The organism is Serratia sp. T13T92, from assembly GCF_047530105.1.
GTDB classification, from domain to species: domain Bacteria; phylum Pseudomonadota; class Gammaproteobacteria; order Enterobacterales; family Enterobacteriaceae; genus Chania; species Chania fonticola.
In genome coordinates this window covers 1-103,429 of record NZ_JBLJAK010000019.1, presented here as the reverse complement: position 1 = coordinate 103,429, position 103,429 = coordinate 1, and the positions used below count along the sequence as shown (strand labels likewise).

86 protein-coding genes, 5 tRNA genes and 1 pseudogene are annotated in these 103,429 nt (G+C 55.2%); 66 read left to right on the top strand and 26 right to left on the bottom strand.

Features of this window, described 5'->3' with window-relative positions; translation table 11 throughout:
• Nucleotides 1–547: 547 nt before the first annotated feature.
• Nucleotides 548–1,147, bottom strand: coding sequence for an HD domain-containing protein (locus tag ACMV5I_RS17910; RefSeq protein ID WP_414824975.1), 600 nt, complete (start codon nucleotides 1,145–1,147; stop codon nucleotides 548–550).
• Nucleotides 1,148–1,277: 130 nt separating this feature from the next.
• On the opposite strand from ACMV5I_RS17910, the gene ACMV5I_RS17905 reads away from it, so the two are divergent.
• The 3 genes from ACMV5I_RS17905 to ACMV5I_RS17895 all read left to right on the top strand — a co-directional run bounded on the left by ACMV5I_RS17905 (nucleotide 1,278) and on the right by ACMV5I_RS17895 (nucleotide 3,822).
• Nucleotides 1,278–1,703 (top strand): organic hydroperoxide resistance protein, encoded by a 426-nt coding sequence (locus tag ACMV5I_RS17905; RefSeq protein WP_261147593.1) that lies wholly within the window; start codon nucleotides 1,278–1,280, stop codon nucleotides 1,701–1,703.
• A 222-nt stretch (nucleotides 1,704–1,925) separates the two neighbouring features.
• A complete protein-coding gene (gene eptB, locus ACMV5I_RS17900; RefSeq protein WP_024486967.1) occupies nucleotides 1,926–3,620 on the top strand; it encodes a kdo(2)-lipid A phosphoethanolamine 7''-transferase in 1,695 nt (564 codons plus the stop codon).
• Between the two features lie 125 nt (nucleotides 3,621–3,745).
• A tRNA-Pro gene (locus ACMV5I_RS17895) sits at nucleotides 3,746–3,822 on the top strand.
• Nucleotides 3,823–3,944: 122 nt separating this feature from the next.
• On the opposite strand, the gene ACMV5I_RS17890 is transcribed toward ACMV5I_RS17895, so the two are convergent.
• From ACMV5I_RS17890 to ACMV5I_RS17875, 4 genes are all read right to left on the bottom strand, one after another.
• Nucleotides 3,945–4,292, bottom strand: a complete 348-nt coding sequence (locus ACMV5I_RS17890; RefSeq protein ID WP_024484222.1) for a glycosyl transferase family 1 — start codon at nucleotides 4,290–4,292, stop codon at nucleotides 3,945–3,947.
• A gap of 2 nt (nucleotides 4,293–4,294) precedes the next feature.
• Nucleotides 4,295–4,585: a toxin-antitoxin system TumE family protein gene (locus ACMV5I_RS17885; RefSeq protein ID WP_237734096.1), complete on the bottom strand. Its 291-nt coding sequence runs from the start codon at nucleotides 4,583–4,585 to the stop codon at nucleotides 4,295–4,297.
• Between the two features lie 239 nt (nucleotides 4,586–4,824).
• Nucleotides 4,825–5,292: a hypothetical protein gene (locus tag ACMV5I_RS17880; protein WP_414824974.1), complete on the bottom strand. Its 468-nt coding sequence runs from the start codon at nucleotides 5,290–5,292 to the stop codon at nucleotides 4,825–4,827.
• Nucleotide 5,293: 1 nt separating this feature from the next.
• Entirely contained in the window at nucleotides 5,294–6,031 is a 738-nt protein-coding gene (locus tag ACMV5I_RS17875) for a winged helix-turn-helix domain-containing protein (protein WP_202671631.1), read from the bottom strand.
• Nucleotides 6,032–6,414: 383 nt separating this feature from the next.
• Here ACMV5I_RS17875 and ACMV5I_RS17870 point away from each other — a divergent pair, with 383 nt between their 5' ends.
• The 13 genes from ACMV5I_RS17870 (at nucleotide 6,415) to dppF (ending at nucleotide 20,889) form a co-directional block, all read left to right on the top strand.
• On the top strand, nucleotides 6,415–6,942 hold the full coding sequence (locus tag ACMV5I_RS17870; protein WP_261459014.1) for a fimbrial protein: 528 nt from the start codon (nucleotides 6,415–6,417) through the stop codon (nucleotides 6,940–6,942).
• A 90-nt stretch (nucleotides 6,943–7,032) separates the two neighbouring features.
• Nucleotides 7,033–7,575 (top strand): fimbrial protein, encoded by a 543-nt coding sequence (locus ACMV5I_RS17865; protein ID WP_414824973.1) that lies wholly within the window; start codon nucleotides 7,033–7,035, stop codon nucleotides 7,573–7,575.
• Nucleotides 7,576–7,629: 54 nt separating this feature from the next.
• Nucleotides 7,630–10,158 carry an outer membrane usher protein gene (locus tag ACMV5I_RS17860; protein WP_414824972.1) on the top strand — a complete coding sequence of 843 codons (2,529 nt, stop codon included), beginning with the start codon at nucleotides 7,630–7,632 and terminating at the stop codon, nucleotides 10,156–10,158.
• Between the two features lie 73 nt (nucleotides 10,159–10,231).
• A complete protein-coding gene (locus ACMV5I_RS17855; protein ID WP_261155962.1) occupies nucleotides 10,232–10,978 on the top strand; it encodes a fimbria/pilus periplasmic chaperone in 747 nt (248 codons plus the stop codon).
• A gap of 80 nt (nucleotides 10,979–11,058) precedes the next feature.
• Nucleotides 11,059–11,544, top strand: a complete 486-nt coding sequence (locus tag ACMV5I_RS17850; RefSeq protein WP_414824971.1) for a fimbrial protein — start codon at nucleotides 11,059–11,061, stop codon at nucleotides 11,542–11,544.
• A gap of 12 nt (nucleotides 11,545–11,556) precedes the next feature.
• Nucleotides 11,557–12,057, top strand: coding sequence for a fimbrial protein (locus tag ACMV5I_RS17845; RefSeq protein WP_261459010.1), 501 nt, complete (start codon nucleotides 11,557–11,559; stop codon nucleotides 12,055–12,057).
• A gap of 10 nt (nucleotides 12,058–12,067) precedes the next feature.
• Nucleotides 12,068–12,643: a fimbrial protein gene (locus tag ACMV5I_RS17840; protein WP_414824970.1), complete on the top strand. Its 576-nt coding sequence runs from the start codon at nucleotides 12,068–12,070 to the stop codon at nucleotides 12,641–12,643.
• Between the two features lie 1,268 nt (nucleotides 12,644–13,911).
• Nucleotides 13,912–14,514 carry a helix-turn-helix domain-containing protein gene (locus ACMV5I_RS17835; protein ID WP_414824969.1) on the top strand — a complete coding sequence of 201 codons (603 nt, stop codon included), beginning with the start codon at nucleotides 13,912–13,914 and terminating at the stop codon, nucleotides 14,512–14,514.
• A gap of 567 nt (nucleotides 14,515–15,081) precedes the next feature.
• Nucleotides 15,082–16,689 carry a dipeptide ABC transporter periplasmic-binding protein DppA gene (dppA, locus tag ACMV5I_RS17830; protein WP_202671637.1) on the top strand — a complete coding sequence of 536 codons (1,608 nt, stop codon included), beginning with the start codon at nucleotides 15,082–15,084 and terminating at the stop codon, nucleotides 16,687–16,689.
• 285 nt (nucleotides 16,690–16,974) lie between these two features.
• A complete protein-coding gene (dppB, locus tag ACMV5I_RS17825; protein WP_065684907.1) occupies nucleotides 16,975–17,994 on the top strand; it encodes a dipeptide ABC transporter permease DppB in 1,020 nt (339 codons plus the stop codon).
• 11 nt (nucleotides 17,995–18,005) lie between these two features.
• Entirely contained in the window at nucleotides 18,006–18,908 is a 903-nt protein-coding gene (gene dppC, locus ACMV5I_RS17820; protein WP_121608125.1) for a dipeptide ABC transporter permease DppC, read from the top strand.
• Between the two features lie 14 nt (nucleotides 18,909–18,922).
• Nucleotides 18,923–19,903, top strand: coding sequence for a dipeptide ABC transporter ATP-binding protein (gene dppD, locus ACMV5I_RS17815; RefSeq protein WP_021181581.1), 981 nt, complete (start codon nucleotides 18,923–18,925; stop codon nucleotides 19,901–19,903).
• On the top strand, nucleotides 19,900–20,889 hold the full coding sequence (dppF, locus tag ACMV5I_RS17810; protein ID WP_121608124.1) for a dipeptide ABC transporter ATP-binding subunit DppF: 990 nt from the start codon (nucleotides 19,900–19,902) through the stop codon (nucleotides 20,887–20,889). The genes dppD and dppF overlap by 4 nt, the downstream gene beginning before the upstream one ends.
• Nucleotides 20,890–21,094: 205 nt before the next feature.
• Here dppF and ACMV5I_RS17805 read toward each other — a convergent pair.
• Nucleotides 21,095–21,217, bottom strand: a pseudogene (locus tag ACMV5I_RS17805) (DNA-binding protein); the annotation flags it as partial.
• Nucleotides 21,218–21,370: 153 nt separating this feature from the next.
• On the opposite strand from ACMV5I_RS17805, the gene ACMV5I_RS17800 reads away from it, so the two are divergent.
• Together ACMV5I_RS17800 and ACMV5I_RS17795 are read left to right on the top strand one after the other, a co-directional pair.
• Entirely contained in the window at nucleotides 21,371–21,673 is a 303-nt protein-coding gene (locus ACMV5I_RS17800) for a hypothetical protein (RefSeq protein ID WP_162304289.1), read from the top strand.
• Between the two features lie 160 nt (nucleotides 21,674–21,833).
• Nucleotides 21,834–22,466, top strand: a complete 633-nt coding sequence (locus tag ACMV5I_RS17795; protein ID WP_414824968.1) for an RES family NAD+ phosphorylase — start codon at nucleotides 21,834–21,836, stop codon at nucleotides 22,464–22,466.
• Between the two features lie 37 nt (nucleotides 22,467–22,503).
• Here the strand turns inward: ACMV5I_RS17795 and ACMV5I_RS17790 are convergent, their stop codons facing one another.
• The 4 genes from ACMV5I_RS17790 to bcsE form a co-directional block, all read right to left on the bottom strand.
• Nucleotides 22,504–23,178, bottom strand: coding sequence for a hypothetical protein (locus ACMV5I_RS17790; RefSeq protein WP_414824967.1), 675 nt, complete (start codon nucleotides 23,176–23,178; stop codon nucleotides 22,504–22,506).
• 165 nt (nucleotides 23,179–23,343) lie between these two features.
• A complete protein-coding gene (gene bcsG, locus ACMV5I_RS17785) occupies nucleotides 23,344–24,999 on the bottom strand; it encodes a cellulose biosynthesis protein BcsG (RefSeq protein ID WP_414824966.1) in 1,656 nt (551 codons plus the stop codon).
• A 2-nt stretch (nucleotides 25,000–25,001) separates the two neighbouring features.
• A complete protein-coding gene (gene bcsF / locus ACMV5I_RS17780; protein ID WP_037411860.1) occupies nucleotides 25,002–25,199 on the bottom strand; it encodes a cellulose biosynthesis protein BcsF in 198 nt (65 codons plus the stop codon).
• Nucleotides 25,196–26,758 carry a cellulose biosynthesis protein BcsE gene (bcsE, locus tag ACMV5I_RS17775; protein ID WP_414824965.1) on the bottom strand — a complete coding sequence of 521 codons (1,563 nt, stop codon included), beginning with the start codon at nucleotides 26,756–26,758 and terminating at the stop codon, nucleotides 25,196–25,198. Before bcsE ends, bcsF begins: the two co-directional genes overlap by 4 nt.
• A gap of 194 nt (nucleotides 26,759–26,952) precedes the next feature.
• On the opposite strand from bcsE, the gene bcsR reads away from it, so the two are divergent.
• The 9 genes from bcsR to ACMV5I_RS17730 all read left to right on the top strand — a co-directional run bounded on the left by bcsR (nucleotide 26,953) and on the right by ACMV5I_RS17730 (nucleotide 43,189).
• Nucleotides 26,953–27,147, top strand: a complete 195-nt coding sequence (bcsR, locus tag ACMV5I_RS17770; protein ID WP_121608118.1) for a cellulose biosynthesis protein BcsR — start codon at nucleotides 26,953–26,955, stop codon at nucleotides 27,145–27,147.
• Between the two features lie 3 nt (nucleotides 27,148–27,150).
• Nucleotides 27,151–27,888: a cellulose biosynthesis protein BcsQ gene (gene bcsQ / locus ACMV5I_RS17765; protein WP_414824964.1), complete on the top strand. Its 738-nt coding sequence runs from the start codon at nucleotides 27,151–27,153 to the stop codon at nucleotides 27,886–27,888.
• Nucleotides 27,885–30,488 (top strand): UDP-forming cellulose synthase catalytic subunit, encoded by a 2,604-nt coding sequence (bcsA, locus tag ACMV5I_RS17760; RefSeq protein WP_414824963.1) that lies wholly within the window; start codon nucleotides 27,885–27,887, stop codon nucleotides 30,486–30,488. The genes bcsQ and bcsA overlap by 4 nt, the downstream gene beginning before the upstream one ends.
• A 61-nt stretch (nucleotides 30,489–30,549) precedes the next feature.
• On the top strand, nucleotides 30,550–32,859 hold the full coding sequence (gene bcsB, locus ACMV5I_RS17755) for a cellulose biosynthesis cyclic di-GMP-binding regulatory protein BcsB (RefSeq protein WP_414824962.1): 2,310 nt from the start codon (nucleotides 30,550–30,552) through the stop codon (nucleotides 32,857–32,859).
• Between the two features lie 8 nt (nucleotides 32,860–32,867).
• Nucleotides 32,868–33,980: a cellulose synthase complex periplasmic endoglucanase BcsZ gene (bcsZ, locus tag ACMV5I_RS17750; RefSeq protein WP_202671694.1), complete on the top strand. Its 1,113-nt coding sequence runs from the start codon at nucleotides 32,868–32,870 to the stop codon at nucleotides 33,978–33,980.
• The gene (bcsC, locus tag ACMV5I_RS17745; RefSeq protein WP_414824961.1) at nucleotides 33,962–37,435 is read left to right on the top strand and encodes a cellulose synthase complex outer membrane protein BcsC; all 3,474 of its coding nucleotides are present in this window, start codon (nucleotides 33,962–33,964) and stop codon (nucleotides 37,433–37,435) included. Before bcsZ ends, bcsC begins: the two co-directional genes overlap by 19 nt.
• A 317-nt stretch (nucleotides 37,436–37,752) precedes the next feature.
• On the top strand, nucleotides 37,753–39,765 hold the full coding sequence (hmsP, locus tag ACMV5I_RS17740; protein WP_414824960.1) for a biofilm formation regulator HmsP: 2,013 nt from the start codon (nucleotides 37,753–37,755) through the stop codon (nucleotides 39,763–39,765).
• A 315-nt stretch (nucleotides 39,766–40,080) separates the two neighbouring features.
• Nucleotides 40,081–41,373 carry a dicarboxylate/amino acid:cation symporter gene (locus ACMV5I_RS17735; RefSeq protein ID WP_202671647.1) on the top strand — a complete coding sequence of 431 codons (1,293 nt, stop codon included), beginning with the start codon at nucleotides 40,081–40,083 and terminating at the stop codon, nucleotides 41,371–41,373.
• Between the two features lie 319 nt (nucleotides 41,374–41,692).
• A complete protein-coding gene (locus ACMV5I_RS17730) occupies nucleotides 41,693–43,189 on the top strand; it encodes a M16 family metallopeptidase (protein ID WP_121608111.1) in 1,497 nt (498 codons plus the stop codon).
• Between the two features lie 477 nt (nucleotides 43,190–43,666).
• On the opposite strand, the gene ppiC is transcribed toward ACMV5I_RS17730, so the two are convergent.
• Nucleotides 43,667–43,948 (bottom strand): peptidylprolyl isomerase PpiC, encoded by a 282-nt coding sequence (gene ppiC, locus ACMV5I_RS17725; RefSeq protein ID WP_021181563.1) that lies wholly within the window; start codon nucleotides 43,946–43,948, stop codon nucleotides 43,667–43,669.
• Between the two features lie 115 nt (nucleotides 43,949–44,063).
• Here ppiC and rep point away from each other — a divergent pair, with 115 nt between their 5' ends.
• Nucleotides 44,064–46,088, top strand: a complete 2,025-nt coding sequence (rep, locus tag ACMV5I_RS17720) for a DNA helicase Rep (protein ID WP_024484191.1) — start codon at nucleotides 44,064–44,066, stop codon at nucleotides 46,086–46,088.
• Between the two features lie 13 nt (nucleotides 46,089–46,101).
• Here the strand turns inward: rep and ppx are convergent, their stop codons facing one another.
• Both ppx and rhlB read right to left on the bottom strand, forming a co-directional pair.
• Complete coding sequence (ppx, locus tag ACMV5I_RS17715) at nucleotides 46,102–47,595, bottom strand: exopolyphosphatase (RefSeq protein WP_024484190.1); 1,494 nt, start codon at nucleotides 47,593–47,595, stop codon at nucleotides 46,102–46,104.
• A gap of 9 nt (nucleotides 47,596–47,604) precedes the next feature.
• Nucleotides 47,605–48,894 carry an ATP-dependent RNA helicase RhlB gene (gene rhlB, locus ACMV5I_RS17710; RefSeq protein WP_024484189.1) on the bottom strand — a complete coding sequence of 430 codons (1,290 nt, stop codon included), beginning with the start codon at nucleotides 48,892–48,894 and terminating at the stop codon, nucleotides 47,605–47,607.
• A gap of 131 nt (nucleotides 48,895–49,025) precedes the next feature.
• On the opposite strand from rhlB, the gene trxA reads away from it, so the two are divergent.
• The 19 genes from trxA to ACMV5I_RS17615 all read left to right on the top strand — a co-directional run bounded on the left by trxA (nucleotide 49,026) and on the right by ACMV5I_RS17615 (nucleotide 66,653).
• Complete coding sequence (gene trxA / locus ACMV5I_RS17705; protein WP_024484188.1) at nucleotides 49,026–49,352, top strand: thioredoxin TrxA; 327 nt, start codon at nucleotides 49,026–49,028, stop codon at nucleotides 49,350–49,352.
• Between the two features lie 446 nt (nucleotides 49,353–49,798).
• Nucleotides 49,799–51,058: a transcription termination factor Rho gene (gene rho / locus ACMV5I_RS17700; RefSeq protein WP_021181558.1), complete on the top strand. Its 1,260-nt coding sequence runs from the start codon at nucleotides 49,799–49,801 to the stop codon at nucleotides 51,056–51,058.
• A gap of 278 nt (nucleotides 51,059–51,336) precedes the next feature.
• Nucleotides 51,337–52,434 carry a UDP-N-acetylglucosamine--undecaprenyl-phosphate N-acetylglucosaminephosphotransferase gene (wecA, locus tag ACMV5I_RS17695; protein ID WP_024484187.1) on the top strand — a complete coding sequence of 366 codons (1,098 nt, stop codon included), beginning with the start codon at nucleotides 51,337–51,339 and terminating at the stop codon, nucleotides 52,432–52,434.
• Between the two features lie 20 nt (nucleotides 52,435–52,454).
• Nucleotides 52,455–53,507, top strand: a complete 1,053-nt coding sequence (wzzE, locus tag ACMV5I_RS17690; protein ID WP_037411855.1) for an ECA polysaccharide chain length modulation protein — start codon at nucleotides 52,455–52,457, stop codon at nucleotides 53,505–53,507.
• 86 nt (nucleotides 53,508–53,593) lie between these two features.
• Nucleotides 53,594–54,724, top strand: a complete 1,131-nt coding sequence (gene wecB, locus ACMV5I_RS17685; protein WP_414824959.1) for a non-hydrolyzing UDP-N-acetylglucosamine 2-epimerase — start codon at nucleotides 53,594–53,596, stop codon at nucleotides 54,722–54,724.
• Nucleotides 54,721–55,983 carry a UDP-N-acetyl-D-mannosamine dehydrogenase gene (wecC, locus tag ACMV5I_RS17680; protein ID WP_414824958.1) on the top strand — a complete coding sequence of 421 codons (1,263 nt, stop codon included), beginning with the start codon at nucleotides 54,721–54,723 and terminating at the stop codon, nucleotides 55,981–55,983. The genes wecB and wecC overlap by 4 nt, the downstream gene beginning before the upstream one ends.
• Nucleotides 55,980–57,047, top strand: a complete 1,068-nt coding sequence (rffG, locus tag ACMV5I_RS17675) for a dTDP-glucose 4,6-dehydratase (RefSeq protein ID WP_261461534.1) — start codon at nucleotides 55,980–55,982, stop codon at nucleotides 57,045–57,047. The genes wecC and rffG overlap by 4 nt, the downstream gene beginning before the upstream one ends.
• A 66-nt stretch (nucleotides 57,048–57,113) precedes the next feature.
• Nucleotides 57,114–57,995 carry a glucose-1-phosphate thymidylyltransferase RfbA gene (gene rfbA, locus ACMV5I_RS17670; protein WP_414824957.1) on the top strand — a complete coding sequence of 294 codons (882 nt, stop codon included), beginning with the start codon at nucleotides 57,114–57,116 and terminating at the stop codon, nucleotides 57,993–57,995.
• A complete protein-coding gene (gene rffC, locus ACMV5I_RS17665; protein WP_141130939.1) occupies nucleotides 57,973–58,692 on the top strand; it encodes a dTDP-4-amino-4,6-dideoxy-D-galactose acyltransferase in 720 nt (239 codons plus the stop codon). Before rfbA ends, rffC begins: the two co-directional genes overlap by 23 nt.
• Nucleotides 58,679–59,809, top strand: a complete 1,131-nt coding sequence (gene rffA / locus ACMV5I_RS17660; protein WP_037376578.1) for a dTDP-4-amino-4,6-dideoxygalactose transaminase — start codon at nucleotides 58,679–58,681, stop codon at nucleotides 59,807–59,809. Before rffC ends, rffA begins: the two co-directional genes overlap by 14 nt.
• Nucleotide 59,810: 1 nt before the next feature.
• Nucleotides 59,811–61,061 carry a lipid III flippase WzxE gene (gene wzxE, locus ACMV5I_RS17655; RefSeq protein WP_414824956.1) on the top strand — a complete coding sequence of 417 codons (1,251 nt, stop codon included), beginning with the start codon at nucleotides 59,811–59,813 and terminating at the stop codon, nucleotides 61,059–61,061.
• On the top strand, nucleotides 61,058–62,143 hold the full coding sequence (locus ACMV5I_RS17650; RefSeq protein WP_414824955.1) for a TDP-N-acetylfucosamine:lipid II N-acetylfucosaminyltransferase: 1,086 nt from the start codon (nucleotides 61,058–61,060) through the stop codon (nucleotides 62,141–62,143). Before wzxE ends, ACMV5I_RS17650 begins: the two co-directional genes overlap by 4 nt.
• Nucleotides 62,140–63,507, top strand: coding sequence for an ECA oligosaccharide polymerase (wzyE, locus tag ACMV5I_RS17645; RefSeq protein ID WP_024484177.1), 1,368 nt, complete (start codon nucleotides 62,140–62,142; stop codon nucleotides 63,505–63,507). The genes ACMV5I_RS17650 and wzyE overlap by 4 nt, the downstream gene beginning before the upstream one ends.
• A gap of 8 nt (nucleotides 63,508–63,515) precedes the next feature.
• The gene (gene wecG / locus ACMV5I_RS17640) at nucleotides 63,516–64,256 is read left to right on the top strand and encodes a lipopolysaccharide N-acetylmannosaminouronosyltransferase (protein ID WP_021807753.1); all 741 of its coding nucleotides are present in this window, start codon (nucleotides 63,516–63,518) and stop codon (nucleotides 64,254–64,256) included.
• Nucleotides 64,257–64,604: 348 nt separating this feature from the next.
• Complete coding sequence (gene thrP / locus ACMV5I_RS17635; protein WP_414824954.1) at nucleotides 64,605–66,008, top strand: bifunctional threonine/serine APC transporter ThrP; 1,404 nt, start codon at nucleotides 64,605–64,607, stop codon at nucleotides 66,006–66,008.
• A 135-nt stretch (nucleotides 66,009–66,143) separates the two neighbouring features.
• Nucleotides 66,144–66,220, top strand: a tRNA-Arg gene (locus ACMV5I_RS17630).
• Nucleotides 66,221–66,290: 70 nt separating this feature from the next.
• A tRNA-His gene (locus ACMV5I_RS17625) sits at nucleotides 66,291–66,366 on the top strand.
• A gap of 47 nt (nucleotides 66,367–66,413) precedes the next feature.
• A tRNA-Leu gene (locus ACMV5I_RS17620) sits at nucleotides 66,414–66,500 on the top strand.
• A gap of 76 nt (nucleotides 66,501–66,576) precedes the next feature.
• Nucleotides 66,577–66,653 (top strand) — tRNA-Pro (locus ACMV5I_RS17615).
• 1,394 nt (nucleotides 66,654–68,047) lie between these two features.
• Here ACMV5I_RS17615 and hemY read toward each other — a convergent pair.
• From hemY to hemC, 4 genes are read right to left on the bottom strand one after another with little or no spacing between them, the layout of a single operon-like run.
• Nucleotides 68,048–69,241 (bottom strand): protoheme IX biogenesis protein HemY, encoded by a 1,194-nt coding sequence (hemY, locus tag ACMV5I_RS17610; protein WP_414824953.1) that lies wholly within the window; start codon nucleotides 69,239–69,241, stop codon nucleotides 68,048–68,050.
• Between the two features lie 3 nt (nucleotides 69,242–69,244).
• Nucleotides 69,245–70,369, bottom strand: coding sequence for a uroporphyrinogen-III C-methyltransferase (gene hemX / locus ACMV5I_RS17605; RefSeq protein WP_202810826.1), 1,125 nt, complete (start codon nucleotides 70,367–70,369; stop codon nucleotides 69,245–69,247).
• Nucleotides 70,370–70,391: 22 nt separating this feature from the next.
• On the bottom strand, nucleotides 70,392–71,132 hold the full coding sequence (gene hemD, locus ACMV5I_RS17600; RefSeq protein ID WP_414824952.1) for a uroporphyrinogen-III synthase: 741 nt from the start codon (nucleotides 71,130–71,132) through the stop codon (nucleotides 70,392–70,394).
• A complete protein-coding gene (gene hemC / locus ACMV5I_RS17595; protein WP_024484170.1) occupies nucleotides 71,129–72,070 on the bottom strand; it encodes a hydroxymethylbilane synthase in 942 nt (313 codons plus the stop codon). The genes hemD and hemC overlap by 4 nt, the downstream gene beginning before the upstream one ends.
• 314 nt (nucleotides 72,071–72,384) lie before the next feature.
• Here hemC and ACMV5I_RS17590 point away from each other — a divergent pair, with 314 nt between their 5' ends.
• Nucleotides 72,385–74,943, top strand: coding sequence for a class I adenylate cyclase (locus ACMV5I_RS17590; RefSeq protein WP_024484169.1), 2,559 nt, complete (start codon nucleotides 72,385–72,387; stop codon nucleotides 74,941–74,943).
• 38 nt (nucleotides 74,944–74,981) lie between these two features.
• On the opposite strand, the gene cyaY is transcribed toward ACMV5I_RS17590, so the two are convergent.
• A complete protein-coding gene (gene cyaY, locus ACMV5I_RS17585) occupies nucleotides 74,982–75,302 on the bottom strand; it encodes an iron donor protein CyaY (protein WP_024484168.1) in 321 nt (106 codons plus the stop codon).
• A gap of 78 nt (nucleotides 75,303–75,380) precedes the next feature.
• On the opposite strand from cyaY, the gene lptM reads away from it, so the two are divergent.
• From lptM to uvrD, 6 genes are all read left to right on the top strand, one after another.
• Nucleotides 75,381–75,575: an LPS translocon maturation chaperone LptM gene (gene lptM / locus ACMV5I_RS17580; protein ID WP_414824951.1), complete on the top strand. Its 195-nt coding sequence runs from the start codon at nucleotides 75,381–75,383 to the stop codon at nucleotides 75,573–75,575.
• 69 nt (nucleotides 75,576–75,644) lie between these two features.
• Nucleotides 75,645–76,469, top strand: a complete 825-nt coding sequence (gene dapF, locus ACMV5I_RS17575) for a diaminopimelate epimerase (RefSeq protein WP_021181537.1) — start codon at nucleotides 75,645–75,647, stop codon at nucleotides 76,467–76,469.
• On the top strand, nucleotides 76,466–77,170 hold the full coding sequence (locus ACMV5I_RS17570) for a DUF484 domain-containing protein (protein ID WP_414824950.1): 705 nt from the start codon (nucleotides 76,466–76,468) through the stop codon (nucleotides 77,168–77,170). The genes dapF and ACMV5I_RS17570 overlap by 4 nt, the downstream gene beginning before the upstream one ends.
• Complete coding sequence (gene xerC, locus ACMV5I_RS17565; RefSeq protein ID WP_021181535.1) at nucleotides 77,167–78,078, top strand: tyrosine recombinase XerC; 912 nt, start codon at nucleotides 77,167–77,169, stop codon at nucleotides 78,076–78,078. The genes ACMV5I_RS17570 and xerC overlap by 4 nt, the downstream gene beginning before the upstream one ends.
• Nucleotides 78,078–78,794: a 5-amino-6-(5-phospho-D-ribitylamino)uracil phosphatase YigB gene (gene yigB / locus ACMV5I_RS17560; RefSeq protein WP_021807765.1), complete on the top strand. Its 717-nt coding sequence runs from the start codon at nucleotides 78,078–78,080 to the stop codon at nucleotides 78,792–78,794. Before xerC ends, yigB begins: the two co-directional genes overlap by 1 nt.
• Before the next feature lie 77 nt (nucleotides 78,795–78,871).
• Nucleotides 78,872–81,034, top strand: coding sequence for a DNA helicase II (gene uvrD, locus ACMV5I_RS17555; RefSeq protein ID WP_021181533.1), 2,163 nt, complete (start codon nucleotides 78,872–78,874; stop codon nucleotides 81,032–81,034).
• A gap of 219 nt (nucleotides 81,035–81,253) precedes the next feature.
• On the opposite strand, the gene ACMV5I_RS17550 is transcribed toward uvrD, so the two are convergent.
• The gene (locus ACMV5I_RS17550; RefSeq protein ID WP_202728102.1) at nucleotides 81,254–81,727 is read right to left on the bottom strand and encodes a WbuC family cupin fold metalloprotein; all 474 of its coding nucleotides are present in this window, start codon (nucleotides 81,725–81,727) and stop codon (nucleotides 81,254–81,256) included.
• 190 nt (nucleotides 81,728–81,917) lie between these two features.
• Here ACMV5I_RS17550 and ysgD point away from each other — a divergent pair, with 190 nt between their 5' ends.
• The 3 genes from ysgD (at nucleotide 81,918) to ACMV5I_RS17535 (ending at nucleotide 84,317) form a co-directional block, all read left to right on the top strand.
• Entirely contained in the window at nucleotides 81,918–82,007 is a 90-nt protein-coding gene (ysgD, locus tag ACMV5I_RS17545) for a YsgD/CorL family protein (RefSeq protein ID WP_367651464.1), read from the top strand.
• A gap of 166 nt (nucleotides 82,008–82,173) precedes the next feature.
• Nucleotides 82,174–83,124, top strand: coding sequence for a magnesium/cobalt transporter CorA (gene corA, locus ACMV5I_RS17540; RefSeq protein ID WP_024484663.1), 951 nt, complete (start codon nucleotides 82,174–82,176; stop codon nucleotides 83,122–83,124).
• A 131-nt stretch (nucleotides 83,125–83,255) separates the two neighbouring features.
• A complete protein-coding gene (locus tag ACMV5I_RS17535; protein ID WP_414824949.1) occupies nucleotides 83,256–84,317 on the top strand; it encodes an AbrB family transcriptional regulator in 1,062 nt (353 codons plus the stop codon).
• On the opposite strand, the gene rarD is transcribed toward ACMV5I_RS17535, so the two are convergent.
• Together rarD and ACMV5I_RS17525 are read right to left on the bottom strand one after the other, a co-directional pair.
• Nucleotides 84,309–85,196 (bottom strand): EamA family transporter RarD, encoded by an 888-nt coding sequence (gene rarD / locus ACMV5I_RS17530; RefSeq protein WP_021807769.1) that lies wholly within the window; start codon nucleotides 85,194–85,196, stop codon nucleotides 84,309–84,311. The two genes, ACMV5I_RS17535 and rarD, sit on opposite strands and share 9 nt — an antisense overlap.
• A gap of 101 nt (nucleotides 85,197–85,297) precedes the next feature.
• The gene (locus ACMV5I_RS17525; RefSeq protein ID WP_021807770.1) at nucleotides 85,298–85,768 is read right to left on the bottom strand and encodes a thioesterase family protein; all 471 of its coding nucleotides are present in this window, start codon (nucleotides 85,766–85,768) and stop codon (nucleotides 85,298–85,300) included.
• 201 nt (nucleotides 85,769–85,969) lie between these two features.
• On the opposite strand from ACMV5I_RS17525, the gene pldA reads away from it, so the two are divergent.
• From pldA to rhtC, 3 genes are read left to right on the top strand one after another with little or no spacing between them, the layout of a single operon-like run.
• A complete protein-coding gene (pldA, locus tag ACMV5I_RS17520; RefSeq protein ID WP_174333924.1) occupies nucleotides 85,970–86,848 on the top strand; it encodes a phospholipase A in 879 nt (292 codons plus the stop codon).
• Between the two features lie 55 nt (nucleotides 86,849–86,903).
• Nucleotides 86,904–88,736 (top strand): ATP-dependent DNA helicase RecQ, encoded by a 1,833-nt coding sequence (recQ, locus tag ACMV5I_RS17515; protein WP_021181526.1) that lies wholly within the window; start codon nucleotides 86,904–86,906, stop codon nucleotides 88,734–88,736.
• 12 nt (nucleotides 88,737–88,748) lie between these two features.
• Nucleotides 88,749–89,375, top strand: coding sequence for a threonine export protein RhtC (gene rhtC, locus ACMV5I_RS17510; protein WP_024529543.1), 627 nt, complete (start codon nucleotides 88,749–88,751; stop codon nucleotides 89,373–89,375).
• Nucleotides 89,376–89,408: 33 nt separating this feature from the next.
• On the opposite strand, the gene rhtB is transcribed toward rhtC, so the two are convergent.
• Entirely contained in the window at nucleotides 89,409–90,029 is a 621-nt protein-coding gene (rhtB, locus tag ACMV5I_RS17505) for a homoserine/homoserine lactone efflux protein (protein WP_021181524.1), read from the bottom strand.
• A 116-nt stretch (nucleotides 90,030–90,145) separates the two neighbouring features.
• Between rhtB and pldB the strand changes: the two genes are divergently transcribed.
• Together pldB and yigL are read left to right on the top strand one after the other, a co-directional pair.
• Complete coding sequence (pldB, locus tag ACMV5I_RS17500) at nucleotides 90,146–91,183, top strand: lysophospholipase L2 (RefSeq protein WP_202810830.1); 1,038 nt, start codon at nucleotides 90,146–90,148, stop codon at nucleotides 91,181–91,183.
• A gap of 11 nt (nucleotides 91,184–91,194) precedes the next feature.
• Nucleotides 91,195–91,995, top strand: a complete 801-nt coding sequence (gene yigL / locus ACMV5I_RS17495) for a sugar/pyridoxal phosphate phosphatase YigL (RefSeq protein ID WP_024484658.1) — start codon at nucleotides 91,195–91,197, stop codon at nucleotides 91,993–91,995.
• Between the two features lie 226 nt (nucleotides 91,996–92,221).
• Here yigL and alsS read toward each other — a convergent pair whose 3' ends face one another.
• Both alsS and budA read right to left on the bottom strand, forming a co-directional pair.
• Nucleotides 92,222–93,901 (bottom strand): acetolactate synthase AlsS, encoded by a 1,680-nt coding sequence (gene alsS / locus ACMV5I_RS17490; RefSeq protein ID WP_414824948.1) that lies wholly within the window; start codon nucleotides 93,899–93,901, stop codon nucleotides 92,222–92,224.
• Nucleotides 93,902–93,929: 28 nt separating this feature from the next.
• Nucleotides 93,930–94,709 carry an acetolactate decarboxylase gene (budA, locus tag ACMV5I_RS17485; protein ID WP_414824947.1) on the bottom strand — a complete coding sequence of 260 codons (780 nt, stop codon included), beginning with the start codon at nucleotides 94,707–94,709 and terminating at the stop codon, nucleotides 93,930–93,932.
• 430 nt (nucleotides 94,710–95,139) lie between these two features.
• Between budA and ACMV5I_RS17480 the strand changes: the two genes are divergently transcribed.
• On the top strand, nucleotides 95,140–96,042 hold the full coding sequence (locus ACMV5I_RS17480) for a LysR family transcriptional regulator (RefSeq protein WP_414824946.1): 903 nt from the start codon (nucleotides 95,140–95,142) through the stop codon (nucleotides 96,040–96,042).
• 122 nt (nucleotides 96,043–96,164) lie between these two features.
• Here ACMV5I_RS17480 and glpQ read toward each other — a convergent pair whose 3' ends face one another.
• A complete protein-coding gene (gene glpQ, locus ACMV5I_RS17475) occupies nucleotides 96,165–97,244 on the bottom strand; it encodes a glycerophosphodiester phosphodiesterase (protein ID WP_021807777.1) in 1,080 nt (359 codons plus the stop codon).
• Between the two features lie 207 nt (nucleotides 97,245–97,451).
• On the bottom strand, nucleotides 97,452–98,804 hold the full coding sequence (glpT, locus tag ACMV5I_RS17470) for a glycerol-3-phosphate transporter (protein ID WP_202671660.1): 1,353 nt from the start codon (nucleotides 98,802–98,804) through the stop codon (nucleotides 97,452–97,454).
• Between the two features lie 361 nt (nucleotides 98,805–99,165).
• On the opposite strand from glpT, the gene glpA reads away from it, so the two are divergent.
• Genes glpA through glpC form a run of 3 tightly spaced genes read left to right on the top strand, consistent with a single transcriptional unit; the run spans nucleotide 99,166 to nucleotide 103,272 of the window.
• Nucleotides 99,166–100,815: an anaerobic glycerol-3-phosphate dehydrogenase subunit A gene (gene glpA, locus ACMV5I_RS17465; protein ID WP_202810838.1), complete on the top strand. Its 1,650-nt coding sequence runs from the start codon at nucleotides 99,166–99,168 to the stop codon at nucleotides 100,813–100,815.
• Entirely contained in the window at nucleotides 100,805–102,076 is a 1,272-nt protein-coding gene (gene glpB / locus ACMV5I_RS17460) for a glycerol-3-phosphate dehydrogenase subunit GlpB (protein WP_414824976.1), read from the top strand. Before glpA ends, glpB begins: the two co-directional genes overlap by 11 nt.
• Nucleotides 102,073–103,272: an anaerobic glycerol-3-phosphate dehydrogenase subunit GlpC gene (gene glpC / locus ACMV5I_RS17455; protein ID WP_121608083.1), complete on the top strand. Its 1,200-nt coding sequence runs from the start codon at nucleotides 102,073–102,075 to the stop codon at nucleotides 103,270–103,272. The genes glpB and glpC overlap by 4 nt, the downstream gene beginning before the upstream one ends.
• The last annotated feature ends 157 nt before the right edge of the window (nucleotides 103,273–103,429 follow it).

Genomic DNA, 103,429 nt, shown 5'->3' with positions numbered 1-103,429 from the left:
TGCGGCGATGCGAAAACTGCTGCAACTGGCCTATGGTGTGGTGAAATCAGGAAAGACATTTAATGCGGAAATACCGCTTGCCGGATAGCCGACAAGACGGTATCTCTCCCACAGGGAGAGGGAGCTGGCAGGGTGTTGCGGTCGGGTGCTGCGGTCGTTTTGTTCCCTGCCTAAAAGGGAGCTGATTGGGTGCAATGGCCAGGTAATTTCTGTAACTGATAGTCAACTCGAACGGTCTCCTCCCACGGGGAGAGAGAGCAGCCACGGTGCTGCGATCGTTTTGTCCTGCCTAAAAGGGAGCTGATTGGGGGCAATGGCCAGGTAATTTTTGTAACTGATAGTCAACTCGAACGGTTTCCTCCCACAGGGAGAGGGAGCAGCCACGGTGCTGCGATCGTTTTGTTCCCTGCCTAAAAGGGAGCGGATTGGGTGCAATGGTCAGGTAATTTCTGTAACTGATGGTCAACTCGATCGGTCCCCTCTCCCTGTGGGAGAGGGCTAGGGTGAGGGGTCATCACAGTGCTTATGTCTCCCTCCTATCTCAAGCTTACGTCACCTCGTTTGCCTGATATCGCAACCGGGCATGGTCAAACCAACGGGCCGGGACGTTATGCGGTGGCAGTTGCAACGCCTGCAAACCCTGTTCGATGATATAGCTAGCCTGCCGCCACAGCTGTGGATCACCTTCGGTCAGCACTTCCAGCAGGCGCTGTTTTTCTACCAGGTAGGTTTTGGCGAAGTGACTATCGTATTGCAGCAGGGAACGGGTGTTGTCGATCAAATCGGCCAGCTTGATGGTTTTGGCCTGTGGGGAGGCATTGGCGCTGTGGCGACGATCGCGGTTCTTGCGTTGATAGCGATTTTCCGCGCTGCCGATGCTGACGTTGGTCAGCATAGCGACCAGGCTGGCAACCTGCAGGCCAAAATGGCTTTCGATATCGGCCAGCGTAGAGGGGGTATCTTCCACGGTGTCATGCAGCCAGGCCGCAGCCAGCATCTCTTCGCTGTGCGGCACGCTGCTGACAATCTCCATTACTGCCTGTGGATGCACAATATACGGGTCGTTCGTATATTTGCGGCGCTGATCGATCGCTCCATGCGCTTTGGTGGCATAGCGGCGGGCGCGTTCGGCCAATGTGTCAGTCATGCTTTGATTTCCCTGCGGCATCCGATAGATAGAACTTAGCATACCGTGCTTAACGTCAGTTGTGCGAGCCTGGGCTCCGCGCAGAATGGTCTACACTGGATCGGGTCACCAACCCGAAAAGGAACGATCTATGTCTATTGAGAAAGTGGTTTATCGCGCCCATGCCAAGGCAACCGGTGGCCGAGACGGCCGTGCAACCTCATCCGACGGCGTGTTGGACGTGAAATTAGGCGTGCCGAAAGAGATGGGCGGAGCCGGTGGGGAGGTTACCAACCCTGAGCAACTGTTTGCCGCGGGCTATTCGGCCTGTTTCCTTGGGGCACTGAAGTTTGTCGCTTCGAAAGAAAAAGTGAAAATCCCTGCTGAAGCCTCCATCGAGGGCACCGTCGGTATCGGTGAGATCCCCAATGGTTTTGGCATTGAGGTTCAGCTGGATATCAGCCTGCCGGGCATTGAGCGTAGCGTCGCGGAAGACTTGGTGAAGAAAGCCCATGTGGTCTGCCCCTATTCTAATGCCACGCGCGGCAATATCGATGTAACCCTTAACATTAAATAATGTTTCCTGCCAAAAACCGGTGAAAGAGGGGGACAATGCTCCCCCATTCACAAGTCCTGTCTCCCCACTATTTTTCTCACAAAATTGGCAAAAAATGCTCGTTTGGTGCGATTTTTCTTGATTCTGTTCTGCAGAATGATGCTTATTGCCCATCGGCTGAACCTGAGGGCATATCGACTGTCTGATGGTTTCAGAACTTGAAGCCCGGAGCCACTGCGTTACATGAACAAAGTTAAATCGCTATCACAGCAGAATTTATCGTTATTGTTAGCGATCTATATCGGCATCTTTTTAAACCTTTCCGTTTTCTATCGTCGTTTTGATTCCTTTGCGCACGGCATTCAGGGGATCAAGGTGGTTTCTGCGCTGACGGAAGTCATCGCCATTGTCCTGTTCACCTTCTTTATCATGCGGCTGGTATCCCTGGGGGGCCGGCTGTTTTACCGCATCGTCGCCTCTTTGCTGGTATTGATCTCCGTCGCTGCCAGTTACTACATGACGTTCTTCAACGTGGTGATTGGTTATGGGATTATCGTTTCGGTGATGACCACCGATATCGATCTCTCCAAAGAGGTGGTCGGGCTGAATTTTGTGCTGTGGATGATTGTAGTCAGCGCTTTACCGCTGCTGTGCATCTGGAGCAATAACCTGCGCGACACCCTGATCGAACAAATGAAAACGCCAGGGCAGCGGATTAAGCCACTGCTGATCATGTTGGCGGTGGTTGCGCTGGTGTGGCTGCCGTTGCGTACCCTGGATAAAGAGCAAAGCGCCCAGGAAAAGATCACCAATATCGATCTGCCGAGCTATGGTGGGGTGGTTGCGCACTCTTATCTGCCTTCCAACTGGCTTTCGGCGCTGGGGCTGTTTGCCTACACCCGTTATGATGAAAGCTCGGACGCAGCCAACATGTTCGATCCCAGCAAGAACTTTACCTATGTTGCCCCAGAGGGCATCGATGACACCTACGTGGTATTTATCATCGGTGAAACCACCCGCTGGGATCATATGGGCATACTGGGCTATGAGCGTGATACCACGCCAAAGCTGTCGCAGGAGAAAAACCTGGTGGCGTTCCGTGGGGAATCTTGTGATACCTCTACCAAGCTTTCGTTACGCTGTATGTTCGTGCGCGAGCATGGCACCTCGGATAACCCGCAGCGAACCCTGAAAGAGCAGAATATCTTTGCCGTACTGAAAGAGCTGGGCTTCAGTTCCGAGCTGTTCGCGATGCAGAGCGAGGTGTGGTTCTACAACAATACCGATGTGGATAACTACTCATTCCGTGAAATGATCGCCTCAGAGAAGCGTAACGACGGTAAATCGGTGGACGATATGCTGTTGGTGGATGAGATGAAAGAGTCGCTGGCTCGCCATCCCGACGGCAAGCATCTGGTGATCCTGCATACCAAAGGGTCGCATTACCTCTATTCACAGCGCTACCCGCGCAGCTTTGCTCGTTATCAGCCGGAATGCATGGGCGTGGATGAGTTCTGCTCCAAAGAGCGCTTGATTAACGCCTATGACAACTCTGTGCTGTACACGGATACCTTCATCGACAGCGTGATTGACCAGGTGCGCGATAAGAAGGCTATCGTGTTCTACGCGGCCGACCATGGCGAATCCATTGGTGAAAACTCGCATCTGCATGGTACGCCACGTGAAATGGCCCCGCCGGAGCAGTTCCGTGTGCCGATGATCGTCTGGGCTTCTGATAAATACCTCGAAGACCCGCAGCATAAGAGTGCGTTTGAGCAGTTACAGACCCAACAGCGGGTTGGCCAGCCGCACCGTCACGTAGAGCTGTTTGACTCTATCCTCGGCTGCCTGGGTTATACCTCGCCGGACGGTGGTATTGTTGAGAGCAATAACTGGTGTCACCTTCCGCAGAGTAAAGCGGACGCCAAAGCGCTGTAAACCGAGCCAGAAAGGCCGTATCCGCTCAGATACTGGCCTGTTTGGCGCTTTTAGCGCCACTTGGTATGCGGGGGTGAAAAAGAGATTGACGCGTATACGGCCCAGCAGTAAGATGCGCCCCGCATCGGCGAGTAGCGCAGCTTGGTAGCGCAACTGGTTTGGGACCAGTGGGTCGGAGGTTCGAATCCTCTCTCGCCGACCACATTCAAGAAAGCCCGCTTTTTTAAGCGGGCTTTTTTACGTCTGGCGTTTATGAGGATGAGAGCGGGCGCAGCATGCAGCGCCCCTACATGGTGAGCCGGTGGAGATTTGTCAGTAGTTTTTTTAGGCTGCCTTGCCAATGACAAAATCGAAATGGATTTGGTCGTAGGGGAATATCACCCCGGCTGTACCCTTATCAACGATGCCGCAAGCCAACAACGCCTGAAGATCCGTATGCACAGCTTTAACATCCCGCTCAACGCGACGAGCAACCTCTCTGATTGAGAGTTCCCCGGCCCCGGTCATGCAGTGCAAGATATGCATTTTTTTGGGCGAGAGTGTCTTCCATAACGAATCCCAATCCAGAAAAGTAATGTAACTCCCCTGGTACTGTTTATCGCCTTCCAAGGCGGCTTCCATAGAGCGTTGCGCTTCCTCAAGAGAAGCGACTCGGATGGTGACTGTATTCAACTTTAGTCTCCTCTTAGCTGTGCAACCTCATCGAAGAAACTGCGTATCAGCGCTTTTGGGCTGGTGAAATTGATGGGATGTTGTTTTTCATCCAGATGTTTATGATCGCCTTTGCCTGCCTCGTTGTCATAGCGTAAGCGGCAGATGCCGTCTTTCACATAGGCGAATCGGTACTTATAGTGATGAGCACTGGCTCTGACTGCGGGTTCGACAAACCAAATAACCATCTGTACAAACTCGGTTTCCGTCAGCGCGATCCTGTCCTGAAAGATGAGTTGAGAAGGCAATTTCATCCCCCTCCTGTTGTTCAAAATAACAACACACTCAAGTGTTGTCAACGATGACAACACTTGGGAATATGACAAAGATGTTGTCCATATCTAGCTAGGTATCAATAGTGTTAGGGCCAGCAGAGCCTGGCAAGAGGGCTAGTTTGATGGTGCGAGTTCTCTCGCAAAGTCGGGGCTAGCAACGAGAGAATGTAGTGAATAGTTCCCCGCCACCTAGGGCTTTGGAGGGCGGCGGGGATAAATTAGCTATTGGTGCAAAGAAACATTGGGAATCCGCGCCCTCTGATTATAAAAACATCGTCATCGAGCTTATGGAAAGTCATGTAATAGACAGAGGTTCTATTCCGAAGGTCACCCCATGAGTTATCCGGTGTGTTGTCATCATATTTTTTTACTGTTTTATTATACTCGACCGTATAGGTTCCATTTTTGTCGGTTTCATTATAGATGAAAAAGTTATCATTATCGATGGTGTATTTTTTGCCCTCTATCTCCATTTTTCCAAAAGCGCTTTGAAATCCTGAATTATCATCGTAAAAGAAAACGTTAACTTTTTGAAATATTTTTGTGTTTTTTGCTTGTAAATATAACTGAATGTTATAATTACATGTAAATAACAAACCCCTGGTCTTTATTTTTTTCTCATAACTATAAGCAGCAATTGCTATAGTTAATAGGATTGCCACCATTAACATGGCATTTCTGTTCATTTTAATCATTCCTGATGTTGAAGCATTTTGTATTTTTTTTGATTTTAGTGTTAAGACATACACCAATAAAGACATAATCATCTATTGATTTTATATCACTGTAGTATATGTTGTAGCCATTCTTTTTACACTCTTCCTTAAGGTTGGTTTTTTCAAATATATTTTCGAATACTTTCTCTTTGAGCTGTACTGCTGGACTATCTAATGAGTAAATATTACATTTATCAATCACGTTGATTAAGGAGGGAGTGGATGTCTTTATTTCTATACCTTTCGATTCTACAAGGATGTAGTAAAAAATCACTAATGCGGCAATGCAGAATGCGACAAAAAAACTGACCAATTTTGGATGGTTTACTGATGTCGGCTTTATTTCCTTACTTTCTTTTTTCTCTGTTTTTATTTCTTTAGGTAAACAATCAACGCTGCACTTAAACTTGAATCCCACCTTCGGGATAGTGATAATCACTTGCTCTGTGATGCCAAGGCTTGATATCGCTTTCCTTAGCTCACTCACCGCACTGTAAAGGTTGTTGTTTGATGGTGTTAACCCAAAATCCTCCCAAATATGTTTCAGCAAATAATCTCGGGTTAAATCACTACCAAAGTTTTTTATCAGCTCCATTAACAGTCGTGAGGCTTGATTAGACAAAACCAATGAGGTTTGCTCCTCTTGCGCCAATGATAGCTCTTTTGATTCTGGTGAATATTTAATCACCTTATTGATGATGTAAAACATAATGAATACTCATTAAGTGTGTTGAAAATGGCTTTTTATATGTATTTTTTAGGGTAGTCAAACTATTAAGAATAATCTTAATTTATAGATGGAATACTTAAATCTGACAATATCTATCAGCCTTTGTTTATTTGATGCTTAAGCTTATATAGTTCTAAATAATTGGAGTAAAAATCTAAATAATCGCATACTTTTAAAACAAATATCTAATTTTTGTTTTGGTGGTAGATTTATCCACATCGGCAGACTTGAGGCTGCTTGTGTTTTACTGGCCTTGCCAAAGACACGAAGGAAGCTGTTTTAGGGGGCTGGCGATAAACACATGGATCTCGCATCCATTGAAAACTGAAATTTATGGAATTTTCATTTTAAGGATTTTTTGCATGAAACTGAACAAGATCATGATGGTAGCAGTAGTGGCTTTGGGTATGTCTTCTTTGGCGCATGCCGCAGTGAAAGACCAGGGGCACGGTAAAATCACCTTTAACGGTTCGATTATTGATGCTCCATGCTCCATCACGCAAAAGTCTGCCGAACAGACGATTGAACTGGGTCAGATTTCTAAAGTTGCCCTGAAGGACGGCGGCAAATCTAGTGCGCATGCTTTCACTATTGATCTGGAGAACTGCGAAATTGGTACCGGGCCAGATGCCAAGAACAAAGTGAGCGTCTCCTTCAATGGTAACGTCGGTGCCGTCCAAGACCGTCTGGGTACTGGGCGTGGCGCTAGCATCGTTATTGAAGATGCTAAGGGTCCTATTAAGCTGGCTAAGCCAACCGTTCTCCAGCAACTGCAAGGTAGCGATAATGCCCTGAACTTCAGTGCCTATTTGCAGGGTGATGGTGCTTCCGCCGCTGTTACCGAAGGTAAATTCGAGACGGTTGCCAACTTCACTTTAGCCTACGAGTAATCGGCTACGTCATTTAGGCATAACCTGTTTGGGCATGCGGAGGTATCCGCATGCCTTTTTGGGGGACGAGAGCGTCAAGGATAATTTGCCATGCGGGATGTAACCCCTATTATCGCTGTGTTTTCTTACCTATTTATTACGGTACCTGTTTCCTCTTTGGCGGCCGATTCTGCCTTGGAATGGGGACGTGTAAATATGCAAGGATCCATTATTGATACTGCCTGTGCTATTGCCGTAGAGAGCCAAGACCAAACTATTGAGATTGATGCGATCTCTGTAGAGGATATTGTTCGTGATGGTCAGGGGCGGGGTAAAAATTTTTACATTAAATTGAGTGATTGTGAGTTGGAGCGCTTTGGCCGTCAATTACCTGACTTGAAGAATTTTCAGGTGACCTTTGATGGAGATAGCGAGGGGGGGCTATTTACCGTGCAAGGAACGGCATCCGGTGTGGCTCTGAAAATTAGTGACCTCGGTGGCAATATTGCCAGGCCGGGAAAACCCTTGCCATTGGAAACAATTAATCCTCAAAGCATGGTGTTGAGTTATGCCGTAAATCTGGTAGCCAATAACCATATTTTAACATCTGGTGAATACTTCTCTGCCATTCGCTTTAAATTGGATTATTTCTAAACGCTATTAAGACATTGCCACAGGAATAAGGCATTAATAAAAAAGGTTAGGGATATGGGATTGTCACCTGTAGAGAAGCTGACACGTCTTCAGGCACTCAGCGTCTGTATTTCTTTGGCGTTGAGCACGGCTTCGACCATGGCATACGCCGCCGAGGAAATTCAGTTCAATACGGATGTACTGGATGTGCATGACCGCAAAAACATCGATCTGAGCCACTTCTCCCGCGGCGGTTATATCATGCCGGGTATCTACGGTATGTCGGTGCATATCAATAAAAACGATCTACCGGAACAAGCGATATCGTTTTACCCGCCGGAAGGGGATCCGAATGACAGCCGGGCCTGTGTCGGTAAAGCTTTGGTGGCTCAGTTAGGGTTGAAGGCGGGCGTGGCCAAGGACTTGCGCTGGTGGCATCAGGGGGAGTGTCTGGATGAATCCAGTCTGAAAGGTATGGAAGTGCGTGGCGATTTATCCACCTCAACCCTGTATCTGAATATCCCTCAGGCCTATCTGGAGTATACCGCCGATAACTGGGATCCGCCGTCACGCTGGGAAGAGGGGATCCCAGGTCTATTGCTGGATTATAACCTCAATACGCGGACGCAAAAGCAGCTTAAGCAAGGGGCGAGCAGCTACAGCCTGAGCGGCAACGGTACCGCCGGGGCCAACCTGGGGTCCTGGCGTTTACGCGCCGATTGGCAAGCCAACCTCAAACATCAGAGCGGGTCGGGGATTCCTACGGACAAGCAGTTGGAGTGGAGCCGCTATTACATTTATCGCGCCATTTCGGCATGGCGCTCGAAGCTGACGTTGGGGGAGAACTACCTGGATTCAGGCCTGTTCGACAGCTTCCGCTTTAGCGGGGTCAGCCTGGTATCGGATGACAACATGCTACCGCCGAATCTGCGTGGTTACTCGCCGGAAGTCACGGGGATAGCGAGGACCAACGCCAAGGTGACGATCAGCCAACAAGGGCGGGTGCTGTATGAGACGACGGTCGCCTCGGGGCCGTTCCGTATCCAGGATGTCAACGATGCGGTGACCGGTGAGCTCAGCGTGCGGGTGGAAGAACAGGACGGCAGCGTACAGGAATTTGTTCTGAACACTGCCAGTATCCCGTATCTGACGCGTCCGGGGGCGATACGTTTCAAACTGGCGATGGGTAAGCCCTCAGACTGGCAGCATCATTCGCGTGGCCCGCTATTTGGTAGCGGGGAACTTTCCTGGGGGGTGAGTAACGGCTGGTCGCTGTATGGCGGCGCTCTGGCTGGCGGGGATTATAACGCACTGTCAGTTGGGATCGGGCGTGATCTGATGGTGTTGGGGGCATTGTCCTTTGACGCTACCCAGTCACGGGCGCGATTGCCACAGGAAGGCGGCACACTTAGCGGCGGCTCATACCGCTTGAGCTATTCGAAGAACTTCGACGAGTACGACAGCCAGGTAACCTTTGCCGGCTATCGCTTCTCGCAGAAGGACTTTATGAGCATGAGTGAGTATCTGGACGCACGTGACTATGGCCAACGTACTCGCAACGGCAAGGAGATGTACACCATCACCTTTAACAAACAGTTCCGTGAATGGGGGCTGAGCAGCTACCTCAACTACAGCCACGAAACCTATTGGGATCAACCTACCAATGACCGCTATAGCCTGACGTTGTCGCGTTATTTCGACCTGGGACCGTTGCGTAACCTGAGCCTGTCATTGTCAGCGTACCGCAATCAATATAACGGTACCAAAGATGATGGCGCTTATCTTTCGCTGTCACTGCCGTGGGGCAACCGCTCGACGTTGAGTTACAACACCACGGTGAACCGCGATGAGTCCAATCATCGGGTGGGATATTACGAGCGGTTAGACGAACACAATAACTATCAGCTTAATGCTGGCAGTTCGCGCAGCGGAGTCAACCTGAGCGGTTATTACAACCATGAGGGGGATATCGCCCGGATGAGTGCCAACGCCAGTTATCAGCAGGGTAACTTCAGCGCCTTCGGCATGACGATGCAGGGCGGGATGACAATGACGCCCGAGGGCGGTGCGATGCACCGATCCGGGACGCTAGGGGGAACCCGGATGCTGATTGACACCAACGGCGTGGCGGATGTGCCGGTGCGCGGCTATGGCAGAACCAGCCGGACTAACCTCTGGGGTAAGGCGGTGATAGGCGATGTTAATAGCTACTACCGCAACAAGGCCAGCATCGATCTGAACCAACTGGGTGATAACGCGGAAGTGACGACATCGGTGGTGCAGGCAACCCTGACGGAAGGGGCCATTGGTTATCGTCAGTTTGATGTGATTGCTGGCGAAAAAGCGATGGCGATACTCAAACTGGCCGACGGGAGTGAACCGCCGTTTGGTGCCACGGTGATGAATGCGCGGCGGCAAGAAACCGGGATAGTCAACGACGGCGGCAGCGTTTACCTGAGTGGTATCAACGCCGGGGAAAGCATGACGGTGCACTGGGGCGGAGAGCTACAGTGCGAGGTGCAGATGCCTTCCCCGTTGCCTACCGATATGTTGATGAATACCTTGCTACTGCCTTGCCGCCCGGTCAGTTCGTCAGCAGATTAAGGGGCGCTCCCCTTGTAACCTTTTAACTAAGGCCGCTAAGGCTGGGAAACAGATAATGCAAAGTAAGCAAACGATGAAACGATCTCTTGGCTTTACGCTCAAGAATGTAGTCCTGTTGGGGGCACTGGTTACACAGCAGGCCCAGGCGGCTATCGCTCTGGATCGTACGCGGGTGATTTTTGACGGCAGCCAGAAGTCGGTGAGCCTGAGCGTCAGCAACCAGAACAAGCAACTGCCGTATCTGGCGCAGGGCTGGATTGAGAATGAGCAGGGCAACAAAATCCAGAGCCCACTCACGGTGTTGCCGCCGGTGCAACGCATCGAGCCAGGCAAGCCGAGCCAGGTAAAAATCCAGGCGTTGCCGGCGGCAAAGCTGCTGCCGCAGGACCGTGAGACGGTGTACTACTTCAACCTGCGGGAAATCCCACCGAAGAGTAGTAAAGCGAACACGTTGCAGATTGCGTTGCAGACGCGCATCAAGCTGTTCTACCGCCCGGCGGGAATTACGATGGACACAAACGCCGCGCCGCCGCAGGAGCAGATGACGCTGAGCAAACAGGGTGACAGGTATGTGGTCAACAACCCGACACCGTATTACGTCACGATTGTGGATGCCGCGGCCAGGAAAGACGGCCCAGGCATCAAAAGCTTCGAGCCGATGATGGTGCCCCCAAAGAGCAACCTGCCGCTGACAGTGGGTGCGGCTGCGGTGGGCAACAGCCCAGTACTGACCTATGTCGACGACTACGGCGGCCGGCCGCAACTGAGTTTCAGCTGCAACAGCAGTACCTGCTCGGTGGTGCCAGCGGAGAAGGCGTAGCAGCACCATATCGGGCAGTTACCGGACGGGGGGGATTTCTCCTGGATGATTATTGAGGCGAGACCATGAACGGAACAACGATGAGCGAAAAGGCTGCTTTTTTGCTGTGCGGGCTGCTGACCACATTGCCTCAGGTTGCAGCGGGTGCCAACACTGCCACGGTCACCGTCAAGGTGACCGTGGTCGTACCACCACAGTGCACTATCAACGATAACCGGCCGATCGAGGTAGAGTTCGGCGACGTTATTACGACCAGGATGGATGGCAACAGCTACCGTATGCCGGTGAATTACACATTGGGTTGTACGGGGGCTTACTTCAACGCGATGAAACTGCAGGTACAGGGAGAGGGGGCGAGCTTTGACTGGACGGTGCTGAAAACCACCAAGACGGGGCTGGGTATCAAGCTGCAACAGGGCAACAATAAACTGGCAATCAACAGCTGGCTGAACTTCACCTATCCCAACCAACCGGAACTGTGGGCCATTCCGGTCAAACAGGGTGGGGCTACCCTGACGGGGGGCGAATTCACGGCGGGTGCAACAATGAAAGTGGCTTACCAGTAACGGGAGCGGAGCATGAGCATAACGATAAGAATCCTGTTGCTGACCTGCGGCCTGATGGGCGTTGTCGTTCCGGCACAGGCGAAGAATAACGAGGCGGACATGACGTTCCACGGCACGCTAATAACACCGCCGCTGTGCGCCATCAACGACGACAATCGAATAGAGGTGAACTTCGGCGAACGGATAGGTATCAACAAAGTGGATGGGGAGAACTACCGCCAGTTGATGAACTACCAGATAACCTGCCAGGATGCCGCCGGTGGCAACTGGGCGCTGACGCTGAGTCTGAGCGGCAGTGCGGCAGGGTTCGACACTGAGGCGCTGATGACGGACAAGGCGAACCTGGGTATCCGGATCTACCAGAATGGCCAGCCGTTTACACCGAACAGCACGCTGAAGATAGATCTGGCCAACCCACCACGTCTGGAGGCGGTGCCGGTGAAAAAAGAGGGGGGCACACTGATCGAAGGGGCCTTCGAGGCCTGGGCAACGCTGCGTGCCGATTACCAATGAGGAGCGCGACATGAAAGGTAAATCGGACAAGCATCAGCGTTCGGAACATCCACGTTCCCGGATGGCCGCCCTGTTGTTGGCGCAGGTACTGATTGCCGCGCCATTGCTGACTCTGGCCGCGGGTGACAAAAACGTGCACCTGTATGGCGCCTTGGTCGCTGAACCCTGCGTGGTGCAGCCGGGTGATGAAGAAATCAATCTGGATTTTGGCTCGGTTATCGACAAGGACCTGTACCTGAACACTCGCACGCTGGGGCAATCGTTCGAGATACACCTGAAGGAATGTGACCTGACGCTGGGCAAGACGGTGAGTGTGACCTTTACTGGCACCGAGAACCGCGCCTTGCCGGGGCTGTTGACCATCGACGGCAGCAGTAAGGCCGTGGGGATTGCTATCGGGTTTGAGACGTGGTCGGCCAAACCGATTCCGTTCAATAAGGCGAGCGATAAACTCTTGCTGCAAGAAGGGGGCAATATTATTGCCCTGAAGGCCTATGTGCAGGGAGAGCCGGACGCCATCAGGAACCGAAGTATCGCACGCGGAACGTTCAGTGCGGTCGCGACCTTCAATCTGGAATATGAGTAAGAGAAATTAAACAGAGAACCACCGGGAACGTATTGCGCGGCTTTATAAGCCAGCACCTAGGCGGAAACTGTCGAAGGCAGAGACTGAGATACGGGGGCAGGAATATTAGGCTCGGTGGATGAATTGGGCAAAACACCGCTTACAGAGAGTGAGGTGATTGCCTGTCTGATAAAACTATCAAATCGGTCATACTATGTACAAACGCATACTACTTCCCATACTCCTTACCTTGCCGACCTACACCTCTGCTGTGTTGCACCCCGTTCTTGTCGATCCAAAAATAACATCTTGTTCGCAAGATAAAAACTTCCCGGATAGATGCTCCAATGTAGTGTACTATTCCGCCGCCGGACTAGCTATGACGGACGTGCTTCCCCTGACGCAACCCGTTGCTGCTGGCTCAGTGACCCAACTCGAGGCGCTCGGCATCCATTGTGAGAGTGGATCGTCTCTGACCGGGAAACCTTTCAGCAAGTGCCGTTTTACTACAGACACGATCCATGCCCCCACGCTCGTCAATTGTCGTCTTAAATCCGTGAAGTCGTGGGAACTAAAAGACCCTGGCGCATGCGCACTGTCTAGCCTAGCGTGGGGAGGTCATGGTGGGGCAGGGCCTGGCGGGGAGTGCGTGTTTTTTGTACAGAAAGGAAAGTTGACAACGATATACGGTACATTCTCCGCCGATAGCGTTGCCAACTCCGGCAGTAGCTTCTGCCAGAAACCGCTTCCACCAGACGTGACCTGTGAAATCAACCTTCCATCTATCATCGACCACGGGGTAATCGAACCCAATGCTCACTCCGTAGTCAGCATAAGTGGGTCTGTGGACTGTGGTGGCAAACCCGTCCTGACTATCTTGGGTGGTGGCAAGGTACCACTTGCGCCTGGGGTCACCACAGTGCTGACTTCTCAAATGATAGAGACTGACTTTGTTGTCCTTACCTCGACGCTCGATGCCATCAATGGAACCCCGGGGGGGCACAGTGCGAGCGCTGTCGTGATCGCGTCCCCATATTAAATTCGACGCTAACATCCCTTGCAAACGGTATTTATAAAAAAACACTGGACCTGTTCCTTTGCTATTACCAACGGTACAAGACCATAGCGCACCTAGCGGGTGGCCGCTCTGGTGGGGTTATTTACTAGTCTCTATTTAATACTGCTGCCGCTTTATTTTAACGCGCCTGCTCCCGACAGATTCGCGTTTTTAAGCTCGGCTCTATACCTGAAATAACACCTGTTTCTGGTTCAAATTATAAGGAAATAAAATGAAGCCAAATATTGTTATTGCTGTCCAGGATGCCAATCGTTATTTCGCACAGGGTATCCAACATATTTTGCAGGACTATTTTCTGGCGAAAGGCTATACGTGGCGTTTTGTACCGGTTACGCCAGGGATAGCGATCGACCTGATGGTATGTGCCAAACCCTTTGGTGGGGCGGCCAGGCTCAATGCTTGCAGGGAAAATCCGGGGGAGCGGCTGATCGGGACGATTTTTATCCGGGATACGGCGGTTGAGAATGTAAAAAACCAGCCTCAAGGCGCGGTATTAAGCCGCCAGGCAAGGCCTGATGCCGTGCTGCGCTTGGTCGAGGAGATGTTTGAGCAGGCAAGTCAGTCATCTTTAGTAGCCAATACGGAAAGAGTGTGTCGCAGTTTGCACCTGACCCCACGCGAGCGTGAGGTTCTACAAGGGATCTCATGGGAATTAACCCCCGAAAAGATCGCCAGCAAACTGTCACTTAGCGTCAAGACCGTCAGCACCCATAAACTCACGGCGATGCGCAAGCTGGGTTTCAGGCGTAACAGTGAGTTGTATCACTGGCTACGCAATGGCGGCCTGGAATTTAACCCGCGGACTCTCTTTTGACGATAACTCAAACCGGCAACAGTGGCGTCTGGAGGGGGAAAACCCGGTGGCAACTCCCCCACGTACAACCCCTCCTCTCAGCTCCCTCTTTCGGGGAGTGCCCCAGCATTTCCTCCTGTCTTTTACCGGGATCACAAAAATAACCGCTCAGATATTCATCATTCAGCAATAATCTTTTTTGGTTTTTTATTGGAGGTTAATGCTGGCTAGGTCGTTAACGCTGGTTCATGACGCCAAGATTTAACCCGTAGCACAAGTTTTAATGCTGTAAATGTTGCTGAAAGGTTTTTTTTATGTTTGCTTGCTGTTTCTCACAGTCTATGTAAATCCCTACTGGTTATATTGACGGCACCCCAAACAGTTGGCAATTTGGTACCCTCAGGGATAAGAGTGAGAGGTGTATGAGTGAAATTCACTCGCTCAAACGCCCTGCCGTGATGCGTTCCATCCGGCATTCTCGCGCTTTTATTCCTCCTGCCTTCGGGCACTGACCGCACAGGCCGCGTAACAAAAAATATTAGGCTCTGGCGGTAATACACACACCACATCACATACGGAGCACTAGCGATGACAAGTTCCTTGGGTAAATCAGGGATTCTGAAATTCGGTATCGGCCTGATTGCGCTGACCGTTGCGGCCAGCGTGCAGGCAAAGACGCTGGTTTACTGTTCTGAGGGTTCTCCTGAAGGGTTCAACCCGCAGTTGTTCACCTCCGGCACCACCTATGATGCCAGCTCAGTGCCAATCTATAACCGTCTGGTTGAGTTCAAACTAGGTACCACCGAACTGGAACCCGGCCTGGCAGAGAAGTGGGACGTCAGCGAAGACGGTAAAACCTATACCTTCCACCTGCGCAAAGGCGTGAAGTGGCAGGACAGCAAAAATTTCAAACCTACCCGTGAACTGAATGCCGACGATGTGGTGTTCTCCTTCATGCGTCAGCTTGATCCAAACCACCCTTACCACAAGGTTTCTGGCGGCAGCTATGAATACTTCCAGGGTATGGGTATGCAGGACCTGATCAGCAAAGTCGAGAAAGTGGACGACAACACCGTACGCTTCACGCTGACCCGTCCAGAAGCGCCATTCCTGGCTGACCTGGGCATGGACTTCGCTTCCATCCTGTCTGCAGAATATGCCGACAAGATGATGAAAGCCGGTACGCCAGAGAAAGTGGACCTGAACCCTGTGGGTACCGGGCCGTTCCAACTGCTGCAGTACCAGAAAGACTCCAAAATCCTCTACAAGGCCTTTGACGGTTTCTGGGGTACCAAGCCGAAGATCGATCGTCTGGTGTTCTCCATCACGCCAGACGCCTCTGTGCGTTACGCCAAACTGCAGAAAAACGAGTGCCAGGTCATGCCGTACCCGAACCCGGCAGACATCGCTCGTATGAAGCAGGACAAAACCATCAACCTGATGGAACAGCCTGGCCTGAACGTCGGCTACCTGTCGTTCAACACCGAGAAGAAGCCGCTGGATAACGTGAAGGTGCGTCAGGCACTGACTATGGCGGTGAACAAGCAGGCCATCGTGGATGCGGTGTATCAGGGGGCGGGTCAACCTGCCAAGAACCTGATCCCACCAACCATGTGGGGCTATAACGACGAGATCAAAGATTACGCTTACGATCCGGTCAAGGCCAAAGAGCTGCTGAAAGAAGCGGGCATGCCAGATGGCTTCTCCATCGATCTGTGGGCGATGCCGGTACAGCGTCCGTATAACCCGAACGCACGTCGTATGGCTGAGATGATCCAGTCCGACTGGGCGAAAATTGGCGTCAATGCCAAGATCGTCACCTACGAGTGGGGCGAGTACCTCAAGCGTGCCAAAGACGGTGAGCATCAGACGGTGATGATGGGCTGGACCGGTGACAATGGGGATCCAGACAACTTCTTCGCCACGCTGTTCAGCTGTGCGGCCGCCAAAGATGGTTCCAACTATTCCCGTTGGTGCTACAAGCCGTTTGAGGATCTGATCCAACCGGCCCGTGCCGAAGCAGACCACGATAAACGCGTCGCACTCTACAAGCAGGCTCAGGTAGTCATGCACGATCAGGCCCCGGCGCTGATTGTTGCCCACTCCACCGTTTACGAGCCAGTGCGTAAAGAAGTGAAGGGCTATGTGGTCGATCCGCTTGGTAAACATCACTTTGAGAACGTTTCTCTGGACTAAGCCTACCAAGGCGAGTTGAAGGACTGGGATATACCCGTCGTCTTTCAAGCTGCAGCGTTGTTACCTGCACTCACTCACCCCAGTCACTTACTGAAGTAAGCTCCTGGGGATGAGTGAGCTTGGTGCCTAGCTGCAACTTGAAATTCATAGGGTATACAAAATGCAGGGGCGCAATACGTTGCGCCCCTGCATTCCCGTCCCCAGAAGAATGTCGTGAAGCGTGTGAGTTTTAATAAGCCTGGCGGACGATGAGCTGCCGGGCACTTTATACAGAGAGTTCGGGATATGTTGCAGTTCATACTCCGACGTTTGGGGTTAGTTATCCCAACGTTTATCGGCATAACGTTGCTGACTTTTGCATTCGTCCATATGATCCCCGGCGATCCGGTGACCATTATGGCCGGGGAACGCGGGATCTCCGCAGAGCGCCATGCCCAACTCATGGCAGAGATGGGGCTGGATAAACCGCTCTATCAACAATACTTCCATTACGTCACCAACGTGCTGCATGGCGATTTGGGGACGTCCCTCAAAAGCCGTATCTCCGTGTGGGAAGAGTTTGTGCCGCGCTTTAAGGCCACCCTGGAACTGGGCCTGTGCGCGATGCTCTTCGCGGTGATTGTCGGTATCCCGGTGGGGGTGCTGGCTGCCGTCAGGCGAGGTTCGGTGTTTGACCATACCGCCGTGGGTATCTCCCTGACCGGTTATTCCATGCCGATCTTCTGGTGGGGCATGATGCTGATCATGCTGGTTTCGGTACAGCTCAACCTCACGCCCGTATCGGGGCGAATAAGCGATACGGTGTTTCTCGATGACAGCCTGCCGCTGACCGGCTTTATGCTGATCGACACCCTGATCTGGGGCGAGCCGGGTGATTTCATCGACGCCGTGATGCATATGATCCTGCCCGCCATCGTATTGGGCACCATCCCGCTGGCGGTTATCGTGCGTATGACCCGCTCCTCCATGCTGGAAGTGCTGGGTGAAGACTATATCCGTACCGCGCGCGCCAAGGGTGTGAGCCGTATGCGGGTGATCGTGGTACACGCATTGCGTAACGCCTTGCTGCCGGTGGTGACGGTAATCGGCCTACAGGTTGGCACCATGCTGGCCGGGGCGATCCTGACCGAAACCATCTTCTCCTGGCCGGGGCTTGGCCGCTGGCTGATGGATGCGTTGCAACGCCGTGATTACCCGGTTGTTCAGGGCGGCGTATTGCTGGTCGCCTGTATGATTATTCTGGTTAACCTGCTGGTAGACGTGCTCTACGGCGTGGTCAACCCGCGTATTCGCCACAAGAAATAAGGGGCGCTCTGATGTCTCAAATTACCGAGTCTGTAGTGAAAGGTGCGCCGAAGCCAATGACCCCGTTCCAGGAGTTTTGGCACTATTTCAAGCGCAACAAAGGGGCCGTGGTTGGCCTGGTTTATATCGTTATCATGCTGGTGGTTGCAGTGGGGGCCGGGTTCCTGGCTCCACATGCGCCTGCCGAACAGTTCCGTGATGCCCTGCTTAGGCCGCCGGTCTGGGAGACGGGTGGCAGCTGGAAGTTTATTCTGGGTACCGACGATGTCGGCCGTGATGTGCTGTCGCGTCTGATGTACGGTGCCAGGCTCTCGCTGTTGGTCGGCTGCCTGGTGGTGGTGCTTTCGCTGGTGATGGGCGTGGTATTCGGCCTGTTGGCCGGTTATTTCGGCGGCGTAGTCGATGCCATCATCATGCGCGTGGTCGATATCATGCTGGCACTGCCAAGCCTGCTGTTGGCGTTGGTGCTGGTGGCGGTGTTTGGGCCCTCGATCGTTAACGCCTCGCTGGCGCTGACCTTCGTTGCTTTGCCGCACTATGTCCGCTTGACCCGCGCTGCGGTGCTGGTGGAAGTGAACCGCGATTACGTGACGGCTTCCCGCGTGGCGGGGGCTGGGGCGACGCGTCAGATGTTCGTCAATATCCTGCCAAACTGCCTGGCACCGCTGATCGTGCAGGCTTCTCTCGGTTTCTCGAACGCCATTCTGGATATGGCCGCTCTCGGCTTCCTGGGTATGGGTGCGCAACCGCCAACGCCGGAGTGGGGCACCATGCTCTCCGACGTACTGCAGTTCGCGCAAAGTGCCTGGTGGGTTGTGACCTTCCCAGGGGTGGCCATTCTGCTGACGGTTTTGGCCTTTAACCTGATGGGGGACGGCTTGCGTGATGCTCTCGACCCCAAACTCAAGCAGTAACAGAGGAAGAGAGAATGGCGTTATTAAATGTAGACAAGCTTTCGGTGCACTTCGGTGACGAAGGTGCGCCGTTCCGCGCGGTAGACCGAATCAGCTACAGCGTAGAACAGGGGCAGGTGGTTGGCATCGTCGGCGAATCCGGCTCCGGTAAATCCGTCAGTTCGCTGGCGATCATGGGGTTGATCGATTTCCCTGGCAAGGTGATGGCTGACAAGCTGGAGTTCAACGGCCAGGATCTGCGGAAAATCTCGGAAAAAGAGCGCCGCCAGCTGGTGGGCTCCGAAGTGGCGATGATCTTCCAGGATCCGATGACCAGCCTGAACCCGTGCTATACCGTCGGTTTCCAGATTATGGAAGCGCTGAAGGTGCATCAGGGCGGTAACCGCCGCACTCGTCGCCAACGCGCTATCGATCTGCTCAATCAGGTAGGCATTCCCGATCCGGCCTCGCGGCTGGACGTTTACCCTCATCAGCTTTCCGGCGGGATGAGCCAGCGTGTGATGATCGCCATGGCGATCGCCTGCCGGCCCAAGCTGCTGATTGCGGATGAACCGACGACCGCGCTCGACGTGACCATTCAGGCCCAGATCATTGAGCTGCTGCTCGAGCTGCAACAGCGCGAAAATATGGCGCTGCTGCTGATCACTCACGATCTGGCGCTGGTGGCGGAAGCGGCACACCACATCATCGTGATGTATGCCGGGCAGGTAGTGGAATCCGGCAAGGCGGTAGAAATTTTCCGTTCGCCGCGCCACCCGTACACCCAGGCGCTGCTGCGCGCGTTGCCAGAGTTTGCTACCGACAAGGCGCGTTTGGCCTCGCTGCCTGGCGTGGTGCCGGGCAAGTACGATCGGCCACAAGGCTGCTTGCTGAACCCGCGTTGCCCTTATGCAACCCAACACTGTCGCGAAGAAGAGCCGGAACTGCGCAGCATTCCCGGCCGTCAGGTTAAATGTCACACACCGCTGGATGATGCGGGGAGGCCGACCGTATGAGCCAGAACCACCCTTTATTGCAGGCCATTGACCTGAAAAAACACTACCCGGTCAAGAAGGGGCTGTTTGCCCCGGAACGACTGGTGAAGGCGCTGGACGGGGTTTCCTTTACCCTTGAGCGTGGTAAAACCCTGGCAGTGGTTGGGGAGTCTGGCTGTGGTAAGTCCACGCTGGGCCGCCTGCTGACCATGATCGAAATCCCTACCGGCGGTGAGCTGTACTATCAGGGGCAAGATCTGCTTAAGCCGGACGTGACGGCAGAGAAGCTGCGCCGCCAGAAGATCCAGATCGTGTTCCAGAATCCTTACGGATCGCTTAACCCTCGTAAGAAGGTGGGGCAGATCCTCGAGGAGCCGCTGTTGATCAACACCTCGTTGAGCAGCGCCGAACGGCGTGAGAAAGCGCTGGAGATGATGGCGAAGGTCGGCCTGAAAACCGAACATTACGACCGTTACCCGCATATGTTCTCCGGCGGCCAGCGGCAGCGTATCGCCATTGCGCGTGGGCTGATGCTCAACCCGGACGTGGTGATTGCCGATGAGCCAGTCTCTGCGCTGGACGTGTCCGTGCGTGCGCAGGTGCTGAACCTGATGATGGATCTGCAACAGGATCTGGGGCTGTCTTACGTGTTTATCTCCCACGATCTGTCGGTGGTGGAGCACATTGCTGATGAAGTGATGGTGATGTACCTCGGCCGCTGCGTGGAGAAGGGCAGTAAAGACGCCATCTTCAATAACCCGCGTCATCCGTACACTCAGGCACTGCTGTCCGCTACGCCGCGCCTGAACCCGGATATGCGCCGGGAGCGCATCAAGCTGACCGGTGAACTGCCAAGCCCAATGAACCCACCACCGGGCTGTGCATTCAACGCCCGCTGCCGCCGTGCCTTTGGCACCTGCACCCAGCTGCAACCGCAGCTCAAGCAGTATGGTGACCAGCAGGTGGCGTGTTTTGCCGTCGACCAGGATGAAGCTGCGGGGTCTTGAGGACGTTCACCGAGCGATCGGCATAGGGGCGCAGCTAAACGGGCGCAGCATGCAGCGCCCCTACGGTCGAATATGTGCGGCCCCGGCTAATCCAGCAACATTGCCACTTTGTCATCAATCAGACGCCGGTAGCGATACCGGCGTTTTTTGTTGTGGTGCGCCGGGCTCACCGCGTAGGGGCGCTGCATGCTGCGCCCGTTAACCTCTAGGCGCGAAGTGGTGTTAAGCGCACACCGGCAGCACGGGTAATTTCGGTCAGTGTTTTGATAGTCGGATTACCTTCAGCAGACAACGCCCGGTAAATGTTTTGGCGGGCAAGGCCTGAGCGACCGCCATTGGTATCAATCTGATGTGACACATCCAATAATTATGTAGAACATGAGGTTGGCTATGCTGCTTCCATTGCGTACTTATCGTTGGTTTGGTAATAATAGTCTCTTTCGGACAATGCAGTTACGCCAGAATTCAGGGAGTGAATGGCATGAAAGACATTATTGTGTTACTCGTTGTCGGTATTGTGTGTTTTCTGTTGATTGTTGCCAGGTTACGTAGTGGGATCACTTTAAAAAATACGCCCTTTTATTGTTTATGTGTATCCTTTATTTCAATCTTAGAGATAACCGATGCCATTTATGTCCCTTATTCATACCGTCATAATGCTTTATATAATAATGATGAATGGTTCCCCTACGATTATTATTATATTGCAACATGGGGAGTGGCATTGGCGACAGCGTTTTTCTTATTGGTCCACTCATTTTTAACGCGTAAGTCGTCGCGCTAACACCAATACTATATTTTTCTAACTTGGCATTGCTAACAATATGATTAATATTTAAATAACCTTGAGTGTGAGTGGCGTGAACCAACAAGAGTTCCCATGTTTACGATCCCCCAATGCAGATTTCAAAAGCATGCTAGCTCAATGTTTACCAAGGTAGGTAATGATGATTATCGAATATGAGGGTAATTTACATGATCGCCTAACAAAAATTATGGACCTGGAAGACCAGGGCAAGCTGCGGGTAACGAAACTTATCGCCGCGGGGGCGGGTTATTACAAGTTGCAGGATCAGTATTATGGCGGAAAAGGTGTTTTTTTTAACCCCAATAGCGAAAACCGTTTCTCATTGCCCGATAAGTCTAAATGGCCGATGTATCTGGCTGAGTCGCCTCATACCGCATGTAGTGAGTTCTATCAGAATGAGGAATTCATTGACCGTTCGGATTTTACAACGAACTGTATGGTGGAAATCTCGGTGCAAAAGCCGCTGAAGGTCTTTGACGAAACTCGGCTGGCTCCGCATTTGAGGATCTCCGTCGGGGATTTGATGGGGCCAAGATCTGTCTACATTTTCACCCAAAAACTGTCGAAAGCGCTGGCTGATCATGCAGACGGACTAGAGTATTTGTCCCGGCATAATGGGCAGCCCTGTGTGGGACTTTGGTCCGATAAACTCGATGGGGGTGGGATATTGTTAACGACATCAGTGACTAGACTGAGTAAGTATGAACATCAGGGAAAAACCGCCAGGCAGATCCTCAAGTCCGAATGTAACTTACGGATCACAGGATAAATCAGGGGAAGCAGTGCCAAGTATGACTGGCACCGCATTAAACCGAGTTGTTGGTTCCGAAGTTGTCCGCCAGAATGAGCAGATGCGCCATTTCTTGCTCTGTAGCGCCCCGCCGTAATATATCCAGCACTGTAGTCTTTTCTGCGCAACCGGGCATCTCAATTTTTCGGGTGAAGAAGTTGCATTTACGTACGCTGCTTACATTATGCGTTATCCGTGCCAGTAACTCCTGTAAGCCTTTCAACATCCCATTATCACTAAATCTTTCATCGATAGAAAACTGAAATACTGGATACAATTTTTCGGCACCCCACTCTAATACAATGAGTTTATTGTGTTTTCCGTATTTATGAATAGTGGGAACCGATAACCCCAGTAGTCCTTTGACGGTCGTGGATTTATGGACACCGCCGTATTTTTCCAGGCTATTTAAAAATGCCAGCCTAGCTTCGGCATATTCTTCCTGCTCGTTTTTTTCCACGTTGGTGTTGTTTATCACCGACTGGGTGAGCGCCAGAATTTTCAGTTCTGACCAAAATTCACCATCGGACAGAGTGAGTAGTGACAGCAGCTTCTCTCCCTCTACGCTAGTGAGTGCGTCGACAAATTTTTTGCCGACGTTTTCTAGGCGTGTCTGGATCAGTGCTTTTTCGGTGTGCTCGGGGTTGAACCGGTGAGCACGAGTGCTTTTGTTCATGGCCATTGTCGTCATGATGACCTCGCCCCAAGTTTTTAAGATTTACATAATGTGATGATAGATTAAATCTTAAATACGAGCAAGTTTTGAACATTCACAAAGCGGATGATAAATTGACGGTAAATCTAGCCAAACAAAGAAGAGCCTCTAGTCGCAAAACATAAAGGCTCCCTTCACCAGTTACTGGGGATAAGGCACCCAGTCCCCGCCATTAAGGCGAATATACGCCTTGCCCTGATACTGCATCACGATGGCATTGTCATTCTCAGAGATCACCGCAGTCTGCGGCAGGCCCTGCGTCAGTACTTGCCAGTCGACGCTTGGCGCAGTAAACACCTTGCCGTCCACCAACCGCGAGACTAACTCGGACAACGCCAGATAGCTGCTCGGCGTTTTAATGTCTACCGGGCTGCCCTGATGCGGGGCCTGCATACCAACCAGTTTTATACCCACTGGCGTATGGGTAATGTTCAGGCTTGGGATATCCCGCAGGCCAGACATCTGCATTTTGTCGCCCGCCAGTGCCGCACCGTGCTCCGGCACGATCACCACCATCACCTTACGCCCGGATTTCTGTAGCTCATCAAGGAAGGTGTTCAGCTGATCGAAGAGTTGCTGTGCCCGGGGCTGGTAATCGGCGGTCTTTTTGCCACCCACAAAGCGGTTGCCGTCATGCAGTGGGATCAGGTTAAAGAAGGTCGCGGTGCGAGCATCACCTTCTTTTTTCTGTAGATCGAGCCAGCGGTTGAGCAGTTGCAGATCGTTATAGATCGGTTCACCGTCGAATGAGGCCAGTTCATTGCCGATCCCGGCCTGCGACATCAGCGGAGCCTGCATATCACCTTGCTCACGCAGTTCTTTCAGGAAGTTACCAAATACGCCGGAGTGATCGAGCATCAACTGCTGTTTAAAGCCCAGCTTGGCCAGGTTATCAAACAGATAGCACTGCTGATTGGCGGGCTGATACAGATCGTGATGCGAAGGCTGGCCGCAGCTGGCGCGTAACAGGCGGATGGCCGCTGGGCCGCTGTACGCGGTGGCCGAGTTAAAGTTGGTGAACATAATGTCCATCTTGGCCCACAGCGGATGGTTGCGCAGATTGACGGCGTCCAGATCGGCCCAGGCCAGCGAACAGATGTTGATGAACAGCACGTCAAACGGCTGGGCATCGGCGGGTAAGGCGGACGGGAAGGTGGTCGCTCGGGCTTTTTCCTGCTGGTAGAACTGTTCCAGGTAGGCCGTGAGGTTGGCATTGGTCGGTGGGCCATTGGCCGCAGGCAGATTGCCGCCTGGTGTCGTCGCCGTGGCCGGTGTAGACGGGGTATCCGTCACCGCTGCGGTGTTGGTGGCAGGCAGCAAGGAGACCGCCGGGCCAGCAATATTGACCACGTTCAACCACACCAGTGCTGCCACGGTAAACACCGTGATGCGTATCCATTGAGCCAGAAACAGGTAGGCAATCAGCAGCACGAAGGCGGCGCCAATCATCTGCCAGTTGATAAAGCGGTCGGTCAGCTCCAGCAGGTAATCGGCGCTGAAACCGGTGAGCTGCGAGCCCTGGCTAAGGATGCTGTTAATACCCGGCAGCCAGGTGTCGTGGTAGAACAAACCGATACCGATAGGAATGGCGATCAGGTGACGCCAGCGGTGCAAGCGCGGCGACGGGATCGGCATCAGTAAAAAGGCCATAAACACCAGGTTGGGCAGCGCATGGAAGTTCAGATAGCCGAACCACAGCAGGCCGAACTTGGCCAGGAAATAGAAGTTCCAGCCGCCAAGACCGCGCCAGTATCGCCATAAGGTATTGTCAGGTTGCGTTATTTTATCGTCACTCATGGTTATTTTTTACGCTTGATTTGAGAGGTGGAACCTGTGCGCACCCATAGCCCTGCTGACTTTAAATAGCGCGGTGATAACAACAAATTCTGCCAAGATCGCTGCCAGTTGGGGAAACGGCGATGCAGCAGGTATCCCGTAGGGATAAACACTATGGCGCACAGGATCACCAGTTGCACGATATCGTCGAGTGCGTTCATGGCTGTTCCTCCTGCCCGAGGCTCATCAGAGTGAAGGGAATGGGTTCCCGGCGTTCGGTCTGGTGCTCCGTTTCTACGGCGTGGGTTGTGACAGCGGCCGATTGCAGCTTGCTGGTAGGGAGTGAAAACTCGATATGCTGCCGCAACAGCCTGATTTTATCGATAATATCCACATCCTGATGCCACACCACCCGATTACTGAACGCCTCGCTCACAGGCAGGCGAAAGACGAATTTCAATGCGGTATCCAGATCGTTAATCCGGCAGGTGGAAAGGAACAGGAACAGTCGATTCTGCGCCACGGTCATGATGTCGCCAAAACGCCGCAAATGGCACAGCGTCATCGATTGGCGGGCGCTCAACCCCGGCGCAGGCCGCAGGGCGATCATCACTCCTTTGCCATCTTCCGGCAACAGGGTATTTTCCATCAGCGAAGTCACCGCCCGGCTGAATTCCTCCAGCGGCAGGTAGCCTTTCAGTTGCATTGGCCGCAGCCCGGCGAGCAGGTTATCGATATCCGCCGGAATATGGCGCGACAGTCGCTGGCCCTGGATACCTTCCAGCATGGTTAAAAAATTGGAAAGCGGTGCCACGTGGGGCACGATCAGATTGGCACCGCAGGCCAGCAGCAGGCGTTCGTCGCTGTAGCGCAAGCTGGCGCTCATCTCGCGCACCACAATCTTCAGCCCGTCGCCTCGGCTGCGGCGCAGGCTATGGATCTGATGGGCTAGTTCGTCAATTTCGTCACTTTGATACAGGGCGAAGATCAGCGTGGCGGCGATGGTCAACATGCCACGCTGCATCAACTTGGTATTGTTCTCAAACAGTTGCCAACTGGCCGATAGCGGCGGGGCGCCCTCGAGAATGCGTTGTTCCGCCAGGCACAGGCTCTCGTCGTTGCGTTCCGGGGTAGGGGAGGGCTGGTCGCTGTCGTCCGCTCCTTCCCAGCCTTCCGGGCCTTCGGTCAGAGTGAACAACTGGTTGGCATTGATACCGTTTTCCGTGCTCCACCAGTGCACCAGATACTGTGCACTGCCTTGCAGCCCCTGCAGGCTGGCCAGGCCGTTGAGAATGCGGTGTTCGGCGGCTAGCTGGCCTTTGAGTTTACTCACGCCGCTGCCGTGACTGAGTATCACCAGCGTACACTGCTGTTGGTGTAACCATTGGCCGAGCTGAGCGGCCCATTTGCGCAATTCATCGCTGGTAAAGGTTTGCCACAGGCTGGCGTGGGCCAACAGGATCAGTAAACGGTTGCTGGGCTTTAGCTCGCGCATCAGATCGTCGGCCAAATGCAGCAGCGCCGCTTTTTTTTCTGGCAGGCTATATAAAGGGAGTTTTTTAATCGCAGGGGAAAGCGGCTTTGCCAATAAGGTGTCTGCCTGATTACCGCTACAAATCACTGCCAACTGGGCATCTTCTGCTTGGGCAGCGATGATCTGCCGGCAAAACAGGTTGGCATCGCTCTGGCGATCGATATTCACCCAGTAAAAGCCTGGGGATTGCATAGCCGACAACTCTTGCCAAATCCGTCGGATACCTAATGAAAAAGAGTGCGCCATAGATTTATTCTACTTTCGTTGGAAGTGGCGTAGACCAAACCCGAGCTGGTCATATTAAAAGCGTAATGTCTGAGTTAGCATAGCAAATCTAGTCATAATAAGGATATTATCCGTTAAGATTCATCTTATTGGCCCAATTTTTTCCGAACGTTGCTATAGTCATTTAACATTAGCCTATTTTATGAGGCGGCAAGATGAATAATGATGCGCTAAGAGGGCTTCGTGAGAAAGCACCAGTAGAACCTCAGGACGACTTGCAGGCTTTGAGCCGCGCTTTTTCGTTGCCTAAGTTAAACTACATCGATATTTCGCGCCAGGAACGGCTAGCACAAATGATGGCCCGCTGGCCGCTGTTGGCGGAGCTAGCCAACAAGACGGGGAGTGCTTGATTCATGCCGGTCATTGCACTGCAAGGGATTCGGGGCGGTATTGGCACTACGTCAATCACTGCGGCGTTAGCCTGGGCGCTACAGCAACTGGGCGAGTCGGTACTGGCAATTGATCTGTCACCGGACAACCTGCTGCGATTACACTTTAATATGCCCTTCGAACTGAACCGGGGCTGGGCTCGTGCAGAGCTGGATGGCACCGGTTGGCCGCAAGGGGCAATGCGTTACGGCAAAAAACTCGATTTTCTGCCGTTTGGCCGGTTAAGCGCGGCCGAACGGGTAAAAATACGGCAGCAACAGAGTGATAGCCCACAACGTTGGCATGATTTTCTGGCTCAGCTGCGTGCCTCTGGGCAGTATCGCTGGATCCTGCTGGATATCCCGGCGGGTGATGGTCCCCAGATTGAACAGCAACTGGCGCTGGCCGATCAGGTTTTCCTGTTGCTCGGCCCCGATGCCAACTGCCATGCGCGCCTGCATCAGCAGCCGTTGCCTACGGGGTGCCACCTGCTGATTAATCACTACTCCTCGGCCAGCCCGTTGCAACAAGATTTGCATCAGTTGTGGCTGCAAACGCTAGCAGGTATGTTGCCGCTGGTGATCCATCGTGATGAAGCGCTGGCGGAAGCAATGGCGGTCAAGCAGCCGCTGGGAGAGTATCGGCCGGAAAGCCTGGCGGCCGACGAAGTGCTGACGCTGGCCAACTGGTGTCTGCTCAACCTGCAGGATGCCGAGGTATGAGCAGGATATTAAGCCTGCTGCTGGTGCCTCCCGTTCACCGGGCGGTGCAACAACGCTACCGCGCTTATCGCCATGCGGGGGCCCCGGCATTTACCGCTGTCCTCACGACCCTGATGGTGGCCATCGGCTGGCTGTTGCTGCGGTTTGAGTCCCCTAGTTGGCAAAAGGTGCAGGCAGGACAAAGCTATTGGTTCCCCCATATTTCCCCCCATCGCCCACGCCCGGCAGACGCGCTGCGTTATTTGTTGCAAGGTTTTTGGTTGCTGGTGACCCACAGCGGCCCGGCCCCGATGGGGCGCCACTACTTTGCCGGTTGGCACCGTTTGCAACTGCGTTACGCCAACTGGCTGCAAAGCTTGCCGCAGCAGTTGCAGGGTGCCGGTATGGAGGAGCGTACGGTACAGCGCCTCAACCGGATGAATCACCGGGTTCGGCAGGTGCTGTTTATTTTTGCTGGCTTATTGGCCGGGCTGCTGGCTCTACTGTGTATTTCCCAGCCCTTTGAACTGCCCGCCCAGTTTATTTTTGTGCTGCTGCTGTGGTGTATTGCCATGGTGGTGCGGCGTATTCCTGGCCGGTTACCCAGCCTGATGCTGATTGTGCTGTCGTTGACCGTTTCCTGCCGTTATTTATGGTGGCGCTATACCTCAACGCTGAACTGGGACGATCCGCTCAGCCTGACCTGCGGCCTGCTGTTGCTGGCGGCGGAAACCTATGCCTGGGTAGTGCTGGTGCTGGGCTACTTCCAAACCGTGTGGCCGTTGAATCGCCAGCCGGTGCCGATGCCAGCCGACAGCAATACCTGGCCGACCGTCGATCTGCTGGTGCCAACCTACAACGAAGATCTGGGCGTGGTTAAGCCCACCATCTATGCGGCGCTGGGTATCGACTGGCCGAAAGATAAAATCAATATCTATATTCTCGACGACGGTAACCGGCCAGAGTTTAAAGCCTTTGCCGCAGAGGTCGGGGTGAAATACATCGCCCGGCCGACCCATGAACACGCCAAAGCGGGCAATATCAACAATGCGCTCAAACACGCTAGCGGTGATTTTGTTGCCATCTTCGATTGCGATCACGTTCCCACGCGTTCTTTCCTGCAGCTGACCATGGGCTGGTTCTTTAAAGACAAGAAGCTGGCGATGCTGCAAACGCCGCACCACTTCTTCTCGCCCGATCCGTTTGAGCGCAACCTGGGGCGTTTTCGTCAGACGCCTAACGAAGGCACCTTGTTCTATGGGCTGGTGCAGGACGGTAATGATATGTGGGATGCCACCTTTTTCTGCGGCTCCTGCGCCATCTTGCGCCGGACGGCATTAGATGAGATCGGCGGTATCGCGGTGGAAACGGTGACCGAAGATGCTCATACCTCGCTGCGTCTGCACCGCCTTGGCCACACCTCGGCCTATATCCGTATTCCGCAGGCCGCCGGGCTGGCAACGGAAAGCCTGTCTGCCCATATCGGCCAACGTATTCGTTGGGCGCGCGGCATGGTGCAGATCTTCCGGTTGGATAACCCGTTACTGGGCAAAGGGCTGAAGTTTGCCCAGCGCCTGTGCTATGCCAACGCCATGCTGCACTTCCTGTCCGGTATTCCGCGCCTGATCTTCCTGACCGCGCCGCTGGCGTTTTTGTTGATGCATGCTTACATCATCTTCGCGCCAGCCTTGGCGATTGCGCTGTATGTGCTGCCCCACATGATCCACGCCAGCCTGACCAACTCACGTATTCAGGGCAAATACCGCCACTCCTTCTGGAGTGAAATCTACGAAACCGTGCTGGCCTGGTATATCGCCCGGCCGACCACCGTGGCCTTGTTCAACCCGCATAAAGGCAAGTTCAACGTCACTGCCAAAGGCGGGCTAGTTACGCAAGAGCATGTCGATTGGGTGATCACCCGGCCTTACCTGCTGTTGGTGACACTCAATCTGGCAGGCCTGGGTTTTGGCGTGTGGCGTTTTTTCTACGGCCCAGCGGACGAGATGATGACGGTGGTTATCAGCCTGATTTGGGTGATCTACAACATGACCATCCTCGGTGGGGCGGTGGCCGTGGCGGTGGAGGCCAGACAGGTACGGCAGTCGCATCGTGTGGAGATCGCCATGCCTGCGGCGATAGCCCGGGCTGACGGACATCTGTTCCCCTGTACGTTGCGTGATTACTCCGACGGTGGTGTGGGTATCGAAATGCGCGTACCGGATCAGTTGCAAGAGCATGACCAGATTGCGCTGCTGCTTAAACGTGGCCAGCAGGAGTTCAGCTTCCCTTGCGTGGTGACGCGATCCCATGGCCGCTCGGTGGGGGTCCGTTTGGTCGAACTCTCAACCCGCCAACATATCGAATTTATTCAATGCACCTTCGCCCGGGCCGATACCTGGGCACTGTGGCAAGACGCATTCCCGGAAGACCGGCCGGTGGACAGCCTGCGGGACGTACTGATACTAGGTTTTCACGGCTACCGGCGCATGGCGGACTATGCGCCGCCAACGATGCGCAAGATCCTGGTCGGCCTGACCTCGCTGGCCACCTGGATCCTGTCATTTATTCCGCATGGCGTAGGAAGAGGCCGAGCTCCAACGGCTTCAGAGACGGTGGCATAGGCTGTGTGTCGCAACCGCCCGTTCGCATGCCCTGCGAACCGGCCCAAAAGATGATGATACGATGACGAGAAAAATAAACTGGTTTACCGCGCTGGCCTTAGGCATCAGTAGCTTATCTCAGGCGGAAACGGCCCCCACTCCAGCGGCTGGCGTGACTCCGCCTGCGAGCACCGTGGCCGAAGCTCCGGTCACCGTACCTATGGGAGTGGCGGTGCCTCAAGCACCCGATGCGCCGGTGCGTGATGTAAAACTGCCGTTTACCGAGGTGGCTCCACCGCCTGGCACCTTTATCCTGCGTGGCACTCGCCCAGAAGGCCAGATCGAGTTTGGCGTGCGCAGTGACGAAGTGGTTTCGCAGGCGCTGTTGGATCTGGAGTTTACCCCTTCGCCGTCGCTGATCCCGGTGGAGTCGCACGTCAAGATCTACCTCAACGATGAGTTGATGGGCGTCATCACCATCACCAAAGAGCAGTTGGGTAAGCCTAATCGTGTCCAGTTGCCGATCGATCCGCGCTATATCACCGATTTTAACCGCATTCGCCTGGTGTTTGTCGGCCATTACCAGAACATCTGTGAGAACCCGGCCAACAGCACGCTGTGGCTGGACGTCAGCAAATCCAGTTCGCTGAGCCTGCGTTACCAGACGCTGCCGGTGAAAAATGAGCTTTCCCACTTCCCGGAACCCTTCTTTGACAGCCGCGACGATCGGCCATTAACGCTGCCGATGGTGTTTGCCGGCCAACCCGATCTGGAACAGCAGCGGGCGGCGGGGATCCTGGCCTCCTGGTTCGGCACCCAGGCGCAGTGGCGCGGTCAGTCTTTCCCGACGCTGTTTAACCGTTTACCGAGCCAGCACGCCATTGTGTTTGCCACCAATAAACAGCGCCCGGATTTCCTGAAGGATTACCCGGAGGTCAACGGGCCGACGGTGGAGATGATTAGCCACCCGGATAACCCCTATGTGAAGCTGTTGTTGGTACAGGGCCGTGATGATAACGACCTGATCACGGCGGTGAAGGGCATCGCGCAGGGTAATATCCTGTTCCGTGGCCAGAATCTGAGCGTGGATAAGGTTGAGCAGTTGGCCGTTCGCCAGCCGTACGATGCGCCAAACTGGGTGCGTACCGATCGGGCGATGAAGTTCAGCGAACTGCAGCAATATGCTCAGCAGTTGCAGACTGACGGCGTCGAACCCGGGCCGATCTCACTGTCGATGAACCTGCCGCCGGATCTGTTCCTGATCCACAGCAACGGCATCGATATGCAGCTGAAATACCGCTACACCTCGCCGCGTATTGAGGATGGTTCTCGCCTGAGCATCAGCCTGAACAATCAGTTTGTGCAGTCCTATGCCCTGGTGCCGGAGCATGAGAAGGGCGCACAGCTGTTGCGTTTGCCGCTGGCTCAGGGATTGCTCGATTCCGACAAGGCGGTCAATATTCCGGTGCTGAAGTTGGGGGCGACCAACCAGCTGCGCTTTGACTTCGATTACACCACGCTGCTGGCCAGCGGTGCCGAAGGGCGTTGCGAAACCTATTCTTTGGTGCCGAACCATGCGGTGATCGACGGCAATTCCACCATCGATTTCTCCGGCTATCGCCACTTTATCACCATGCCCGATCTGCGCGCCTTCGCCAACGCCGGTTTCCCTTTCAGCCGTCTGGCAGATCTGTCGCAAACGCTGGTGCTGGTGAACAAACAGCCGCAGCCCGCCCAGGTGAGCGCCTTGCTCAACGCCATGGGTAACATGGGGGCGCAAACCGGCTATCCGGCGCTGGCTTTTTCGCTGTCCGATGACTGGTCGCAGGCCAAGGAAAAAGACGCCGATATCCTGTTGATCGGCACCATTCCGCCGGAGCTGCGTGATGACAAGAAAATCAACCTGCTGGTAGAAGCGACGCTGAGCTGGGTGAAAATGCCGATGCGCCAACTGCCGCTGCCGAGCATGGATGTACAGCAGGATGACGCTACGCCAGACAGCAAAACCACCATCAGCTCGGAAGGGGCGATGGCGGCGGTGGTCGGTGTGCAGTCCCCGTTCCACGATCAACGCAGCATTGTGGCCCTGCTGGCAGACAGCCCGCGGGGTTATGAACTGTTGAATAATGCACAGCTAGACAGCGGCAAGCGTGCGGCGATGTTTGGTTCGGTGGCCGTGATCCGTGAGTCCGGTGTCGATAGCTTGCGTGTGGGGGATGTTTACTACGTTGGCCATCTGCCATGGTGGGAACGTATCTGGTATGCGTTGTCGACGCATCCGCTGTTGCTGGGCGCGATAGCCGCGCTGGTGGTGGTGATGGCGGCCCTGTTGCTGCGGCGTGGTCTGAAGGCCTTTAGCCGTCGTCGTCTGTCACCGGAAGATCGGGATTAATTGCCATGATGGGGATCTGCCTGCGCCGCCTGCTGCCTGGCCTGATGCTGCTGTGTGCGTTCAGCACGGCGGCAAGCTGTGATTGGCCTGCCTGGCAGCAGTACCAACGGTTTTATCTCAGCGAGGAAGGGCGGGTGATCGATCCCAGCAGCCCGAAGCGCATCACCACGTCCGAAGGGCAGAGCTATGGGATGTTCTTCGCGCTGGTGGCCAACGATCGGCCTGCCTTCGATAAGCTGTTGGCATGGACGGAGAACAATCTCGCCTCTGGCGACCTGAGCGCACATCTGCCGGCCTGGCTGTGGGGGCAGGACGATAACAAAGCCTGGAAGGTGCTGGACAGCAACTCGGCTGCCGATGCGGATCTGTGGATCGCTTACAACCTGCTAGAGGCGGGGCGGCTGTGGCAAAGCCGCCGCTATCAAACATTGGGCACGCTGTTGTTGCAACGGATTGGCCGTGAAGAGGTGGCGAATATCCCCGGTTTGGGTCTGATGCTGCTGCCGGGCAAGATGGGTTTTGTGGCCGAGGATCGCTGGCGCTTGAACCCCAGCTATTTACCGCCGCAGTTGCTGGCCCGCTTTGCCCAATTGAACGGGCCGTGGCGAGCGATGCAGAAAACCAGCCAGCGGTTGCTGCTGGAAACGGCTCCGCAAGGATTTTCCCCAGATTGGGCCGAGTGGCAATCGGGCAAAGGTTGGCAGCCCGATCCCGTCAAACCCAATATCGGCAGCTATGACGCCATTCGTGTCTATCTCTGGGCTGGGATGTTGGCGGACGACGATCCCCATAAAGCGGCGCTGGTGAAGCAGTTCCAACCGATGATGCGCCTCACCGCCCAGCTTGGCGCGGTGCCGGAGAAGGTCGATACCGCCAGCGGGAAAACCAACGGTACGGGCCCGGTAGGCTTCTCCGCCGCACTGTTGCCGCTGCTGGCTGCACAACCCGATGCCCTGGCGGTGCAACGCCAACGTATTCAGGATAACCCTCTGGGTAATGATGCTTATTTCAGCGCCTCTTTGCTGCTGTTCGGTCAGGGATGGGATCAGCAACGCTATCGTTTCAATCGTCAGGGTGAACTTCAACCCGCCTGGGGTAGCCAATGCGCAACTTCACACTAGGCTGGCTAAGCCTGTTTCCTTTAAGCCTGGCTCTGTTGCCACAGGCGCAGAGTGCCGAGAGCGTTGCCCCGGATCAATGGCTGTTGGAGCAGGTGCGCATCGGCGAAGCCAGCAACAAAGATGAGCTGGTGCGTCAATCGCTGTATCGGCTTGAGCTGATGGACCCGAATAACCCTGACGTGATAGCCGCGCGTATGCGCTTGGCTCTGCGGCAGGGTAATCAGGTCTTGGCGCAGCAACAACTGGATAAGCTGAAGGGGGTGGCACCGCAATCCCCGGTGTTCCGCCAGGCAGAAATGAACATGCTGTTGACGCAGCCGGAAACCCGCCAGAAGCTGCAACAGGCACGCCTGATGGCGGCCGCAGGGCGCTTGCCGGAGGCAAAAGCTCAGTACGATGAACTGTTCCACGGTAATCTGCCAACGCTCGATCTGGCGGTGGAGTATTGGCGTCTGGTGGCCAGGCTACCCGGCCAGGAATTAGCAGCGACACAGCAACTACAGGCGCTGGATCGGCAATATCCCGGTAACATCACGCTGCGCATGGCGCTGGCGCGGATGCTGTTCAGCCAGGATCGCGACGCTCAGGCCTATGAGTTGTTACAGCAAGTGGCGGCCGATCCCGCAGGCCGCAGCTCTGCGGCGGATTTGTGGTTGGAACAGGTCAAAGCGTTGCCGGTCAGCCCGCAGAGCGTGGCAGCGTTGAACCGTTTCCTCGGCGTGTTTGAAAGCGGTGAGCAGGCGCTTGGCGCACAGCAGGAACTGGCCCGCCAGCGGACACTGTTGGCCGATCCGGCCTATCGCGCGCGCATGACCGGGCTGGCGCAGGTGAATAAAGGCGGCGGTCGTGCGGCAATCCCGGAACTGAAAAAAGCGTTATCGAGTGCGCCTAATGATGCCGAAGTGCTTGGCGCACTTGGCCTGGCCTATTCCCGTGCCGGCAACCGGCAGCAGGCCTTGAGCCTGTTCCAGCAGGCGCAGAAGGCGGACAAGGATAACTACGACAGCAGCAAATGGCAGAGCCTGATCAAAACCACCCGTTACTGGCTGGCGATCGATGCGGGCGACAAGGCGTTAAAGGCCAATAACCTGCCGTTGGCACAGCAACAGTACCAGCAGGCACGGCAGATTGATAACGGCGACAGCGATGCGTTGATCGGCCTGGGCGACGTTGCCGTAGCCCGTAAGGATGATGTTGCTGCCGAGCGCTATTATCAGCAGGCTCTGCGTCTGGATCCGGCCAGCGGTAGCGCGGTGCGGGGCTTGGTGAATATCTACCAGCGGCAGTCGCCACAAAAAGCGCTGGCCTACCTTAATGGTCTGCCTCGCGGGCAGCAGAATAAGCTGCGCAGCACCCTCGACGGGCTGCAACTGGATATGCTCAAACAGCAGGCCGACGAACTGGCACAGCGCCAGCAGTGGCCAGAGGCGGCGGAAAAGTACCGGCAGGCGCACCAGAAGGATCCTGATGACGTCTGGCTGACCTATCACTATGCGCAAACGTTGCGTCAGGCCGGGAAACCGCAGCAGGCCGACGTGCTGATGCGTCAACTGGCCGCGAAGAAGTCCGGCGATCCGCAGCAGGTTTACGCCTATGCGCTGTACCTGGCTGGCAGCGATCGTGATAACCAGGCGTTGGCCCAGTTGAATACATTGCCCAAAGCGCAGTGGAACGACGGGATGCGTGAAATGGCCCAGCGCTTGCAGATGCAGGCCACGCTCGATCATGCCGAACGGCTCCGAACAGCCGGTGATGAACCCGCGGCAATCGCCTATCTGCGCCAGCAGCCCCCGGCAACGCGCATCGACCTGACCTTGGCAGACTGGGCACTAGAGCGGGGAGCATATGACGAGGCACTGGCGGATTATCAGCGGGTGCGTGCGCGTGAGCCGAATAATCCGGATGCACGGTTGGGCGAAATCGAAGCCTATGTGGCGCAAGGTCAGCTGAGCGAGGCACGCCAACGGCTGCAAACGGCACCAGCGCAACCGGATGAGTCGATCAATGGCCAGCGCCGTGTTGCTAATGCCTGGACGGCTGTGGGCGAACCGCAGAAAGCGACCGATATTTTCAAACAGTTAAAAGTGGCCGCCCAGCAAGAGCCGCCGGGGCAGGCTAAAGCCTTGGTATATCGTGATGCCGCCAGGCTGGAGCAAAAGCAGTTGCAACCGCAACCGGCGCAGCAGGATTATCGCCAGGCGATGGTGGCCAGCAGCATTGCGCTAACGGTACCTGAGGATAATGACGGTTATAGCCGTCTGACCCGCAATAACGCTACGGATGACTGGCTAAAACGCGGCATTCGCTCCGATGCCGCCGATCTCTATCGCCAACAGGACGTCAGGGTCACGCTTGATCACGACTACTGGCGTTCGAGCGGCACCGGTGGCATCTCGGATTATCAGGCGCATGACACCATGTTGCAGGTGGATATGCCGCTGTATGACGGCCGGGCGTTCCTGCGTTCCGACACCGTCCAACTGAATGCGGGTAGCTTCTCGACCGATAATAATGGTAAGTACTTCGAAACCTTTGGCACCTGTAACACACAGGGTTGCCGCGGTGACGAACGGCAAAAAACCACCGGCACCAGCGTGGCGGCCGGTTGGGCCAACGACCATTGGCAAACCGATATCGGTACCACCCCGATGGGATTTGAAGTGGTGGACTGGGTTGGCGGCGTGGCCTATAGCGGTGACTGGAACCATATCGGTTGGACGCTGGGCGCCTCGCGGCGGCCGATTACCAGCTCGCTGTTGGCCTTCGGCGGGACTCGCGATCCGAACACCGGCACTACCTGGGGGGGCGTGCGTGCTACCGGTATCAACCTGAGTGCCAGCTACGATCGCGGTGAAGCCAACGGCGTGTGTGCCGATCTCAGTGCTCATCAGCTTACCGGCCATAATGTCGAGGATAACCAGCGCCAGCGCTTGATGGCCGGTTATTACTATAAGGTGATAAACGAAGATAACCGCCGCGCCACCGTTGGGCTGAGCACCATGCTCTGGCACTATCAGAAGGACTTGAGCGGTTACTCTCTTGGGCAGGGGGGTTATTACAGCCCGCAGCAATATGTTTCGCTGGCGGTGCCGGTGAACTATCGCCAGCGCACGGAAAACTGGTCGTGGGAAGTGGGGGGCTCGGTGTCGATTTCGCACTCGAAAACCAACGATGAAAAACGCTATCCCCTGCAAGGACTGATCCCAGACTCCCTGCCAGACAAGGACGCGGTGGAAAGCGGTGGCTCCTCCTCCGGCGTGGGTTATACGCTGCGAGCCCTGATCGAACGCCGCCTCAGTTCCCATTGGACGCTGGGGGCCGGCATCGATATTCAACAGGCTAAAGACTATACCCCGAGCCATGCGTTGATTTATCTGCGTTACTCGCTTGCCGGTTGGCAGGGCGATCTCGATCTGCCACCGCAGCCGCTGACGCCGTACGCCGACTTCAAGTAACGTGAAATGGTCGATTCGTGGTGTCGCCCACAGGGTAGTTTTGCTACCCTGTGGCTATTCCGGCTAGGATAATACCGAAACCCGCGCTTTTCCTGCTGCCACCAAGCGGTTGGTAAGGTAAACACGTGGGGCAATCGAGTATACTCAAGCCGCGTACCCAGCAAGCAATATTTCCCCTTACCCAGCCCCTCCTTGCAGGAACTGATACGGAGCTGCGGTCAGGCACAAGAGTTAGGTTTTAGCACATTCACTCCCTTCGCCCTGTGGGAGAGGGTTAGGGTGAGGGGCGTCATTGATTAATCTAGGAGTGCAGGTTTTTGCGGGTCAGGCGTTCATTAACGATTAAGCAGATGGCGGCGGTGTCTGGTGTGGCACTGGTGACGATCTTTATCTTCATCGTGATCCAGCTATTCCACTTTGTGCAGCAGCGCAGAGATGACTATGCCCAGCAGTTGGAGAATGTGGCCCAGGCCGTGCGTCAGCCGCTGGCAGAAGCCGTGCTGCGGATGGATGTGCCGGAAACCAAACGCGTGCTCAACTCTCTGCAGCCGGTGGGGATCCTCACCCGAGCGGATATCGTCCTGCCTAACGAGTTTCAGGCGCTACATGCCAATTTCCCGCCGGAACGCCCGGTCCCTGCGCTAGTGGCGCGTATCTTTGAGCTGCCGGTACAGATTTCGGTGCCGCTCTATTCGCTTGAACGGGTGCCTGCCAATCCTCAGCCGCTGGCCTATCTGGTGTTGCAGGCCGATTCGTACCGCATGTATCAGTTTATCCTCAGCACGCTATCGACCATGTTGTCGACCTATCTGCTGTTGGCGCTGATCCTGTCGATCGCCGTTAGCTGGTGCATGAACCGGCTGCTGGTTTATCCATTGCGAGCCATGGCGCGCGAACTGGAAAATGTCCCTCAGGAAGATCTCCCTTACCACCAACTGATGTTGCCAGCCCAACATCAGGACGATGAATTAGGCTTGCTGGTGCGCAATTACAATCGCAATCAGCAAACGCTGGCCAAGGCGCATACCGCCATGAGCCGCCTGAGTACCCATAACTCGATGACCGAATTACCCAATCCGGTGCTGTTTGCCGCGCTGCTTGAACAGCATATTGCTGCCAGTATGAGGCCAGCGCGCTTTAATCTGTTGGTCGTGGGGATCGAAACCCTGCATGAAGCCTCCGGCGCGCTGAACCCATCCATGCGTGAAGCACTGTTGCTGACGCTGGCGAAAAAACTGCGTCAGGTTATCGGTGTGGACTGCGTGCTGGCACAGCTGAGCAATGCCGAGTTTGCCATCCTGGCGAAAAATATTGAGCAGCCCATTCACGCCATGCAGTTGGCCAGAAGAGTGATGGTGGCCATCAATGCACCGCTGAACCTGCAACAGAAGATGCCGCTGCGGCCAAGCGCCAGTATCGGTATTGCCCATTATCCCAATTCGGGGGAAAGCGCGGAGCAACTGCTGCGTAGTGCCACCTCGGCCATGATGTCGGCGCATCGTGAGGGTAAAAATCAGATCCTGTTCTTCGAGCCCTGCCTGACCGAAAAAACCCAAAAGCGTCTGACGCAGGAAAGCGAGATCCTGCTGGCCATTGAGCAACGTCAGTTTGCACTATTCCTGCAACCGCAGTGGGATATGCAAACCAATCAGGTGACCGGCGCGGAAGCCCTGCTGCGTTGGCAACTGCCCGACGGACAGATTATTCTCCCGGCGGATGTGATCCCGCTGGCGGAGGAGTTGGACGTGATCGTGCCATTGGGTAACTGGGTGCTGGAAGAGTCATGTCGTATTCTGGCCGCGTGGCAATCCCAGGGCATCACGTTGCCGTTGGCGGTAAATATTTCGCCGATCCAGCTGCAGCATAAAGACTTTGTGCCTCAGTTGAAACGGCTGCTGGACGAACACCAGATCGATCCGCATAAGCTGCTGCTGGAAATCACTGAGACGGTGCGTATCCACGACCTTGATGGGGCGTTGGAACTGCTACGGGAATTGCATGATTTAGGTGTGTCGATCGCCTTGGATGACTTTGGCATGGGCTATGCCAGCCTGAATTACCTCAATCGTCTGAAATCCTTGCCAATTGATCTGATTAAAATCGACAAAAGCTTTATTGATGGGCTGCCGGAGGACGATGCGATGGTGCGGATCGTCAGCTCGATTTCCGAGGTGCTTCATCTGCCGGTAATGGCGGAAGGGGTGGAAACCACGGCGCAGCGAGACTGGCTGTTACAGCACGGCATTCGCACTGGCCAGGGCTTCCTGTTTGCCAAGCCTTTACCCCGCAAGGAGTTTGAAGCGCAGTTTGCCTCCGTTGCCAAAGCGTGACCTGTTTTACCAAGCGCTGATTTTTTATCCTCCCTCCTGGTACTTTTCAGGCGGGAGAGGCCACTTTATTTCCCTGTCAAAAACTAGTTTCTACCGCTACCTATTCTGAGTTAATGCAAAGAAAAGCTTCCGTAACGCTGGAACTTGTACACTGACTGACGCGTTTCAGCTCTTAAATTCACACCAATATGCCTGTACTACGGCAACAATTTATTTCCATGTTGTTATGGGGGTGTTATTTTCCGCGCAAGCGATAAACAGGACGGACGAGTGATTGCCCGCCTGCCGCGTTGTCCCCCCCCAAAGGATGTGCTAATGAAAACAACTATATTTAAGAGCCTCTATTTTCAGGTGTTAACAGCGATTACGCTGGGGATCCTGCTTGGCCATTTCTACCCTGAACTCGGTGCCCAGATGAAACCCCTGGGCGATGGATTTGTTAAATTAATCAAAATGATTATCGCTCCGGTGATCTTCTGTACCGTGGTGACCGGTATCGCGGGCATGGAGAGCATGAAGGCCGTGGGCCGTACCGGGGCGATAGCCCTGCTGTACTTTGAAATCGTCAGTACCATTGCGTTGCTGATCGGCCTGGTGATCGTGAACGTGGTGCAACCCGGTGCCGGGATGAACGTCGATCCGGGAACGCTGGATGCTAAAGCGGTGGCGGTCTATGCCGAGAAGGCTTCTGAGCAGGGGCTCGTGCCTTTCCTGTTGGATATTATCCCGGGAAGCGTGGTGGGTGCCTTTGCCAGCGGCAACATCTTGCAGGTGCTGCTGTTTGCGGTGCTGTTCGGTTTTGCCCTGCATCGCCTGGGTGAGAAAGGCCAGGTGATCTTTAACGTCATCGACAGCTTCTCCCGCGTGATCTTCGGCATCATCAACATGATCATGCGCCTGGCACCGCTGGGGGCCTTTGGTGCCATGGCCTTCACTATCGGTAAATACGGTGTGGGCACCCTGCTGCAACTGGGCCAACTGATTGTCTGCTTCTATGTCACCTGCTTACTGTTTGTGGTGGTGGTGTTGGGCTCGATTGCTCGCTACAACGGCTTCAGCATCTTCAAATTTATTCGCTATATCAAAGAAGAGCTGTTGATCGTACTGGGGACCTCGTCTTCCGAATCGGTGCTGCCACGCATGCTCGATAAAATGGAAAACCTGGGGTGCAAGAAATCGGTGGTGGGCCTGGTGATCCCGACGGGCTACTCGTTCAACCTTGACGGCACTTCGATCTATCTGACGATGGCGGCGGTGTTTATCGCCCAGGCCACCAACACCCATATGGACATCATGCATCAGGTGACCTTGTTGGTGGTGTTGCTACTCTCCTCGAAAGGGGCAGCAGGGGTGACCGGCAGTGGCTTTATCGTACTGGCAGCGACCATTTCGGCGGTAGGGCATTTACCGCTGGCCGGTCTGGCGCTGATCCTCGGTATCGACCGCTTTATGTCCGAAGCCCGCGCCTTGACCAACCTGGTTGGTAACGGTGTGGCGACGGTAGTGGTGGCCAAATGGTGTAATCAACTGGATGAGAAGCAGCTGCAAGACGTGCTGAATAACAGAACAGATAAGGTTGCTACTGACAAACAGCTGCCTTCTGCCTAAGTTTTTTCCTGCCCTCGACATCGGCTGCCATGGCAGCCGATGTCATTTTCCCTTGCTTCTTGTTCATTTTTTCTCCATAACACCCTACAGCTATTATTTTTCACTGTGATGAGTGACATCCGCCAAGGCGCGCGGTCTAACAGAATGGTACACTTTGCGCTTTCCGCCCTACGGTGAAACTCAGGGTGTGATCGTTGCTGTGCCACGCACAGTTCAGGCCGTACTCGTCAACATCGCGGCGAGACGATGCCTTATATTCCAATGAACGGAATATCCGTATTTGCATAAAAAATTGGCTAGTCATTAAGTAGGGGTTCACATGCAGGGCACCAGAATTCGTCTTTTAGTGGGTGGGCTGCTGTTGGTTGCGGCCAACGGCAGCGTGCACGCTGAAGCGCTACAACCTGATCCTGCCTGGCAGCAGGGGCAGCTGAATAACGGTTTTTCTTGGCAGATCCTTGATACACCACAGCGCCCGAGCGATCGCGTTGAGTTAAGGTTGATGGTCAATACCGGATCGCTGGTGGAATCTGCCCAGCAGATCGGTTTTGCCCATTTGCTGCCGCGTATTGCGATTACGCGCAGCGAGAGTTTTACCCAGCCTCAGCTCCAGTCGCTGTGGCAACAGAGCGTGGACAGTGAACGGCCATTGCCGCCAGCCATTAGCTCTTATGATTTCACCATCTACAACCTGAGCCTGCCCAATAATCGCCCCGATCTGTTGAAAGAGGCGCTGGCCTGGCTGGCAGATACCACGGGTAAGCTGGCTATCGATGAGCCAACGGTAGAAGCGGTGATGAACTCCAATATGGATCCTATCGGTATCTTCCCGCCGGATCCCAAAGACAGCTGGTGGCGTTATCGCCTGAAAGGCTCAACGCTACTGGCACACGATCCGGGCCAACCGGTCAAGCGGCCGGTCAATATCGAACAGCTGCAGAAATTTTACCAGCAATGGTATACCCCGGACGTCATGACGTTGTACGTGGTGGGTAAAGTTGATAGCCGTAGCCTGACCGAACAGATCAACAAGGCGTTCTCGCCTCTCCAAGGCAAGCGCGAAGCGCCGGCAACCATGCCAACCCTGACTCCACTGCCGCCGCAGCCGGTCAGTCTGATTAGCGATCAGGTGAAGCAGGATACGCTGTCGATCATGTGGGATACGCCATGGCATCCGATTCGCGATTCGCAAAGCCTGAGCCGTTACTGGCGCAGTGATATGGCCCGTGAAGCCCTGTTCTGGCACATTCAGCAGGTGCTGCAAAAGAGCGAGCAGAAAAACATCAAGCTGGGCTTCGACTGCCGGGTGCAGTATCAACGCGCCCAGTGTGCGATCCATCTGAATTCACCGAATGATAATCTGAACAACGGCCTGGCCTTTATTGCCCGCGAATTGGCTAATGTGCGTAACAACGGCCTGTCTCAGGATGAGTTCAATGCCTTGCTGGCACAGAAAACCGATCAGTTGAGCAAACTGTTTGCCACCTATGCCCGCACCGACACCGATGTGCTGATGAGCCAGCGTCTGCGTTCACAGCAAAGTGGCGTGGTGGATATCGCTCCGGAGCAATACCAGAAGCTGCGTCAGGCCTTCTTGTCGTCACTGACGCTGGAATCGCTGAATCAGGAACTGAAGCTGCAACTGTCGCAGGATGCCACCTTGGTGCTGTTACAGCCGAAGGGGGAGCCGGAGATGAATATGAAGCAGCTCCAGGAAACCTATAACGGGATCATGGCGCCAGCACCGGCTGTGGTGAGCGAAGAGCCAAAACCGGTGGATGCGGCTACCGCAGCACCGGAAGCCAGCGCACAGTAATCATTGCCCCTCACCCCAACCCTCTCCCACAGGGAGAGGGAGCTGCCCGGAGAGCCTAGTTAGGCCGTGCAGATTTGGAGAGTTGGGAGTAAAAAGAAAGGCAGGTATTACGCAGAGAAATCAACGAAACCAAGGTGAGTCAGCCGGTGCTCAGAAGGAACACGACATTATCAGCCTAACTCGATCGGTCCCCTTGTATGTTTAAAGACACTTTAATTACCCATCCAAAGGCGGGTAGACTTTAACCGAGTTGTACCTGATGCCACAGCCCGTTTCTCCCACAGGGAGAGGGAGCTGCCCGGAGAGCCTAGTTAGGCCGTGCAGCTTCGGAGAGTTGGGAGTAAAAAGAAAGGCAGGTATTACGCAGAGAAATCAACGAAACCAAGGTGAGTCAGCCGGTGCTCAGAAGGAACACGACATTATCAGCCTAACTCGATCGGTCCCCTCTCCCTGTGGGAGAGGGTTAGGGTGAGGGGCCTAGTTGCGATACAGTACCTTGATGATGTGATAGCCGAACTGGGTTTTCACCGGGCCATAGGGCTTGAGCAACGGGATGCTGAACACTGCCTTATCGAAGGCAGCGACCATCGTCCCCTTATTAAACTCACCCAGGGAGCCGCCGTTGCGTTTGGACGGGCAGCTCGAGTATTTGCGCGCCAGCGTGTCAAAGCTGACGCCGCGCTTGAGTTTGGCCAACAGTTCGTTGGCTAGTGTTTCGTTATCCACCAGGATGTGCAGCGCGCTAGCGGTCTTCGCCATCTTAATAATCCAATCAGTCGTGTAGAATTTGCCGCCATTATACCTGTTAAATCTGTTTGGCGCTTTCTGCTACAATCCTTCTCCCCTGCACTCCAATATTGAGCAATAAAGCGCCATGCGATTAAACCCCAGCCAACAACAAGCCGTCGAATTCGTTACCGGGCCTTGCCTGGTACTGGCCGGTGCCGGTTCCGGCAAAACGCGTGTGATCACCAATAAAATCGCCCACCTGATCCACCAATGTGGCTATCAGGCCCGGCATATTGCCGCCGTAACCTTTACCAACAAGGCGGCGCGTGAGATGAAAGAGCGTGTGGCGCAAACCATGGGGCGCAAAGAGTCGCGTGGCCTGATGATCTCCACCTTCCATACGCTGGGGCTGGAAGTGATAAAACGCGAATATGCCGCGTTGGGGATGAAGTCCAACTTCTCGCTGTTTGACGATCAAGACCAGCTCGCGTTGTTGAAAGAACTGACCGAGAAGTGGCTGGAAAACGACAAGACGCTGGTGGCACAGCTGATCTCGACCATTTCCAACTGGAAGAACGATCTGGTGGATCCGCAGCGGGCAATGGGGCTGGCGCGCTCAGAGAAGGACAAGCTGTTCGCCCACTGCTACGGGCTGTATCACGACCATATGAGAGCCTGTAACGTACTGGATTTTGACGATCTGATCCTGCTGCCCACCTTGTTGCTACAGCGTAATGAGGAGGTGCGTGAGCGCTGGCAGAACCGTATCCGCTATCTGCTGGTGGATGAATATCAGGACACCAACACCAGCCAGTACGAACTGGTGAAACTGCTGGTGGGTAACCGCGCACGCTTTACCGTGGTGGGGGATGACGATCAGTCGATCTACTCCTGGCGCGGTGCGCGTCCGCAGAACCTGGTACTGCTAAAGGAAGATTTTCCGGCGTTGCAGGTGATCAAGCTTGAGCAGAACTACCGTTCCAGCGAACGTATTCTGAAGGCCGCCAATATCCTGATTGCCAACAACCCGCACGTCTTTGAAAAACGCCTGTTCTCCGAACTGGGCTACGGCGAAGAGTTGAAGGTGGTCACGGCCAACAATGAAGATCACGAGGCCGAGCGGGTGGTGGGGGAACTGATCGCCCATCACTTTGTGAAGAAAACCAATTACGGCGACTATGCGATCCTCTATCGCGGAAACCACCAGTCGCGTGTGTTTGAAAAAATGCTGATGCAGAACCGCATTCCGTACAAGATTTCTGGCGGCACGTCGTTCTTCTCGCGCCCGGAAATCAAGGATTTGCTGGCCTATCTGCGGGTTTTGACCAACCAGGAAGACGACAGCGCCTTCCTGCGTATCGTTAATACGCCGAAGCGGGAAATCGGCCCGGCGACGCTGCAAAAGTTGGGGGAGTGGGCCAACCAGCGTAACAAGAGCCTGTTCCACGCCAGCTTCGATCTTGGACTGGGCCAGTATCTGACAGGCCGGGGGCTGGAGTCATTGCAGCGTTTCACCCATTGGATGGAAGGTATCATCCAGATGGTAGAGCGTGAGCCGGTGGCAGCGGTGCGCGATTTGATCCGCGGCATCGACTATGAAAGTTGGTTGTTTGAAACCTCGCCCAGCCCGAAAGCGGCCGAAATGCGCATGAAAAACGTCAACACGCTGTTTGGCTGGATGACCGAGATGCTGGAAGGCAGCGATCTGGACGAACCGATGACGCTGACCCAGGTGGTCACGCGCTTTACGTTGCGTGACATGATGGAGCGCGGCGAAAGCGATGAAGAGCTGGATCAGGTACAGCTGATGACTCTGCATGCTTCCAAGGGGCTGGAATTCCCCTATGTGTTCCTGGTGGGGATGGAAGAGGGGTTATTGCCGCATCAGAGCAGTATTGACGAGGATAATGTCGATGAAGAACGGCGTTTGGCCTATGTGGGGATCACCCGCGCCCAGAAAGAGCTGATTTTCACCCTGTGTCGTGAACGTCGCCAATACGGTGAGTTGGTGCGGCCTGAACCCAGCCGTTTCCTGTTGGAACTGCCGCAGGACGATCTGGCTTGGGAGACGGAACGCAAGGTGGTTAGCCCGCAGGAGCGGATGGAGAAAGGCCAAAGCCATTTGGCCAGCGTGAAGGCGATGTTGGCCAAGGCCAAGGGCGGTAGCTGAGGCAGGGACGTTTTTAAGACTGCTCTTCCAAAAACAGCGGCCAGTGGGCATAGCTCTGCCAGTGGCTTTCCTGATCCAGTGCCTCTGCGCGCAGCGGATGTCGCTCTAACCAGCCGTGCGGCAAAATCACATGCAACTCTTCATCGTTGGCACGCAGGCGTACCGCGGGCAGGGTATCGTCACGGCGGCGGCTGGCAAAGATGATGGCCAGACGCAACAGACGACACATGCGCTGTGCCACGCGGGGCGGCACGGCGTTTTGTTGGCTCAGTAGCGGCAGATCGAGGGCATTGCTCTGGTTTTGCAGCAGGGTGGCTAACAGTTTTTTCTGCGCCGGGGTAAAGCCGGGTAAATCAAGATGGCTGACCAGATAGGCGGCGTGTTGAGGAGCCTGTTTGAAATCGACGCTCAGGCCGATTTCGTGGATCAGGCAGGCCGCATGCAGTAGCTCACGACATCGCGTATCCAATTGCCATTCGTTGGTGGTTTGCAAACAGAAGTTCGCGGCCAACTGGCTGACGCGTTCGGCCTGCTCGATATCCAGCAGGTAACGGCGTTGCAGGTTACGTAACGTGCGGCTGCGGATATCCTGCTCGACCGGCAGATGTAGCATGCCATACACCAGCCCTTCGCGCAGAGCGCCACCGGCCAGCGTCATGCTTTCAATGCCTAACTCCTGGAAAATGGCCAGCAGTATCGACAGGCCGCTTGGGAACACCAAGGCACGTTCCAGCGTCAGCCCTTCGATTTCCAGCTCTTCCAGCTTGCCACACTGAATGGCGCGTTGTTTCAACTGCCGCAGCTTGGGCAGGGTAATACGTTCGTCCATCCCCTGCGCCACCATGATTTCCTGTAGCGCTTGCACGGTACCGGAGGCGCCGACGCAAATCTGCCAGCCATGTTGACGAAGTTGTGGGGCGATCGGCCGCACCATTTCACGCGCGGCCTGTTCGGCGGCTTCGAAGTTATCCCGCTCCAGATTACGATCGCTGAAGAAGCGTTCGAGCCAGGTGACACAGCCCATTGAAAGGCTATACAGCTGGGCGGCCTGCGCCCCTGTACCTACGACCAACTCCGTGCTGCCACCCCCGATATCGACCACCAGACGCCGATCCGGGCCGCCTGTGGTATGGGCAACGCCGTGGTAAATCAGGCGGGCTTCTTCTTCGCCGCTGATAACCTGAACGGGGCAGCCAAGGATAGTTTCGGCGGTTTGCAGGAACTCGGCTGCGTTATTAGCCAGGCGTAGCGTTGCGGTGGCGACGACCCGAATTTGATCGCGCGGGATATCCTGCAGGCGTTCCGAGAACAGCCGCAGACATTGCCAGCCGCGCTGCATGGCTTCCTGTGACAGGTGATTGTGCTGATCCAGCCCGGCCGCCAGGCGCACTTTGCGCTTGATGCGAGCCAGCGTCTGGATACTGCCAGCCACCTCACGTACCACCAACATATGGAAACTGTTGGAACCCAGATCGATGGCGGCATAGAGGGTGCTGGAACCTGGCATAGTCGTCTATTAGCCCGAACGTTTACGGTTGTTACGTGGCGCACCACCACGACGTGGCGCGGAAGAGTTACGGCGTGGGCCGTTGTTGCCTCGTGGGCGCACCAGGCGCTTCGGTGCTGGCAGATCGCTCAGCAGCGCATCGCTGTTGTACTTGCTCACAGGAATGCTGTGGCCGGTATAAGTCTCGATGGCGGGCAGATTAAGCGCGTACTCTTCACAGGCCAGGCTGATGGAGTGACCGCTTTCGCCCGCGCGGCCAGTACGGCCAATGCGGTGCACGTAGTCTTCGCAGTCGTCCGGCAGATCGTAGTTGAAGACGTGAGTCACCAACGGGATATGCAGGCCGCGTGCGGCGACATCGGTGGCGACCAGGATATCCAGGTTACCCTTGGTGAAATCGTCCAGAATACGCAGGCGTTTTTTCTGCGCCACGTCGCCGGTCAGCAGGCCTACGCGGTGCCCGTCGGCAGCCAGATGGCCCCAGATGTCTTCACAGCGGTGCTTGGTGTTGGCGAAGATGATGCAGCGGTCCGGCCACTCTTCCTCGATCAGCGTCTGCAGCAGGCGCATCTTTTCTTCGTTGGAAGGGTAGAACAGCTCTTCCTGAATGCGGTGGCCGGTTTTCTGTTCCGGTTCAACTTCCACATATTCGGCATTGTTCATCTGCTCAAAGGCCAGTTCGCGTACGCGATAGGACAGGGTGGCAGAGAACAACATGTTCAGGCGTTGATCGACCGCAGGCATACGGCGGAACAGCCAGCGGATATCTTTGATAAAGCCCAGATCGTACATGCGGTCGGCTTCATCGAGCACCACAACCTGGATAGCACCCAGATCGATATAATTTTGTTTGGCGTAGTCGATTAAACGGCCGGTGGTTCCCACCAGAATATCTACGCCGCTTTCCAGCACTTTCAGCTGTTTGTCATAGCCATCGCCGCCGTAGGCCAGGCCAAGCTTCAACCCGGTAGACTGCGACAGAGCTTCTGCATCGGAATGGATCTGCACCGCCAGTTCACGCGTAGGCGCCATGATCAAGGCGCGCGGCTGGTTGGTCTGGCGACCTTCTTTCGCCGGGTGGGACAGCAAATAGTGAAAAGTAGACGCTAAAAATGCCAGCGTCTTTCCGGTACCGGTTTGCGCCTGACCTGCAACGTCGCGCCCACTGAGGGTGAGCGGCAATGCTAACGCCTGGATGGGCGTGCAGTTGTGAAACCCTTTTTTCTCAAGGGCTTCAAGGACTAACGGGTGCAGGGCGAAGTCGGAAAACTTCTGTTCGGTCAAGTGTGTTTTGCTCATAGTGTGGTAGAATATCAGCTAACTATTGCTTTACGAAAGCATATCCGTTGAAATAAAAACGGTGAAATAAAATCACCTGAGTTGGTTTGATGCTACACCAACAAGGTAGACCCAATCCTGTGGAGTAGAACATGAGCGATAAAATTATTCACCTGACTGACGACAGCTTCGATTCCGATGTGCTGAAAGCCGAAGGGCCAATCCTGGTCGATTTCTGGGCTGAATGGTGTGGTCCGTGCAAGATGATTGCTCCGATCCTCGACGAGATTGCCGAAGAGTTCGCCGGCAAGTTGACCATTACCAAACTGAACATCGATCAAAACCCGGCTACCGCGCCTAAATACGGCATCCGCGGCATCCCGACGCTGTTGTTGTTCAAGAACGGTGAAGTGGCAGCGACCAAGGTCGGCGCGCTGTCCAAGGGCCAGCTCAAAGAGTTCCTGGACGCGAATCTGTAATTAGGGCGGGAAGCCCCGTGACGGGCGTCTGGAGGGGGATTTTCATTCACCGCTAGACGCCTGCCAAGAAGCGTGTTAAGTTTAACCATACTGCATTCTGAACTTGCCATAAGTATTAAATCTAAAGAGTCTGAATCTAAGCATTACTCTACGTTGAACCATCGGCACTAGCATTTTACTGTGAACCGAGCCCGTGTTTTGACGATCAAGCGGTTTTACAAAAAATCAGTTTTAAGGCACCTTCGATCTTAAACCGTCAGCGTGTGCGCCCCAGCTAAGCCATTTCTTACTGCGGCAGCCCAGCAGCCCGGCGATCGAACGTCCAGTAACAGGCACGCATACCCTATGAATTTCACGTTGTAGCTTGAAAGGTTATGGGTATAACACGCTGCCATACCATTCACGATACTAGTTCGAGACACACCCCGAGTTTAAGAACCCCCACTATGAATCTTACCGAATTAAAGAATACGCCGGTTTCTGAGCTGATTACTCTCGGCGAAAATATGGGGCTGGAAAACCTGGCCCGCCTGCGCAAACAGGACATTATCTTCTCTATACTCAAGCAACATGCGAAAAGCGGAGAAGATATCTTCGGTGATGGCGTGCTGGAGATATTGCAGGATGGATTTGGTTTCCTCCGTTCCGGAGACAGTTCCTACCTCGCAGGCCCCGACGATATCTACGTTTCTCCCAGCCAAATCCGCCGCTTCAACCTCCGCACAGGTGACACCATTTCCGGTAAGATTCGTCCGCCAAAAGAAGGCGAGCGCTATTTTGCCCTGTTGAAAGTTAACGAAGTCAACTACGACAAACCGGAAAACGCCCGTAACAAGATCCTGTTCGAAAACCTGACGCCGCTGCACGCCAACTCACGTTTGCGTATGGAGCGCGGCAACGGCTCTACCGAAGATCTGACGGCTCGCGTACTGGATCTGGCAGCGCCAATCGGTCGTGGCCAGCGTGGCCTGATTGTGGCACCGCCGAAAGCCGGTAAAACCATGCTGCTGCAAAACATTGCGCAGAGCATCGCATACAACCATCCAGACTGCGTGCTGATGGTGTTGCTGATCGACGAACGTCCGGAAGAAGTGACCGAGATGCAACGTCTGGTAAAAGGCGAAGTTATCGCTTCTACCTTCGACGAACCTGCATCCCGCCATGTACAGGTTGCCGAAATGGTGATCGAGAAGGCCAAGCGCCTGGTCGAACACAAAAAAGACGTGATCATCCTGCTGGACTCCATCACCCGTCTGGCGCGTGCCTACAACACCGTAGTACCTGCCTCAGGCAAAGTGCTGACCGGTGGTGTGGATGCGAACGCCCTGCATCGTCCGAAGCGTTTCTTCGGTGCTGCTCGTAACGTTGAGGAAGGCGGCAGCCTGACCATCATCGCTACCGCACTGGTCGATACCGGTTCGAAGATGGACGAAGTGATCTACGAAGAGTTTAAAGGTACGGGTAACATGGAACTGCATCTGGCGCGTAAAATCGCCGAGAAGCGCGTGTTCCCAGCTATCGATTACAACCGTTCCGGTACGCGTAAAGAAGAGTTGCTCACCACCTCTGAAGAACTGCAGAAGATGTGGATCCTGCGCAAGATCATTCACCCAATGGGCGAGATCGACGCGATGGAGTTCCTCATTAACAAGTTGGCGATGACCAAAACCAACGATGAATTCTTCGACATGATGAAACGCTCATAAATAAGTAAAATATTCGAGGAACGCCACGCCTAGTCGTGGCGTTTTTTGCTTTTGGCGGATACGATAAGTAACAGTAAAGGAAAGTAAGTTATTCTTGTGACTTATTGAGAACTTATCTTATTTGCGCCTGTTTTTTGCGTTAATGCGTTGAAGCAAGACACGTTTTGGGCATTGATAAGTGTCTATGTCATAGGAAATGACTGAAAGGTCGCTTGGTCATGTGGCGCGGTTTTTTACCCATGTTAAGCTGCCTCATCTTCTTCAGAGATTTGTTAACCGTGAACTTACTCACTATGAGTACTGAAATTCTTTTTGTTTTTCTGTTTTCTCTGGCTTTTTTATTTGTTGCTCGCAAGGCAGCAAAACCTATTGGTTTGGTTGATAAGCCTAATTACCGCAAACGTCATCAGGGGCTGATCCCGTTGGTGGGTGGGATTTCTGTTTACGCTGGCATCTGCTTTGCCTTCCTGATCACCGACCAGACGATTGCGCACAGCAAACTCTATCTCACCTGCGCCGGTGTCCTGGTATTCGTCGGGGCACTGGACGATCGCTTCGATATTAGCGTCAAGATCCGCGCCACCATTCAGGCACTGGTCGGCATCGCCATGATGGTGTTTGCCGGCCTTTATCTGCGCAGCCTCGGCTATGTGTTTGGTGGCTGGGAAATGCAGTTGGGGCCGTTTGGCTATTTGGTGACGCTGTTTGCCGTTTGGGCGGCGATTAACGCCTTTAACATGGTCGATGGTATCGACGGCCTGCTCGGCGGTCTCTCTTGCGTGTCGTTCGGTGCGATGGGGATCCTGCTTTATCAAGGCGGCCATAGCGAGCTTGCCTTCTGGTGTTTCGCGATGCTGGCGGCTATTGTTCCCTATATTCTGCTCAACCTCGGCATCCTTGGCCGTCGCTATAAGGTCTTTATGGGCGACGCCGGCAGTACGCTGATCGGTTTTACCGCCATCTGGCTGCTGGTGCAAAGCTCACAAGGGCCAAACCATCCGATCAAACCGGTCACCGCGCTGTGGATTATCGCCATCCCGCTGATGGATATGATTGCCATCATGTATCGCCGTCTGCGTAAGGGCATGAGCCCGTTCTCGCCAGACCGTCAACACATCCACCATTTGATTATGCGAGCGGGCTTTACGCCTCGTCAGGCTTTTGTGCTCATCACCTTGGCCGCAGCGCTGTTGGCGGCGGTTGGCGTGATAGGCGAACGTCTGACTTTCATACCTGAATGGGTTATGTTGGCATTATTCTTGCTTGCATTCTTCTTGTATGGCTATTGCATTAAACGTGCATGGCGGGTCGCGCGTTATATCAAACGTCTCAAGCGCCGCCTGCGGAATGCAACGAACAATAAGCAAGTACCTTAACCTGAGGCTTTAGGGCAGTGATGAATCCTGAAACAACGTCTGACAAGAATACCCCGGTGGTCGATAACGAACTCGATATCCGCGGTCTATGCTGCACCCTGTGGCGCGGCAAAAAATGGATTATCGGTTTCGCGGTGTTGTTTGCTGCCGTTGCGCTGATCGTTTCCTACCTGGTGAAACAGGAGTGGAGCGCCACGGCGATCACCGATAAGCCAACGGTGAATGCGCTGGGGGGATATTACTCTCAGCAGCAGTTCCTGCGTAACCTGGATCAGCGGACGCTGCCTGCGGTTGCCAGCGATCAGCCAGGCATCGCCGATGAAGCCTATAATGAATTTATCATGCAGTTGGCCGCCTATGACACGCGCCGTGATTTCTGGCTGCAAAGCGATTACTACAAGCAGCGCCAGGAAGGGGATGCCCGTGCCGATGCGGCGTTGCTTGATGACCTGATTAACAATATCCAGTTCACGCCGCGCGACGACAAAAAAGTGCTGAATGACAGTGTGAAACTGACCGCCGAGACTGCGCCAGACTCCAACCATCTGTTGCGTCAGTATGTTGCCTTTGCCAGCCACCGTGCGGCGCAGCATCTGAATGAAGAGATCCAGGGAGCCTGGTCGGCACGTACCACCTCGATGAGTGCACAGGTCAAGCGCCAGGAAGCGGTGGCCGATGCGGTTTATCAGCGTGAGCTAAAGACCGTGCAGCAGGCGCTGAAAATCGCCGAGCAGCAGGGGATTAGCCGTACGCAGACCGATACGCCAGCCGAACAGCTGCCAGACTCCGATCTGTTCCTGCTGGGTAAACCTATGCTACAGGCGCGCCTGGAGGGTTTACAGGCTTCCGGCCCGGCTTACGATGTGAGTTACGATCAGAACCGGGCCATGTTAGCAACCTTGAACGTCGGCCCGACGTTGGATGCCAAATTCCAGACCTACCGCTATTTACGTACGCCGGAAGAGCCGGTGAAACGTGATAGCCCACGCCGGGTATTCTGGCTGATTATGTGGGGCGCAATCGGTGGCCTGATTGGTGCGGGCGTTGCCTTGGTACGCCGGCCACGTAGTTAATTAATAATATAATAATTTCGCTGTTGGGCACTGAGTGCCCAACTTTGCAGGTTCGCCTGCACTTCACCGACCAAAAGAGATTCGCTGTGAAAGTGTTGACTGTTTTTGGCACCAGACCGGAAGCCATCAAAATGGCACCTCTGGTACATGCTCTGGCTCAGGATGATGCCTTTGAGTCAAGAGTCTGCGTTACGGCACAGCATCGCGAGATGCTGGATCAGGTACTGCGTTTGTTTGAAATCGTACCGGATTACGACCTGAATATTATGAAACCGGGCCAGGGGCTGAGTGAAATCACCTGCCGCATTCTGGAAGGGATCAAAGGCGTACTGGAGGACTTCAAGCCGGACGTGGTGTTGGTTCACGGTGACACGACGACCACCATGGCGACCAGCCTGGCAGCGTTTTATCAGCGTATCCCGGTGGGGCATGTGGAAGCGGGCCTGCGTACCGGTAATCTCTATTCTCCGTGGCCTGAAGAGGCCAACCGCAAGTTGACGGGGCATTTGGCGATGTATCACTTCTCGCCAACCGAAAATTCACGGCAGAACCTGTTACGTGAATCGCTGCGGGACGACCATATTTTCGTCACGGGCAATACCGTGATCGATGCGTTGCTGTGGGTGCGCGACCGCATCATGCACAACCCAGAACTGCGCACCAGCCTTGACCAGCGCTATCCTTTCCTGGATGCCAACAAAAAGCTAATCTTGGTAACCGGGCACCGCCGCGAAAGCTTCGGCGGTGGGTTCGAGCGCATCTGTAGCGCTTTGGCCGAGATTGCCCTTCAGCATCCTGAAGTGCAGGTGGTCTATCCGGTGCACCTCAATCCGAACGTCAGCGAGCCGGTCAACCGTATTTTGAAGGGGATCGATAACATCATTCTGATCGATCCGCAGGATTACCTGCCGTTTGTCTATCTGATGACGCGATCTTATCTGATCCTGACCGACTCGGGCGGCATTCAGGAAGAGGCGCCGTCGCTGGGTAAACCGGTGTTGGTGATGCGTGATACCACCGAGCGGCCAGAAGCGGTAGATGCCGGTACGGTACAGCTGGTGGGAACGGACGTAGCTAAAATTGTTGATGCGGTAACCCGGTTATTGACAGACGAAGGCGAATACCACGCCATGAGCCGGGCGCATAACCCATACGGTGACGGGCATGCCTGCCAACGTATCCTCGAAGCTTTAAAGAATCATCAGGTGACACTATGAGTTTTAACACTATTTCAGTTATTGGCCTGGGCTATATTGGTTTGCCAACGGCGGCGGCGTTTGCTTCCCGCAAGAAAAAAGTGGTGGGCGTAGATGTTAACCAGCACGCGGTAGATACCATTAACCGCGGTGCCATCCACATCGTCGAACCTGATTTGGATCGCGTAGTAAAAGAAGCGGTAGAAGGCGGCTATCTGCAGGCGGTGACTAAACCGCTGGCGGCCGATGCGTTCCTGATCGCCGTACCAACGCCGTTCAAAGGGGATCACGAACCCGATCTGGCCTATGTTGAAGCCGCCGCCAAGTCATTGGCACCGGTACTGAAAAAGGGCGACCTGGTGATCCTGGAGTCTACTTCACCGGTGGGCGCTACCGAGCAGATGGCACTCTGGTTGGCAGAGGCGCGTAGCGATCTGAGCTTCCCGCAGGATGCCGGTGAGCGGGCCGACGTGAACATTGCCTACTGTCCTGAGCGCGTGCTGCCTGGGCAGGTGATGGTTGAGCTGATCCAGAATGACCGCGTGATTGGCGGGATGACGCCAAAATGCTCCGAGCGCGCCAGCGCGCTGTACAAGATTTTCCTCGAAGGTGAGTGTGTGATCACCAACTCGCGCACCGCCGAGATGTGCAAACTGACGGAAAACAGCTTCCGCGACGTTAACATCGCGTTTGCCAACGAGCTTTCGCTGATCTGTGCCGAGCAGGGTATTAACGTGTGGGAACTGATCCGCCTGGCTAACCGCCATCCGCGTGTCAACATTCTGCAACCTGGTCCTGGTGTGGGCGGGCATTGTATCGCCGTTGATCCTTGGTTCATCGTGGCGCAGAACCCGCAACAGGCTCGTCTGATCCATACTGCGCGCCTGGTCAACGACGGCAAACCGCTCTGGGTGGTCGATCAAGTCAAGGCAGCCGTGGCAGATTGCCTGGCGGCCACCAACAAGCGCGCTTCTGAAGTGAAAATTGCCTGCTTCGGACTGGCGTTCAAACCTAATATCGACGACCTGCGTGAGAGCCCGGCGGTTGAAGTAGCCCACCTGATTGCCGATTGGCACGTGGGTGAAACCCTGGCGGTCGAGCCTAACGTTGAGCAATTGCCGAAGTCACTGGCGGGCCACGTTACGCTGAAAAAACTGCCTGAAGCCCTACAGCAGGCGGATGTGATCGTGATGCTGGTCGATCATAAAGAATTCAAGGCCATCAGGCCGGAAGAGATTAAGCAGTCCTGGATCGTGGACACCAAAGGAGTCTGGCGTTGAAACGTATTTTGGTCACCGGCGGGGCCGGATTTATCGGCTCTGCCGTGGTAAGACATATCATCGAGGGGACCCGCGATAGCGTGGTGGTGGTTGATAAGCTCACCTATGCCGGTAACCTGGAGTCGCTGGCGGGCGTGGCGGACAACGAGCGCTATGCTTTCGAGCAGGTAGATATCTGCGACCGTGCCGCACTGGACCGCGTATTTGCGCAGTACCAGCCGGATTTCGTGATGCATCTGGCGGCAGAAAGCCACGTTGACCGCTCGATCGACGGCCCGGCAGCCTTTATCGAAACCAACATAGTGGGTACTTACACCATGCTGGAGGCCGCCCGTCATTATTGGCAGGCGCTGGCGGCAGAGAAAAAGCAGGCTTTCCGCTTCCATCATATCTCTACCGATGAAGTGTACGGTGACCTGCACGGCACCGACGATCTGTTTACCGAAACTACTCCTTACGCGCCAAGCAGCCCGTATTCTGCTTCCAAGGCCTCGAGCGACCACTTGGTGCGCGCCTGGCTGCGTACCTACGGTTTCCCTACCGTCGTGACCAATTGCTCCAACAACTACGGCCCTTACCACTTCCCAGAGAAGCTGGTGCCGCTGGTGATCCTTAATGCCATTTCTGGCAAACCGCTGCCGGTTTACGGCGACGGAGCGCAGGTGCGTGACTGGCTGTTTGTGGAGGACCATGCGCGGGCGTTATATCAGGTGGTGACCGAAGGTGTGATTGGGGAAACCTATAACATCGGCGGCCACAACGAGCGCAAAAATATCGAAGTTGTACAGACCATCTGCGATCTGCTGGAAGAGCTGGCACCGCACAAACCGCAGGGCGTGGCGAAATATCGCGATCTGATCACCTACGTCAAAGATCGCCCTGGCCACGATATGCGCTATGCCATCGACGCGGGCAAAATTGAACGTGAACTGGGTTGGCGCCCACAGGAAACCTTTGAAAGCGGCATCCGCAAAACGGTTTCCTGGTATCTGAACAATGAAACCTGGTGGCGCCGCGTGCAAGACGGTTCCTATGCAGGCGAGCGTTTAGGGCTAAACCAATAATCCTATCTAGGTAAACGCACGGAAGGCTATAAGCGCCGTGCGGCTAGCGGAAGTTCAGGAGTCATGATGAAAGGTATTATTCTAGCCGGCGGGTCGGGGACGCGTTTACACCCGATCACTCGCGGCGTCTCCAAGCAGTTGCTGCCCATTTACGATAAACCGATGATTTACTATCCGCTCTCGGTGCTGATGCTGGCCGGGATCCGCGATATTCTGATTATCTCTACGCCTGAAGATCTGCCCTCGTTTCGCCGTTTGCTGGGCAGCGGTGAAGAATTTGGCATCAACCTCAGCTACGCCGAACAACCGAGCCCGGACGGGTTGGCACAGGCCTTCCTGATCGGCGAAGAGTTTATCGGCGGCGAGCCGTGCTGCCTGGTGCTGGGCGACAATATCTACTTCGGCCAGGGCTTCAGCCCGAAACTGAAAAGCGTGGTTCAGGGTCTGAAAGGTGCCACGGTATTTGGTTACCAGGTTATGGACCCAGAGCGTTTTGGCGTAGTGGAGTTCGACGATAATTTCCACGCGCTGTCGATTGAAGAAAAGCCGCTGAAGCCGAAGTCCAACTGGGCGGTCACCGGTCTCTATTTCTATGACAACCAGGTGGTGGATTTCGCCAAGCAGGTGAAGCCTTCCGAACGCGGCGAGCTGGAAATCACCAGTATCAACCAGATGTATCTGGAGCGTGGCGAACTGAGCGTCGAGCTGTTGGGGCGTGGTTTTGCCTGGCTCGATACCGGCACCCACGACAGCCTGATCGAAGCCAGTACCTTTGTGCAGACGGTAGAGAAGCGCCAGGGGTTCAAGATTGCCTGTCTGGAAGAGATCGCCTGGCGTAACGGCTGGCTGGATGATGATGGCGTAAGACGCTCGGCGCAGGCGTTAGCCAAAACCGGCTATGGCAAATACTTACTGGATTTACTGCATGTCCGTCCACGCCAATATTGAGCCTTTGGGCTGGGAAAGCGAGTATTTCCAACTCACTAGCGCCAAACTGCATTTTGACGATGCGGCTCCTGCGCTTACGGTAGCTGAACTGGATGCGTTTGCGCTGGTTCAGGCCAAGATCCCGGCCCAGCGCCTGGACTTGGCCGATGGTTTGGCTGGCGCGGGATTTCGGCTGGTAGAGGGTGAAGTGGACTTTGCCCTGGCAATTGGCACAGATTGTGCATTGAATTTACCGGCCATTCGCATCGCCCAGCCTGAAGATATTCCACTGTTGCGTTCGGTGGCGGCCAAGGTATTTGCCGCCAGCCGTTTCCGCGCGCCTTGGTATCAGCCGCAGGACAGCGGGCGTTTTTACGCCACCTGGATTGAAAAAGCGGTGCTGGGGACGTTTGACCATCAGTGCCTGCTTGTGTTGGGCAGCGATGGGGAGCCAGAAGGGTTTGTCAGCCTGCGTGATATCGGCCAGCAAGAGGCGCGTATCGGCCTGCTGGCGGCATTCCCAGGTGTACAAGGTAAAGGGACCGGTTCTCGGCTGATGACAGCCGCGATCGCCTGGTGCCAGCAGCAACGGCTGCAGCGCCTGCGGATCGCGACTCAGATAAGTAATATTGCCGCGTTACGGCTCTATCAACGGCACGGTGCCACCCTAGAAAGCACCGCGTATTGGTTCTATAGAGGTTTACATGATCCCATTTAACGCTCCACCGGTTGTTGGCACGGAACTCGATTATATGCAGGCTGCGATGAGCAGCGGCAAACTCTGTGGTGACGGTGGTTTTACCCGTCGCTGCCAGCAGTGGATGGAACAGCATTTCGGCTGTCCGAAAGTGCTGCTGACGCCGTCTTGCACCGCGTCACTGGAAATGGCCGCCATCCTGCTGGATATCCAGCCGGGTGATGAAGTGATCATGCCGAGCTACACCTTCGTATCCACCGCTAACGCCTTTGTGCTGCGCGGGGCGGTGATGGTGTTTGTCGATCTGCGTCCAGACACCATGAACATCGATGAAACCAAGATTGAAGCGGCGATCACCGATAAAACCCGTGCCATCGTGCCGGTGCATTACGCTGGCGTAGCCTGCGAAATGGACACCATCATGGCGTTGGCGAAGAAGTACAACCTGATGGTGGTAGAAGATGCTGCGCAGGGCGTGATGTCGACCTATAAAGGCAAAGCCTTGGGGACCATCGGCCATATCGGCTGCTTCAGCTTTCATGAGACCAAAAACTACACCGCTGGCGGTGAAGGTGGCGCGACGCTGATTAACGACCCGGCCCTGATCGATCGTGCCGAAGTGATCCGTGAAAAAGGCACCAACCGCAGCCAGTTCTTCCGTGGTCAGGTAGACAAATATACCTGGCGCGATATTGGTTCCAGCTATCTGATGTCAGATCTGCAAGCCGCTTATCTGTGGGCACAGTTGGAGGCCGCCGAGACGATCAACCAGCGCCGCCTGAAGCTGTGGCAGAACTATTACGATGCATTGAAACCGTTGGCAGACTCAGGGCGTATCGCCTTGCCGGTCATTCCGGCCAACTGCGTGCACAACGCCCATATGTTCTACATCAAGCTGAAAGACGTGCAGGATCGTACCGCGTTTATCGACTACCTGAAAGAAGCCGAAATAATGTCGGTGTTCCACTACATCCCACTGCACGCCTGCCCGGCCGGTGAGAAGTTTGGCCGTTTCTCCGGCGAGGACCGCTTCACCACCAAAGAGAGCGAGCGCCTGGTGCGTCTGCCGCTGTTCTTTAACATGTCAGACGTCAATCAACGTACGGTAATCAATACCATCCTGAGCTTCCTCGCCTGATATGTCTCTGGCAAAAGCATCGATTTGGACCGCGGGCTCCACGCTGATCAAGATCGGCGTGGGGTTGCTGGTGGTAAAAATGCTGGCGGTGGCCTTCGGCCCCAGCGGGGTCGGGCAGGCGGGTAACTTCCGCCAATTGCTCACCGTGTTGGGCGTGCTGTCGGGTGCCGGGATTTTTAACGGTATCACCAAGTATGTTGCGGAGTACCATCAGGATCCGCAGCGGTTGCGGATGGCGGTGGGTACCGCGTCCAGCATCGTGCTGGGTTTCTCAACCCTGCTGGCGCTGGTGTTCCTGTTTGCTGCCGAGCCGATCAGCCGTGGGCTGTTTGGCCATGCTGACTATGTGAACGTGGTGCGGGCGGTGGCGTTTATCCAGATGGGGATTGCCTACGCCAACCTGTTCCTGGCGATCCTCAAAGGTTATCGCGATGCGATGGGTAACGCGCTGGCGGTGATCGCCGGTAGCCTGATCGGCGTGGTAGCCTTTACGCTATGCTTTAAGCTGGGCGGCTATGAAGGCGCGTTGGCCGGGCTGGCTCTGGTTCCTGCCTTGGTAGTGCTGCCTGCCGGTTTCATGCTGTGGCGGCGCAAGGCGATGCCGCTGCGCTATCTGGCGCTGGCCTGGGATAAGGCGCTAGCCAGCCATCTCGGCAAGTTTACCCTGATGGCGCTGATCACCTCCGTGACCTTGCCGGTCGCCTATGTAATGATGCGTAACCTGCTGGCGGAGCATTACGGCTGGGACGAAGTGGGGATCTGGCAAGGGGTGAGCAGTATCTCTGATGCCTACCTGCAGTTTATTACCGCTTCTTTCACCGTTTATCTGCTGCCAACGCTGTCGCGCCTGCAAGAGAAAAGCGCCATTTCGCGGGAGATCGTGCGCTCGCTGAAGTTTGTGCTGCCTGCGGTCGCCGCTGCCAGCTTTACCGTCTGGCTGCTGCGTGACTTCGCCATCTGGCTGCTGTTCTCTGAGAAGTTCGTTGCCATGCGCGATCTGTTTGCCTGGCAACTGGTGGGGGACGTGCTGAAAGTCGGGGCCTACGTCTTCGGTTACCTGGTGATCGCCAAGGCGTCGCTCCGTTTTTATATTTTGACAGAGGTCAGCCAGTTTGCCTTGCTGACGCTGTTCTCGCACTGGCTGATCCCGCTGCATGGCGCATTAGGGGCGGCACAGGCCTATATGGCAACCTACATCGTGTATTTTGCGCTCTGTAGCTGCGTATTTATTCTTTATCGTAGACGAGTATGACCATACTAATCCACGTACTGGGATCTGATATCCCGCATCATAATCAGACGGTGCTGCGCTTCTTTAATGACGTGCTGGCCGAACGCCTGCCCGCAGAACAAGTGTGTCACTTCATGGTGGCAGCCAAAGACGTGGCCGCGTTGGGCCACTTTCCCAAACTGACCATCGAGGCTTTCCCCGGCAAAAAGAGCCTCGCAGAGGCAGTGATTGCCCGTGCCAAGGCCAACCGTGACACCCGCCTGTTCCTGCATGGCCAGTTTAACGCGGCGCTGTGGCTGGCCTTGCTGAGCGGCAAGATCAAGCCGCGCCAGGTGAGCTGGCATATCTGGGGGGCCGATCTGTATGAAAATGCCACCAGTTGGAAATATCGCCTGTTCTACGTGCTGCGCCGCATTGCCCAAGGGCGGGTTGGCCACGTATTTGCCACCCGAGGCGACCTGATCCACTACCAGCAGCGGCACGCACGCGTTCCGGCCTCGCTGCTGTATTTCCCGACGCGTATGGACCCTGCGTTGACAGGCATCGAAGTCGAAAAGGACCTGGCCGGGCCGATGACCATCCTGGTGGGCAACTCTGGTGATACCACCAACCGCCATATTGAGGCGTTGCAGGCGATCCATCAGCAATTTGGTGACAAGGTGCGGGTGATTTTGCCGATGGGCTATCCGGCCAATAACGACGCCTATATTGCCCAGGTGCGCGCGGCTGGCCTGAAGTTGTTCTCCGAGCAGAACCTGCAACTGCTGACCCAGCAGGTGGCGTTTGACGATTATCTCAATATCCTGCGTGAGTGCGATCTCGGCTACTTCATTTTCGACCGCCAGCAGGGGATCGGTACGCTGTGCCTGTTGATTCAGTTTGGCGTACCTTTTGTCCTCAGCCGCAAGAACCCGTTCTGGCAGGACCTGGCAGAGCAGCATCTGCCGGTGCTGTTCTATGGCGACTCGCTGGATGAAGCCGTGGTGCGCGAATCACAGCGCCAACTGGCAACGCTGGATAAACAGTCCATCGCCTTTTTCAATCCGAACTATGTTGATGGCTGGCAGCAGGCATTGGCGTTGGCGGCGGGAGAAAATCCATGACGCTGGCACAGTTTGGCGGGCTGTTTGTCGTCTATCTGATCGGGGCGCTGTTTGTGCTGACCCTGACCTATCAGGAGTTTCGGCGTGTCCGCTTCAACTTTAACGTCTTCTTTTCCTTGCTCTATCTGCTGACGTTTTACTTTGGCTTCCCGCTGACCTGCCTGCTGGTGTTCCAGTTTGACGTGGCCGTGGTGCCGGTTGAGTTCCTGCTGTATGCCATTCTTTCTGCCACCGCCTTCTACGCGATTTACTACGTCAGCTACAAGACGCGGTTGCGTAAGCGTAGCAGCCAGCCGCATAAGCCAGTGTTCACCATGAACCGGGTAGAGACGCATATCACCTGGATATTGCTGGCGCTGGTGGCGATCGGCACCGTGGGCATCTTCTTTATGCAGAACGGCTTCCTGCTGTTCAAGCTCAACTCCTACAGCCAAATCTTCTCCAGCGATGTGTCAGGGGTGGCGCTCAAGCGCTTCTTCTACTTCTTTATCCCGGCGATGCTGGTGGTCTATTTCCTGAAGCAGGATTTGCGTGCCTGGTTCTTCTTCCTGGCGGCCACGGTGGCGTTCGGCATTCTGACCTACGTGATCGTGGGCGGTACCCGTGCCAACATCATCATCGCTTTCGCACTATTCTTGTTTATCGGCATTGTGCGCGGTTGGATCTCGCTGTGGATGCTGGTGGCCGCCGGGGTGTTCGGCATTGTCGGCATGTTCTGGCTGGCGCTGAAACGCTATAGCCTGGATGTCAGCGGCCCGGAAGCGTTCTACACTTTCCTGTATCTGACCCGTGATACCTTCTCTCCGTGGGAGAACCTGGGGCTGCTGCTGCAAAATTACGACAAGATCGATTTCCAGGGGCTGGCCCCGATCGTGCGTGATTTCTATGTCTTTATCCCTGCCTGGTTGTGGCCGGGGCGGCCGGATCTGGTGCTGAATACCGCCAACTACTTTACCTGGGAAGTGCTGGACAACCATTCCGGGCTGGCGATTTCCCCAACGCTGATTGGTTCGCTGGTGGTGATGGGCGGGGTGCTGTTTATCCCGCTGGGCGCCATTGTGGTGGGCCTGATCATCAAGTGGTTCGACTGGCTGTATGAGCTGGGCAAAAGTGAACAGAACCGCTTTAAGGCGGCGATATTGCAAGGGTTCTGCTTTGGTGCGGTGTTTAATATCATCGTGCTGGCGCGTGAGGGGGTAGATTCCTTTGTCTCACGCGTGGTGTTCTTCTGCATCATTTTTGGTGCCTGCCTGGTATTGGCAAAATTACTGTACTGGCTGTTTGATGCTGCCGGGCTTATCAAGACTCGAATTATGCGCAAGCGCGCGTTGGCTCCCGTAGCCAACTCCCTTGTGCCAAGGTAATAGTGACAATGGAAGCAAACATTTCGGTTCCCAAGTATGAGCTGCGCGGTTTCAGCCTGTGGGGCTTTCGCAACATGGCGCAGTGTATGGATTTTCTGTTCGACGGTGGCAGGGTCAAGCAAGGCACCCTGGTGGCGATGAACGCCGAGAAAATCCTCAATGCGGAAACCGATCCGGCGCTGCATGCCCTGTTGGATGAGGCTGAGTACAAATATGCCGATGGCATCAGCATGGTGCGCTCCATCCGCCGCAAGTATCCTGGCGCGGAGGTGTCGCGCGTGGCCGGGGCCGATCTGTGGGAAGCCATGATGCAGCGCGCGGGTCAGGAAGGCACGCCGGTGTTTCTGGTTGGCGGTAAGCCTTCGGTGCTGGCAGAGACCGAGCAGAAGCTGCGTAGTCAGTGGAATGTGAATCTGGTAGGCAGCCAGGATGGCTACTTCAAACCGGAACAGCGGGATGCCTTGTTTGAACGCATTCGCGCCAGCGGCGCGGCTATCGTGACCGTGGCAATGGGATCGCCAAAGCAGGAAATCCTGATGCGGGATTGCCGCAAGGTGCATCCACAGGCGCTGTATATGGGGGTTGGCGGCACCTATGACGTGTTTACCGGTCATGTGAAGCGCGCGCCCAAGGTGTGGCAGAATCTGGGCCTGGAGTGGCTCTACCGCCTGCTCAGCCAGCCGAGCCGTATACGCCGCCAGCTTCGGCTACTCAAGTTCGTCGGTTATTACTATACCGGCAAGATGTGATCCTTCGGCTGGAGCAGCCCCTCTGTTGCTCCAGCGTCTGTTTTGCGCAAATAATCTCCCTATCGGCCATAACGTGGTCAAAGCTATAACCTCGGTTAATCATTCCCTCGTCACTTATTCCATAAGGTTTTAATTTGCGGTTTGCTTATGACGGCAAAATGCGAAACCATAGCGCCCGAAAATTTCCCCAGGCCGCAGCGGCACTTCTCCGCAATTAAATGGTGCGGATGACTGCTTAAGTTCCGTTTTGCCCGGCGGGGGATGAATTACACTCAACTTGTCTAAAACAATAATGACCGGCACCGATCGGCAGGCAGACAACATCATAAAAAATATGACTGAGGATTTATGGCAAGTAAAGAAAAGCCACCGGGTTTACATCGCGGGTTAGAAGCGCGACATATAGAGCTGATCGCCCTGGGTGGCACGATCGGCGTAGGTCTGTTTATGGGATCGGCCAGTACGTTGAAATGGGCAGGGCCTTCGGTGCTGCTGGCCTATATCATCGCCGGCCTGTTTGTATTCTTCATCATGCGTTCAATGGGGGAGATGCTGTTCCTGGAGCCGGTGGCGGGCTCTTTCGCCGTCTATGCGCACAAATACATGAACCCCTTTTTCGGCTATCTCACCGCCTGGGGCTACTGGTTTATGTGGCTTGCCGTGGGGATATCGGAAATCACGGCTATTGGCGTCTATGTACAGTTCTGGTTCCCAGAGATACCGCAGTGGCTGCCTGCGTTAATTGCGGTCGCCATGGTCGCGTTAGCCAACCTGGCGGCGGTGCGCCTGTACGGTGAGCTGGAGTTCTGGTTTGCCATGATCAAGGTCACCACCATTATCGTGATGATCCTGGTGGGCTTGGGGGTGATCTTCTTCGGCTTCGGTAACGGCGGGCAGCCGACGGGCTTTGCCAACTTGACGGCTCATGGCGGCTTCTTTGCCGGTGGCTGGAAAGGCTTCCTGTTTGCCCTGTGTATCGTGGTGGCTTCTTACCAAGGGGTTGAACTGGTCGGCATTACCGCCGGGGAAGCCAAAAACCCGCAGGTGACGCTCAAACGTGCGATCAACAACATCCTGTGGCGCATCCTGATTTTCTATGTCGGTGCCATCTTCGTGATTGTCACCATCTTCCCGTGGAACGGTATCGGCACCGCAGGCAGCCCGTTTGTGCTGACCTTTGCCAAGATTGGTATCGTCGCCGCCGCAGGTATCATCAACTTTGTGGTGTTGACCGCCGCGCTCTCCGGTTGCAACAGCGGCATGTATAGTGGCGGCCGCATGCTGTATGCCCTGGCCAAGAACCGCCAACTGCCTGCGGCATTGACCAGGCTTTCTGCCAGCGGCGTACCGGTCAACTGTATTGTCATTACCATTATCTGCCTGTTGGTGGGATCGGCGCTGAACTACGTTATTCCCAATCCTCAGCAGGTGTTCGTCTATGTCTATAGCGCCAGCGTGCTGCCGGGCATGATGCCGTGGTTTGTGGTGCTGATCAGCCAGATCTACTTCCGCCGTGCCCATAAAGAAGCGATGAAGACTCACAGCTTCAAGTCATTTATGTTCCCTTACATGAACTATCTGACCATCGCTTTCCTGATTTGTGTGCTGGTTGGCATGGGGATCAATCCGGATACGCGGATTTCGTTGGTGGTGGGGATGATTTTCCTGGCTGCGGTGAGCCTGTGCTACTTTGTATTCGGTATGCATAAAGTCCATCATCAGCCTGAAAAGCGGACAGAAAGTCAGCGCTAAGCTTAAGAAAAGGGCCTTGTCGGGCCCTTTCTGCTGCAAGAGTGAGCAAAGGGTCAGCGAACTCAACATTTCTTAGAAAAAGCACTAGACAGGATGGGCATAAAACCGTAGTATCCCCACCCGCAACGGCGCTACGCGCCCGTAGCTCAGCTGGATAGAGCGCTGCCCTCCGGAGGCAGAGGTCTCAGGTTCGAATCCTGTCGGGCGCGCCATTAATTTTGTGCGCAGGAGCTGCGGTGGTATGATTACCGCGTGAAGTAAGCAGTAGATAAAGTAGTTATGGTGGCTATAGCTCAGTTGGTAGAGCCCTGGATTGTGATTCCAGTTGTCGTGGGTTCGAGCCCCATTAGCCACCCCACTTTACCTAGGGTAAAGTAAAAGAATTGAAAGCTGTTTTGTGACAGTGCGAAGGTGGCGGAATTGGTAGACGCGCTAGCTTCAGGTGTTAGTGTTCTTACGGACGTGAGGGTTCAAGTCCCTCTCTTCGCACCACACACAAAATGTCTGATAAATTTAATATTTACATAGACATAGGCTGGAAAGTTCGGTAGTATCAGCAACAAGAAATCGGCGAGTAGCGCAGCTTGGTAGCGCAACTGGTTTGGGACCAGTGGGTCGGAGGTTCGAATCCTCTCTCGCCGACCAATTTCAAGAAAGCCCGCTTTAAAAGCGGGCTTTTTTACGTCTATTGTAGGGGCGCTGCATGCCGCGCCCGTTCAGCAACCCGTTCAGCAATGAGCGGGTTTTTTGCTTTTTATACTGGCGGAAAGGGTGGGCGTCCGATACCTGAGATATCGTGCTGGCCCCTCACCCTAACCCTCTCCCACAGGGAGAGGGGACCGATCGAGCTCGTTGATTTCTCTGCGTATTACCCGGACTTTCTTCTTATCACTTTCCGAAGCGGTACGATCGAGTTCGTTGATTCTCTGTGTAATACCTTGCCTTTCTCCTTCTTACATCACTTTCCGAAGCCGCACGAGCTAATCAAGGGCTCAGGGCAGCCCCCTCGCCCTTTGGGAGAGGGTGAGGGGAAGCAGACAACTTTAGAGCTAGCCTTACAAGGGAATGATCAGAAGGAAGCAGAGATAAGCGCTGGAAAAATGGCAGGGTGCAAAAATGGAGGATAAACAACGCAACGACTTCTGGAGCATATCGGCATCATGCCGTTCTTGCCCCAGATAACAGTCGTTTTATTTCAGGCAGGCGTTACGTCGGCAATCAGAGATTGATGGTGCCGAATGAGAAGTCTACGTTGTTGAAAGCGGTGATGATTTTGTTGATCAGTTTCATAGTGGCAGTTCCCAGAGAGTGATTAATAGTGTGATTCACGTCACACAAACAGGCTACACCCGGCCGGCAAATCGATCAAGTATTTTGTGATGCATATCACAAAAATATTAAACCGACGTTTTATTTTACCGTGAGTCGTTTTATCGAGCGGCTTTATCTTGGCAAACCCTACGAAATTTCAACCTGTCTCCTTTTGTCCTTTATGGGCATGCCTGTTGTCGTCAGTTTGAGACATTTAACCTAATGATTTTAATCAATAAAAAAGACTTCTCATTAACCCGTCGTTTTAAGGCGACAGGATCCGTAGAGGGGTAAATAGCGGCGAACAGGCGGGGAAAATCAGAGGAGTTAATGAAGATAATTTTAAATCGTTTAAATTCAATATGATGATTTTATTTTTTGCTTGTTGGCACTCAGTAGTCAAAAGTTGGCACGCCAAGTGCAATATCTCTATCGTAGATGCTCATTCCACTTCTTATGTTCGCCTTAGGCCTCATAAACCCAGGAATGATGCAGAGCCGATTTTAGGGTGCCTATTGCCCACCTGAACGATGAAAGGGTTGCTTGCAACGGCTTCATCACACTCCGGGCAAAACGTTGAGTGAGGCACCACCCCAGTTGTCCTAGACCTGATTGCTTCTTTTATACACTTGTCTCGCGGCAAGTGTTTTTTTTTGCCCAAAGGAAAGTTTCAGGCAAAAAAAGGGCCCAGCACGGCATGCTGAGCCCTGACAAGCCAACCGGGGAGGTTACTCGCCGTTTTGCTTAAGCGTTAACATCAGCCCTTCACGGCGCATCTGTGTGGCTTCGTCGCTGCGGTGCAGCTTATCCAACGCATCTGCCAACCAGGCGTAGTCGTAGGCATCTGGCCGCTGTTGCAGTGCTGCATGGAACGCATCACTGGCTTGCTGCCATTCACCGTGCTTCATCAGTAACTGACCCAGCGTGCTGTTAAGCAACGGCGTCGCGCCATGCTGCTTGATCTGTTGGCGTAACGCTTTTTCCAACTGTTCCGGGTTGCCAGACTTGATACGTGGGATCAACAACACCAACCGTTCGTCGTATTGGCGCTTCAGACCGTCCAGCACAATGCTTTGTGCCAGTTCATGGTCATTACACTCAATAAGATGTTCCACCATCGCTACCTGTAGCGGGATTTCGTGGCGGATTTTACGGCTCTGATCTTTCCACCAGCGCTTCAACCCTTCACTGCCTTCATCGGCCATGGCCTGGTTCATCAGGCCGATATAGGCCTGCTGCTGTAAAGCCTGTAGCTCTTCTTCGCTGTGCAGGTTGATTTTGCTCATCGAAGGCAGAATTTCCAGCAGTGAGGCATAAGCTCCGGTGCGCAGATAGGCCTGCTCCGCCAGCCGCAGCACTTCCGGGTGACGCGGTGCCTGGTTCAGCAAGCTATCGACGCCGTGCCGTGCCGCATGGGCTTCACCCTGCGCCAACTGAATACGCACGCGGGTAATGTCTACCGGCAACTGATCGGTATCGGCAGCTTCGGCGGCACGCTCCAGATACTGGTTGGTGCGGAAGCCATCGCCACGCTGCTGCGCAGCTTCTGCTGCCAGCAGGTAGTTCACCACCGGTTGCTCGGCATGATCGGCATTGCGGGTCAGCAGTTTCTCTACCTGCTTGTAATCCCCTTCCGCCAGTTTGATCAGCGCCGCTTTGGTTTGCTTACGGGCGCGGCTACGTTTGCGGCCAAGGAACCAGCCACGGGTGCGCGCGCCAGTGCGGAAGATGCGGCGCAGGATCCATTCGATGACAAACAGTACCAGGAACAGCAGTACTGCCATAATCACCAGACCGGTCACGCTGGTTTCGACGTTGTAATTGTCGGTCTGGATCAGCACATAGCCTTGGTGCCCGGCCAGCATCGGCCCCAGCACCAGGCTGGCAATCAGCACCAGAAACAGGAATAACACGCGTAACATGGCTTATCCCTCCTGGTGAGTGGCAGGGGCCTGGGCCAACAGATTACGTACCCGGGTCTGCATCAGTTTTTCCAGCATCGGCTGGCTTTTCAGCTGGCCCGGAACGTCCATGGAGATCGATTGCTGGCTCAGGTTGTCCAACTCTTCCAGGAATGCCTTGGTAGCCGGATCGGTGGTATCGAAGTAGGCGCGTACCCAGGTCGAAACCGTTTCCAGCGACTGTTTATACACTTCGTTCTGATGACGAGGGATAGCCTGTGCGGCAACCAGCAGGCGCGAACGGATATTCTCACGCAGGTAGACATCCTGATTCGGCGCCAGCAGCGGTTCGGCACTGCTATCGCGACGGCGGACGGTAATAAAGTCCGCCATAAAGTTGTGCCAGCTCTTGGTCAGGTTTTGACGCCATTCGCTCAACGAACTGGACAGCTCGCCGTCGTCTTCATCCATTGGCCGTTCGTCACGGTTGTTATCCGCCAGACGCAGGTCGTCGACCTGATTGGACAGCTGGTTGACCTTCAGGATGATGCCGTCAAAATCTATCTGCGCCACGGCGGAGAGGGTGCCGACATCTTCGGTGATGGCGCGGCGAATATCGATCAGGCTCGGATCGTTCATTTCTGCCAGGCTGGCGTCGGCGCTTTTCAGCAGCGCAGCCGCGGTGGTGACATCCTGATCGCTCCACAGCTTGCGGCCTGCCATTTTTACCAGAAAGTCCGCCTGTGCCAGCAGCCAGGTTTTGGCATCGCTGCCGGAAATGGTGGCAACCTTATCCTGCAGTTCATTGAGCTGACGCACCAGCGAGATTTGCTCGCGATCGGTGGCCTCCAGCGTTTTCCCCTGCTGTTGCAGCAAGCCTTCCAGCGCGCTCTTTTCCTGCTGCTGGCTCTGCTTAAGCTCTGCCAACTGTTGCTGCAAGGCCTGGTTGGCGGCGATCAATGTCTGAGCCTGCTGGTGCGTGTGATAATAGCCGCCAGCACCCAGAGCGATGACCAGCACGATGGCAATCGCACCCAATACCGGGCCGGTGTTCTTACCTTTCCGGTGGTCAGCGGCTGGCTGCTGGGGGCTCTCAACCGCTGGGTTTGATTCTTCAACCGCGGCGGATGGAGTGTTTTGTTCCGTCATAGTGGCACATCCCATAGTCAGGTTATTGTAGCGCGCGGATCAGCGCGTCATTATCTGCGTTTTCAGCTACCCGAATCGTGCTCCAACCCAGCTCCTGGGCAAGGGTAGCAAGACGTTCACTGACGACTATCAGGCGGCAACGTAACAGCCACGAAGAGCGATAGTAATCAGGAACTAAAGTATAGAGCTGTTGTAACATTTCGCCGCTGGTCACTACCAGCGTATTGATACCGGCACGTTGCCAGTGGGCGCTTTGCTCACTGCCATCATAATGCACCGGGCTGCGTTGATAACATTCATAATAGCTTACCGCTGCCCCTCGCTCAGCCAGCGTCTCGCCTAGCAGCTCGCGGCCGCCGTTGCCCCGCATGATCAACGCCCGTTTACCGGAGAGCTGTTGCAACGCGGGCAGCAGCAAAAGCATTTCGCTGATTTCACGTTCACGCGGATAGTCTACCGGCAGGCTGCTGATACGATGCATTGCCAGTGCGGTGGTGCGGCCAATAGCATAATAGGACAACTGGCCAGACCATTGAAGCCCGGCACGATTGATGACCGAACTGGCATAGCTGACGGCGTGCTGCGACAGGGCAAACACCAGATCGCCCGCCTGCAACTCTGCCAGCCCCTGAGGTAAGCGGACAAGATCGTTACCGGGGGCGAAGTCGATCAGCGGCGCGTGAAAGGCAACCCGGCCAAGTGCGCGCAGGCGGCTCACCAGTTGCTCCCCGGCGGGAGAAGGGCGGGTTACCAGAATAGTCATGCAGGAGGATTTCCCTGATAAACGTCATGCAGGATCTCACGGGCACCGGCAGCCAACAGTTCTTCTGCCAGTTCTACACCCATTTGCTCAGCTTGTGCCGATGGGCCACGGCGTTCACCGCAGACCATCTGGCTGCCGTCGGGGGCACCTACCAGCGCACGTAACCACAGTTCATCACCTACCAGTTCGGCATAGCTGCCGATGGGAACCTGGCAGCCCCCTTCCAGCCGGGTGTTCATCGCCCGTTCGGCGCGGACACGAATTTCGGTTTCGCGATGGTTGAGAGGGGCCAGCAAAGCGCGGGTGACGTCATCGTCAAGGCGGCATTCGATACCGACCGCGCCCTGGCCGACGGCGGGCAAGGATTCTTCGGCGCTCAGCGGGCAGCGGATACGCTGTTCCAGGCCCAGACGTTTTAACCCGGCCACGGCCAGAATAATGGCGTCGTAATCGCCGTTATCCAGCTTACCCAACCTTGTGCCGACGTTGCCCCGTAAATCGCGCACGATCAGGTCCGGGCGACGGCGACGCAGCTGGCATTGGCGGCGCAGGCTAGAGGTGCCGACCACGCTGCCTTGCGGCAGTTGATCGAGCGAGGCAAAGTGATTGGAGACGAAAGCGTCACGCGGGTCGTCACGCTCACAGATGGTGACCAGCCCCAAGCCTGCGGGGAAGTCGACGGGGACGTCTTTCATCGAGTGCACGGCAATGTCTGCCCGGCCTTCCAGCAGAGCCAGCTCAAGTTCTTTGACGAACAGGCCCTTACCGCCAACCTTGGCCAGCGGCGTATCCAGAATGATGTCGCCGCGCGTGACCATAGGCACCAGTTCCACCTGCAGGCCCGGATGGCTAGCCATCAGACGCTGCTGAACATAGTGTGCTTGCCATAGGGCAAGTGGGCTCTGACGGGTGGCAATTCGAATAATTTTGTCTAACATGCTGGTTACCGTTTTTATAATTCGCCGTCCATCCTACCACTGAGGATCAAAACTGTCAGTGCAAGAAGCCACAGGCGGAGAAAGGACAACGGAATCAAAGGGGCGTGAGGGAAAGTTGGCGGCAGTTCACACTGCGGGTAAATCATTTATAGAAGCGCTAGGATAAGTGTGTCGCTTTACCTCCTTTACGGTCAATCAGCAAGGTGTTAGATTGATCACGTTTCCAGCAATAAGTCGTCAAAAATTCTTCTAAACTAAAGACGCAGCGGGAATACGGGTTTTTTTCAAGCATCGGGATAATCAGGCGAGACGTCTTGTACCTCTACATCGAGACACTGAAACAAAGACTGGATGCGATCAACCAACTACGTGTCGATCGTGCCCTGGCGGCCATGAAGCCCGCGTTCCAACGGGTCTACAGTCTGCTGCCTACCTTATTGCACCACCATCATCCACTGATGCCGGGCTACCTCAACGGTAACGTTCCCCATGGCATCTGTATCTACACGCCTGATGAAACCCAACAAGCTTATCTCAATGATTTAGAAGACAAATGGGGCAGCCCGTTTGAAAAAATGGCCACGGGCGAACTGCCGATTACGGCGCTTTATTCCATGGGCAGCACCTCCTCGATCGGCCAGAGCTGCACCTCGGATCTGGATATCTGGGTTTGCCACCAATCCTGGTTAGACAACGAAGAGCGCAGCCGCCTGCAGCAAAAATGCAGCCTGCTGGAGAAATGGGCGGCCTCGATGGGGGTGGAAGTCAGCTTCTTCCTGATCGACGAAAACCGCTTCCGCCATAATGAAAGCGGCAGCCTGGGCGGTGAAGACTGCGGCTCAACCCAACATATTCTGTTGCTTGATGAGTTCTACCGCACGGCCGTGCGCCTGGCAGGGAAACGTATCCTGTGGAACATGGTGCCGGGCGAAGAGGAAGCGCATTACGATGAATATGTGCTTTCGCTCTATTCCCAGGGGGTATTAACCCCAAATGAGTGGCTGGATCTCGGCGGATTGAGCACGCTCTCTGCCGAAGAGTACTTCGGTGCCAGCCTATGGCAGCTGTATAAGAGCATCGATTCGCCTTACAAGGCGGTGCTGAAAACGCTGCTGCTCGAAGCCTATTCATGGGAATACCCGAAAACTCAGTTGCTGGCGATGGGGATCAAGCATCGTCTGCACCAGGGGGAGATCGTCTGCTTTGGCCTTGATGCCTATTGCATGATGCTGGAGCGCGTTACCCACTACCTGACTGAAATCAACGATACCACCCGCCTTGACCTGGTTCGCCGCTGCTTCTATCTGAAGGTCTGCGAGAAGCTGTCGCAGTCCAACAACGCCACTATCGGTTGGCGGCGGGAAATCCTCAGCCAACTGGTCAGTGAGTGGGGCTGGGACGAAGAGCGGTTGGAGATCCTCGATAACCGGGCTAACTGGAAGATCGAACGGGTGCGCGAAGCCCATAACGAACTGCTGGATGCGATGATGCAAAGCTATCGCAACCTGATCCGTTTTGCTCGCCGCAACAATCTCAGCGTCAGTGCCAGCCCGCAGGATATCGGGGTGTTGACCCGCAAACTGTACGCGGCCTTTGAGGCACTGCCGGGTAAGGTGACGCTGGTGAACCCGCAAATTTCACCAGACCTGTCAGAAAACGACCTGACCTTTATTCACGTGCCGATTGGCCGCGCCAACCGCACCGGCTGGTACCTGTATAACCAGGCACCGGAGATGAGCTCGATCGTCAGCCATCAACCGCTGGAATATAACCGCTATCTCAACAAGCTGGTGGCCTGGGCCTATTTCAATGGCCTGCTCACTTCACGCACCCGCTTGCATATCAAGAGCGGCAATATCTGCGATACCGCCAAGCTGCAGGAACTGGTTACCGACGTTTCGCACCATTTCCCGCTGCGCTTGGCCGCTCCGACGCCGAAAGCGCTCTACAGCCCGTGCGAAATCCGCCATCTGGCGATTATCGTCAACCTGGAAAACGACCCGACGGCGGCCTTCCGTAATCAGGTGGTGCATTTCGATTTCCGCAAGCTGGACGTGTTCAGCTTTGGCCAGCAGCAACAATGCCTGGTTGGCAGTATCGATCTGCTGTATCGCAACTCATGGAACGAAGTGCGCACCCTGCATTTCAGCGGCGAGCAGTCGGTACTTGAAGCGTTGAAGACCATTCTGGGCAAGATGCATCAGGATGCTGCACCGCCGGAATCGGTGGAGGTGTTCTGTTACAGCCAGCACCTGCGTGGCCTGATCCGTACCCGCATTCAACAGCTGGTTTCCGAGTGTATCGAGCTGCGTCTTTCCAGCACTCGCCTGGAGCCGGGCCGGTTTAAAGCGGTGCGTGTGGCCGGGCAAACCTGGGGCCTGTTCTTCGAACGCCTGAGCGTGTCGGTGCAGAAGCTGGAAAACGCCGTGGAGTTCTATGGGGCAATCTCCAACAACAAACTGCATGGCCTGTCGATCAAGGTGGAAACCGATCAGGTGCATTTGCCACCGGTGGTTGACGGTTTTGCCAGTGAGGGGATTATCCAGTTCTTCTTTGAAGACACTACGGATGATAAAGGCTTCAACATTTACATTCTGGATGAGTCGAACCGGGTTGAGGTGTATCACCATTGTGAAGGGAGCAAAGAGGAGTTGGTGCGCGATGTCAGCCGCTTCTATTCCTCCTCACACGATCGCTTTACCTACGGCTCCAGCTTTATCAACTTCAACCTGCCACAGTTCTATCAGATTGTGCATATCGATGGCCGTACCCAGGTGATCCCATTCCGCAGCAATGCGCTGTCGAACCTGTGTATCACGGTCGCCGACGGCAATGCCGCACAGCCTCTGAAGCAACAGTTCCAACTGCATTGATGCTTGAGGGCGCAGTTGCTTGCGCCCCTCTGCAAAACTCAACTAAAGCTGACCGTCTCGCCGGACTGTGTGCTGGCCGCTTCACTCAGCAACTCATAAAATTCCCGGCCGCTGCGATCGCACTGCCAGCTCTCGTCACGATAGGTAAAGTGATAGCCACCGGCCTTGGTGGCCAGCCACACCTGGTGCAACGGCTCCTGACGGTTGATCACAATCTTGCTGCCGTTTTCGAAGCTTAGCGTCATCACCCCGCCGTTGGTTTCGTAATCGATATCCGCATCACCGTCAAAATCGTCCAGGGTCTGTTCAATATTCAGCATCAGTTGGTCGGCCAACTGGTGAAACTCGCTATCGTTCATAATCGATTCCTATTGCTTTTCATGATCCACCTGCGATTATAGTGAGCTTGGACGCATGAATTACAGGCATTAATGCAAATGAAAAAACAACTACGCTATGCGCTGATGGTCGTTTTGCTGGTCGGGCTCTCTGGCTGTGGCCTGAAGGGCCCGCTGTATTTTCCACCGAAGGACAAACCGGCAGAGCAACCGGTAACCAGTGCTGGTACCGTTAGCAAGAACCAACAAGAACCCGCTGGCACTCAGCAGCAACCGTCGATGAGCAATCAGTAATGAGCCTTTATGGTGGTTGATGCCACCATAAATATCAGACGGTACGTCGTCCAGATAGCGGAGTATGATATGCAGTTCTCCAAAATGCACGGTTTAGGCAACGACTTTATGGTGGTCGATGCCGTTACACAGAACGTCTATTTTTCACCTGAGCTGATCCGCCGCCTGGCCGACCGGCATTTGGGCGTGGGTTTTGACCAGATGCTGGTGGTAGAACCGCCGTACGATCCCGAACTCGATTTCCATTACCGCATTTTCAATGCTGACGGTAGTGAAGTGGCCCAGTGTGGCAACGGCGCCCGCTGTTTTGCCCGCTTTGTGCGCTTGAAAGGCTTGACCAATAAACGTGATATCCGCGTCAGCACCCAGACCGGGCGCATGATCCTGAGCGTCACCGATGATGACCTGGTGTGCGTCAATATGGGGGAACCGAATTTTGATCCGCAGATCGTGCCGTTTCGCGCCACCAAAGCGGAAAAGACCTACATTATGCGCGCGGCGGAACATACGGTGCTGTGCGGTGTGGTCTCGATGGGTAACCCACACTGTGTGTTGCAGGTGGACGACGTGAAAACCGCCAAGGTGGAGCTGCTGGGGCCGGTACTGGAAGGGCACGATCGCTTCCCGGAACGCGCCAACATCGGCTTTATGCAGGTGGTGAGCCGTGAGCACATCAAACTGCGGGTTTATGAGCGTGGTGCCGGTGAAACTCAGGCCTGTGGCAGTGGTGCCTGTGCCGCCGTGGCGGTGGGCATTCAGCAAGAGCTGTTGGCGGAAGAGGTGCATGTCGAACTGCCCGGCGGTAGCCTGCATATCCGCTGGAAAGGGCCAGGAGAGCCGTTATTTATGACCGGCCCGGCCACCCATGTTTATGACGGATTTATTCACTTATGAAGCAGGTTGACGATCGGATAGCCACGGGCGTTGAGCTTGATGATGACTCGGTGATGCAATTTCTGATGCAGAATCCGGACTTCTTTATGCGCAATGCACGGCTGGTGGAACAGATGCGAGTGCCTCACCCGGTGCGGGGCACGGTATCGTTGGTGGAGTGGCATCTGGCGCGTCAGCGCAACCAAATCACCCAGTTGGAAGAAGAGATCACCTTGCTGATGGAGCAGGCCAGTGCCAACGAATCGCTGTTTGGCAGCCTGCTGCATCTACAGGCCGACCTGGCCACCGCCAGCAGCCTGCAGGATATGCTCAACCGCTTGCAGCGTTGGGCGCGCGGGTTTGGGCTGGCAGGGGCGAATATCCGCCTGTTTGCCGATCGCTGGAATATTGGCGCGCCGTCGGATTTCACCCACCTTGGCCTGACACGCTCGGCGTTTGAGCCGCTGCGAATTCAACGCCTGGGCGATCGCTATCACTACCTCGGCAACCTTAATGGCCCCGAGCTGCTGCTGTTGCTGCCGCAGGCCAAACAGGTTGGCTCCGTGGCGCTGTCATTGCTGGGGGAGCATGGCGATCTCGGCATGGTGATCTTCAGCAGCCGCGATACTCAACATTATCAACAGGGGATGGGCACCGTGATGCTCGGCCAATTGGCGCGTATGTTGCCAAAACTGTTGGAACGCTGGATAGAACGCGCATGACCGGCGTAGCGGCCAACCTGCAACCGCCGGTGGACGCTTTCCTGCGTTATTTAAAGGTGGAGCGGCAACTCAGCCCACTGACTCAGATCAGCTATTCGCGCCAGTTGCAGGCGTTGATCGCCATGGCAAGCGAGCTGGGCGTCAGCGAATGGCCGATGCTGGATGCCGCCAGAGTGCGTCAGCTGGCAGCCCGCAGTAAGCGCGCCGGGTTACAGTCTTCCAGCCTGGCGCTGCGCCTCTCTGCATTGCGCAGTTTTCTGGACTGGCTGGTCGGCCAGGGCGTGATAAGCGCTAACCCCGCCAAAGGCATCCGCACACCGCGTAGTGGCCGTCATTTACCGAAGAATATCGACGTCGATGAAATGAACCAACTGCTGAACATCGATCTCAACGATCCGCTGGCGGTTCGCGATCGTGCGATGCTGGAAGTGATGTACGGGGCCGGGCTGCGTCTGGCTGAACTGGTGGGGCTGGATTGCCGCCATGTCGATCTGGGCGGCGGTGAGATCTGGGTGCTGGGAAAAGGCAGCAAAGAACGTAAATTGCCGATAGGCCGTACGGCGGTCACCTGGCTGGAACACTGGCTGGCGCTGCGCGATCTGTTTGCGCCGCAGGATGATGCCATGTTCCTCTCCAATCAAGGCAAGCGCATCTCGGCGCGCAACGTACAAAAACGTTTTGCCGAGTGGGGCGTCAAGCAGGGCGTCAACAGCCATATCCATCCGCACAAGCTGCGCCACTCCTTTGCCACCCATATGCTGGAATCGAGCGGCGATCTGCGCGCGGTGCAGGAGCTGTTGGGGCACGCCAACCTGACCACCACGCAAATTTATACCCACCTCGACTTTCAACATCTGGCGAACGTGTACGATGCCGCGCATCCACGCGCCAAACGAGGGAAATCCTGATGCATTTTTACCGTCCGTTACGCCCACTGGCCGCGCTGACTTTCGATCTGGACGATACGCTGTATGACAACCGTCCGGTGATCAAGCAGACCGAGCATGAGTCGGTGGCCTTTTTGCAGAACTACCATCCGGGATTGAGCCATTTTCAGTCGGCGGACTTCCACCGTTTGCGGCAGGAACTGCGTGAACAGGATCCGGAGATTTACCACGACGTTACCCAATGGCGCTGGCGGGCGGTCCACCTGGCGCTGAGCCGTCAGGGGCTGCGCGATGCTGAAGCGTCCATCGGTGCCGATGCCGCCATGCAGAACTTTGCCCTGTGGCGTAGCCGGATCGATGTGCCGGAAGCCACTCACGCTACCTTGCGGGCGCTGGGGCAACGTTATCCGCTGGTGGCGATCACTAATGGCAATGCCGATCCGGCCCAGTGCGGGTTGGAGCAATACTTCCAGTTTGTGCTGCGCTCCGGGCCAGATGGTCGCGCCAAGCCGTATCAGGATATGTATCAACTGGCGGTCGAAAGGTTGGGCGTAGCGCCAGAACAAATCCTGCACGTCGGGGATGACCTGACCACCGACGTTGCCGGGGCGCTACGTTCGGGCCTGCAGGCCTGCTGGATCAACGACCGTCAGCGGAGCCTGATGCAGGTAGCTGACAGCCGCCTGCTACCTCATATTGAGATTTCGCAGTTGGCATCGCTGACAGCATTGTTATAATCCCAGCAGAACTCTGTATAAATTCCCAGTGGAAAGCGCGTGGAAGCGGGTTTTCCCTTTACCAATCAATGGTGCCTATGGACGTTTCCGACCTGCTCGACAGCATGAATGATAAACAACGTGAAGCCGTGGCTGCGCCACGCAGCAACCTGTTGGTGCTGGCCGGTGCAGGCAGCGGCAAGACCCGGGTGCTGGTGCATCGCATTGCCTGGCTACTGGCGGTAGAGAACTGTTCGCCGTACTCCATCATGGCGGTGACTTTCACCAACAAGGCGGCGGCAGAGATGCGCCACCGTATCGAACACCTGATTGGTACCAGCCAGGGCGGGATGTGGATCGGCACCTTCCACGGCTTGGCACACCGCCTGCTGCGCGCTCATCATATGGACGCCAACCTGCCGCAGGACTTCCAGATCCTGGATAGTGAAGATCAACTGCGCCTGCTGAAACGCATCGTGCGGGCGCTGAACATTGACGAGAAGCAATGGCCGCCGCGCCAGGCGATGTGGTACATCAACGGCAAGAAAGATGATGGCCTACGCCCGCAGCATATCGAAAGCTATGGCAACCCGGTGGAAGCCACCTGGCTGCGGATCTATCAGGCTTATCAGGAGGCTTGCGATCGTGCAGGGCTGGTCGATTTTGCCGAATTGCTGCTGCGCGCCCATGAGCTGTGGCTGAACAAGCCGCATATCCTCAATCATTATCGTGAGCGCTTCACCAATATCCTGGTGGACGAATTCCAGGACACCAACCGCATCCAGTACGCCTGGATCCACATGCTGGCCGGGGGCAAGGCCAACGTGATGATCGTGGGGGATGATGACCAGTCGATCTACGGCTGGCGTGGTGCGCAGGTGGAAAACATCCAGCGTTTCCTGAAGGATTTCCCCGGTGCAGAAACGGTGCGTCTGGAGCAGAACTATCGCTCGACCAGCACCATCCTGAAGGCTGCCAACACCTTGATCGCCAATAACGACGGGCGCATGGGCAAAAACCTGTGGACCGAAGGGGCCGAAGGCGAGCCGATCTCGATTTACTGCGCGTTCAACGAGCTGGATGAAGCCCGCTTTGTGGTTAACCGCATCAAGGCTTGGCAAGACAACGGCGGCGCGTTGAACGACTGTGCCATCCTGTATCGCAGCAACGCCCAATCGCGCGTGCTGGAAGAGGCCTTGTTGCAAACTGCCATGCCATACCGTATTTACGGCGGCATGCGCTTCTTCGAACGCCAGGAGATCAAGGATGCCCTGGCCTATCTGCGACTGATCGCCAACCGTAACGATGATGCGGCCTTTGAGCGCGTTGTGAATACCCCAACGCGCGGCATTGGCGATCGCACCCTCGATGTGGTGCGCCAGGCGGCACGAGACCGTCAACTGACGCTGTGGCAGGCTACCCGTGCGCTGCTGCAAGATAAGGTGCTGGCGGGCCGTGCAGCGTCCTCCCTGCAGCGTTTTCTGGAGCTGGTGGACTCACTGGCCCACGAAACCGCCGAAATGCCGTTGCATGTGCAAACCGACCGGGTGATCCGCGATTCCGGGCTGTTTATCATGTATGAGCAGGAAAAGGGCGAGAAGGGCCAGGCGCGTATCGAAAACCTTGAGGAACTGGTCACGGCCACGCGCCAATACAGCTACCAGGATGAAGATCAGGATCTGATGCCGTTGCAGGCCTTCCTGTCCCATGCCGCGTTGGAAGCGGGGGAAGGGCAGGCAGATGCCTATCAGGACGCGGTGCAACTGATGACCCTGCACTCGGCCAAAGGGTTGGAGTTCCGCCAGGTGTTTATCGTCGGCATGGAAGAGGGTATGTTCCCAAGCCAGATGTCGCTGGACGAAGGTGGCCGCCTGGAAGAGGAGCGCCGTCTGGCTTATGTTGGCCTGACCCGTGCAATGCAAAAATTGACGCTGACCTATGCGGAAACCCGCCGCCTGTATGGCAAAGAGGTGTATCACCGGCCATCACGCTTTATCGGTGAGATCCCGGAAGACTGTGTGGAAGAGGTGCGCCTGCGGGCCAGCGTCTCCCGCTCGGTAAGCCACCGCCGGATGGGGACGCCGATCAGTGAAAACGACACTGGTTACAAGCTTGGGCAGCGCGTGCGCCATGCCAAGTTTGGCGAGGGCACCATCGTCAACCTGGAAGGCAGCGGTGAGCACAGCCGGTTGCAGATCGCGTTTCAGGGTGAAGGCATCAAGTGGCTGGTAGCAGCCTACGCCAAGCTGGAAACGGTGTAACGGAGTTCGTGCCGGTGGGTGATAAATAGCGTTTAGTCTGGCTTTCTGCATCGCTATTACCCCTCACCCTAACCCTCTCCCAAAGGGCGAGGGGACCGATCGAGTTAGCTATCAATTACCGAAACTTACCTGAACACGGTACTGGAATTACGGCGCCGTACTAGCTCCCTCTCCTTTTTGGGGAGAGGGTTGGGGTGAGGGGCACAAAGAACACCGGGCTTATTGAGCGAAACGATCGCCCACTTTGGCAGTGGCATACCAGCGCATCACCGCTTCGATCCCCTCGCCACCTTCTGGTGGAGCCCAATGCATACAGTCTTCTTCGCCGAGCGCCTGATAAGGGCCCTGCTTCACTTCAAACACCACGCCACCCGGATCGACAGACAGCACGGCATGCCAGGTAAACGCCGGCATCTCCAGCACCTTGGTTTCTTCGCCTAGCAGGGTACGTTGGGTGACCACGCCTTCGTCATTGAACTGCAGCACCACGAAACGGCCACGCAGCGGGGTGAGTAACTCCCAGGTCTGCGGGTGGCGGTGTGGGCGAATATAGGTGCCAGGCTCCATGGCAATTGCCAGGCGTTGCACCGGATCGCTCAACTCTTCATGTAAGGTACGGTGGGCACGTAGGCGTGGCAGTGTCGCTGCCTGTTCGCTCATGGTCGTCAAGTCGTGGGCGGTAATCTGTTTCATGTCGTTAATCCGCAATATTTCTGTGCGCTAATCTTAGCAAGATTCGTGGCTGCGGTCAGAGATCGCGACGCGGTTTTCCTTCAGGCGTGGTCAAGGTTGCGGGAGTGTTACAAACCGGCCGCGAGCGTGCTGAATTGTTGCGCGATTATCCACCCTAACCGGTTGACAGGCTTTTTCTTCTCGGCGTAACATGCGCGCACGAATATCAATGAGGACACACGCCTTGGACACACCCAGTAGATACTGGCTCACAGACCTGGACACCAGGTACAACTTCTAAGGCTATCCCATTGCGCTGATACCCTTCGTGGTTGTCGGCGACCCTCCCCAGCGTCGCTCCGAGTCAGATCTCTTCATGGTCTGGAACGAGCCGGTATTGCATACTTCCCTCGCTTTCTGTGCTTCAATGCGTTGTCTACCCCGTTACCATTAGGGAGTTTTGGCACATGCTAAGCGCTTTTAAATTAGATAACAGCCGCTTATCCCGTCTGGAGTTGGATGACTCAGATGATTTGACCTCGTCGCTGTGGGTTGACCTGGTTGAGCCGGAGGAGGGCGAACGCGAGCGCGTGCAAAATGAGTTGGGCCAAAGCCTGGCGACACGCCCCGAACTGGATGATATCGAAGCCTCGGCCCGTTTTTTCGAAGATGATGACGGCCTGCATATCCACTCCTTTTTCTACTACGAAGACGCCGAAGATCATGCGGGCAACTCTACCGTGGCATTCACCATCCGCGATGGCCGCCTGTATACCCTGCGTGAACGCGAACTGCCCGCTTTCCGGCTTTACCGGATGCGTGCGCGCAGTATAAGAATGGTGGACGGCAACGCCTACGAGCTGCTGCTGGATCTGTTTGAAACCAAAATTGAGCAGTTGGCCGACGAGATTGAAAACGTCTACAGCGATCTGGAAAAGCTCAGCAGGGTGATTATGGAAGGGCACCAGGGCGACGAATATGATGAAGCGCTTTCCACGCTGGCGGAACTGGAAGATATCGGCTGGAAGGTACGCCTGTGTCTGATGGATACCCAACGCGCGCTGAATTTCCTGGTGCGCAAGGCGCGTTTGCCAACCAGCCAGTTGGAACAGGCGCGGGAAGTGCTGCGCGATATCGAATCCCTGCTGCCGCATAACGAATCGCTGTTCCAGAAGGTCAACTTCCTGATGCAGGCGGCGATGGGCTTTATCAACATTGAACAGAACCGCATCATCAAGATCTTCTCGGTGGTATCGGTGGTGTTCCTGCCGCCGACGCTGGTGGCTTCAAGCTATGGGATGAACTTTGAGTTTATGCCTGAGCTGCGTTGGTCCTTCGGCTACCCGGGGGCGATTGCACTGATGATCGTGGCGGGGCTGGCACCTTATCTCTACTTCAAACGCAAGAACTGGCTTTAAATCCGGCTCTCGTACGCTTCGGGTGGTGGTCTACACCACCGCCCCATTTTATCTTCAATGATCCCTTCTCCGCCCGTTAAACCGGGGTAGAATATCCCCACTGCTTATCGGCTCGTAAGGCATGCGTCTTAATGGAGAAGTTCCCGCGCGTCATTCAATGGCTGAGCCTGCTGCTGGCTTCGCTGGTGTTGGGGTTTAGTCTACAGGCCTTTCATGTTCCTGCCGCCTTGCTGCTGGGGCCGATGATTGTCGGCGTCGCGATGGGGCTGCTTGGCGCTTCGGTGCGCATCCCTGGCCCCTTATTTATTGCGGCACAGGCGATCCTGGGCTGCATGATCGCCCAGAGCCTTTCGCCCAATATTCTTACCCCCTTGCTGGATGACTGGCCGCTGGTGTTGCTGGTGCTGATCGCGACGCTGTTGGCGAGCGGCGTTTCCGGCTGGTGCCTGGTGCGTTTCAGTGGTCTGCCCGGCCCTACCGGTGCCTGGGGATCTTCCCCTGGCGGCGCATCAGCGATGGTGGCGATGGCGGGAGATTTCGGTGCAGATGTGCGGCTGGTGGCGTTTATGCAGTATCTGCGCGTGCTGTTTGTCGCGACGGCGGCAGCGGTCGTGGCGCGTATCGGCCTGGGAGATGAAGCTGGGCATGGGAGCGCCGCTCTGGAGTGGTTCCCCGCCCTCGACTGGCGCTTTGCCGGTACTTTGGCCGTGGCCTTTATCGGCTCCTGGTTAGGACCGCGCCTGCGCATTCCTTCCGGAGCGCTGATGTTGCCAATGATCGCGGGGGCAGCATTACATTCCACTGGCACCATGGCGTTACAGGTGCCTGAATGGCTGCTGGCGTTGGCCTACACGTTGATTGGCTGGAGCGTCGGGCTGCGTTTTACCCGGGCCATCTTCCTGCTGGCATTGCGCACCTTGCCGCAGATGGTGGTATCGATTGTTGCGCTAATGCTGTTTTGCGGCGGGCTGGGGTGGATGTTGACCCAGTTCCTGCCGGTCGATCTGCTGACGGCCTATCTGGCCACCAGCCCCGGCGGATTGGATACCGTGGCGATCATCGCCGCAGGCAGCCGGGTCGATATGACCTTTGTGATGGCGATGCAGACGCTGCGGCTGTTTACTATTTTGCTGACCGGCCCGGCGATGGCCAGATTCATCTCTAACCACGCCCAGCCTGTGCAATCAACGTAGCTTTCGTTGCTGGTATAAGGCATCCAACAGGAACAACACCAACGCCGCCCAGATAAAGCCAAAGGTCACCAGCTTATCCTGGCCGATGGTCTCACCGTAGAAGGTGACTGCCAGCAGGAACATCAACGTTGGCCCGAGGTATTGGAAGAACCCGAGCGTTGACAGGCGCAGGCGGGTGGCCGCTGCGGTAAAGAACAGCAGTGGAACCGTGGTGACCACCCCGGCGGCAACCAGCAGTAAATTCAGCGACCAGGGGTTGGCGCTCAGATGGCTGGTTGGGCTATCGGCAATCAGGAACAGGTAGATGGCGGCCACCGGCAGCAGCCATAGGGTTTCGATCAACATGCCGGTTTGTGCATCAATGGCAATCTTCTTGCGCAGCAGGCCGTAGAAGGCAAAGCTGAAGGCCAGGCCAAGCCCGATGATCGGCAGCGAACCAAACTGCCACAGCTGCACCAACACCCCGGTAAAGGCCAAGGCTACGGCCACCCACTGCATACGGCGGAAACGCTCACCCAGGAACAGCATCCCCAGCAGCACGTTCACCAGCGGATTGATGAAATAGCCCAGGCTGGCCTCCAGCATGTGGTGGTTATTCACCGCCCAGATAAACAGCAGCCAGTTCCCTCCCACCAACAGCGCGGTGACGGCCAGCAGCAGTAGCCGCTTGCGGTTTTTACAGGCGGCCCGCACCTGCGGCCAGTTGCGGCCCAATGACACCAGCCCCAGCATAAAGAAGAACGACCAGATCACCCGGTGGGTGAGGATTTCATCGGCAGGGACTTGTTGGATCAGCTTGAAATAGGCGGGGGCGATACCCCAAATAAAATAGGCGGCCAGAGCAAAGAAAATGCCCTGCCGCGTTTGTTGTGCGTCCATGACGGTTACCGGGTGGGAAAAGGAGATGCGGTGATTTTACTGAAGATAACCGGCCGTGTCCCACAATTGTGTGGTTTAGGGATCACAACCGGCTGGCACGCTTAGCCCACCAGGTAGGTGGCGGTGGCGCTGGCGATGTGTAAGCCATCGTGGTTGTGCAGCTCAACGCGAGCTACCGCCACTTTATTACCGCTGCGCAGTACGCTGGCGGAAGCAACAAAATGCTCGCCGCGGCCTGGGCGCAGATAGTCGACGCGCAGATCGATTGTCCCCATGCGCGATAAACGGGACGCCAGCTCTTCTTCGATCAGCGGGTCCTGACGCATCAGCACGCTGCCCACGCACGCTAGCCCGGCGGCAACATCCAGTACGGAGGCGATCACGCCGCCATGCAGGATTTTCTGGGCGGCATTACCCACCAGCTTAGGTTGATTGGTAAAGCTCAATTCAACGTAGTCGTCCTCAAAGCGGCGTAGCTCCAGCCCCAATTCACGGTTAAATGGCATGTGATAGACGAAGATTTCGCCTATCTTCTGGCGGGCGGCTTCGAGGGTCAAAGTTGTGTGTGACATAGTTCCTTTCTTCATTTGAGTTCGGCCAGCCGATGTACTGGTCAGTCCAGGTTAATGACTTGTGGATTTTATGCTTATCTTTTGTTGCTTTCCAGGCCAGGCAGATAAATGTATTCACTAGTGCGGTAAAACCAGCAATGTGTGTAAAATAGCCTGCTTTTATTTCCGGGTTTTTCCTTATCTTTCGAGAGTGAAAAAATTATGCGCGTTCTGTCTGGGATTGTGATGGCGATGCTGTTTGCGCCAGTAGTGGTGCAGGCCGATGAGGCCACCGAGCAAAAAAATCTGAATAAACCGGCGGTTCGTGGCAGCATCATCGGCAACATGCTGCAACACTATGATAATCCGTTCACTCTGTATCCGTATGAAACGAACTACCTGATTTATACCGATACCAGCGATCTGAACAAAGAAGCGATTAAATCCTATAACTGGGCGGAAAATGCTCGTAAGGATGAGGTGAAGTTCCAGCTCAGCCTGGCCTTCCCGATCTGGCGTGGTATTGCCGGTGAGAACTCGGTTTTGGGGGCATCTTACACCCAGCGGTCCTGGTGGCAGTTCTCTAACCACGACGAATCCTCACCGTTCCGTGAAACCAACTACGAACCGCAAATTTTTGTCGGCTGGGCTACGGCGTATAAGTTTGCCGGCTGGACGCTGCGTGATATCGAAGTGGGTCTGAATCATGAGTCCAACGGCCGTGAAGATCCTACCTCACGCAGCTGGAACCGTGGCTATGCACGCCTGATGGCGCAGAACGGCGACTGGCAGGTCGAGGTCAAACCCTGGTTCCGCTTCTCGGAAAGCGACAGCAACGACGATAACCCAGATATCACCAAGTATATGGGCTATTACCGCCTGACGGTGGGCTATGCCTTGGGGGAAAGCGTGTTCAGTGCCGAAGGCCAATACAACTGGAATAGCGGTTATGGCGGCGCGCAGGTGGGCTGGAGCTACCCAATTACCAGCCATGTGCGTTTCTATACCCAGGTGTTCAGCGGCTATGGCGAATCGATGATTGATTACAACTTCAAGCAGACACGGCTGGGTGTTGGTGTCATGCTTAACGACATTATGTAGTTTAGGTAATAACGGTGTCAGTCAGGCACCGTGATAGCGATAAATGGGGAAGTGTGTGTCAACCGCAGCAGTGATAAACAGAGAGTTGCTGGCAGAGCAGGTATTACGCGATACCTTCGGCTACCAGCAGTTCCGTCCGGGTCAACAAACGATTATCAACGCAATTATCGGCGGCCAGGATTGCCTGGTGGTGATGCCGACCGGCGGGGGTAAATCGCTGTGCTATCAAATCCCGGCGCTGGTGATGGATGGACTGACGCTGGTGGTATCCCCACTGATTTCCTTGATGAAAGATCAGGTCGATCAGCTCTTGGCCTATGGCGTTTCCGCCGCCTGCTATAACTCGACGCAAACGCGCGAGCAGCAGCTGGAGGTGATGGCGGGCTGTCGCAGCGGCCAGATCAAGATGCTGTATATCGCCCCCGAACGGCTGATGATGGACAGCTTCCTCGAACTGTTGGATCACTGTCCGCCGGTGATGCTGGCGGTGGATGAGGCACACTGTATTTCCCAGTGGGGCCACGATTTCCGCCCGGAATACCGCGCCCTGGGCCAGTTGAAGCAACGTTTCCCGACCATGCCGGTAGTGGCATTGACGGCCACCGCTGATGAAGCCACGCGGGGGGATATCGTTCGCCTGTTGGCGCTAGACGAGCCGCTGATCCAGATCAGCAGCTTCGACCGCCCCAATATCCGCTACACGCTGGTGGAGAAGTTTAAGCCGCTCGACCAACTTTGGCGCTTCGTGCAGGATCAGCGCGGCAAAAGCGGCATTATTTACTGCAACAGCCGCGCCAAGGTCGAAGACACCACCGCACGTCTGCAAAGCCGTGGGCTGAGCGTTGGGGCTTATCACGCCGGACTGGATAACGAACGCCGCTCTCAGGTGCAGGAGGCTTTCCAGCGTGATGATTTGCAAGTGGTGGTAGCTACCGTGGCCTTCGGCATGGGCATCAACAAACCCAACGTGCGTTTTGTGGTGCACTTCGATATTCCGCGCAACATAGAGTCCTATTATCAGGAGACTGGCCGAGCAGGGCGTGATGGCCTGCCAGCGGAAGCGATCTTGCTCTATGACCCGGCTGATATGGCCTGGTTACGCCGCTGCCTGGAAGAGAAACCGGCGGGGCAGCAGTTGGATATCGAACGCCATAAGCTCAACGCCATGGGGGCATTTGCCGAAGCGCAAACCTGCCGCCGCCTGGTGCTGCTGAACTACTTCGGTGAAGGTAAGCAGCAGGCCTGTGGCAACTGCGATATCTGCCTTGACCCGCCCAAGCGTTATGACGGCTTGGAGGATGCCCGCAAGGCACTGTCGGCGATTGGCCGCGTTGGGCAACGTTTCGGCATTGGCTATGTGGTGGAGGTGCTGCGCGGCTCCAATAACCAGCGTATCCGCGAGTTTGGTCATGAAAAGCTGCCGGTGTACGGCATTGGCCGCGATCAGACCACCGAACACTGGACCAGCGTGCTGCGCCAACTGATCCATCTGGGCTTTATCACCCAGAACATAGCGATGCATTCGGCACTGCAACTGACCGAGGCCGCGCGCCCGGTGCTGCGTGGCGAAGTGGTGTTACAGCTGGCGGTGCCGCGTATTCAGAGCTTCAAGGTACGCAGCAGCGCCAATCAGAAATCCTACGGCGGCAATTACGATCGCAAGCTGTTTGCCAAACTGCGCAAGCTGCGTAAATCGATTGCCGACGAAGAGAACATCCCCCCGTACGTGGTGTTCAACGACGCAACGCTGCTGGAGATGGCCGAACAGATGCCGATCAGGGCCAGCGAGTTGTTGAGCGTCAACGGCGTGGGGCAGCGTAAGCTGGAACGTTTTGGTGCGCCATTTATGGCGCTGATCCGCGCTCACCTCGACGGTGACGACGAATAAGGATAATCACTCATGCTGATGTTGTTTTTAACGGTGGCGATGGTGCATTTGATTGCGCTGATGAGCCCAGGGCCGGACTTCTTTTTTGTCTCGCAAACCGCAGCCAGCCGCTCCCGTCGCGAGGCGATGATGGGCGTGGTGGGGATCTCCCTTGGCGTAATGGTCTGGGCCGGTGTGGCGCTGCTGGGGTTGAACCTGATCCTGCAAAAGATGGCCTGGCTGCACCAGATTATCATGGTGGGCGGTGGCCTGTATCTGTGCTGGATGGGCTGGCAACTGCTGCGTTCCGCCCGTAGCCAGAATGCGCAAACTGCTCCGGCAGAAGAGGTGAAGGTGGCGTTACCCAAGCCGGGCCGCAGCTTTATCCGTGGCTTGCTCACCAACCTTTCCAATCCCAAGGCCGTTATCTACTTTGGTAGCGTGTTCTCGCTGTTTGTCGGCGAGGATGTAGGTGCCGGAGCGCGCTGGGGATTGTTCGCCCTGATCACCGGTGAAACCTTTATCTGGTTCACCCTAGTGGCGATCATCTTTGCGTTACCCGCTATGCGCCGGGGCTATCAGCGGATGGCGAAATGGATCGATGGCCTGGCCGGGGTGTTGTTCACCGGTTTTGGCCTGCATCTGATCTTCACGCGTTAATGATTACCGGGCCGACCCCTGCGGCCCGGTAGATCATGCCTTTCTAGCCGTTGCCAGTAATCCCGCCACCAGAATAAACAGCGAGCCAAAAATCCGGTTCAGCAACTGCATTTGTCGCGGGGTCTTTAACCAACCGGCAATGCGCGTGGCCAGCGTGGCATAGCCAATCATCACCAGGATATCGATTACCACCGTGGTGACGCCGAGAATGACATACTGCTCGGCCTGGGGCTGGTTAGGCATGATAAACTGCGGGAACAGGGCTGCCAGAAACACGATGCTCTTGGGGTTGGTCAGATTTACCAGGACGGCGCGGCGAAACAGACGGCGTCGTGGCATGGTGCCTGCCAAAGTGTGCAGATCCAACGCACCTGCGGCGCGCCATTGCTGGATACCCAGCCACACCAGATAGGCCGCACCAAACCATTTCAGTAATTCAAAGGCCAGCAGCGACTGGGAAACCACCGCTCCGAGGCCAATACCCACCAGCACGATATGGATGCTCAGGCCAACCTGCAGACCCGCAATCGACGCTGCCGCTCCACGATAGCCGTGGCTGATGCCGGTACTCATGGTGTTGATGGCACCGGAACCGGGGGAAAGACTGAGGATAAGGGTTGTCAGCAGATAGGTTAACCACCAGTCTAAGGTCATCGCAATGCTCCCTGAATACACCAATTTGTCACCAATTTGTGCCACAATACGCTAGTATGATTTCCCGTGCCAGAGATCACATTTACCTCTCTGAACATCCCGTTAAAAGGTAGGCCATGTCGTCATTCACCCTTGATCCCGCGCAATGGTTAAACCGTGAAAAGCAGTTTTCTGCCTTCGCGACTGGGCCACTGCTGGATTTTTGGCGGCGACGTGAGGAAGGGGAGTTCACCGGCGTCGGGGGCGTACCGATCCGCTTTGTGCGTTTTTCTTCCCCGCTGCACCAGCGGGTAGTGGTGATCAGCCCGGGGCGCATCGAAAGCTATATCAAGTACCCGGAAGTGGCGTACGATCTGTTTCACTGCGGTTATGACGTGATGATCATCGATCATCGTGGTCAAGGGTTGTCCGGTCGGATGCTGGCAGATACGCACCGGGGGCATGTGGTAAACTTTGCCGACTACGTGGACGATTTTGCCCAGTTTTACCATCAGCAGGTCAAACCCTTGGGTTACCGGCAGCACGTCGCGCTGGCACACTCTATGGGGGGCGCGATACTGGCGCAGTTTTTGGCACGTGAGCCACAGTCGTTTGCCGCCGTAGCACTCTGCGCGCCGATGTTGGGCATTTATCTGCCGATGCCGGGCTGGATGGCCAACGGTATTTTGAATTGGACGGAAAAGCGCCCAGGGCTGCGTGACTATTATGCGGTTGGTACCGGGCAGTGGCGGCCATTGCCCTATGTGGTCAATACGCTGACCCACAGCCGCGAGCGTTATCGCCGCAACCTGCGTTATTACGCCGATCATCCCGAGCTGCGGGTAGGTGGGCCAACCTATCACTGGGTCAAAGAAAGTATTCAGGCCGGGCAGCAGATCATTGCCCAGGCTGCTAACATCACTACGCCGATTTTATTATTGCAGGCCGGTGAGGATCGGGTGGTAGACAACCGTTCCCAGCGCGCTTTTTGTCAGGCACTGTCAGACGCGGGACACCCTTGTGAAGGGGGAAAACCGTGGGTTATCAAAGGCGCTCGCCATGAGATCCTGTTCGAACGGGACGCGATGCGCGCCGAGGCACTGAACGCAATCCTGCGATTCTTTGCTCAGCACTTAGGTGGTACTGCTGCCGCCGAAAATTCCACTAGAGGTTAGAACATATCGCTATGTATCACGTCGTTGCTTCCGATTTAGATGGCACTCTGCTGTCCCCTGAGCACACCCTGACACCGTACGCCAAAGAAACGCTGCAGCTGCTGACGCAGCAGGGCGTGCACTTTGTTTTCGCTACCGGCCGCCACCATATCGACGTTTCCCAGATCCGCGATAATCTCGGTATCAGTGCTTTTATGATCACCTCCAACGGTGCGCGGGTACATAACACCGCCGGTGAGCTGATCTTCAGCCACAACCTGGATGAGGATATCGCCCGCGATCTGTACAACATGATGCACGATAACCAGGATATCCTGACCAACGTCTACCGCAACGACGACTGGTTCATGAACCGTGAAAGTCCGGAGCAGGAAGAGTTTTTCCAGGAATCGATCTTTAAATATGAGCTGTTTGAGCCGGGCTTGCTGGAAACCGATGGCGTGTGCAAGGTGTATTTCACCTGCGACGATCATGAAAAACTACTGCCGCTGGAAGATGCTATCAATGCGCGCTGGGGCGATCGGGTCAACGTCAGCTTCTCGTTCCCAACCTGCCTGGAGGTGATGGCAGGTGGCGTCTCGAAAGGCCATGCGTTGGAAGAAGTAGCCAAGATCATCGGCTATTCGCTCAAAGAGTGCATCGCCTTTGGCGACGGCATGAACGATTTGGAAATGCTGTCGATGGCGGGGAAAGGCTGCATCATGCAGGATGCCCAGCAACGTCTGAAAGACAAGTTGCCGGAGCTGGAAGTGATTGGCTCCAACGTTGACGACGCCGTGCCTCATTACCTGCGTAAAATGTACTCGATTTAACTGATTGGGGCGCAGTCTTCACCGGCTGCGCCCGCCGAGCGACTCAGCTTACATTCCATCAACAGCAGGCATTCCATGCCACACCATGATTTACCGTTGGGTTCAGTGCTATGCACTTGAATCGAAATAGGAAGGCAAATGCTCGCCAGACGTAGTGCACCGTCAGGTGAACGACGTTTACAGTCTCCAAGGGGGTAGCCTAAGTGAACGTTTTCTCTAGCCCGAATTAAATCATCTGGCTGAAGTTCATTTGAGCCATCAGTTTGTAATTGTCAGCATAATCTACCGGGATCGCCACCACCACCGGCCCCTGAATTTCCATAGCCTTACGCAACATGGGCCGCAAATCCTCCACTGATTGCACCGCAAATCCGACCGCACCGCATGCCTCTGCATAGGCTTTGAAATCAATCGGGCCAAACTCTACACCAGACTTGCGTTGATATTTACTCACCTCCTGCATCTCCACCATGTTGTAGGCATTATCCACCCAAATCACATGCACAATATTGGCTTTCAGCCGCACGGCGGTTTCCAACTCCATGCTCGACTGCATAAATCCCCCATCACCGGAGATGGATAACACTTTGTCTCCCGGCCGGACTAAAGCCGCACCAATGGCCCACGGCAGGGCAACCCCCATGGTCTGCTGACCATTGGAGATCAGGAGTTGGCGGGCGCGGAAGCTATACAAATAGCGAGCGATCCAGATATGGAAGCTCCCCATATCCACACATAGCGTCACGTCATCGCTGACGATATCCTGCAGTTCCTTGACGATGCGCAACGGATGAATCGGCATGCCGCCACGGCCTGCAGCACGCTCTGCCAGCTCTGCGCGCTGCAGGCCGAGATCGGATAAGATCAGTTCCACCTCGGCAGGCATACTGATCACATTGCTGAAACCTTCGGTCAGCAAATCGATAGTGGCGTTGATATTGCCGATCAGCTCCACATCTGGGCGGTAACAGGTATCAATTTCGGCCGGTTGTACATCGATATGTACCAGCGTCAAACGCCTTTGGCTGTTCCACATGCAGGGGTCGTATTCGATCGGGCTATAACCCACACTGACCACCAGATCGGCCTTTTGCAACAGTTGGTCGGCAGGCTGATTGTTGAATAACCCGACGCGGCCAGCAAAGCGGGAAAAATCATTAACATCAATCACTCCGGCAGCCTGATAGGTTCCTACCACCGGCATATGCGTACGCTGTAACAAATGGCGTATTGCGGCACTGTTTTCTGGGCGGCTGGCTTGCAGCCCCAGCAACAGTACCGGACATTTCGCCTGCTGGATCAGTTTAAGCGCTTCGTGTATGTCTTCAGTTGAAGCGGCCCCCAGACGGGGTGAGCGGCCTCCGGTCAGCACCGGTGCTGTAACCGGTTCATTGATGATATCCATCGGCAAGCTGATAAACGCAGCCCCAGGACGGCCAAATTCAGCACTGCGAAACGCATTGGCCATTACTTCTGAAATGGCGGAGCCGGTATGTACCTCTGCACAATATTTGGTGACTGGCCGGAACATGCTGACGGTATCCATGCTCTGGTGTGTTTGTTTCAGATTGTCGGCACGTTTCACCGCCCCGCCCAAGGCCACCACCGCATCCCCTTCAGAGGTAGCGGTGGCCAGCCCGGTGATCAGATTAGAACTGCCCGGCCCGGAGGTCACCAACGCGACTCCTGCCTTACCGGTCAAGCGGCCAACTGCCGCCGCCATAAATGCCGCGTTGGCTTCGTGACGTACCACCACGGTTTTTATCTCAGGTTCATCTTCCAACGCATCGAATACGCGATCTATTTTAGCCCCGGGAATACCAAATACCTGTTTCACACCCTGTGCGTGCAGATTTTTAACCACCAAATCTGCACCACACCGCCAGTGATTGTCTGAACCAACCATAATCCACCTCCTGAAAAAACGACGCCGATTAACCTTCGGCAGAACGAATGGCGCAATCCAAATCCTCTGGACAGAGGTCGGCGCACAGGAAATCCGCATCGTGCGGCAATTGAAGATTGAGACGAGCGATCACGCCAAACTGCAGACGGCCATGATCGAGCTGATAATCCAATACATGACCCCCACCGATGCGATCGTCGGTGATAAAGTGTTCGTGGTAACCCGCAACACTGATGCCCTGCATATAATCAGGTGAGCGGAACCCAACCAATGTGCCGCTGCGTTGCTGAAATGCAAAAGTCGGCTGCGCTTCGATCGCTTCCAGCATCGGTTTGTAGGGCCGCTCTTGCCGCGGTACGGTCCGAGTTTCCACATGGCTGAACAGACCATCAACCCGTAGCGCACAGAACAGATTAGGTGAAGCTACCTGCTGGTCGATGTACCGGTGCAGGTCGGCTTTGCAGATCGGTTTTTCAATCTTTAGCGTCACGCTAGGCTGAAAAAAAGTGACCACCGCGAACGGTGTTCTTTGTTGCAGACTGGCCGCACGGGCGCTGCCATCTGCACGCAACTGATGAACTTCCCGATCAAAAGCGATCAGTTCGCCATCAAGATGGTTGAAGGTCCCCAGACCGAAGTTACCGTGTTTGAGCAACTCGGCGATAGTGACATCCCCTTCGTAAACACCATCAAGCAAGGCGCTCATCAATGAGGTCTGATAAATTTCCCCCTGGCCACAATCCAGCGCTTGCTTGGCAAAACCTTGCGCCAGCTGCTGCGCACATGAACAACCATGATTTTCATTCATTACCACCTCCTCCACCCGCACGGCACCTAAGGTGCGATGCGTTTAAATGCTCAAGAACATGAGCAAACCTGCCGCTGCTAAAGTGCTCACTTAGAACCCTTCAGCTGGCAACGGCAAAAAACAGTGATACAAACAGGCAACGCTTCGGACTCAACCAGAGCCTAGGTAAAACAAAGACCTTCTAATGATTTTAACCGCGACACACCACGTTTACGGTTAATCTGGTATTAATCTGAAAGCGAATGAATCAGATGAATTCACTATCTAATATCAAATTAGAAGTTATATAAAAATAAATTAAGGTTTTTTATCTTGATAATTGAATGTCTTTAGCGCTATATCGCTGCTTCACTCTGGAGGTAGAGTAGCGCTAACTCAGCCGGTAGAGAACCGAGTATTCATAAGTAATGCTTTTGCATATAATGCAAAGATGAATGAAGCACGCTATGCCGAACATTTGCCGATCTTTCTTGATGTTGCCCAATTGGGTAGCTTTTCTGCCGCCGCACGCAAACTGGGTATGGTGCCTTCTTCATTGGTGCGGCACATCGATACGCTGGAAGGTGAACTTGGCGTCATGCTGTTTGTGCGCTCAACTCGCGGCCTGGTGCTGACCGATGCTGGTGAAATGCTGAGAAAGCGCGCCTCACTGTTGCTGACGCAAATCATCGACATCCGCGCCGAACTGGCAGCACAAAACGAGACTCCGCAAGGCGTGCTGCGTATCAGTTGCTTGCCCACCTTCGGTAAAACCTATCTGTTGCCGCTGTTACCGGTGCTAATCCAGCGTTATCCAAGGCTGGTAGTTGAGTTGGATCTCACCGAACGCCAGACCGATCCGAAACAAGAAATGCTGGACGCCGCCATCCGTATCGGCGAGCAGAAAGACAGTTCACTGTACGCAAACCGCATTGCCACACAGCGCTGGTTCATGTGCGCCAGCCCGGACTATATCGTTCGCAATGGGAAACCGGCCAACCTACAGGAGTTACGTGATCACCAGTTGATCGCCCGCTATCATAAACAGCAACCCGCTTGCTGGGCGCAAATCCTCAGTGAACCTCTGATGAATCAGTGCAAGATGGTGCTGCGCTGTGATGATTTCTCGGCACAGCGCCAAGCGGCATTACTCGGATTAGGCATCACTTTCTTGCCTAACTGGGTGGTGGGGCCGGATATTCAGGCAGGAAGTTTGTTGCCCCTGCTGGCAGATCCACGCGGCGAGGAACAAGGGATCTATCTATTGCGCCCAGCAGCCAGAATCTCGGCCAAATTGAGCGTTTTTATGAGTTTGCTCACTGAGCATATTGGTCAACCTCCAAGCTGGCAATGAAGTGGCTCGATCGAGCTTTTCAATCCCGGTTCAGCCTCTGGCATAGGCATTTATGTGGTTGCTTTGCTGTTACGGCAGACTTGGTTCTGATCCCCACCAGGTAACCCGGTGGGGAGTTGTCGTTACTTATGTTGCCCCTGCTTTTGCAGGAACTGGACGCCCTTGTCCGGGAAGTCGGTAAACACGCCGTCAACGCCCGCCTGATTGTAAATTGCGTCGAACAGCTGGTTCACGTCGGTGACGTATTTCGGCAGCTTATCGGCACGGATGGTGTAAGGGTGCACCGCCATATTGCTGGCATGAGCGTCTTTGACCATATCGGTCAACACGATCTGGTTCGGTTTGGACTTCTCTTCGACGATCAGCATGTGATAGTCAGGCCCGATGCCGTCGGCATACTGGGCGATCTTTTTCATCGCGCCCGGTTTGAACATCCAGTCGTAGTCATAGTTGACCCACTTGCCGTCGGCCTTCTGCTCGTAGGTTTCGTTCCAATCGGTGTAGGCAATCAACTGCACCAGCTTCAGATCCATCCCCATCTTGGGTTCCAACTGATCCTTGATGCGTTTCAGCTCGTTGGCATCAAAACACTGCAGGTAGACGTTGTCGCTCTTGCTGGTGTAACCGTATTGCTTGAGGACTTCCAGCACCTTGGTGGAGATGTCTTTTCCTTCCTGCTGATGGAACCAGGGGGCCTTGATTTCCGGGTAGAGGCCGATGTTCTTGCCGGTTGAATGATTGAGACCTTGCACGAACTCGATCTCTTCCTGGAAGGTGTGGACGCGGAAGTCGGATTTGCCCATCGGGAAGCGGCCAGGGTAGCTTTGCACCTGCTTACCGTCTTTGATATCAAAGCCTTCGGTGAACTTCAGCGATTTGATCTCAGGCAGCGTAAAGTCGATGGCGTAGTAGCGGCCATCTTTACGCGCCCGGTCCGGGAAACGTTCGGCAACGTCGGTGACGCGATCCAGATAGTGGTCGTGCAACACCACCAGCTCGTTATCTTTGGTCATCACCAGATCTTGCTCAAGGAAGTCGGCCCCTTGCGCGTAGGCCATCGCCTTGGCCGGTAACGTATGCTCCGGCAGGTAGCCGCTGGCACCGCGGTGTGCGATAACCACTTTATCCGCAGCCTGTGCGGCACTAAGCATTGAAGTGGCAAGAATGATCCCTGTCAGCAGGGCTTTGGTTTGAGTCCGCATTCTGTGTTGCTCCATGTTGTAGAGGTAAGAAAAAGGCCGCACAGCGCGGCCTTTTTACCCGTCGTCTTTCAAGCTGCAGCGTTGTTACCCGCACTATCTCACCCCAGTCACTGTACCCAAAAGTAAGCTCCTGGGGATGAGATAGCTTGGCGCCTAGCTGCAGCTCGAAATCCATAGGGTAAATATTATGCAGAAACGTAATGACGATTAACCGCGTTTGGCCGCGATTTCTGCGTGGTGTTTCTTCTCGCTGAACATGGTCAGTATCAGCAGGATCACCGCACCAATGCTGCCACCGATCATCACCATAAAGCCGCCGTCCCAACCGAAGTAGTCAACGGTATAGCCGACGATGGCGCTGGCTGCGACCGAGCCGCCCAGGTAACCGAACAGACCGGTAAAGCCTGCGGCGGTACCTGCCGCTTTCTTCGGTGCCAGTTCCAGCGCGTGCAGGCCGATCAGCATGACCGGGCCATAGATCAGGAAGCCGATGGTGATCATACAGGCCATATCGATGCCAGGGTTACCCACCGGGTTCAGCCAGTAAACGATGGTGGCGATGGTGACCAGAACCATGAAGAACACCCCGGTGGCACCACGGTTGCCTTTGAACACCTTGTCCGACATCCAGCCGCACAGCAGGGTGCCTGGGATACCGGCGTATTCGTACAGGAAGTAGGCCCAGGAGGACTTATCCAGAGCGAAGTGTTTCACTTCTTTCAGGTAGGTTGGTGACCAGTCCAGGATGCCGTAGCGCAGCAGATACACGAACACGTTGGCGATCGCGATGTACCACAGCAGTTTGTTTGGCAGTACGTACTGCATGAAGATCTGCTTGGCTGTCAGCTCTTCTTCTGCTTCTTCGCTGTAATCATCCGGATAGTCGTTTTTGTATTCTTCAATCGGTGGCAGACCAACAGATTGCGGGGTGTCACGCATCAAGGCGAAGGCGATCAGGGCCACCAGGATCGCACCGAAGGCAGGCATATACAGCGCCGCATGCCAGTCGTTAAACCAGGCCATACCCAGCAGGAACAGCAGTGGAGGCAGGCCACCACCGACGTTGTGCGCACAGTTCCATACCGAAACGATACCGCCACGCTCTTTCTGTGACCACCAGTGCACCATGGTACGGCCACAAGGCGGCCAACCCATACCTTGGAACCAACCACACAGGAACAGCAGCACGAACATCACGGCAATGCTGGAGGTAGCCCAAGGCACAAAGCCCATAAACAGCATGACGGCAGCAGCCAGGATCAGGCCGGCGGGTAGGAATACACGCGGGTTGGAACGGTCAGAAACCGAACCCATAATGAACTTGGAGAAACCGTAGGCGATGGAAATCCCTGACAGCGCAAAGCCCAGGTCGCCACGGCTGAAGCCCTGATCGATCAGGTACGGCATCGCCAGAGTGAAGTTTTTACGCACCAGATAGTAGGCGGCGTAACCGAAAAAGATCCCCATAAAAATCTGCCAGCGCAGCTTACGGTAGAGCGGGTCTACCTTGTCGACTGGCACACGAGAAATGTGTGCGGCTGGCTTAAAAATACTCAACATGAGCGCCTCCGATGGCTTTATCTGTTTATTGCCTCAACAGGAAACGGCTGTCCTGAAGATGAGCTTGCGGATACCTGAAGTGTTGTTAAATGTTCCATAACGAGCGCAATGCTAGAGAAAACCCCCCGGTCACACCGTGATGGATGGCTCATTTGTTACACTTTTATGAAACTGTGGCGAATTTTGAGTGATCGGTTAACATTTTGGAATGGCTAAATAGCACAAATACGTGATATTGGTCACATTCATGGCTTTTTATGGCCATATTATTTTCGTTTCCTGTTCGTTATTGTTCCTTATCAAACAAAAACCCTACTGACTGTGGCTAAATAAAACCATAACTACAGGCTCAGGGGGCGTGATGAGCAACAACTCACCAATCACCGAAACGGACGTGATCATCATTGGCGGCGGCGCTACCGGCGCGGGGATTGCCCGTGACTGTGCGCGGCGCGGTCTGCGTTGCGTTTTACTGGAAAGGCATGACATCGCCACTGGCGCTACTGGCCGCAACCATGGGTTGTTGCACAGCGGAGCGCGCTATTCGGTCACCGACGGCGAATCGGCACGCGAATGTATTGAAGAAAACCGCATCCTCAAGCGTATTGCCCACCACTGCATAGAGCGTACCGACGGCCTGTTCATTACCTTGCCTCAGGACTCGTTAGCCTTTCAGCAGCAGTTTATTACCGCTTGTCGCAGCGCTGGCATTGAGGCCGAAGCCATTGACCCCGCGCAGGCATTACGCCTGGAGCCTGCGGCTAACCCCTCCCTGATCGGCGCGGTGCGGGTGCCGGATGGCACCGTCGATCCTTTCCGCTTAACGGCGGCCAACATGCTTGATGCGCGTGAACATGGCGCACAAATCCTCACCTATCATCAGGTTACCGGTTTGTTGCGTACTGGCGATCGCGTGACGGGCGTGCGCGTTTTCGATCACAAGGCCGCGCAGCAGTACGATATTCATGCTCAGGTGGTGGTCAACGCCGCCGGGATCTGGGGCCAGCAAATTGCCGAGTATGCCGATCTGCGCATCCGTATGTTCCCTGCTAAAGGGGCGTTGCTGATCCTGGGCCATCGCATCAATAACATGGTGATTAACCGCTGCCGCAAACCAGCGGATGCTGACATTCTGGTGCCTGGAGACACCATCTCGCTGATTGGCACCACCTCTACCCACATCGATTACGACCAGATCGACAACATGGTCGTGACGCCACAGGAAGTGGATATATTAATCCGCGAAGGCACGCTGCTGGCGCCGAAATTGGCGCAAACGCGCATTCTGCGTGCCTATGCGGGCGTGCGGCCACTGGTCGCCAGCGACGACGACCCTTCTGGGCGCAACGTCAGCCGCGGCATCGTGCTGCTCGACCATGCGGCACGCGATGGGTTGGAGGGCTTTATCACCATTACCGGCGGCAAGCTGATGACTTACCGGCTGATGGCCGAATGGGCCACCGATCTGGTCTGCGCCAAACTGGGCATCGACAGCCCTTGCACCACGGCGGAAGCGGCGTTGCCCGGTTCCCGTCAGAGCGCCGAAGAAACGGTGCGCAGCGTGGTTTCACTGCCTGCCAGCATCCGGGGTTCGGCGGTGTACCGTCATGGAGATCGCGCCAGCCTGGTCCCTTCTGGCAACCGGCTGGACAACAGCCTGGTGTGCGAGTGTGAAGCAGTGACTGCCGGTGAGGTACGTTATGCGGTGGATTCTCTGACCGTCAACAATCTGGTCGATCTGCGCCGCCGTACCCGCGTTGGGATGGGGACCTGCCAGGGTGAGCTGTGTGCCTGCCGTGCAGCAGGCTTGTTGACGCGGTTTAACGTGGTGACGCCGCAGCAATCCATCACCCAACTGTCCCATTTCCTCAATGAACGCTGGAAAGGCGTGCGACCTATCGCCTGGGGCGATGCCCTGCGGGAGAGCGAATTCACCAGTTGGGTATATCAAGGGTTATGTGGGTTAGATGCGCAAGGCGACCCTAAGCAGGAGGCGGATGATGCAATTTGATGCGGTGGTGATTGGTGGTGGCTTGGCCGGGTTGAGCTGTGCTATCCGTTTAGCCGAGCATGGCAAACGCTGCGCGGTGGTCAGTTCCGGCCAAAGCGCGCTCTATTTTTCTTCCGGCTCACTCGATCTGCTGGCCCATCTGCCCGATGGTTCGCCGGTGGCGTCGCCTCTGTCTGCCTTGTCCGAACTGGCGCAACAGGCTCCACAGCATCCGTATAGCCTGATGGGGGCCGCACAGGTGGCCGCGCTGGCAACGCAAGCCGAGCAATTGTTACAGCGTTGCGGGTGGCAGATGCAGGGTGATAGCAGCCAAAACCATCTACGCGTGACCCCGCTTGGGACCCGCCGTGCCACCTGGCTCAGCCCCCAGGCGATCCCTATTTCTCCCTTGGGCAGCAAGTTGCCGTGGCAGAATATCGCCGTGCTTGGGATTGAAGGCTTTCTGGATTTCCAACCGCAGATGGCGGCCAGCTCATTGATGCAAGAACAGGGCCTCAAGGCAGAAGTGGCATTTTTACATCTGCCTGTATTGGATCGCTTACGTAATAATCCCAGTGAGTTCCGCGCGGTGAATATCGCCCGCGTACTGGATCTGCCAGAACATCTGGCCCTGCTGGCGGAAGAGATCACACGCCAGGCAGGTGAGGCAGAGGCCATCTTGCTGCCAGCCTGCCTGGGGCTAGAGGATGATGAACCGTTGATGACGTTGCGCCGGTTGGTCGGTAAGCCTGTTTATCTGTTACCCACGCTGCCACCTTCCGTGCTCGGCATGCGGCTGCATCAGGCATTGCGCCAGCGCTTGCAGCAGCTGGGTGGGGTATTTATGCCGGGGGATAGCGTGTTGCGTGCCAGCTTCGACGGGCAGCGCGTCACCGGTCTGTATACCCGTAACCACACCGATATTCCGCTGCGGGCACAGCAGGTGATACTGGCCAGCGGCAGCTTCTTCAGCAACGGCCTGGTGGCCGCTTTTGACGGCATTCGTGAGCCGGTATTTGGCCTCGACGTGTACAGCAAAACCGAACGCGCCGACTGGAGCGATGCCAATCTGTTTGCTCCGCAGCCGTACCTGCAATTTGGGGTTCAGACCGATACCGCACTGCGGGCGTTAAAACAGGGGGAGGCGATGACCAATCTGTATGCTATCGGTGCCGTGGTTGGCGGTTACGATCCGTTGCAGCAGGGCTGTGGTGCCGGGGTTTCGCTGCTCGGTGCGCTGCACGTGGCCCAACAGATCCTGGCCCAGGAGGTTTCAGCATGAGCCTGTTACCAGACAACAGCTTCGAGAGCTGCATCAAATGTACCGTCTGCACCACCTATTGCCCGGTCGCCAAGGCCAACCCGCTCTATCCGGGGCCAAAGCAGGCCGGGCCGGATGGGGAGCGCCTGCGGCTGAAAGATCCGGCGCTTTACGACGAAGCGCTGAAGTATTGCACTAACTGCAAGCGCTGTGAGGTGGCTTGCCCTTCCGACGTTAAAATCGGCGATATTATCCAACGCGCACGGGCCAATTTCAGCCAAAGCAAACCGACGCTGCGCGATGCCATCCTCAGCCACACTGACATCATGGGCACGCTCTCGACGCCGTTTGCGCCGATCGTCAATGCCACTACCGGCCTGAAGCCGGTGCGCAAGCTGTTGGATAAGGCGCTGAAGATCGACCATCGGCGTGAGCTGCCGAAATACTCGTTTGGCACCTTCCGCCGTTGGTACCGCCAGCAGGCGGAACAGCAGCAGCGCTATGCCGAGCAGGTGGCGTTTTTCCACGGTTGCTTTGTTAATTACAACCATCCGCAGCTTGGCAAAGACCTGATCAAGGTGTTTAACGCCATGGATATCGGCGTGCAACTGCTCAAGCGTGAGAAATGCTGCGGCGTACCGCTGATCGCCAACGGCTTTATTGCGCAGGCGAAGAAGCAGGCCAAAGTGAATGCGGAATCGCTGCATGATGCTGTCCTGACTAAAGGCATACCGGTGGTGGCTACTTCGTCGAGTTGCACGTTTACCCTGCGTGATGAGTATCCGCATTTGCTGGACGTGGACACCTCGGCGGTACGTGAACGAGTTGAGCTGGCTACGCGTTATCTCTATCGTCTGATCAGCCAAGGGCGCACCTTGCCGCTCAAACAGACGCCGCTGCGGGTGGCTTACCACACGCCGTGTCATATGGAGAAAATGGGCTGGACGGCCTATACGCTGGAGCTATTGCGGCAGATCCCAGGGCTGGAACTGGTGGTGCTGGATTCGCAGTGCTGCGGTATCGCCGGAACTTACGGCTTCAAGTCGGAAAACTATGAAACCTCACAAGGCATTGGTGCCTCGCTATTTCGCCAGATTGAAGCCAGCGGAGTGGATATGGTGATCACCGACTGTGAAACCTGCAAATGGCAGATCGAGATGTCCACCAGCAAGCGCTGTGAACATCCGATCACCCTGTTAGCACAGGCATTGGCGTAACGCATTAAAATGGGCCAGCATGCTGGCCCACTCAGATTGATGACAAAGTCCTGGCCGTGAGGCCAGGACTTTGATCTAATAAGGTCAGTGCAAAAAACGGACTGACTGCCATGCTCAAAGAACCTTCTCCCCATCAGTACCAGTTTGAAACCATTAC

Bases quoted from the DNA above. Each gene is read 5' to 3' on its own strand.
- ACMV5I_RS17910 (WP_414824975.1), bottom strand. From the start codon at position 1,147: ATGACTGACACATTGGCCGAACGCGCCCGCCGCTATGCCACCAAAGCG.
- ACMV5I_RS17905 (WP_261147593.1), top strand. From the start codon at position 1,278: ATGTCTATTGAGAAAGTGGTTTATCGCGCCCATGCCAAGGCAACCGGT.
- eptB (WP_024486967.1), top strand. From the start codon at position 1,926: ATGAACAAAGTTAAATCGCTATCACAGCAGAATTTATCGTTATTGTTA.
- ACMV5I_RS17885 (WP_237734096.1), bottom strand. From the start codon at position 4,585: ATGAAATTGCCTTCTCAACTCATCTTTCAGGACAGGATCGCGCTGACG.
- ACMV5I_RS17880 (WP_414824974.1), bottom strand. From the start codon at position 5,292: ATGAACAGAAATGCCATGTTAATGGTGGCAATCCTATTAACTATAGCA.
- ACMV5I_RS17875 (WP_202671631.1), bottom strand. From the start codon at position 6,031: ATGTTTTACATCATCAATAAGGTGATTAAATATTCACCAGAATCAAAA.
- ACMV5I_RS17870 (WP_261459014.1), top strand. From the start codon at position 6,415: ATGAAACTGAACAAGATCATGATGGTAGCAGTAGTGGCTTTGGGTATG.
- ACMV5I_RS17865 (WP_414824973.1), top strand. From the start codon at position 7,033: ATGCGGGATGTAACCCCTATTATCGCTGTGTTTTCTTACCTATTTATT.
- ACMV5I_RS17860 (WP_414824972.1), top strand. From the start codon at position 7,630: ATGGGATTGTCACCTGTAGAGAAGCTGACACGTCTTCAGGCACTCAGC.
- ACMV5I_RS17855 (WP_261155962.1), top strand. From the start codon at position 10,232: ATGAAACGATCTCTTGGCTTTACGCTCAAGAATGTAGTCCTGTTGGGG.
- ACMV5I_RS17850 (WP_414824971.1), top strand. From the start codon at position 11,059: ATGAGCGAAAAGGCTGCTTTTTTGCTGTGCGGGCTGCTGACCACATTG.
- ACMV5I_RS17845 (WP_261459010.1), top strand. From the start codon at position 11,557: ATGAGCATAACGATAAGAATCCTGTTGCTGACCTGCGGCCTGATGGGC.
- ACMV5I_RS17840 (WP_414824970.1), top strand. From the start codon at position 12,068: ATGAAAGGTAAATCGGACAAGCATCAGCGTTCGGAACATCCACGTTCC.
- ACMV5I_RS17835 (WP_414824969.1), top strand. From the start codon at position 13,912: ATGAAGCCAAATATTGTTATTGCTGTCCAGGATGCCAATCGTTATTTC.
- dppA (WP_202671637.1), top strand. From the start codon at position 15,082: ATGACAAGTTCCTTGGGTAAATCAGGGATTCTGAAATTCGGTATCGGC.
- dppB (WP_065684907.1), top strand. From the start codon at position 16,975: ATGTTGCAGTTCATACTCCGACGTTTGGGGTTAGTTATCCCAACGTTT.
- dppC (WP_121608125.1), top strand. From the start codon at position 18,006: ATGTCTCAAATTACCGAGTCTGTAGTGAAAGGTGCGCCGAAGCCAATG.
- dppD (WP_021181581.1), top strand. From the start codon at position 18,923: ATGGCGTTATTAAATGTAGACAAGCTTTCGGTGCACTTCGGTGACGAA.
- dppF (WP_121608124.1), top strand. From the start codon at position 19,900: ATGAGCCAGAACCACCCTTTATTGCAGGCCATTGACCTGAAAAAACAC.
- ACMV5I_RS17800 (WP_162304289.1), top strand. From the start codon at position 21,371: ATGAAAGACATTATTGTGTTACTCGTTGTCGGTATTGTGTGTTTTCTG.
- ACMV5I_RS17795 (WP_414824968.1), top strand. From the start codon at position 21,834: ATGATGATTATCGAATATGAGGGTAATTTACATGATCGCCTAACAAAA.
- ACMV5I_RS17790 (WP_414824967.1), bottom strand. From the start codon at position 23,178: ATGACGACAATGGCCATGAACAAAAGCACTCGTGCTCACCGGTTCAAC.
- bcsG (WP_414824966.1), bottom strand. From the start codon at position 24,999: ATGAGTGACGATAAAATAACGCAACCTGACAATACCTTATGGCGATAC.
- bcsF (WP_037411860.1), bottom strand. From the start codon at position 25,199: ATGAACGCACTCGACGATATCGTGCAACTGGTGATCCTGTGCGCCATA.
- bcsE (WP_414824965.1), bottom strand. From the start codon at position 26,758: ATGGCGCACTCTTTTTCATTAGGTATCCGACGGATTTGGCAAGAGTTG.
- bcsR (WP_121608118.1), top strand. From the start codon at position 26,953: ATGAATAATGATGCGCTAAGAGGGCTTCGTGAGAAAGCACCAGTAGAA.
- bcsQ (WP_414824964.1), top strand. From the start codon at position 27,151: ATGCCGGTCATTGCACTGCAAGGGATTCGGGGCGGTATTGGCACTACG.
- bcsA (WP_414824963.1), top strand. From the start codon at position 27,885: ATGAGCAGGATATTAAGCCTGCTGCTGGTGCCTCCCGTTCACCGGGCG.
- bcsB (WP_414824962.1), top strand. From the start codon at position 30,550: ATGACGAGAAAAATAAACTGGTTTACCGCGCTGGCCTTAGGCATCAGT.
- bcsZ (WP_202671694.1), top strand. From the start codon at position 32,868: ATGGGGATCTGCCTGCGCCGCCTGCTGCCTGGCCTGATGCTGCTGTGT.
- bcsC (WP_414824961.1), top strand. From the start codon at position 33,962: ATGCGCAACTTCACACTAGGCTGGCTAAGCCTGTTTCCTTTAAGCCTG.
- ACMV5I_RS17735 (WP_202671647.1), top strand. From the start codon at position 40,081: ATGAAAACAACTATATTTAAGAGCCTCTATTTTCAGGTGTTAACAGCG.
- ACMV5I_RS17730 (WP_121608111.1), top strand. From the start codon at position 41,693: ATGCAGGGCACCAGAATTCGTCTTTTAGTGGGTGGGCTGCTGTTGGTT.
- ppiC (WP_021181563.1), bottom strand. From the start codon at position 43,948: ATGGCGAAGACCGCTAGCGCGCTGCACATCCTGGTGGATAACGAAACA.
- rep (WP_024484191.1), top strand. From the start codon at position 44,064: ATGCGATTAAACCCCAGCCAACAACAAGCCGTCGAATTCGTTACCGGG.
- ppx (WP_024484190.1), bottom strand. From the start codon at position 47,595: ATGCCAGGTTCCAGCACCCTCTATGCCGCCATCGATCTGGGTTCCAAC.
- rhlB (WP_024484189.1), bottom strand. From the start codon at position 48,894: ATGAGCAAAACACACTTGACCGAACAGAAGTTTTCCGACTTCGCCCTG.
- trxA (WP_024484188.1), top strand. From the start codon at position 49,026: ATGAGCGATAAAATTATTCACCTGACTGACGACAGCTTCGATTCCGAT.
- rho (WP_021181558.1), top strand. From the start codon at position 49,799: ATGAATCTTACCGAATTAAAGAATACGCCGGTTTCTGAGCTGATTACT.
- wzzE (WP_037411855.1), top strand. From the start codon at position 52,455: ATGAATCCTGAAACAACGTCTGACAAGAATACCCCGGTGGTCGATAAC.
- wecC (WP_414824958.1), top strand. From the start codon at position 54,721: ATGAGTTTTAACACTATTTCAGTTATTGGCCTGGGCTATATTGGTTTG.
- rfbA (WP_414824957.1), top strand. From the start codon at position 57,114: ATGAAAGGTATTATTCTAGCCGGCGGGTCGGGGACGCGTTTACACCCG.
- rffC (WP_141130939.1), top strand. From the start codon at position 57,973: ATGTCCGTCCACGCCAATATTGAGCCTTTGGGCTGGGAAAGCGAGTAT.
- rffA (WP_037376578.1), top strand. From the start codon at position 58,679: ATGATCCCATTTAACGCTCCACCGGTTGTTGGCACGGAACTCGATTAT.
- wzxE (WP_414824956.1), top strand. From the start codon at position 59,811: ATGTCTCTGGCAAAAGCATCGATTTGGACCGCGGGCTCCACGCTGATC.
- ACMV5I_RS17650 (WP_414824955.1), top strand. From the start codon at position 61,058: ATGACCATACTAATCCACGTACTGGGATCTGATATCCCGCATCATAAT.
- wzyE (WP_024484177.1), top strand. From the start codon at position 62,140: ATGACGCTGGCACAGTTTGGCGGGCTGTTTGTCGTCTATCTGATCGGG.
- wecG (WP_021807753.1), top strand. From the start codon at position 63,516: ATGGAAGCAAACATTTCGGTTCCCAAGTATGAGCTGCGCGGTTTCAGC.
- thrP (WP_414824954.1), top strand. From the start codon at position 64,605: ATGGCAAGTAAAGAAAAGCCACCGGGTTTACATCGCGGGTTAGAAGCG.
- hemY (WP_414824953.1), bottom strand. From the start codon at position 69,241: ATGTTACGCGTGTTATTCCTGTTTCTGGTGCTGATTGCCAGCCTGGTG.
- hemX (WP_202810826.1), bottom strand. From the start codon at position 70,369: ATGACGGAACAAAACACTCCATCCGCCGCGGTTGAAGAATCAAACCCA.
- hemD (WP_414824952.1), bottom strand. From the start codon at position 71,132: ATGACTATTCTGGTAACCCGCCCTTCTCCCGCCGGGGAGCAACTGGTG.
- hemC (WP_024484170.1), bottom strand. From the start codon at position 72,070: ATGTTAGACAAAATTATTCGAATTGCCACCCGTCAGAGCCCACTTGCC.
- cyaY (WP_024484168.1), bottom strand. From the start codon at position 75,302: ATGAACGATAGCGAGTTTCACCAGTTGGCCGACCAACTGATGCTGAAT.
- lptM (WP_414824951.1), top strand. From the start codon at position 75,381: ATGAAAAAACAACTACGCTATGCGCTGATGGTCGTTTTGCTGGTCGGG.
- dapF (WP_021181537.1), top strand. From the start codon at position 75,645: ATGCAGTTCTCCAAAATGCACGGTTTAGGCAACGACTTTATGGTGGTC.
- ACMV5I_RS17570 (WP_414824950.1), top strand. From the start codon at position 76,466: ATGAAGCAGGTTGACGATCGGATAGCCACGGGCGTTGAGCTTGATGAT.
- xerC (WP_021181535.1), top strand. From the start codon at position 77,167: ATGACCGGCGTAGCGGCCAACCTGCAACCGCCGGTGGACGCTTTCCTG.
- yigB (WP_021807765.1), top strand. From the start codon at position 78,078: ATGCATTTTTACCGTCCGTTACGCCCACTGGCCGCGCTGACTTTCGAT.
- uvrD (WP_021181533.1), top strand. From the start codon at position 78,872: ATGGACGTTTCCGACCTGCTCGACAGCATGAATGATAAACAACGTGAA.
- ACMV5I_RS17550 (WP_202728102.1), bottom strand. From the start codon at position 81,727: ATGAAACAGATTACCGCCCACGACTTGACGACCATGAGCGAACAGGCA.
- ysgD (WP_367651464.1), top strand. From the start codon at position 81,918: ATGCGCGCACGAATATCAATGAGGACACACGCCTTGGACACACCCAGT.
- corA (WP_024484663.1), top strand. From the start codon at position 82,174: ATGCTAAGCGCTTTTAAATTAGATAACAGCCGCTTATCCCGTCTGGAG.
- ACMV5I_RS17535 (WP_414824949.1), top strand. From the start codon at position 83,256: ATGGAGAAGTTCCCGCGCGTCATTCAATGGCTGAGCCTGCTGCTGGCT.
- rarD (WP_021807769.1), bottom strand. From the start codon at position 85,196: ATGGACGCACAACAAACGCGGCAGGGCATTTTCTTTGCTCTGGCCGCC.
- ACMV5I_RS17525 (WP_021807770.1), bottom strand. From the start codon at position 85,768: ATGTCACACACAACTTTGACCCTCGAAGCCGCCCGCCAGAAGATAGGC.
- pldA (WP_174333924.1), top strand. From the start codon at position 85,970: ATGCGCGTTCTGTCTGGGATTGTGATGGCGATGCTGTTTGCGCCAGTA.
- rhtC (WP_024529543.1), top strand. From the start codon at position 88,749: ATGCTGATGTTGTTTTTAACGGTGGCGATGGTGCATTTGATTGCGCTG.
- rhtB (WP_021181524.1), bottom strand. From the start codon at position 90,029: ATGACCTTAGACTGGTGGTTAACCTATCTGCTGACAACCCTTATCCTC.
- pldB (WP_202810830.1), top strand. From the start codon at position 90,146: ATGTCGTCATTCACCCTTGATCCCGCGCAATGGTTAAACCGTGAAAAG.
- yigL (WP_024484658.1), top strand. From the start codon at position 91,195: ATGTATCACGTCGTTGCTTCCGATTTAGATGGCACTCTGCTGTCCCCT.
- alsS (WP_414824948.1), bottom strand. From the start codon at position 93,901: ATGGTTGGTTCAGACAATCACTGGCGGTGTGGTGCAGATTTGGTGGTT.
- budA (WP_414824947.1), bottom strand. From the start codon at position 94,709: ATGAATGAAAATCATGGTTGTTCATGTGCGCAGCAGCTGGCGCAAGGT.
- ACMV5I_RS17480 (WP_414824946.1), top strand. From the start codon at position 95,140: ATGAATGAAGCACGCTATGCCGAACATTTGCCGATCTTTCTTGATGTT.
- glpQ (WP_021807777.1), bottom strand. From the start codon at position 97,244: ATGCGGACTCAAACCAAAGCCCTGCTGACAGGGATCATTCTTGCCACT.
- glpT (WP_202671660.1), bottom strand. From the start codon at position 98,804: ATGTTGAGTATTTTTAAGCCAGCCGCACACATTTCTCGTGTGCCAGTC.
- glpA (WP_202810838.1), top strand. From the start codon at position 99,166: ATGAGCAACAACTCACCAATCACCGAAACGGACGTGATCATCATTGGC.
- glpB (WP_414824976.1), top strand. From the start codon at position 100,805: ATGCAATTTGATGCGGTGGTGATTGGTGGTGGCTTGGCCGGGTTGAGC.
- glpC (WP_121608083.1), top strand. From the start codon at position 102,073: ATGAGCCTGTTACCAGACAACAGCTTCGAGAGCTGCATCAAATGTACC.